Raw genomic sequence first — 108,901 nt, 5'->3', positions numbered from 1 at the left:
GGTGGTCTTGCCGTGGTCGACGTGACCGATGGTGCCCACGTTGACGTGGGGCTTGGTTCGTTCGAATACACCTTTGGCCATGGTTTCCTCCTTGCGCGTCGCGCTAATGCTTGATCAGCTTCTCCTGCACCTGCTTGGGCACCTCGGCGTAGTGGTCGAAGAACATCACGAACGAGGCGCGGCCTTGGGTCTTGGAACGAAGGTCGGTGGCGTAGCCGAACATCTCGGCCAGCGGCACGTGGGCGCTGATGACCTGCGCGTTGCCGCGGGCCTCCATGCCCAGCACGTGGCCGCGGCGGCTGTTGAGGTCGCCGATGACGTCGCCCAGGTACTCCTCGGGGGTGGTCACCTCGACCCGCATGATCGGTTCGAGGATGGCCGGGCTGCCCTTCTGCACGGCCTCCTTGATCGCCATCGAACCCGCGATCTTGAAGGCCATCTCCGAGGAGTCCACCTCGTGGTAGGAGCCGTCGTAGAGGGTGACCTTGACGTCCACGACCGGGAAGCCGATCAGCGGGCCCGACTGCATGGCCTCTTCGATCCCCTTCTGCACGGCGGGGATGAACTCTTTGGGGATCACGCCGCCGACGATGGCGTTGACGAACTCGAAGCCGCCGCCGCGCGGGAGCGGCTCGGCCTTGATCTTGACGTGGCCGTACTGGCCGCGGCCGCCCGACTGGCGTACGAACTTACCCTCGACGTCCACCATGCGGGTGATCGTCTCGCGGTAGGCCACCTGGGGCTGACCCACGTTGGCGTCGACCTTGAACTCGCGCTTGAGGCGGTCGACGATGATCTCCAGGTGCAGCTCGCCCATGCCCGAGATGATGGTCTGGCCCGACTCGGGGTCGGTGTGAACCCGGAAGGTGGGGTCCTCTTCGGCGAGACGGGAGAGCGCCATGGCCAGCTTCTCCTGGTCGGCCTTGGTCTTGGGCTCGATGGCCACCGAGATGACGGGCTCGGGGATGTCGATGGACTCGAGCACGACCGGGTCGTCACCGTCGCCTACCAGGGTGTCGCCGGTCACGGTGTCCTTCAGGCCCACGACGGCGCCCAGGTCGCCCGCGAGCAGCTCCTCCACCTCTTCGCGGTGGTTGGCGTGCATGCGCAGCAGCCGCCCCACCCGCTCCTTCTTGCCCTTGGTGGAGTTGTAGACGTAGGAACCGGCCTTGAGGGTGCCGGAGTAGACGCGCACGAAGGTGAGGCGGCCCACGTAGGGGTCGGCCATGATCTTGAAGGCCAGCGCCGCGAGCGGGCCGTCGGCTTCGGGGGTGCGCTCCACCTCGCCGCCGTCGGGGGTCGCGCCCTTGATGGGGGGCACGTCAAGCGGCGAGGGCAGGTACTGCACCACGGCGTCGAGCAGCAGCTGAACGCCCTTGTTCTTGAGCGCCGAACCCAGGAAGACCGGGGTCACGTCGAGGGAGATGGTGCCCTTGCGGAAGGCGTTCTTCAGCTCCTCCTCGGTCACCTCCTCGCCCTCGAGGTACTTCATCATCACGTCCTCGTCCAGGTCGGCCGCGGCCTCGACCAGCTTGTCGTGCCACTCCGCGGCCACCTCCTGGAACTCGGCGGGGATCTCGATCTCCTGGATGTCGGTGCCCAGGTCGTTGCCGTAGGTGTAGGCCTTCATGGCGACGAGGTCGATGATGCCCCGGAACTCGTCCTCCTGGCCCATCGGCCACTGCATCAGCACCGGACGCGCGCCCAGGCGCTGCTTCATGCTGTTCAGCACCAGCAGGATGTCGGCGCCGGTCTTGTCCATCTTGTTGGCGAAGGCGATGCGCGGCACCCGGTACTTCTCGGCCTGGCGCCAGACGGTCTCCGACTGCGGCTCCACGCCCTGGCTGGCGTCGAAGACCGCCACGGCCCCATCGAGGACGCGCATCGAGCGCTCGACCTCGATGGTGAAGTCCACGTGGCCCGGGGTGTCGATGATGTTGATGCGGTGATCCTTCCAGAAGGCCGTGGTCACCGCCGAGGTGATGGTGATGCCGCGCTCGCGCTCCTGCTCCATCCAGTCCATCGTCGCCGCACCCTCGTGCACTTCGCCGATCTTGTGGATGCGGCCGGTGTAGTAGAGGATGCGCTCGGTGATGGTGGTCTTGCCGGCATCGATGTGCGCGGCGATCCCGATGTTGCGCGTCTTCTTGAGGTCGAACTCCGTCTTGACCGCCATGGCTACCACCGGTAGTGCGCGTAGGCGCGGTTGGCCTCGGCCATGCGCTCGACGTCTTCGCGCTTCTTGACGGCGCCGCCCTTGCCCTCGGCCGCGTCGAGCAGCTCGCCGGCGATACGCTCGACGGCGGTGCGCTCAGGGCGCTGGTTGGCGGCGTTCACGAGCCAGCGCAGCGCCAGCGACTGCTGACGGCGCGGCGAAACCTCGACGGGTACCTGGTAGTTGGCCCCGCCCACACGGCGGCTGCGCACTTCCATGCGCGGCTTGACGTTGTCCACCGCCTGGCGGAAGACCTTGAGCGGCTCCTGCCCGGTTCGCTCCTGGATGAGCTTGCAGGCGTCGTAGAAGATGCGGGCGGCGAGGTTCTTCTTGCCGTCGCGCATGATCTTGTTGATGAAGGCCGAGACGACGACGTCGCCGTAGACCAGGTCGGGGGCCAGCTTGCGGATTTCTGCTCTTCTTCTGCGTGCCATACCTTACCTCGTCAGCTCTTGGGCCGCTTGGTCCCGTACTTCGAGCGGCTCTTCCTGCGGTCCTGGACGCCCTGGGTGTCGTAGACGCCGCGAACGATGTGGTAGCGCACGCCCGGAAGGTCCTTCACACGGCCGCCGCGGATGAGCACGACCGAGTGTTCCTGCAGGTTGTGGCCCTCGCCCGGAATGTACGCGGTCACTTCGTAACCGCTGGTGAGGCGCACCTTGGCCACCTTGCGCAGCGCCGAGTTCGGCTTCTTGGGGGTCACGGTGCGGACCACCGTGCAGACCCCGCGGCGGAAGGGGCTCCCCTTGAGCGCCGGGACCTTGGTCTTCTTCTTGACCGCCTTGCGGCCTTTGCGTAGCAGCTGGTTGATTGTCGGCAAGCCTACCTCACTCCCTTCACTTTCCGGGCGATACCGCCTGGGCGATCGCCCCCGTCTTGGCAAGAACCTCCCGGAGCCCACGCTGGGCTCCGATTGTAACCGCCTCCTTGGCCCTTCCCGATCGGACCTTCAGGAGGCGGAAGGCTGCCCGGTGCCGGGGCCGACACCGGGGTCCCGCAACTTTAGCAGTATACAAGCGTTGCGGAGGTTGCGCAAGGCGCGCGGGCACGGCCCCGGACCGCCCGGCCCTCCGGCGGCTCGGGGCCGCAGCGGGTTAGGCTGGGGGCGTGCGCAGGCTGAAGCTCGTCCTCGAATACGACGGCACCGACTTCGCCGGCTTCCAGCTGCAGGCCCAGGGCGAACGCACGGTGCAGGGGGTGCTGGAAGCGGCGCTGGCGCGCATCCCGGGCACGCGCCCCCGGGTGACGGCCGCGGGCCGAACCGACAGCGGCGTGCACGCGCTGGCCATGCCGGTGCACTACGACACCGAGGACACGGTTCCCATCGAAAAGGTACCCATGGCGCTCAACGCCTTGTTGCCGCCCGACGTGCGGGTGCTCGAGGCCGAGGAGGTGCCGCCCGACTGGCACGCGCGCTACTCGGCCCGCTGGCGGCGCTACCTCTACCGGGTGCTGAACCGCAGCCAGCCGACGGCGCTCGACCGCCACCGGGTCTGGTGGGTTCCCCAGCCCTTCGACTTTCCGAAGATCGCGGCCGCGGCGCGGATGCTGGAAGGCGAGCACGACTTCGGCGCCTTCGCCAACCGCGAGAAGCGGGCCACGGTACGCGTCCTCTACCAGGCGCGGGCGGAGGCCGTCGGCGGCGAGCTGCACCTGCACTTCGTGGGCAGCGGCTTCGTCCGTGGTCAGGTGCGGGCCATGGTGGGCACCCTGGTGGAGGTGGGGCTGGGCCGCCGGCCGCCGGAGGACGTGGCGCGGCTGCTGGAAAACCCCGAACGCAGCGAGGGCGGCGCCACCGCGCCACCCCAGGGGCTCTACTTCGTGGCCGCCGGCTACTCGCCCTGGGAGACCGGGGCCGCGTAGGCGTCCACCCGCAGCTCGAGCCCCAGCGAGCCGGCGCGGAAAGGCCGGAAGGCGTAGTCGAAACGACCGGCAAGCGCCACCCCCGGCGCCAGCGGGTATTCGGCATGCAACCCCGCGGCCGCGGCGCGGCCCGGGTTCCAGCGGCCCTCGAGGTCGAGGCGCAGCGGCCCCAGCCAGGACCCACCGAGGAAGACCCCGGTGTCGCTGCGCCAGCCGCCGTAGCCGCTCCACAAACCTGCCCGGGCTTCGAGCCGCAGCCCGGCGCGGCGGGGCCGGACCGCGGCGTAGCCGGCGCGGTACCAGCCCACCGCGCGCCAGCGGCCGCGCGCGCCGCGGGCGTAGAACGCCGGCCCGTCGTTGCGCGCCCAAACCCAGGCCTCCAGGGGGCCGGCGACGTAGCCGAGGCCGGCGCCGAAGACGCCGGCGGCCTCCGCCGCGGCTGCAAGCCGCCAGGAACCGCCGGGCGCCCACTCGGCGCGCCCGCCCCAGCCGCTGCCCTCGGCCGGCGGTGCGGCGAACCAGGGGGCGAAGCCCGCCCGCAAGCGCAGCCATCCCGCCGGGGCCAGCTCCAGCCAGGCTTCCCCCTCGCCCCGGACCGGCGCCCCCAGGCGCAGCCGCCCGTCCAGATACCAGCGCAAGAACGCCGCTTCGTCCTGGTAACGCCCCTGAAGCCCAAAGTAGACCGGCGCGGACGCCCAGGCTCCGGCGCCCCAGAACGCCTGGAGCTCGAGCGGCTGCGGCCGGGCCAGCACCGCCGTGCCGAGCAGGAAGGCGAGCGCGGCCCACCTCATGCCGGGGGCTCGTCCTCGAGGGCCGCGCGCACCGCGCGGGCGTGCTCGCCCAGGTCAAGGTCGCTCAGCGCCCCGCCGTCCGCGCGGTAGGCCCGTACCGCCGCGACCAGCTCGTTGAACCGCTCGAGGCAGGGGTCGGGTGCGGGCCCCTCGGCGGCCATACGCGCCACGTCCAGGTAGTAGTCGGGACCGTAGGCGAGCTCCTCCCGCTCGATGCAGGCCTCGAGCTCGGCGCGCGCCCGGCGCACCGCGTCCGCGAGCGGGGAACGCTCCATCTACCCCTCCTCCGGCCTCCAGCGCAGCACCGGCTTGCGGTTGGCGGCCACCTCGTCGAGGCGGCGCACCGGGGTGGTGTAGGGGGTGTGGGCGATCCAGTCGGGATCGGCGAGCCCGCGCCGCGCGATCTCGGCCATCACCCCGGCGTACTCATCCAGGGTCTCCTTGCTCTCCGTCTCGGTGGGCTCGATCATCATCGCCTCCTTGACGATCAGCGGAAAGTAGACCGTGGGCGGGTGGTAGCCGTAGTCGAGCAACGCCTTGGCCACGTCAAGCGCCTTCAGCCCCTCGGGTGGCTGGGCGATGAACTCGTGCTTGCACAGCCGGTCGTAGGGGATGCGGTAGCCCGCCCCGGCGAGCTTCTTGCGCAGGTAGTTGGCGTTCAGGACCGCCATGGCCGAGGCCCGCTTGAGGCCTTCGGCCCCGAGCATGCGGATGTAAGCGTAGGCGCGCACCATCACCGCGAAGTTGCCGTAGAACGAGCGCATCCGTCCGATCGTCTGCGGCCGGTCGAAGTCCAGCACGTAGCGCTCGCCCTCGCGCTTCACCGTGGGCACCGGCAGGAAGGGCGCCAGATGGGCCTTCGCTCCCACCGGCCCCGAGCCGGGGCCGCCGCCGCCGTGGGGCGTGGAGAAGGTCTTGTGCAGGTTGAGGTGAACGACGTCGAAACCCATGTCACCGGGCCGGGCCCAGCCCATGATGGCGTTGAGGTTGGCGCCGTCGTAGTAGAGCTGCACCCCCTGGTCGTGGGCGGCGTCGATGAGCTCGAGGATCTTGCGCTCGAACAGCCCCAGGGTGTTGGGGTTGGTGAGCATGATCGCGGCCACGTGGGGGCCCAGAGCCGCGCGCAGCGCCTCCAGGTCCACCTCGCCGTCGGGGCCGCTGGGCACCTCCTGCACCTGGTAGCCGGCCATGCTGGCGGTGGCCGGGTTGGAGCCGTGGGCGCTGTCGGGCACGAGCACCACCCGCCGTTGCTCGCCTTCGCCACGGGATTCGTGGTAGGCGCGGATGAGCAGCATGCCGGTCAGCTCGCCGTGCGCGCCCGCCGCCGGCTGCAGGGTCACCGCGTCCATGCCGGTGATCTCGGCCAGGTACTCCTGCAACTCGTAGATGATCTGCAGCGCCCCCTGGGCCGTCTCGGGGTCCTGGTAGGGGTGCAGCTCGGCGAAGAGTCCCGCGGCGGCCTCGTTCACTCGCGGGTTGTACTTCATCGTGCACGAACCCAGGGGGTAGAAGCTGGTGTCCACTCCCACCTGGCGGCGACTCAGGTTGGTGTAGTGGCGCACCACCGTGAGTTCGTCCACCTCGGGCAGCCGGGGCGCGGCGGGGCGGAGGTTTTCGGCGCCCAGAAGGCCGGCGAGATCCACCTCGGGCGGGCGGGGCGGGCGGGTGCCGCGCCGCCCGGGGCGCGAGCGTTCGAAGAGGGTCGGGAAGCCGCGTTTCACGCGAGCACCTCCTTCACAGCGGCCGCGAGACCGGCCAGGTCTTCCTCGGTGTGGCGCTCGGTCGCGGCGAAGAGGGCCAGGTTCGTGCCGTACTCGTCGGGCACCGGCGCGGCGGCGTGCCAGCCGCGCGCCGCCAGCCCGGCCCGCACCGCCGCGGCCGGCCGCGGCAGGCGCAGCACGAACTCGCTAAAGAAGGGTTCCGGCGTCACCCGCTCCACGCCGGGAAGCCGCTCCAGCTCGGCGGCGAGCGCGTGCGCCCGCGCCACCGAGGCCGCGGCCGCCTCGGCGAACCCCTCGGGACCCAGGGCGGCCAGGTGCATGGCCCCCATCAGCGCGGTCAGCTGGGCGTTGGTGGTGATGTTGCTCTTGGCCTTGGCGCGACGGATGTGCTGCTCGCGCGCGGCCAGCGCCAGCACGTAGCCGCGGCGGCCGTCCACGTCGTGGGTCTGGCTCACCAGGCGGCCGGGGAGCTGGCGCACCAGCTTCTCGCGCACCGCGATGTAGCCGAACTGGGGTCCGCCAAAGTTCATGGGATTGCCCAGGGGCTGGCCGTCGCCCACGGCGATGTCCGCGCCCCAGTCGCCGGGCGGCTTAAGCAGGGCCAGGCTGAAGGGGTCGGCCACGTAGACCACGAGCGCCCCGGTCGCGTGGGCCGCCTCCACCCAGGGCGCCGGGTCTTCGATCGCGCCCAGGAAGTTGGGGCTTTGCAGCACCACCGCGCCCACGGTCTCGTCGAACCGCGCGGGCGGGGTGAGGCCCCCCTCGAGGGCCACGGTGCGCAGCTCGGCGCCCACGGCGTGCAGGTAGGTGGCCAGCACCTGGCGGTACTCGGGGTGCACCCCCTGGCTCACCACCACGCCCATGCGCCGGGTCTGCCGGAGCGCCAGCAGCACCCCCTCGGCCAGCGCCGCCGCGCCGTCGTAGAGCGAGGCGTTGGAGACGTCGAGCCCGGTCAGCTCGGCGATCATCGTCTGGTACTCGAAGACGGCCTGGAGCACGCCCTGGCTCACCTCGGGCTGGTAGGGGGTGTAGGCGGTGAGAAACTCCCCGCGCTGGGCGAGCGCGGGGACGAGGCTGGGCACGAAGTGGGGGCGCAGGCCGCCGCCGAGGAAGGCCTTGTCCGCGGAAGCGTTCTTGGCGGCGAGGTCCCGCAGGTGGGCTAGGATCTCCTGCTCGCTCAGCGGTGCGGGCAGGCGCAGGTCGGGTTCCAGGAGCGCGTCGGGCAGATCGGCGAAGAGCTCGCGCAGGTCCTGCATGCCGAGCGCTTCGAGCATCGCCCGCACGTCGTCCGGGGTGTGCGGGGTGAAGTCCATGGGTCCTCCCTCAGGACTCTTCTTCGATGACCTTGGTGTAGTCGTCGGGGCCAAGAAGGGCGTCGAACTCAGCGGGGTCGCTGGGCTCGAGTTTGAAGATCCAGCCGGCGCCGTAGGGGTCGCCGTTGACCAGCTCGGGCTCGTCGGCCAGCGCCTCGTTGACCTCGACGACCTTGCCGGAGACCGGAGCGTAGATGTCGGAGGCGGTCTTGACCGACTCGACGACGGCCACGGCCTCGCCGGCCTGGACCTCGCGGCCCACCTCCGGGGTCTCGACGAAGACCACGTCGCCCAGAGACTCCTGGGCGAAGTCGCTGATGCCGACGACGATCAGGGAGCCTTCCTGCTTGGCCCATTCGTGGGAGCGGGTGTACTTGCGGTCAGCGGGAACGTTCATAGCGAGCCTCCTGGTTCTAGCTTAGCGCAGCTACTTCTTCCCGAGCGGGACGAACGGCGGCCGGACGACGCGCGCGGGCAGGGCGCGGCCGCGCACCTCGACGGCCAGCTCGGTCCCCTCCTCCGCCAGATCGGCGCGCACCCAACCCAGGGCGATGCCCTTCTTGAGGACGGGCGACTGGGTGCCCGAGGTAACGCGCCCCGCCGGCGCGCCGCCGGCAAGGATGGGGTAGCCCTCGCGGGGGATGCCGCGCTCCATCACCAGCCCCACCAGCCGCTCGTCGCAGGCCGCGGCCTCCAGGGCTTCGCGCCCGAAGTAGGGTTTGTCCTTGATCACCCAGGCCAGCGGGGTGCAGCGGGGGTTGGTGGCGTCGGTGAGCTCGTGGCCGTAGAGGGGGAAGCCGGCCTCGAGGCGTAGGGTGTCGCGCGCCCCCAGGCCCGCGGGGGTCGCCCCGGCCTCGGTGAGCGCCCGCCAGACCGCCGGAGCGTCTTCGGGGGCGGTGAAGATCTCGAAGCCGTCCTCACCGGTGTAGCCGGTGCGGGCGATGCGGGCGGGCACGCCGGCCACCTCGAGCGTCAGGGTGGCGTTCTTGCGCACGCCGGAAAGCTCGGTGTCGGTAAGCGTCTGCAGCGTCGCCTCGGCCCGCGGCCCCTGCAGCGCCATCAGCGCCCAGGCGTCGGAGGCGTCTTCGAGTTCTGCGTCGTAGCCCTCGACCAGCCGGTTCAGGTGGGCCCAGTCCTTGGCCACGTTGGCGGCGTTGACCACCACCAGGTACTCGAGCTCGCCGGTCCGGTAGACGTAGATGTCGTCCACCACGCCGCCGCGGTCGTTCGGCAGCATGGAGTACTGCGCCCGGCCCAGCTTCAGCCTGGCCGGGTCGTTGAGGGTGGCCCAGCGCAGGAAGGCGAGCGCCTCGGGGCCGCGCACGAAGAACTCGCCCATGTGGCTCACGTCGAAGAGCCCCACGGCCTCGCGCACCGCCAGGTGCTCCTTGGTGATCGAGGTGTACTGCAGCGGCAGCGCCCAGCCGGCGAAGTCCACCATGCGGCCGCCCAGCCTTTCGTGTTCGTCGTAGAGCGGGGTTCGTTTCATCTCCACCAGCATAAACCCGCCCCGAAGGGCGGGCGAACGGACGAAGGTCCGGCCTCAGGTGTGCTCGGCGAGCTTGGAAAGTACCCGGCGGCTCACGTCCTTGAGCGGCTCGAAGACGCCCTTACCTTCGGTGGCCACGGCCTCGAAGGTGGGAAACCGCCCCTCGGGGTCGATGACCGCCTGGATCATGTCCACCGGAAGCGCGTCGGGCAGGTCGCGCTTGTTGATCTGCAGCACCATCGGGATGTGCTCGAGGCTGAGCCCGTACTCCGCCAGGTTCTCGCGCAGGTTGCGCATGCTCTCGGCGTTGGCGCGCAGGCGGTTGGAGGCGGAGTCGGCCACGAAGACGATACCGTCGACGCCGCGCAGGATCAGCTTGCGGCTGGCGTTGTAGAAGACCTGGCCGGGCACGGTGTAGAGGTGGAAGCGGGTCTTGAACCCTTTGACCTCCCCCAGGTCCACGGGTAGGAAGTCGAAGAAGAGGGTGCGCTCGTCCTCGGTGGCCAGCGAGACCATCTCGCCCTTGCGGCCCTCGGGTACGGTCTGGTAGACCCAGCGCAGGTTCGTGGTCTTGCCCGAGAGGCCGGGGCCGTAGTAGACGATCTTGAAGTTGATCTCGCGGTTCGCGAAGTTGATGGTGCTCATGGTCTAGTTTCCAAAGAGGTCGTCCAGCATGGCGTCGGCGGATTCGTGAAAGTCTTTGTCGATGCCCAGCTCGCGGGGCATGACCACGGCACTGCGGGTGATCTCGTCCAGCTCGGCGGCCGCCTTCTTGCCGAAGAGCTTGACGCGGCCGATCGGGGTGTCGGTGTCGAAGATCATCACGAGCAGGGTGAGGTCGTTGACCTCCTCGACGTAGAGCCCCTGCTTCTCGCCCTGCTTGACCAGTTCGTTGAACTTGGGCTCGCCCAGCAGGTTGGCGAGCGCCTGGGTGGCTGCGGCGTTGCCCGCCACCAGCGTCGCGATGGAGTCGAGCGCGGGCGGACGCGGGGCCCAGAGGGCCTCGCGGTGGGCCAGCACGAAGCCCTTGCGGTCCACCAGCAGCACGTAGCGGACCTGGGCCTGGTCAATCAGCTCTTCCAAAACGGACGCCGCCCGGTTGAAGGCGTCGCCGTACAAGGCCACCGTTGGCTCGATCATAGTACGTACAGTTTAGCACGAAGCACCCGCGCTTCCGCGTTCAGCCCCCGCCGGCCTCGAATCGGGCCACGTCCTCGGCGAGCAGCTCGAGCCCCCCGGCCCAGAAGGCCTCGTCCTCGAGGTCGAAGCCGAAGCGGGACGCGAGCGCGGCGGCGTCCTCCACGCCGGTGTCCGCGAGCAGCGCGTCGTAGCGCTCGCCGAAGCCCGCGGGGTCGCCCTCGTAGGCGCGGTAGAGGCCGAGGCCGAAGAGCAGCCCGAAGGTGTAGGGATAGTTGTAGAAGTCGCTGCCGTAGTAGTGGGGCTTGACCGCCCACATGTAGGGGTGGCGCGTGGCCAGGGCCTCGCCGTAGGTGCGCTCCTGGGCCTCCTCCATCAACTCCGCGAACTCCTCGGGGGCGAGCTCGCGCTCCGCGCGCCGCTCGAAGACCCACGACTCGAAGAGGAAGCGGGCGTGGATGTCGACCACCACCTGCGCCGCGCCGGTGAGCCAGGTGTCCAGGATCAGGGCCGCGTCGTCGCCCTCCGCCTCGGCCAGCGCCGCCCGGGTAACCACCGTCTCGTTCATGATCGAAGCGGTCTCCGCGAGCGTCATCGGCGTGCGCCGCAACAGCGGCGGCCGCTCCGCCAGCCGCAGGTTGTGGTAGGCGTGGCCCAGCTCGTGCGCCAGCGTGGAAACGGCGTCGAAGCTGGGGGTGTAGTTGGCCAGGATACGGCTCGCCCCGCCCCCGACGTGCATGCAGAACGCCCCTCCACGCTTTCCGGAGCGGGGCTCGGCGTCGATCCAGCGCTCGCGGAAGGCGCGGTCGGCCAGCTCGGCGGTGGCGGGCGAAAAGGTGCGCAGGTGCGCCACGATGAAGGCACGGGCTTCCTCCCAGCTCCAGCGCCGCCGCTCCTCGGCCACGGGGGCGAAGAGGTCCCACCAGTCGAGGCGCGCCTTGCCCAGCCGCCGCGCCTTGGCCCGGAAGTAGCGGCGCCAGACCGGCAGGCTGGCCTCCACCGCCCGCTGCATCGCCGCGAGCGCCGCCCGGGTGATGCGCCGCTCGTGCAGGGTGGGCTCGAGCGCGTCCGCCCAACCGCGGCGGCGGTTCAGGACGATCCGCGCGCCCTTGACGCCGTTCAGGCTGGCGGCGATCTCGTCGGCGTGCGCCTTCCAGGCGGCCAGCTCGGCCTCGTAGGCCGCCTTGCGCCGCGCCTCGTCGGGGTCGTAGGCCAGGTTGCGCAGCGCCGTGATGGGCCGCTCCTCGCCCTCGAAGCGCACGGCGATGCGGCTCGAGACGTTGCCGTAGAGGCGGACCCAGGACCGCTCGCCCGGCAGGGCCAGCTCGGCCGCCAGCGTCTCCTCGTCCTCGCTCATCAGGTGGGCGGCCCGTACCCGCGCCTCGCGCAGCAGCAGGGCGTAGTCTCCCGCCCAGGGCCCGGGTTCGAAGCCGCCCCACCAGGCCACGATGCGCGGAATCCAGCGGTCGACGCGCAGCAGCAGCCCCTCGAGCTCGCTGATCCGCGCCGCGGCCTCGCGGTCGCCGGCGTCGGCGGCCTGCCGCAGGTGAACGTAGGCCCGGAGCGGCAGGGCCGCCTCATGCACCGCGTTCAGGGCCTCGACGACGTCATGGAAGGCTTCGGGGCTGCGCTCGGCGTCGTCCCGCCCCACCCGGCGCCGCTCCAGGGCCCGGGCGAGGGCGTCGATGCGGCGCTCCAGCGCCGCCCAGTCGCCAAGGAAGCGCTCGTCCTCGGTGGAGTCGTAGAGCGGGGAAAGGTCCCAGCGGGGTAGGCTCGTTTCAGGCATGCCCCACTATAACTGACCCGCGGGTCACACCTTGGGAACCCCGCGCACCAGGCCGAACAGCGCCGCAGCGAGGACGCCGCCGCCGCCGATGATGAAGGCCGCCTGGGGCCCGAAGAACTGGGCCAGGAAGCCGCCCAGCATCATGCCCACCAGGGCCGCGCCCCCCATCACCGCCCCCCAGGCGGCCATCACCCGGCCCAGAAAACGCGGCTCCACGCCCAGCTGGATCAGCGAGCGCGCGGGGACGATGAAGATCTGGTTGGCGAAACCCATGACCGCCTGGAAGACGAGCACCGGCCACCAGAACTCGAAGACGCCGATCAGCAACTCGGCCACCCCGAAGACGGCGAGGCCGCCCAGAAAGGCCAGCGGCCGGGAAAACCGCTTTGTAACCGTCGTGACCGCCAGCAGACCGAGGACGGCGCCGGTGGCGAAGAAGGCCTCCATGAAGCCGTAGTACATCGAACCCAGCTTGTCGTCCCCTCCGGCGAAGACCTGGGTGGCCAGCACCGGCGGCACCGTGGCGTCGATCGCCCCGAACATCGCGGCCGGGGCCAGCACGCCGATCACGTAGCGGGTCACCGGGTTGCTGAGAACGTAGCGCAGCCCGCCGGCCACCATCCCCCAGTAGCCGCTCTTCCCCATGCCGTCGCCCGGAGCCGGCAGCGGCCGCAGGCTCAGCAGCACCAGCGCCGACAGGGCGAACGAGACCGCGTCGATCCAGAAGGCGGTGTAGGCGCCGAGCAGCCCCACGAGGACGCCCGCGATGCCCATGAAGATCATCTCCAGCGAGCGGCGGGGCAGCTCGATGAGGCTGTTGGCCGCGTCCAGGTCCTCCTCGCCCACCAGCTCCGGGACCACGGTGTTCACCGCGGGATCGCCGATCGACTGCAGCACCCCGAGCAGCAGGGCGACGAGGACCCAGCCCGCGACGCTTTCCATGAAAAAGAGCGGCAGCAAGGCCACCGCCACCGCCGAAAGCGCCTCCGACCAGAACATCAGCTGCCGGCGGTCGTAGAGGTCGGGCAGCGGCGATAGCAACGGCCCCACGACCATCTTGGCAAAAAACTGCGCGGCGATGACCATGGCCGCGGTGAGCGCCGAATCGGTCTGGGTGTAGGCCCAGACCGGTATGGCGACGCGGTAGATCTGGCTACCGACCTCGGAGATAAAGTTCGAGATAAACAGACGTGCGAAGTCTGGGTTTTGTAATACCTTCAGCATTGGCTCGGATTATAACGAGGCGGAGCGTAAAGTGGCAACCGTTTTAAACAACCCTGACCTGGGTGTGGGCCAGCCGGCTGCCCTCGCGCGCGATCACCACCGCCCCGTCCTCGAGCGGCCAGATCAGCAGGTCACCCAGCTTGCGGGGCACCGCCCCCGCCGCTCCCACGTAGACGGCGTCGTCGGTCTGCCGCACCGAGAGCACCAGGTTGCCGGCCCTGACGTTGACGGGTTCGCCGGCGATCGTCGAGACACCCAGCTCGCCACCCAGGGTCTCGCGCGTCGGGGGGCGGAAGTTGAGCCAGTCGCCGAGGACGCGCAGCAGCCGCTGCCCCTCGGGCTCGAGCCCCAGCGAGGTCGCGACTTCGCGCATCAACTTGAGGCCCCCCGGGGTGCGCTTAAGGCGGTCCTTGACCACGCCCAGGCCCTTGCGAGCGAAGGCCTCGAGCGTGTCCAGCGACGCCTCCGGGAACTTCGCCGCCGACTCGGGCGCGAACTCCTCGTAGTTGACGGGGCCCTTCAGGCGTGCCGAGAAGGCCCGCAGCAACCTCAGGTAGGCGTAGTCCCGGTGCGGGTGCACCAGGTGCGCCAGCACCCGTCCCTCGGAAAGCAGCGCGGACAGCTGCGCCCCTTCGCGCATCTCCAGGCGGACGTGCACGTAGTCGTCGCGCAGGAAGGCCCAGACCTCCCAGTTCTCGTAGGGCACCATCAGCGGCTCCCCCGGCTTGAGGGGGCGGTCCTCGTCGGCCACGGTCAGCTGGGTGTGCTCGCCCGCCACGCTGAGCGTCAGCGGCACCCCGCCCAGCGCCAGCCGCGTCGGCATCCGTCGCAGGGTGACCATCGTGGCCTCGCGGTCCAGCTCGTCGAGCTTGGGACCGGCGCCGGAATCGCCCAGGGGCTCGGGGACGACCGGCATGGCCCCCTCGCCGCGGGGCGCGGGCAGGTAGCGTCGCAGGACGGCGCTGAGGCGCTCGGCCGCGGCCATGAAACGGCGGCGGTCCTCCTCGGCCACCATGCGCATCCGGCGCTCCTGGGCCGCAACTTCGCGCAGCTTGGCCTCCAGGTCGCGCACCAGCTGCTCGCGCTCGTGGGCGGTCAGGGCGCTGCGCCGGGCCTCGTCGAGCGCCGTGCGCAGTTCCTCGGTGGTGGGGCCCCCGCCGGGTGCAACCAGCGGCAGCGACTCGGGGGTCTCGATGATGCGGCGCAGGAACCGCCGCAGGTACGGCACCACGCCCTCGGGCGGCAACGGCAGCGGGTAGGTGCGGCCGTCACCGAGGCGCAGCGCGATCTGGAAGACCTCGCGCAGGAGCGCTGCGGCGATCTCCTCGTCGTCGAGGGTGACCAGCGGGTCCGAAAGCGCGGGAATCGCCTCGCTGAGCGTGAACTTCGAGAGGTTGAAGTCCCGCGCGAAGCTCGGCGTCTGGGCGTAGGCCTCGAAGTTCTGCAAAAAGGCGTAGGCCAGCCGCAGCTCGTAGCGCTGGCCGCCGATCAGACCCCGCGCGACGCGCTTGAGGTCGCGCCGCAGCCCTGCCCAGTAGACGTCCTCGGCCAGCGCCTGCAGCACCCCCTGGGTCAGGGCGCCTTCAGCCGGAACGTCTTCCTCGAGCGGCAGGTCGACGATGCCCAGGTCGAGCTCGGCAGCGGGCGGCTCGGCGTGGGCGGGCGGCTCCGAGCCGGCCGCGGCGGCCGGCTCGGCCGCCTGCAGCTCACGCCAGCGGCGGTCCTCCTCGCGGAAACGCTTGGCCAGCGGGCCGGGCAGCTTGACCTCCAGCAGGTGCCGCCGCAGCCGCAGGATCGAACCGCGCCCCCCGCGCGGCTCCCTTCCGGCGGCGAGGTCGTCCAGCTTGTAGGCAAAGAGCTCGATAAGGTCGCTCAGTTCGAAGTCCATTCAACGGTTATTATAAAGGGAAGGAGTCCCGCGGCTTATGCACCTTACCGACCGTCTGGAAATCGCCACCGCTTCCAACATTGGCCGCGTCCGGCGCAACAACGAAGACTTCCACCGCGCCGCGGTCTACCCGACGCCCAAGGGCAACCTCCTGGTCGCCGGGGTGGCCGACGGCATGGGCGGCGCGGAGGCGGGCGAGATCGCCTCCAAGATCGCCATCGACAGCCTCAGCGAGGCGGTGCGCGCCTACGCCGACCACCTGGCCAGCCACCGCCCCGGGGTCCCGCTCGACCGGCTCGTGCTCAAGGCGTTCACCCTGGCGCAACGGCGGATCCGCAACTACGCCGCGCGCCACCCCGGCAGCCAGGGAATGGGCACCACGATGACCGCGCTGATCGCCTTCGAGAACGCCCCCAAGGGCTTTATCGGCCACATCGGCGATTCACGCGCCTACCGCTACCGCCACGGCGAGCTGAAGCTGCTCACCCAGGACCACTCCTGGGTGGCCCAGCAGGTGCGCATGGGGCGGATGACCGACTGGGAAGCGGAGGAACACCCCTGGCGTAACATGCTCACCCAGGCCCTGGGCGTCGAGGACGCCGAGTTCGAGGTCACCCCGGTGGAGCTGGTGCGCGGCGACGTCTACGTCTTCACCACCGACGGGCTGTACAACCTGGTGCCGCCGGAGGAGTGGGTCGTCGACCTGGACCAAAAGGACCTTGAATCCGCGGTAGACTACTGGACAGCCCAGGCGGTGAAGCGCGGCGGTACAGACAACATCACCGTCGTGGCGGTACGGATACGATGATCGAATACACGGTGGCCCTCTCGCTGTTCCTGTTGACGCTGGTGCTGGCGCTCCGGCTCAACACCTCGCTCATGGCGCTTTTGGGGGTGGGGGTGATCGGCGCGGAGGTGGCGCTGCTGGGCTACGCCGGGGGCGCGGTGGGGCCGGCGCTGGGTCTGGGTTCGCTCGGCCTCGTCGCCTATCCGGTGGCGCTGCGCCCGGCGCGCGTCCGCGGCCGCCGCAAGCGCCGCCCCCGGCGTGCGCGCGGCCCCAAGGCGCGCCGTAACCCGACGCTGCGGGAGACCACCGCTCCGGAGCTCGAGCGCCGCTACGAGATCCTCGACCGCATCGGCATCGGGGGGATGGCCTCGGTCTACAAGGCGCGCCGCAAGAGCGACGGGCGCATGGTGGCGCTCAAGATTCCCCAGGAGAAGTTCGTGAGCGACACCCGCTTCGTCAAGCGCTTCCACCGCGAGGCCGAGGTGCTGCAGAAGCTCAAGCACCCCAACATCGTGCGCGTCTACGACCACGGCGCCTTCGGCGACACCCACTACATCGCCATGGAGTTCCTCGACGGCGAGGAGCTGGACCGCCTCATCGAGAACCGCCGGCTCACCGTGCCCGCGGCCATCAACATCATGCGCCACGTCGCCGACGCGCTGCGGCACATCCACGCCCAGGGCATCATCCACCGCGACATCAAGCCCGGCAACATCATGATCCTGCGCAGCGCCATCGACGAGGAGGGGCGCGTCGACCCCAAGGGCGTGCGCCTGATGGACTTCGGCATCGCCGCGGGCAAGGTGCTCACGCGCCTGACGATCACCGGCGCGCGCATCGGCACCCCGGTCTACATGAGCCCCGAGCAGGCCAAGGGGCAGCGGATCGACCACCGCTCCGACATCTACAGCCTGGGCATCGTCTTCTACGAAAGCCTCACCGGCCAGGCGCCCTTCCAGGGCGGCTACGAGTCGGTGATCCACCAGCAGATCTACGAGCTGCCCACGCCCCCCAAACAGCTGAACCCCGAGATCCCCGCCCCCATCAACGACCTGATCATGCGCATGCTGGCCAAGGAGGCCGACAAGCGCCCCACCCTCGAAGAGGTGATCGAGACCCTCAAGGGCAAGTTCAAGGACACCCAGGAGCTCTCGCGCCCCTTCTACCTGGCCGTGGCCGCCGAGGCCAAGCGCGGCTCCATCCGGCTGCTCGAGCCCGACGGCACCCCGCTGAAGCTCTTCTCGGGCGTGGGCACCGCCCCCGGCATGTTCGCCTCGCCCCCGCTCGACCTGACCGTGGACCGCGAAGGGCACGTCTGGATCACCGTCTTCGAGTACGGCTCGGGGCAGAGCCGCATGGTTCACCGCTTCAGCCCCGAGGGCAAGCTGGTGGCCTCGATCGGCCCCTACGGCGTCAAGCCCGGCGAATTCCTCTACCCCGCCTCGGTGACGGCCTCGGAGCTGGGCGAGCTGCTCGTCCTCGACAGCGAGAACCACGTGATTCAGCGCTTCAACCTCGAGGGCACCCCGCTGGGGCGCTTCGGTGGCAAGGGGGCGGGCAAGGGCCAGTTCAACACCCCGCGCAAGATCGTGGCCAGCCGCCACTTCCTCTACGTGCTCGACTACGGCAACCGCCAGGTGCAGCGCTTCTCGCTGGAGGGGCGCTACCTCTCGCGCTACGCCTTCCGCAAGAGCAAGGGCTCGGACGAGCTGCGCGTGCTCTCGGGCCTCGGCATCGACGAGGCCGACCACCTCTACATCTTCGACGCCGACGCCCAGAAGATTCGCAAGCTCGACCCCGAGGGCAGGGTCATCCAGAGCCTGGCGCTGCCGGCGATGCAGAACGAGGACCCGCTCAGCCTGGTGGACGTCGTCGTCGACAGCCTGGGCATCCTCTACGCGGCCCGCAGGGGCTCGGACCGCATCCACCGCTTCTCGGCCGACGGGGAGCCGCTGGAGCCCATCGAGGTCTACGCCCCGGTGCGCGGCCTGGCGCTTTGGAAGAACCCCAACCCCGGCGGCTAGCGTCCGTAGGGATCGAAGATGCGCGCGTACTCGTCGAGGGCGTAGCGGTCGGTCATCCCCGCCATGTAGTCGCAGACGGCCCGGAACAGCCCCTCCTCCTCGGCGGCGGTCTGCACCCCGGGCGGCAGCATCTCGGGCATCTGGGTGTAGGCCTCGAAGAGCCGCTCCAGGACGTGCTTGGCCTTGGCCACCTGGCGCACGATGTGGTAGTGGCGGTAGAGGTTGGCGTAGAGGAAGCCGCGCAGCTCGGCCATCTGCGCCCCCAGCCGCTCGGAGTAGCGCGCCAGCGGCACGGGGAAGCGCCGCACGTCGTCGAGGCTCCCGATGCCCTCGGCCGCGATCACCGCGTCGGTGGCCGCGACCACGTCGGTGATCATCAGCCCCAGCAGCTCGCGGATGAAGACGCGGCGGTCGAACTCGGACAGCCGCTCGAGGTCGAGCTCGAGCTCGGCGGCGAGCTCGCGCAGCACCTCGACCTGGGCGAGCTGCCCCGGGCGCAGCAGCCCCGACCGCAGGCCGTCGTCGAGGTCGTGGGCGTTGTAGGCGATCTCGTCGGCCAGGTTGACGATCTGCGCCTCCAGGGTGGGGCGCCGCTGCGGCTCGTAGTCCTCGGCCGAGGGCAGGTCGTAGACGGTCTCGTGCTTGACGATGCCCTCGCGCACCTCCCAGGTGAGGTTGAGCCCGCGGAAGCCGGGGTAGCGGCGCTCGAGCCAGGTGACGATGCGCAGCGACTGCTTGTTGTGGTCGAAGCCGCCGTGGGCCTCCATCAGCTCGGCCAGCACCCGCTCCCCGGCGTGGCCGAAGGGCGGATGCCCCAGGTCATGGGCCATGGCCACGACCTCGGCCAGGTCCTCGTTCAACCCCAGCGCCCGCGCCAGGCTGCGCGCCACCTGGGCGACCTCGAGGGTGTGGGTGAGCCGGGTGCGGTAGTAGTCGCCCTCGTAGTTGACGAAGACCTGGGTCTTGTACTCCAGCCGCCGGAAGGCGGTGGTGTGCAGCACACGGTCCCGGTCCTTCTGGAAGGGCGTGCGGTAGGCCGACTCGGGCTCGGGGTGCTCGCGCCCGCGGGTTTCGGAGGCGCGCATGGCGTAGGGGGCGAGGGCGCGGTCCTCGAGCTCCAGCAGCCGTTCTCGGGTATAGCGCATGGTCTCAGTCTAACGAAAAGGCCGGCGCGGCGCCGGCCTGTACCTCATCGCAGCGGCTTCAGACGTTGAAGCCGAACATGCGCATCTGCTTCTTGCCCTCTTCGCTCATCTTGGCGGGCGTCCAGGGCGGACTCCAGACGAAGTCGACGTTCACCCCCTTGACCCCGGGCACGCGCATCACCGCCAGCTCGGCGTCGGCCTTGATCATGTCCTGCACCGGGCAGCCGATCGCGGTCAGGGTCATGTCGATGTCGACGATGCCGTTGGGTTTGACGTCCACGTTGTAGATCAAGCCCAGGTCCACGACGTTGATGGGGATCTCGGGATCCTTGACCACCTTCAGGGCCTCGAGGATCTGTTCCTTGGTGGGCAGCTCGGCCGCCTCGGCCGCGGCGGCCTGGCTTTGGGTCTCCTCGCTCATGCGTTCAGTATACCCGAGTGGGGTACTCAAGTATAGCCCTCGGGGACGGGTGCGCGGCTACCCCAGCGCCGGGCGGCTGCTGCCCAGGTAGGCCCGCTTCTTGCGCAGCTCCTCGGCGACCAGCTCAGCGAGGTCGCGCACCTCGGGCCCGCCCTCGGCGTTCGCCGCCTCGGTCTCGAACATCTGGGTGCAGAAGGGGCAGGCGGTGGCGATCACCTCGGCCCCGGTGCCCACCAGCTCGCGGTAGCGGTTTTCGGGAATGCGCTCGGCCCCCGGGGCCTCCTCCTTCCAGAACATCGCGCCGCCGGCGCCGCAGCAGAAGGCGTTCTCGCGGTTGCGGCCCGGGTCCTCGATCACGAAGCCGAGCGCCCCCACCACGTCGCGGGGCGCCTCGTACTGGCCGTTGTGGCGGCCCAGGTAGCAGGGGTCGTGGAAGGTCGCCTTGGCGCCGGCGTCGAAGGGCTTGACGTCCAGCCGCCCCTCGGCGAGGAGCTGCTCGATGAAGGCGCTGTGGTGGACCACCTCGTACTCGCCGCCGAACTGGGGGTACTCGTTGCCGATCGTGTGCATGCAGTGGGGGCAGGTGGTAACGATCTTCTTCGGCGCCACCTCGTTCAGGGTGGCCACGTTCTCGGTGGCGAGCTGGAAGAAGAGGTACTCGTTGCCCGCGCGCCGCGCCGAGTCGCCGGTGCACTTCTCGCGGGTGCCCAGCACCGCCCAGTCCACCCCGGCGGCGTTAAGGATCTCGGCCATGCTGCGCGCAATCTTCTGGGCCCGCGGGTCGTAGCTGGCGGCGCAGCCCACCCAGTAGAGCACCTCGGGGTGCGGGTTGTCGGCGGTGGTGGGCACCTTGAAGTCGAGCCCCTCGGCCCAGTCCATGCGCTTGTCCTGGCTGATGCCCCAGGGGTTGCCAGCGCGCTCCATCCCGCGGAAGGCGTTCTGCAGCTCCGCGGGGAAGTCGCCCTCCATCAGCACCCGCTCGCGGCGGATGTCGACCAGGTGCAGCATCTGTTCGTTGCCCACGGGGCAAACCTCGACGCAGGCCATGCAGGTGGTGCACGACCACAGCGCGTCGGCCTCGAGGGCGAAGTCCATGAGGGGGCGGGGGCTGGCCTCGCCGGCGGCGAAGGCGGGGAGGATGTCGTTGAACTCGTAGCGCTCGTTGATGATCAGGGCCGCGGGGTTGAGCGCCTTGCCGGTGACGTTGGCCGGGCAGACGTCGGCGCAGCGGTTGCACATGATGCAGGCGTAGGGGTCGATCAGCCGCGGCCAGCTGAAGTCCTCGAGCCGGGCCACCCCGAACGACTCGGCCGACTCGTCCTCGAAGTCGATGGGGTCGAGCACCCCCGGCTTCTCCGTGCGGAAGGTGAGCTTGAAGGCCGAGACCATCAGGTGGATGTGCTTGGAGCGGGGGAAGTAGGGGATGAAGGCGAGGATGGAGCCGATCGCACCCCACCAGAAGACGTGCTCGAGCGCGACCAGGCCCCCCTCCCCCACGCCGGCGAGCACCCCCGCCAGCGCCGAGGCGACGGGCTGGTAGGGGTCGGTCCCCTCGAGCGCCAGCTGCGAGGCCTTGGAGAGCAGCCGCGAACCCACGTGGAAGGTGATGAAGGCGCCGACGATCGCCGAGTCACGGGGAATGCCCGCGGCCACCTTCTCGTGCAGCTTCACCCGCGGGTTGAAGGTGAACTCGGGGGGCTTGAGCACGAAGCGGCGGATCATCAGGCCGACGATGCCCACCAGGATGGCGGCGGTCAGCAGGTCGGCGAGGAGGTTGTAGGGGTTCCACCAGCCTCCGACCGCGTGCAGACCGAAGAGGCCTTCGAGCACGTCGACCAGGTTGACGGCCAGGTAGTAGATGAAGCCGTAGAAGACGAGGGCGTGCAGCGCCGAGACCAGCGGCCGACGCTTGAAGACGGTCTGCTGGGTGACGAAGAGCCACAGCGCGTGGCCGATCCGCTCGGGCAGCCGGTCGAGCCGACCGGGCGCCGGCTTGCCGCGCACGACCGCCTTGTAGATGCGCCAGAACCCGATTCCGCCGAAGTAGCCCGAAGCCAGCAACGCCAGGACGAACAGCAGTTTTTCCAACGGCGACAACATAGCGACCCCCTCGACTTATACTCGGTTCAATATTAACAGACCCCGTTGGGACAAGTTTACCGCGCCGCCCTAGCGGACGACGTAGAGCCAGGCCACGACCACGCCCAGGATCGCGCCCATGAGCACCTCGAGGTAGGTGTGCCCCAGCAGCTCCTTCAGCGGCTTGGGCTTGAAACCCTCGTGCAGCACAGCCCGCAGCTCCTCGACCAGATCGTTGAGCAGCTCGGCCTGCTGGCCGGCGGCGCGCCGGATCCCGGTGGCGTCGTACATCACGATCAGCGCGAAGACCAGGGCCACCGCGAAAGCGACGCTGTCGAGCCCCGCGACGAAGCCCACCCCGGTCGCGAGCGCCGTCACCATCGCCGAGTGGCTGCTGGGCATGCCCCCTGACTCGAGCAGGCGCTCCCAGGACCAGCGGCGCTCGAAGAGGTAGTGGATCATCAGCTTGAGGCCCTGAGCCACGAAGTTGGCGATCAACGCGGCCCACAGCACCTCATTGGCCAAAAGCGCCTTCATCCCCGGCGCCACCTCGCCGCCTGCACCGTGTTGGCGAGCAGCATGGCCACGGTCATCGGCCCCACGCCCCCGGGCACCGGGGTGTAGGCCGAGCTCTTCGCCCAGGCCTCGGGGTCGACGTCGCCCACCAGCTTGTCTCCTACGCGGTTGACGCCCACGTCCACCAGCACCGCGCCCTCGCGCACCATCGCCGGCGTGATCGTGCCGGGACGGCCCGCCGCCGCCACCAGCACCTCGGCGCGGCGGGTCACCGACGCCAGGTCGCGGGTGCGCGAGTGCGCCACCGTGACCGTGGCGTTACGCTCCAGCAGCAGCGCCGCCAGCGGCTTGCCGACGATGTTGCTGCGCCCTACCACCACGGCCTCCTTACCCTCGAGCGCGATCCCGTAGTGGTCGAGGATGCGCAGGATCCCCGAGGGCGTGCAGGGGCGCAGCGCGCGCCCGCCCGACCAGAGCCGGCCCACGTTGAAGGGGTGGAAGCCGTCCACGTCCTTGGCGGGGTCGATCGCCTCCAGCACGGCCTGGGCGTCCACGTGCCGCGGTAGCGGCAGCTGCACCAGGATGCCGTCCACGGCCGGGTCGGCGTTGAGCCGGGCGACGAGTTCGAGCAGCTCCTCCTGGGAGGTGGCCTCGGGCAGCGCGAGCACCCGGCTGTCGAGGCCCAGCTCCCGGGCCCGTTTGTCCTTGAGCCGGGTGTAGGAGACCGAAGCGGGGTCCTCGCCCAGCCGCACAACCCGCAGCGCCGGCGTGTAGCCGAGGCCCGCCAGCACCTCGCGCAGCTCCGCATAGACAGATTTCGCCACCTCGTGACCGCTCATCCGTGTGGGCACGTCGTTCACCTCTCAGTCCTTCTTGGGCGCGGCGGTGAGCTCCCCGGCGTCGATGCGCCGCTTGAGCCGCGCGAGCACGCCGTTGACGAACTTTCCGGAGTCCTCCCCGCCGTACTTGCCCGCGATCTTGACGGCCACCTCGATCAGCGGCGCGAAGGGGGTGTCCTCGTAGAGCATCTCGTAGGTGGCCAGGCGCAGCACCGCCAGGTCGGTCTTGGACATCTGGCCGAAGTCCCAGCCCTCGACGGTCTCGGCCAGGATGCGGTCCACCTCGGCGGCGCGGCGGGCGAAGCCGTCCACGAGGCGGCGGGCGAAGGCGAGGCCCTCTTCGTCCAGCTCCTCCCCCTCGAGCGCGTGCCGCCAGGCCTCCTCCAGCGGCACGTCGCCCTGGAGATGTTCGAACAGCACCTTGAAGGCCAGCTCGCGCGCCCTACGCCGCATGCTCCCCCTCGGCGGTCACGTCGGCGAAGACCACGTCCACGGCCTCGACCTTGAGCCCGGTCGTGGCCGTGAGCACGTCGTAGACGGTGCGCTGCACCTGCTCGGCCAGCTCCCGGAGCGGCTCGCCGTAGCGGGCCACCAGCTGCAGCTCGACCCGGATGCGCCCCTCCTCGCGGGAGATGCGCACCGGGCGGCCGCGGCGGCCCGAGAGCACGTCGCCCACGCTGCGGCCGCCGCCGCTGGCCAGCCGCGCGCCTTCGAGCCCCTCGAGGCTCAGGGTGATGATGCCGATGATCGCCGCGTCGCTGAGCTCGTACTCCACCATGGCTCCACCTTACCGCATCGCCCGCTCACTCCGACATGCGGCGCGCGATGAAGTTGGTATAGATCGCGCCGCGGCGGAAGAAGGCGTTGTCGAGCACCTTTTTGTGGAAGGGGACGGTCGTCTTCAGGCCGGGGCCGTCCACGACGGTCTCGGAGAGCGCCCGCTTCATGCGCCGGATGGCCTCCTCGCGGTCGGCCCCCCAGACGATCACCTTGCCGATGAGCGAGTCGTACTGGCTGGGGATCTGGTAGCCGGTGTAGACGTGGGAGTCGATGCGGACGCCGTTCCCTCCGGGCCAGAGCAGGGTCTCGATCTTGCCGATCGAGGGTCGGAAGTTGCGGTCGGGGTCCTCGGCGTTGATCCGCACCTCGATGGCGTGGCCGCGGGCCTCGATCTCTTCCTGGTGCAGGCGCAGGCCCTCGCCAGCGGCGATGCGGAACTGCTCGGCCACCAGGTCCACGCCGGTGATCATCTCGGTGACCGGGTGCTCGACCTGGATGCGGGTGTTCATCTCGATGAAGTAGTAGTGGCCCTCGCGATCGACCAGGAACTCGAGCGTCCCCGCGGAGGTGTAGCCGATGTGCTCGGCCAGCTTGACCGCGGCGCTGACCAGGCCCTGGCGCACCTCGTCCGGGAGGATCGAGGGGGCCTCCTCGAGCAGCTTCTGGTGCCGCCGCTGGATCGAGCAGTCGCGCTCCCACAGGTGCACCACCCGCTCGCCGTCGCCCAGGACCTGGACCTCGACGTGCTTGGGCTCCTCGACGTACTTCTCCAGGTAGATCTCGGGGTTGCCGAAGGCGGCGCGCGCCTCCTCCTGCGCCTGCAGCACCGCGTTTTCGAGGTCTTCGGGGTTGTGCACCACCCGCATGCCGCGGCCGCCGCCCCCCGCCGAGGCCTTGAGGATGATCGGATAGCCGATCTCAGCGGCGGCGGCGAGGGCCTGCTCCACGTTCTCCAGCGCGTCGGTGCCAGGAACCACCGGCACCCCCGCCTCGCGGGCGATGCGGCGCGCGGTGGCCTTGTCCCCGAGCATGCGCATGTTCTCGGGCGTGGGCCCGATGAAGGTGATGCCGTGTTCCGCCGTCATCTCCGCGAACTGGGCGTTCTCGGCGAGGAAGCCGTAGCCGGGATGGATGGCGTCGGCGCCGCTGATGATGGCGGCCGAGAGAATGTTGGGGATGTTGAGGTAGCTCTGCTGGGGGCTGGGCGGCCCGATGCAGATGGCCTCGTCGGCCAGCAGCACCGGCAGGCTGTCGGCGTCGGCTTTGGAGTGCACCACCACGGTGCGCACGCCCAGCTCGCGCGCCGCCCGCAGGATGCGCAGAGCGATCTCGCCGCGGTTGGCGATGAGGACTTTCTTGAACATACGCCCCCTAGGCCGGCTCGACGAGGAAGAGCGGCTGGCCGTACTCGACGGGCTCGCCGTCCTCGACCAGGATCTTGCGGACGACGCCGGAAACCTCGGACTCGATCTCGTTGAAGAGCTTCATCGCCTCGATGATGCAGACGACCTGCCCCTTCTCGATGCGGTCGCCCACGTTCACGAAGGGTTCGGCGTCGGGGGCGGGCTTGCGGTAGAAGGTGCCCACGATGGGTGCGGTGATCTCGACGCAACCGGGGCACTCGCCTGCCTCGGGAGCGGTCTCGGCCGCCGGCTCGGGGGGCGCCGCTGCGGGTGCCTCGGCCGCGGGTGGCGGCGCCGCGGGCACGGGGGCGGCCGGCGCGGCCGCGGGAAGCGGCGCCGGAGCGGGCGCGTGGGGCGGCGCGGGCACGCTGCGCCGCACCGACAGTTTGAAGTCGGGGGTCTCGAGCGTCAGTTCGTCGGTCTCGGTGGCCACCATCGCCTGCAGGATGGCCTTGATCTCCTTGGCGTTCACGTGCGCCTCCCTAGGCCCGGCCGGCGTATTCGCCGGTGCGGGTGTCGATCTTGATAACCTCGCCGGCCTCGACGAAGAGCGGGACGTTGACCACCGCTCCGGTCTCGAGGGTGGCGGGCTTGGAGCCGCCCGAGGCGGTGTCGCCCTTGATGCCCGGCGGGGCCTCGGTGACCTCGAGCTCGACGACGGTGGGGGGCGTGACCTTGATTACCCGCCCGTCGTAGACGTCGGCGATCAGGGTGATCCCCTCCTTGAGGAACTTCCCGGCCTCGCCCGCGGCCGCGCGGGGAACGTGGTATTGCTCGTAGGTCTCCAGGTCCATGAGCACCAGGTCGTCGCCTTCGGGGTAGAGGTACTGCATCTCCCGCGCCTCGACGAAGATGTCCTTCAGCTTCTCGCCGGAGTTGAAGGTGCGTTCGACGGTGGCGCCGGTCTCGAGGTTCTTGAACTTGGCCACCACCTTGGCGCCGCCGCGGCCGATCTTCTGGTGCTGATAGTCGACGCACTCCCACAGGGCGCCGTCCATCTCCACCTTGGTGCCGGGTCTCAGGTCGGTTACGCTGATCATGCAGGTGAGCCTCCAATCCGCATTTTATTCGCTTCCGGCGAAGCGGGTGACGTTGGGCCCCAGGCCCAGCCGGTCGATGTACTCGAGGTAGTCGGACTCGCCCAGCGGGTACTTGCCCGCCAGCGCGACGATCACACCCTCCATGACGTTGGTGCCAAAGCTGCGCCCGCCGAGGCGGGGGGTGGTGGTGATCAGCATCGCCGCTCCCCGCGCGCGCAGCATCTCCACGTCCTCCGCGGTGGTGGTGTTGGTGAGCACGATCTTGCCCGCGATGGAGGGGGGCATGAAGCGCTTGATGTAGAGGAAGTCGCCGGCGATCACGTCGGCCCAGTCGTAGTACTTACCGCGCCAGTCCTGGATCTGCTTCTCCTGCTTTTCGCCCGTGGGGTAGAGCATCTTGAAGGGCAGCCGGGTGAAGACGGGCAGCAGGATGCGCGCCAGGATGCGCAGGCCCTGCAGGGTACGGATGGGTACGGGCACGCCCAGGCCGAAGATCAGGTCGCCGAAGACCATCTCCGCGCCGTGCTCCCACAGCGCCTCGGCCATGCCGAAGCGGTCGACCGCCGAGGTCATGACGACCTTGCGCTCCTTCCAGTGCAGCTCGCCGTCGAGGTCGTGCACCACCTTGCGCTCGAGGGTGTGCTTGAGTCCCGAACCGTCGACGACGGGTGTTCGCTTCGCGGCGCGCGCCAGCTTGAGGGCGTCGCGGATGGTGTAGCGGCGGCCCGCGGCGTAGAGGTAGAGGTCGATGCCGCCGAGCCCGATCGCGGCCACCTCGGGGTCGGCGTCGAGCTCGCGGATGAGCTGGATGGCCTTCTCGAAGCTGCCGTCGGTGCCGATGCGCTCGATGGAAAAGCGCTGGCCTAAAAACTCGGCCTCGGTCTTGGAATCGCGCTTCGAGGACCCGATGGATACGCTGACGACCCTTTTCATAAGCTACCCCTCCACCAGCGCCTTCATCCGCTCGGCCACGCGCTCCGCGGTGAAGCCCAGCTCGCGGTAGACGACCTCGCCCGGGGCGCTGGCCCCGAAGCGGTCGAGGCCGATCACCTCGTCGGCGTAGCGTTCCCAGCCCAGCGTCGCCCCGGCCTCGACGGCGAGCGCCGGCAACTCGGGCGGGAGCACCGCGCGCCGGTAGGCGGCGTCCTGGGCCTCGAAGGCCTCGAAGCAGGGCAGGCTGACGACGCGGACGGGCAGGCCCTCTTCCGCGAGCCGCCGTTGCGCCTCGAGCGCCAGGGCCACCTCACTGCCGGTGGCGACGAGGACGCCGCGCGGCGGCTCCGGGGGTTCGCTGAGGACGTAGCCCCCCTTCAGGGCCTCCTCGGCGGGTGCGTAGCGCTCGCGGTCGAGCACCGGCAGCCCCTGGCGGGTGAGGATCAGCGCGGTGGGGCCGGAGGAGCGCTCGAGCGCCATGCGCCAGGCCATGGCGGTCTCGGCGGCGTCGGCGGGCCGGATCACCCACAGGTTGGGAAGCGCCCTGAGGCTCATCAGCTGCTCGACGGGCTGGTGGGTGGGGCCGTCCTCGCCGATGGCGATCGAGTCGTGGGTCCAGACGTAGACGACGGGGGTGCCCATCAGCGCCGCGAGGCGCACCGCCCCGCGCATGTAGTCGGAGAAGACCAGGAAGGTGCCGCCGTAGGGGCGCCAGCCCCCGTGCAGCGCCAGACCGTTCAGGATCGCCCCCATCGCGTGCTCGCGCACCCCGTAGTGAACGTAGCGCCCCGTGGGATTTTCCGGCGAGAAGTCGGCCATGTCGGGGGCCTTGGTGTTGTTCGAGGGCGTCAGGTCGGCCGAGCCGCCCACGAGCTCGGGCAGATGGGGCGAGAGCGCGGCCAGCACCTGGCCGCTGGCCTTGCGCGTGGCCACCTTGGCCCCGGCCTCGAAGCGGGGCAGCCGCTCGCGCCAGCCCGCGGGCAGCGCGCCCTGCACGACCCGGCGGGTGAACGCCTCCCCCAGCTCCGGGAACTCCCAGCTGTAGGCCTCGAAACGCTGCTCCCAGGCCTCCTGGGCCGCCAGCCCCTTGTCCAGGGCGCGGTGGTAGTGGGCGTAGACCTCCTCGGGCACCTCGAAGGGCGGGTAGGGCCAGCCCAGCTTCTTGCGCGTCTCCGCCAGCGCCTCTTCCCCCAGGGGCGCCCCGTGGGCGTCCGGGGTGTCCTGCTTAGGGCTGCCGTAGCCGATGTGGGTGCGCACCGCGATCAGCGTCGGGGCGGCGGTGTGGGCGCGGGCGACCTCGATGGCCGCGCGGATCTCGCCGGTGTCGTTGCCGTCCTCGACGACCAGGGTCTGCCAGCCGTAGGCCTTGTAGCGCGCCAGCACGTCCTCGCTGAAAGCCAGCGCGGTGGAACCGTCGATGGAGATGCGGTTGTCGTCCCAGAGGACGATCAGCTTCCCCAGCTTCCAGTGCCCCGCGAGGCTCGAGGCCTCGGAGGCGACGCCCTCCATCAGGTCGCCGTCGGAGGCGATCACGTAGGTGTGGTGGTCGACGATCCGGAAGCGCTCGCGGTTGAACTCGGCCGCGAGCTTGTACTCGGCGAGGGCCAGCCCCACGGCGGTGCTGATCCCCTGCCCCAGCGGCCCGGTGGTCACCTCGACGCCGGGGGTGTGGCCGTACTCGGGGTGGCCCGGCGTCTTCGAACCCCACTGGCGGAAGCGTTTCAGCTCCTCGAGCGGCAGGTCGTAGCCGCTGAGGTGCAGGAGCGCGTAGAGCAGCATCGATCCGTGGCCCGCCGAGAGCACGAAGCGGTCACGGTCGGGCCAGCGCGGGTCGGCGGGGTTGTGCTTGAGGAAGTCGTGCCACAGCACGTAGGCCATCGGCGCCGCGCCCATGGGCATGCCCGGGTGGCCCGACTTCGCCGCCTCCACCGCGTCGGCGGCCAGGAACCTTAGCGCGTTGATCGCAAGCTTTTCGATGGGGGTTTCTTGCGTCATCGCCGCCTATCATACCAGCCGGCGCCTAGCCAATCGCCTTCTTGATGATCTCGGGAGCGAACTCGGCGAGGGCGCGCACCAGCCCGGTCACCCCGCGGGCGCGGCCGGGGGTGATGTAGACGGGCACCCCCCGGGCCAGCGCCTCGGCCCGCACCGGCTCCGAGAGGTCGTGCCCCACGTAGGAACTGACGATCATCACCCCGTGGGCGCGGCCCAGCCGGCTCTGGATGCGGCGCAGGCTCTCGCGCGCCGCGGTGGTGGAGTCGGAGTCGAACCAGTCGACCTTGAGGCCCAGCTCCTCCAGCCGCGGCTTGAGGCGGCTGCGCAGCTGGGTGTGGCCGCCGAGGACGATCAGGTACTCCCCGGAGAAGCGCGGCAGGTCCGCGGTCATCACGCCCTTGGGGGTCTGCCCCGCGAGCGCGTCGGGGGTGCCCTCGAGCTCGGCGAGCTTGGCCGAGGTGGCCTTCAGCTCGCCCAGGTAGAGCTCGAGCTCGGGGTCGTGGGGGTTGAGGAAGAGGAGGTTGCGCAGCACCTCGCGCGCCAGCTCCAGGTCCTTCTCCTGGTAGTAGGCGGCCTCGAGGGCGCGCTTCCAGACGACCTGGGCCTCGGTGAAGCGCGCCAACCGCTCGTACTGCTCGGCCAGGTCGAAGAGCAGGCCGAGCACGTGGGGCCGGCGCTCGACCTCGGCTTCGAGCACCGCCAGCGCCTCCTGCGCGCGGCCGTGCTGGTTGAGCGCCCCCACGTAGGCGGCCAGCGCCCGTTCCGCCTCCTCTTCGGCGGCGAAGGGGCGCGAGAGCCGGTAGGCCTGCTCCAGCGCCTCGGGTCCGGCACCGGGCGTGCGGGCGAGCGCGTCCCAGAGCACCCGGAAGGCCTCCCACGCGCCCTCCAGGGCCTCGATCAGCCGCACCAGGTCGCCGGTGCGCGCCCGCGGCAGCTCGGCCAGCCCGGTCTCGCGCAGAGCGCCCAGGAACTCGCGCGCCAGCACCTCCTCCCCCGCCGCGGCAGCCCGCTCCGCCAGCTCGAGCAGGCGGCCCGGCGGGTAAGGGTGGAAGGCGTGGGCCCGTTTGTGCGCCCCCAGGACCTGCGGCAGCGGGGCCTCGAGGCGCTCGAGTACCTCGGCCAGCAGCCGGTAGGCGGCCCCCACCGGGGCCCCCCGCGCCGCCCGCGCCGCCTGCTCCAGAAGCCGCCGTGCCTCTTCGTAACGCCCCTGTTCGTAGCGCAGCCGCCCCAGCGCCAGCAGCGCCAGCGGCTCCTCGCTGCGCGCCACCGCGTCGGTCAGGTAGGGCTCGACGGCTTCCAGGTCGGCCCGTTCGATCGACTCGACCTCGTCCACGTCGCGGATGCGCAGGTGCGCGAGCGCCAGCCCCACCGCCCCGCTGACCTCGCCCAGGTCGTAGAGGCGGCGCGCGTAACGCTCCGCGCGGGCCCAGAGCCGCTGCCCCAGCGCTGCGTGCAGGCCCAGGTAGAGCAGCTCGCGGGTGAGGAAGTCGGGCGAGAGGTCCTCGGCGAACTCCACCCGCCGGCTCACTTCGGCCAGCCGGCCCGCGCGCAGCTCGCGGAACAACTTCTCCGAGAAACGTTCGAGAACCGCCTCGAGCCCGGGAGGGCGCTCGCCGCCCAGCCGGGCGTAGACGCGCAGCGCGTCGGCTTCGCGGCCCGCCTGGGCGTACGCCCGGGCGAGGAGGCGCAGCCGCTCGGGGTCGCGCCCCGCCCGGCGTTCGAGCCACTCCAGCGCCTCGGCTCCACGGCCCAGCTCGACCAGCGCCCGGGCCCGCAGGTCGCGGGCCTCCTCGCCGGCGGCCTGCGCCAGTGCCGCCTCGGCCTCGCGCCAGCGCCCCAGCGCCGCCCACGCCCGGCCGCGCAGCTCCGCGGCTTCGTCGCCCTCCACGCCCTCGAGCCCTGCCAGCGCCGCCCGCGCGTCGCCGGCGGCCAGCGCCGCCCGCGCCTGCTCGGCGCGGTCCGCCGGCGGCTCCTCGGTGGGCGCGTCCGCCACCGCGGCGGCGCGCGCGCCCAGGGAACGCGCGTCGCGCAGCGTCGGCCCGCGGCGGGCCCCGATCAGCACGTAGTCGCCGGAACCGTGCCGCTCCACCTCCTCGAAGCCCATCGCCTCGAGCAGGCGTTCGAAGGCGGCGGGGTGCTTGCCCAGGAAGGGGCCGTGCCCGTAGAGGACGCGGCCGCCCGGCGCCAGCACCCGCCCCAGCCGCTCCAGGCGCTCGCACAGCTCGAAGCTGCGGTAGAACGCGGCGTCGTCTTCGAACTCGGGAGGCAGGTCGGTGCGCAGGTGCCCTTCGGGGAGAACCGAAAGCAGCAGGACGGCGTCGTAAGGCGCGTCGGGTTCGAACGTCTCCCACCAGTCCGCGTGCCAGCGGACCTCGAGCCCCAGCTCCCGGCCCACCTGCTCGCCGCGGCGCACGGCCGCGGGCAGGGGCTCGAGGGCGTGCCACTCCAGCTCGGGGCGCTGCAGCGCCAGCGCGTGCACGAGCGCCCCGGTGTAGGCGCCCACCTCGAGGACGCGGCCGCTCGCGGGCAGCAGCCCGGGCACCACGCGCGCGTAGAACTGCAGGAAGGGGTAGTGCAGGGCGTAGACCAGGGCCTCGAGCCGGTGCGGCCCCGGCTCGAGCGTTCGCTCGTAAAATCTTCGCACCGCCTCGCGCCCCGGCTCGCCGAGGTAGGCCTGCCAGGCGGCGAGGACCGGTTTGCGCTTCTTCGGAGTGCCGATGCGCTTGGCCAGCTCGCTTTCGAAACGGCCCGGGGCCACCAGCCCGGAAACCTGGTACCGCTCGCGCAGGAAGCGCTTGAGATCGAAGTCCATGGCGTACGCCCCCATTCTACGCCGCTCAGTAACCTTCGCGAACCACGTTGAACAGCGGCTCGCCGCGCAGGTAGCGCGCCACCTGCGCCCGCACCAGGGCGAAGCCGCGCTCGCGCAGCCGCGGCGAACTGCCGGCCAGGTGGGGGGTAATCCAGACCCCGGGAGCCCGCCAGAGCGGGTGGCCTGCGGGCAGCGGCTCGGGGTCGGTGACGTCGAGGGCGGCGCGGACGCGGCCGGCGCGCAGCGCCTCCAAGAGCGCCGCGGTGTCCACCAGGGCGCCGCGGCCGGCGTTGACGAGCAGGGCGCCGGGCTTCATCCGCGCCAGAAAGTCCGCGTCCACCAGCCCCCGGGTCGCCGGGGTGAGCGGCAACAGCAGCACCACCGCGTCGGCGCGCGGCAGCAGCTCCGCCAGCGCCTCCAGGGTCTCTACGCCGAGACGCGGGCGGCGGGCGACGCGCAGGACGCGAACCCCGAAGGGCGCGAGCCGCGCCTCGACCGCCCGCCCGATGGAGCCGTAACCGAGGATGAGCACGGTCTGCCCCCAGAGCTCGCCCGGCCGCAGGCCGCCCTCCCACGCGGCCGCCTGCTGGCGCTCCCAAAGCTCGGGCACGCGCTTGACGGAGGTCAGCAGCGCGGTCAGCACCCACTCGCTCACGGCCACGTCGTGGACACCGCGCGCGTCGGCGAGCGTCACCCCCGGGGGCACGTGGGGCAGCACCCAGTCCACCCCGGCCGAGATCGTCTGCACGACGCGCAGGCGGGGCATCCGCTCCAGGGCCTCGGCCATCCGCCGGCGCGTGGGCACCGCGAACTCGGCTTCGAGGACCTCCGGACCCGGCTCGCCCTCCGCGGGAAAGCGAACGACCTCCACGCCATCGGGAAGCCCGCTCAGGTAAACCGGCCGCACGTCATCCGCCACCGCAAGGCGCACGCCACTCCTCCTTTCGCACCTCCATCAGGGTGTCCTGCTTCCCCCCGGGCAGCGCCTCTGAGCCCACTTCGCGGAAGCCCGCGGCGGCGAAGGCGCGCCGCGCCCGCAGGTTGTGGCTGAAGGTGCGCAGCTTGACGCGCTCGAGCCCCAGGGTGCCGAAGGCGTAGTCGAGCAGCGCCCGCACCGCCTCGCGGCCGTAGCCCTGCCCCCAGCGGTCCTTGCGCCCCAGGATGATGCCCAGGGTGGCCTCGCGCCCCTTCAGCTCGTAGAGCTCGAGGGTGCCCAGCCAGTCGCCGTGTTCGTCGAGGATGACGAAGCCCATGCGGTCGCCGCGCTTGATCTCCCCCTGCACCACCCGCTTGAAGAGCCAAAGCGGCATCCGCAGCGGGCGGTTGCCGTTCCACTCCGCGATCTCCGGGTCGCGGAAGCTCTCCCAGAAGCCGCGCCACTCCTCGGCCGAAAGGCCGTAGGCGAACGGCTTGAGGGTGACCCGGCCGCAGTGCGGCCAGTCGGGCGCGGCGGCGAGCGGGCGTGCCATACTTCAAGCCTAGCCCATCCCCGCGCAAGCGGACCAAGCCCCGCGGCCGCGCCGGCTCAGGGGTAGAGGCCGCGCAGCGCCCGCGCCTCGAGGATGCGCGTCGCCGCCACGATGTAGGCGGCCGTGCGCAGCAGCACCTTGCGGTCCTGCGCCACCTGCCAGACGGCCTCGAAGGCCTCGCGCAGGACGCGCTCGAGGTTCTGGTTGATCTCCTCCTCGGTCCAGAAGTAGGAGTTGAAGTCCTGCACCCACTCGAAGTACGAGACCGTCACGCCCCCGGCGTTGGCGAGAACGTCGGGCACCACGACGACGCCGCGCTCGGCGAGGATGTCGTCGGCCGCCGGCGTCGTGGGACCGTTCGCGCCCTCGACGACGATCTTGGTCTGCACCTTGTGGGCGTTCTGCTCGGTAATCACGCGCTCCAGCGCCGCCGGCACCAGGAACTCGCAGGGAACCGCGAAGAGCTCGGCGGCGGGCAGCGGCTCGGCCTTCGGGTAGCCGCGCACCCCGCGCGTCTCCGACTCCGCCACGTAGCGGATCAGGTCGTAGGGGTCGAGGCCCTCCTCGTTGTAGATCGCCCCGGTCACGTCGGCGATGGCCACGATCTTGGCGCCGTGGTCGTAGAAGGCGCGCGCCGCGGCGTTGCCCACGTTACCGAAGCCCTGGATCACCACGCGGCTGCCCTCGATGGGCAGGCCGATCTTCTCGGCGGCCGCGGCGGCGGTGAAGAAGACCCCGTTGCCGGTCGCGTCCTGCCGGCCCAGCGAACCGCCGATGGCGATCGGCTTGCCGGTGACGACGCCGGGGGTGGTCGAACCCACGTTCATCGAGTAGGTGTCCATCATCCAGGCCATCTCGCGCTGGCCGGTGCCCACGTCGGGGGCGGGGATGTCCTTCTTGGGGCCGATGAGGATGCCGATCTCGGAGGTGAAGCGGCGGGTGACGCGCTCGAGCTCCGAGGGGGAAAGCTGCCGCGGGTCGAGGCGGATGCCGCCCTTACCGCCGCCGTAGGGCAGCCCCACGGCGGCGTTCTTGATGCTCATCCAGGCCGCCAGCGCCATCACCTCGGAAAGCGTCACGTCCTGGTGGTAGCGCACGCCGCCCTTGGCGGGCCCGCGCGAGGTGTTGTGCTGCACCCGGTAGCCCTCGAAGTGGACCACGGTGCCGTCGTCGAGGTGGATGGGCACGTCGACGATGAGGATGCGCTTGGGCCGCTTCAGGGTGTCGACCCAGTACTTGAGCTTGCCCAGGTAGGGGGTGACGCGCTCGACCTGTTCCAGGTAGATCCCCCAGGGGCCTTGGTCGCCGGACGGCAGGTAGGACAACGGTTCGCTCTTCATGGATACACCCCCCGCATGTGCGTGGAGAAGTTGATCTGATCTACCGCGATGGCGTAGGAGGCCAGCCGCAGATCGATCGCGTGGGCCTCCGCGTACGTGCACACCTCTTCCAGCGTCTGGGCCACCCGGCGCTGCATCGCCGACCAGACGCGGTCCTCCGACCAGTTGAACATCGAGAAGTTCTGCACCCACTCGAGGTAGTCCATCGTCAAGCCCCCGCCGCCGGCGATCACGTCGGGCACGACCGGAACCCCGCGGCGCCGCAGTTCGGCGTCGGCGTCGGCGGTCACCGCCCCGACGGCGGACTCGACGATCACCTTGGCCCGCACCTGATCCACGTTGCCCTCGTTGATCAGTCCCTCCAGGGCCGCCAGGATCAGGAAGTCGGCGTTCAGGCCCACCAGGGCGTCGCGGCCGATGGTGTGGGCCCCGGCGAAGCCCTCGACGCGGCCCGTTTCCTTGAAGTGCGCCAGCAACGCCTTGTAGTCGAGGCCGTCCGGGTTGTAGACCGCGCCCCACTCGTCGGAGACCGCGACCACCTTCGCCCCCGCCTCGGAAAAGAGCCGCGCCACCGCGCGGCCCACCTTGCCGTACCCCTGCACCGCTACGGTGCTGCCGGCGAGGTCCTGCTCCTGAAAGCGGGTGAAGGCCTCGACGGCGTAGAGGACGCCGCGGCCTACGGCCTCGCCGCGCTTGGAAACGCCCCCGAGCTGCGGGGGCTTTCCGGTGACGACGCCGGGCTCGGTGAAGCCGCGGTTGGTGGAGAAGGTGTCCATCATCCAGGCCATCTCGCGCTCGCCCGTCCCCAGGTCGGGCCCCAGGATGTCCTTGTCAGGACCGATCACGTCCACGAGCTCGGCGGCGTAGCGGCGGGTCAGCCGCTCGACCTCGCCGAGGGAGAGCTTGCGCGGGTTCACCGACACGCCCCCGGCGGCACCGCCGTAGGGAAGGCGGAAGACGGCCGACTGGATGGTGGCGATGGCCGCGAGCCCCACCGACTGCCCCAGGGAGACGCGGGGGTGGTAGCGCACGCCGCCGCGCGCCGGCCCCAGGGCGATGTTGTGGACGACCCGGTAGCCGCTGAAGAAACTGACCGTGCCGTCATCGAGCTGGACGGGCACGGTCAGGGCCACCGTTCTTCGGGGGTGGGTCAGGTACTCCACGGTGGCCGGGTGGGCGTTCACATGCGCCAAGGTGCGTTCGAGCTGAGCCAGAAAGTCATGCCATAGCCCCGGCTCACCGGGAGGTTTGTAGGCGCTCTTGAGCATGGGTACCTCCTTGGTCCGCCACGATGCTTAGGTCTACTGCAAGCGCTCCAGTTCCGCAAGGGCCAAACCTTCCAGCGCGGCCTTCGCTTCGGAGCCGGGCAGCACCTCCAGCGCCGCCAGAGCGCGGCGAATGCGTTCGCCGATCACCTCGACGACGCGTTCGGCCACGCCGCTGCGCACCGCCAGCTCCCGCAGGAAGGCGACGTCGTCGGGCTCGCGCCCGCGCCGCAGCAGCACCTGCCCTACGCGCTCGGGTTCGGCCTCGAGCAGCCAGAGCGTGATCAGCGTGACCTTGCCTTCGCGCACGTCGCCGCCCACGGGCTTCCCCAGGCGTTCCGAAGCCCCCATGAGATCGAGGTAGTCGTCGCGCATCTGGAAGGCCATGCCGTACTCGCGGCCGTAGACGACCAGCGCCTCGCGCAGGGCCGCGGGCGCCCGCCCCAAAAGGGCCGCGCCCTCGGTGGCCGCGCGCATCAGCGCCGCGGTCTTGCTCTCGATGATGCGGTAGTACTGGGCCTCCGAATACTCCTGGTAGGCCGCGGCCTGGAACTGCAGCACCTCGCCCTCGGCCAGCTGCCGCGCCGCCTCGGCAAAGAGGTGCACGAGCTCGATGCGGCCGGTCTCGGCCAGCAGGAAGAGGACACGACTGAGCAGGTAGTCGCCGGAAAGGACGGAGACGGCGTTCCCGTACTTGCGGAAGGCGGCCTCGCGGCCGCGGCGGGTCTCGGCGTCGTCGACGAGGTCGTCGTGGAGCAGCGTCGCCGAGTGCAGCAGCTCCACGGCCAGCGCCAGCTCCATCTCGTGGGGCACGCCCCCCAGGGCGCGGCTGGCCAGCAACGCGAGCCGGGGGCGGATGCGCTTGCCCCCGGCGGCGATCAGATCGTCTTCGATCAGCTGGATGAACTCGACGTCGGAACGAAGCAGGGCGCGCAACCTTCGCTCGAAGGCTTCGCCCGGTTCGGGCAGGGCGGACAACGACGGCTCTACGCTCACCGAGTCGAGTATACCCGCAGATGCCGGGCTACTGCGCCTTCAGCGGGAAGATGATCTTGATGTCCTGCTCCCATTGAACGCTCTTGCCGTTCGAGGTGCGCGCGAAGAAGATCGCGCGCGCGTGCCAGTCGAGGTAGTTGGCGTCGTTGAGGTAGGCTTCGTAGACCCGCGAGGCGATGTCGCCGTCCAGGCTGAACTCGAAGGGCTCCGAAGACGCCCAGCCGTACTGCCAGCCCTCGCTGCTCTTGGTGCACTGCTGGGTGCCGCCGTCGGCGGCGGGGCAGACGATGCCGGCGGGGATGGGAACGGGGTAGTTGGCCACGTAGGAAGAATCCCCTACCTTGACCTCGTTGCCGCCGGCGTCCAGGTAATGCACCTCGATGCGCTCGAGCACGCCTTCGGGCGCCCCCGGGGCCGCGATGACCTGTGCCGTGTTGCCGACCACCACGAGTCCGGTATCCGTCACCTCGAAGCCCCACATGGCCGGCGTGAGGTTCACCTGATAGTACTGTTTAAAACCGATATCAAGCATGCCGCACGAGGTCAGCGCCCCGGCCGCGAGCACTACCCCTAAGATCAGCCACTTCTTCATCCCATCATCTCCTCTCGCCACCTTGGGTTCAGCATAAAGAAACCTAAACGGGAAAGTCCAGCCATAAAGTCGACGTTTTCGACGGCCACCTCTTCGGGCAGGCTCAGCACCACCGGCGCGAAGTTGAGCAGCCCCCGCACCCCGGCGCGGACCAGCCGCTCGGCCACGGCCTGGGCCTGCCCTTCGGGTACGGCCAGCAGGGCGACGTCGACGTGCTCGTCCCGCACCGTGGCCTCGAGCTCCTCCAGCGGGCGCACGGTCACCGGACCCACCCGGCGGCCGATGATCCCGGGGTCGACGTCGAAGCCCGCGACCAGCTCGTAGCCCTCCGCGAGTCCGGGGTAGTCGGCGAGCGCCTGCCCCAGCCGCCCCATGCCCACGATGATCAGGCGCCACTTGCGCCCCAGCCCCAGGATCTGGCGCAGCTCCCGCCGCAGGACCGGGACGGTGTAGCCGACGCCGCGGGTGCCGTAGCTGCCGAAGTAGGCCAGGTCCTTGCGCACCTGGAACGCGGTGACCCCGGTGGCGCGGGCCAGCTCCTCGCTCGAGGTGCGCACCGCGCCGGCCTCCTCCATGCGCTCCAGGGCCCGCAGGTAGCGCACCAGCCGGGTGATCGTCGCGTCCGGAATCTTGGCCACTAGCGCACCTCGACGACTTCGAAACCGGCCTCGACGAGCCGGCGCTTGAGCGCCGCCAGCTGATCGGGGGCAACGGGGCCGACCCAGACCTTGATCCAGGGCTTGCGGTACTGCAGCACCACCGGACCGATCCCCTGGTCGCGCAGCGTGCGGACCGTGGCCTCGGCCGACGCCAGCTGCTTGAAGGCCCCAACCTGCAGGTAGGTCTGGGTGGGTTCGGGGCTGTCACCGCGGTAGATCTGCGGCTCGTAGCCGGACAGCCGCTCGGCCGCCTGGACCGCGTCGCCGCGGCGGGTGAAGGGGCCGACGGCCACGCGGGTGACGCGCCCGACGGGCTCGAGCCGGACGGCGTAGCCCTGGGCCTCCAGCTTCTGGGCCAGCGCCAGCGCGTTGAGCGGGTTACCGAAGGCGCCCACCGAAACCCGGAAGATGCCCGTCTCCGGCCCCGCCGGAGCGGCGGGGGGCGGGGCGGTCTCGGTACGGCCCGCGGGCGCGGCGGGTGCGGCCGGCGCCGTCGCCGCCGCGGGTTCGGACGGAGCCGCGCCGGCGGGCGGCTCCGTGGCGGTCTCGGGCGCGGCCGGCAGCAGGGGCACCACGGTGACCGGCTCGTCGGCCGCCGGGGCCTCGGCGTCGGCCCCCGCCGGCGCCGTCTCGTCGGGCGCGGGGCTGGCGATGGGAACCGGGGCCGTCACCCCGGACGGGGCCTTGGCCTTGAAGGGGTTCACGCCGGTGAGGAAGAGCACGATCCCGACGACCGTAACCGCAAACACCGCGAAGATAAGCGCGTCAATCCAGTTTTCTCGTAACCAGCGCATAGGTTCTCCTTGACGAGCTCATTTCTTGATGAGGCTGCGTGCGGGCTCGAAACCCAGCTCCAGGGCCCGCTTCCAGGCGCGCTGGGCCTCCGACTCGCGCGCCAGCGCCTTGAGCGCCCAGCCCAGGTTGTACCAAGCCTCGGCGTTGTTGGGGTCTTCCAGGACCACCTGGGTAAGCACCTGCTCGGCGTCGCTGAAACGCTTCGCCGCCAGGTACGCCGCCCCCAGGTTGAGGCGGGCCACCGGCGAGGGGTTGAGCTGCACCGCCCGCTCGAGCGCGGGCACCGCGGTGTCCAGGTCCTGCAGCGCGTAGGCCGCCAGCCCCAACCACAACCAGGCCTCGGCGCGGTCGGGGATCAGGTCCACGGCCTGCAGCAGCAGCGCCCGCGCCTCGCCGTAACGGCCGAGGCGGTACGCGCTCTTGCCCCCGACCAGCAGCGCGTCCGCCCGCACGTCGCCCTGGGCGGCGGCCGCGGCCAGCTTGGCGTAGCGCGAGGCCTGCTTGTAGTCCTTCTTCTGGAAGTAGGCCGCGGCCAGGCCCACGAGGATGCGCGGCTCGTCGGGCTTCACGCTGTAGGCCTTCTGAAAGGCCACCAGGGCGCGGTCCGCGTCCCCGGCGCGCAGCCAATGGGTGCCCAGGTCGTAGTGGGCCTGCCAGAGGCGCGAGTCGAGACGGGTCGCCTCCTGCAGCAGCTGCGAGGCCTTGTCCGGATCCGTCGGCTTGAGGATCATGGCTTTCTTGAGCAGCAGGTTGGCCCGCACCGCGGGGTCGTCCACGGCCTGCAGCGAGCGGTCCAGCTCGCGCAGCGCACGCTCGGTGAGGCCCTGCCCCACGAAGATGTCGGCCAGCAGGCTAACCGCCGCCACGTGCCCGCGGTCGCGGTTGAGCACCTTGTACAGGTAGGGGATGGCCTCCTTGGGCTTCCCGGCCATCGCCAGGTTGTCGGCCACCTGGTAGAGCAGCTCCTCGTCCTCGCCCACCTTCCCCAACGCCTCGATCAGGACCGCGGCGGCTTCCTCGGGGGAGCCGAGCTTGCGCAGCGACGAGGCCAGGCCCAGGTAGGCGGGCCGCAGCACCTCGGGGGAAAGGTTCTGTTCCTCGCCGAGGGCCAGGGCCTTCTTGAACGCCGCCGAGGCCTCCTCCCAGCGGCCCAGGTCGGCGTAGGCGACGGCCAGGTTGTACCAACCTTCGTAGCGGTCCGGGAAGAGTCGGGTCACCTGGTCGAACTCGAAGAGCGCACCGCGCAGGTCGCCCTTGCGGTAGAGCGCGAGGCCGAGGCCGAAGTGGGCCTGGAAGTTTTGATAGTCGAGCGCCAGCACGTCCTCGAAGACCCGCGCCGCGTCGTCGTAGCGGCCCACGTCCAGGTAGGCGCGCCCCAGCGCGACCATGGTGGGCAGGTCCCCCGGCTGGCTTTTCAGCTGCTCCTCCAAAGCCGCTGGATCGGGACTGGCGGACGGGGTGGTTTGCGCATAGGCGAACCAACTCCCGAGAAGCAGTAGGATGATCCACGTTGGTTTCATAAGACGACTTCCTCCCGGTACCGACATTCTTTGCGCTATTCTATCAGGATCTTCACTTCCGTCACAAGAAAATCGGCACCTTTACCCCGGGCCCGGCGCCGCCGGGGGAGCGATCGGGCCGCGAACCTCGCTTGACAGCCCTGCGCACCTTTGTTAAATTAATCGATGGCGACGCGGGGTGGAGCAGTCTGGTAGCTCGTCGGGCTCATAACCCGAAGGTCGCAGGTTCAAATCCTGCCCCCGCAACCAAAACCCGAGCGCCGTGCCACCAGGCACGGCGCTTTCTTCGTTTAGCGGCTCAGGCGGGCACGCCGTAGCGGGCGAGCACCAGGTAGATCAGCCAGCCGCTGAGCGCGGCGTAGAGCCAGACCGGAACCGCCCAGCGGACCCAGACGCGGTGGCGCGCCAGCTCGCCCCGTAGCGCCCAGTAGACCGCGACCAGCACCAGCGGCAGGTTCAGCGTCGCGGCGACGGTGTGGGTGAGCAGCAGCGCCAGGTAGGGCACCCGACCCCAGGCGGGGCCCCCGTAGTGGGTGGCCCCCACGAAGGACCACTTGATCAGGTAGAGGACGAGAAAAACGGCCGCCAGCAGGATCGCCGCAAGCATCGCCTTGGGGTGCAGGTCGCGGCGGCCGCTGCGGATCATCCCCACGCCCACGACCACCAGCACCCCGCTGGCGAGGATGGCCGCGGCGGCCCAGGCGCCTAGCGACGCCACGCCGGAAACTCCTCCCGCAGCCTCTCGGCGAGCGGCCTGGCCTGGGGGTCGCGGCTGGTTCGGGCGTAGCTGTAGCCGGCCACGAAACAGCGCTCGGCCTCGCCGCCCTCGAGGCGTTGCGCCAGGGTCAGGTAGACGAAGGCGAGGATTCCGTCGCGCGGTTTCGAGGGAGGCTCCTCGATCAGGCGTTCCAGCTGGCGGCGCAGCTCCTCGGGCGGGGCGGCGGCGAGGGCCTGCCGCCGGCGGTCGTCGTGCTCGAACACGCGTCATACTACCATGGGGTCATGGACGCAAAAGAAGCCCTGATCGCCTTTCTCGACGACCCGGAGGCGCTTGCGCTGTCGGAGCTGGCCGAAGCCCTCGAGGCGTGGCCCCCGGCGGCCGCCCTGCAAAAGCTCGCGGCGCGGGCCGTCTTCCTGGAAGACGAGCGCCTGGACCGCCTGCTCGAGCAGGCGTGCGCCGAAGCGCGGCATCTGCTCGCGGGGCTGGAGTCCGGGTCGTTCGTCCCCCCGCACGAGCCGGGGGCCTGAGGCCGGAGCCGGGTACGCCTTTCTAGTACGGGTTATTCTCGCAAACGCCTCCTCAACATTCTGAGGACATACATACCTATGAACGGTTGTACATACCCTTTAGTATTATGGACGCAAGGGTAGATAAGCGGGAGGTGAGAACGCTGGAACAGGACGTTTCCTGCACGGCCAGGCCTCACATCCAAGCGGTGGGCTATTGAACTGGAAATTCAGGCTTTCATGAAAGGAGCCGCAGATGATTCGATCGCTCGCAAAACTGACGATGGTGGTGGTCTTCGGTATTGGACTGGGGATCGGTCTGCTGGCCCTGTCGGGTCTGCTGCCGAACGTCCGGCTTCCCGGTACGGCCCTCGCGCAGATGGGCGGCGGCGACCACCCGCCCGCGGGTTCGGCGCCCACGCTCGAGTGCAGCGACTGCCACGGCAACCACCCCGAGCCCGGGACCTACCAGTCGACACCCCCGCCCGACGCGGACACCATTCCCTGCTTCGTCTGCCACGAGGTGTCAGCGGGCTTCAAGACCGGCGATCCGGGCACCTGGAAGAACCAGTAGCCCGATCCGTACGGCCATCGTCGCCGGGCAGGAGGGGGCTTCCCTTCCTGCCCGCAGCTCAAGGGGGTTGAGAGCGTGATTAGAAGAACGTCTTGGTGGCTGGTCGGCCTGCTCGTCGGCGCCCTCGTCGCGGTGCTGGCGCAGTCCGACGGCCCCGTCGTGGACACCGTCTCCCCGGCCGAGGTGCAGCAGGCGCACGTCGCCGCGCCCGCGTTGGGTTGCTTCCAGTGCCACGGTCCCCACCCCTCCACCCGCGCCAGCGACGCCGACGTGGCGGCCTTCGAGACCCGCCCGCACGGCCGCGGTCCCGCGTTGCTTTGCCGCGATTGCCACGCCTATCCGGAAACGCTCGAGCAGCAGGTCGAGCCGAACAGCTGCGTGGGCTGCCACGCCCTCGGTGGGTTCCCCCTGCCCAGGGCCATCGCGGCGCTGAGCGAGCGCATGGGGCACCCCCCGGTCTTCGAGCTGGGCATCATCAAGGAGGTCCCGCGCGACTGCGCCCTCTGCCACCAGGGGAAGCTGAAGCTGGCGCCCCTGCTGCACCGGCTCCACCTCATGCGTTCGGAGCTCTTCCCCCAGCATTTCCAAGACGGCTGCATCCGCTGCCACGCGTTCAAGGAGGACGGCGAGGTCTCCGTCGAGTCGTACCCGTTGCCTCCGTCTGGAGAGGAGTGATGCGATGCGCCACCCCATCCGCCTGACCGGTCTGGCCCTGGCGTGCGTCCTGGCCGCGGCGGTCGCGCTCGGCGGGGCCCGGGCGGCCACGCCGGAGGACGCGTTCGGCTACCGCCCGCCCGACCACGACCTGCTCGTGGAGCAGGCGGTCCTGGCCCGGATCGACTACCTCGCGGCGCAGGTGGGGGTCTCGGGACAGCTCAAGGCCAAGGTCCAGCAGGGAGGGGTCTACAGCGCGAGCGGCTCCCTGGGCTGGTCGTACGCCCCGGAACAGCTGCTCAGCCGCAAGCAGGCCCTGGAGAACGCCGAGCGCGCGGTGCACCGCAGCCTGCGCCGCGCCGTCTTCGACGCGCTCGTGGCCTACGCCGAGCTGTACAAGAGCCACGCCCGGCTCCAGCTCAGCGAACGGCTGCGGGAACAGGCGCGGGCGGCGGGCAAGGAAGACCCCAGGGCCGAGATCGACTACGAAGAAGCGCGGGCGCAGTTCGAGCTGGCCCAGCAGGAGGCCGCCGCCTACGGCCTGCAGGGTCCCCCCGCGGCCGCCCCCGTGCTCTTCCGGCTGCCCGAGGTGCCGCTCGAAGACGTGCCCGATTACCGGCGCGACCTCTACGCACTGCAGCGCGCCCGTTACAAGCTCCGGCGCATCTGGGCCGGCTTCGCCCCCGACCTGTCGGTCTGGGCGGGGGTGGGCCACGAGAGCGGCCGCTTCCAGGTCTCCGCCTCCAGCCGCGGCCCCTCGACCCAGCTCGTGGTCAAGACGCCGGGAACGGGGACGGGAAGCTGGGAGTACGGCTTCGAGCTCGGCCTCACCGTGCCCCTGGACGCGACGGCCTACACGGCGGTGCGCAGGGCGCAGCTCGAGCTGCAGCAACGCCGCGAGCGGTTCGCGCAGACCCCCTCGCGCGTGGAGACGAAGCGGCAGCGTTACCGCCAGACCGCCGAGTTCGCCGAGCGGCGGGTGCGGCTCGCCCTCGAGGAGCTTCGCGGCGTCGAGGCAAAACTGGCGGCGGCGCGCAGCGGGGCGGACGAAGCGGCCGCGGGCGAGCTGGAGCTGCAGCGCCTCGAGCTGCGGATGCGGCTGGCGGACCTCTGGACCGGCTACCTGCGCAAGGTCTACAACTACCTCGACTACGTGGACGCGGGCTGGGAACTGCAGCGCCCTGCGCGTTGACGCCACCTTCCGTGACGCGCTCCCCCCGCCGGATTCCGGCGGGGGGAGCGTACTACGATGAGGGGGATGGAAAAGCCGAACCCCGGCTCCACGAACGCACTGCAGGCCTGGTCGCTGTTGGACCTGCGCGTCGGCCGGATCGTGCGCGCGGAGGTCCACGACCGCGCCCGCGTCCCCGCCTTCCGCCTCTGGATCGACTTCGGCCCGCTCGGCGTGAAGACCTCCAGCGCCCAGCTCACCGAGCTCTACCGCCCCGAGGACCTGGAAGGGCGGACCGTGGTCGCGGCCGTCAACCTGGGCCCGCGCCGGGTGGCCGGGTTTACCTCCGAGGTGCTGGTGTTGGGGGTGCCCGACGCCGAAGGCCGGGTCGTGCTGCTGGCGGTGGAACGCGAGGTGCCGCCGGGGGGTCGGGTCTATTGAGCGCGCGGGTGCTCGACCTTACGCGGCTGCTGCCGGGTCCGCTGGCGGGCCGGGTGCTCGAGCGCCTGGGCTTCGAGGTGCTGCGGGTCCTGCCGCCGGCGGGCGACGACCTGGCGCGCTGGCAGCCCCGGACCCATGCCTGGCTGAACGCGGGCAAGGCCGCCGTCACCCTCGACCTCAAGAGCCCGCGCGGCCGCGAAGAGCTGCTCGGGCTCGTGCGGGAGGCGGCGGTCCTGCTCGAGTCGAACCGCGCCGGGGTGATGGAGCGGCTGGGGCTGGGCTACCCGGTGCTGCGCGAGCACAACCCCCGCCTCGTCTACGTGCGGCTCGCCGGCCACCGCGACGACCCCGCCGCCCCCGGGCACGACCTCACCTACCTGGCCGCCTCGGGGCTGCTCGACCGGCTCGCGGGGGCCTGGCCGCACGCCCAGCTCGCCGACGCCAGCGGCGCGTTGTGGGCGGCGCTGGCGGCGCTCGAGGGGTTGCGCCGGGGCGGGGGCTTCTACGAGGTTTACCTGAGCGAGGCGGCGGGCTTCTTCGGCTACCCGCCGATCCCGGGACTGGACGGCTCGAACCCCGCCTACCGGGTCTACCCGGCCGCCTCCGGGCGGGTGGCGCTGGCGGCGCTCGAGCCGCACCTCTGGACCCGCTTCTGCGAGGCCGCCGGCCGGCCCGACTGGACCGCCGTCCGCGGCACGGCCGCGGACGAGGCCGTGCTCGCGCGCGAGCTCGAGGCCTTCTTCCTCAGCCGCGACGCCGAGGCCTGGGAGGCCTGGGGGCGCGAGCACGGTCTGCCGCTGCGGGCCGTCCGCCCCTACCGGGCGGCGCCGCTGGAGCCGCCCTGGCGGCGCGGCTAGCCGCGTACGTCGGCGAGCCAGCTGCGGAGTTCCTTCAGGCTTCGGGTGTTAAGGATCCGGTCCGGCCCCAGCCAGGCCCGCTGCGCCGTGCCCACCGCGAGCTCCATGTAGCGCAGGTGATCGATCGCGTGGGCGTCGGTGGAGAGGCTGACCGAAAGCCCCAGCTCGCCGGCGCGCCGCGCCAGCACGTCGGGAAGGTCGAGCCGGGCGTAGTAGCCGTCGATCTCCACGGCCTTGCCGAGCGCGCGGGCGCGCTCGAAGATCTTCTCCCAGTCGGCCTCGATGGGGTCGCGCTTGCCCAGGTGGCGGGCCGTGGGGTGGGCGAGCACGTGCACGTAGGGGTTCTCGAGCGCCCCCAGGAGGCGCTCGGTCTGCTGCTTGCGGCTCAGCTTGAAGTGGGCGTGGACGGCGACGAGGACGATTTCCAGCTGGGCCAGCACATCGTCGGGGTAGTCGAGGGTGCCGTCGGGAAGGACGTCCACCTCGGCCCCCGCGAGCAGGTACGGCCGGCCGCCCGTCTTCTCGTTGACCGCGCGGATCGCGGCGATGCGCTCGGCGACCTTCTCCGGCGGCACCCCGCCGGCCACCCGCACCGCCGGCGAGTGATCGGTGACGGCCAGGTAGGCGTACCCCCGTTCGGCCGCCGCGGCAGCCAGCTCCTCGAGGGTGGCCTTGCCGTCGGACCAGGTCGAGTGCACCTGTAGGTCGCCGCGGATCTGCTCGAGCCGCACCAGCTCGGGGAGCCGCCCCTCCCGGGCCGCTTCGATCTCGCCCCGGTCCTCGCGCAGCGGCGGCGGAATCCAGGGCAGCCCCAGCGCGGCGTAGACCTCCTCCTCGGTCTTGCCGGCGATGCGCCTGGCCCCCTCCCAGACGCCGTACTCGTTGATCTTGAGGCCCCGGTCCAGGGCCATCGTGCGCAGGTGGATCGAGTGGTCCTTGCTGCCGGTGAAGTACTGCAGCCCCGAGCCCCAGGCGTCGGGCTCGACGATCTTCAGGTCTACCTGCAGGCCCGTCTTGAGGAAGACGGTGGCGCGGCTGGCCCCGGCCAGCAGCACCTCGTCCACCTCGGGGAAGCGCACGAAGGCGTCGGTGACCGCACGGCCGCGGCGGCTGGCGGCGAGCAGGTCGAGGTCGCCCACGGTCTCCTTGTAGCGCCGTGCCGAACCCGCGAGCGCGGCGTGCTCCACCTGGGGCAGCTGCTGGAGCCGCTCGACGAGCGCGCGCGCCACCCAGAGCACCTCGCCCAGCGGACGCCGGCGGCTCGCGGCCTCCACGAGCTCGAGGTTGTGCAGCAGCCGCGCCCGTTTCTTCTCGCCAAAGCCCGGCAGCTCCAGGACGCGGCCGCCCTCGAGCGCCGCCTTGAACGAAGCCAGCGAGTCGACCCCCAGTTCGTCGTAGAGCAGCTTGGCGGTCTTGGGCCCCACGCCCGGCACCCGCATCACCTCGAGCACCCCCGGCGGCACCTGCTTCTTCAGCTCCTCGTGCTTCCTGACCTTACCGGTCTCGAGGTATTCGAGGATCTTCGCCGCCAGGTCGTGGCCGATGTAGGGCAGCTCGTCGAGCGCCTTCTCGCCCCCCTCGGCCACCCGCTCGATCGGCTCCTCCATGTCCATCAGGTAGCGCGCCGCCGAACGGTAGGCGCGCACCCGGAAGGGCGAGTCTCCCAGGAAGTCGAGCATGTCGGCGATCTCCGAGAAGATGCGGGCGATCTCGGCGTTTTTCATGGCCGTTTCCATTTTAGCGCGTCCCCGCCGCCCCGACGCGAAGATGAGCGTAAAATGGGACAAACGTCCTACGTCGTCTTCGTACGCTTAAGTCAGTGCTTGCGGAGGTGTATCAAGATGAGCAATGAAGAACGGCCCACAGGAACCATGTTCGTCATCGGCGTACTGGTAGCCACCATCCTCGTCTTCTGGGGTGGCGTGTTCTACCTCTTCATCCAAAGGGGCTAGCCATGGACAACGAGAAACTGATCCACGCGATCGAGCGCTACGAGCGCAGCTGGCTGCTCTTTGCGCTCGTCATGATCGTGGTCTTCCTGATCTTCATCGGCTACACCCTGACCGGCTTCGCCTTCTACGTGCCCAGCGCCGCCGAGCGCATCGACCCCACCACGGTCCGCAACGAGGGCAGCCTCTTCGCCAACCCCCGCGTGGAGAAGACCGGCGACAACGTCTACACCGCCTACGTGCTGGCGCAGGCGTTCACCTTCCTGCCGAACGAGATCCGCGTTCCCAAGGGGGCCAAGGTCGTCTTTTACGTGACCAGCCCCGACGTGCAGCACGGGTTCCACATCCGCGGCACCAACGTCAACGTCCAGGTGATCCCCGGTGAGGTCGGCAAGGTGGAGCACACCTTCAACGAGGCCGGCGAGTACCTGGTCATCTGTAACGAGTACTGCGGCCTCGGGCACCAGGACATGATCGGAAAGATCATCGTGGAGGACAAGTAACATGGCCGTACGTAGCGCTTCCCCCGAAGACATTTACGCGACCCATCCTGAAAAGAAGGTGTCGCTCTACTTCATGGTGCTGGGCTTCATCGCCCTCACCATCGGCGTCATCTTTGGGCCCTTCCAGATCTTCAACTACGCCGACATCGACCTCTACCCCGCGCTCCAGCCCCTCTTCAAGTCGTACTACCAGGGCCTGACGCTGCACGGCGTCCTCAACGCCATCGTCTTCACCCAGTTCTTCATCCAGGGCTCGCTCCTCTACCTGCAAGCGCGCGACTCGAACGTCCGCCCGCTCATGCCGGTGGCCTGGGCCGCCTGGTGGATCGCCCTGATCGGTCTGGCGCTCGCCGCCTGGCCGCTCTTGCTCAACAACGCCACCGTGCTCTACACCTTCTACCCGCCGCTGCAGGGCCACTGGGCCTTCTACGTGGGCGCCGCGCTGATCATCGTCTCCAGCCTGGTGAGCGTCTTCCTCTCGGTGGAGATGTGGGTGCGCTGGAAGAAGCAGAACCCCGGCAAGCCCACCCCGCTGGTCACCTTTATGACCACGGCCACCTGGATGATGTGGGGCCTGGCCGCGATCGGCCTGGTCGTCGAGGCCGTCTTCTTCCTCATCCCCTGGTCGCTCGGCTGGATCAAGGGCGTGGATCCGCTGCTGGCCCGCTCGCTCTTCTGGTGGTCGGGGCACCCGATCGTCTACTTCTGGCTGCTGCCCGCCTACGTCTCCTGGTACGGCCTGCTGCCGCGCCAGGCCGGCGGCAAGCTGATCTCCGACCCGCTGGCGCGCATGGCTTTCCTGGGCTTCCTCGTCTTCTCGACGCCCGTAGGCTTCCACCACCAGTTCGCCGACCCCGGCATCAGCGCCTTCTGGAAGGGCGTCCACACCGTGCTGACCATGATGGTGGCCGTGCCCAGCCTGATGACGGCCTTCACCATCGCCGCCTCGCTCGAGCTGGCCGGCCGCGCGAACGGCGGCAAGGGGATGCTGGGCTGGATCAAGGCGCTGCCCTGGAACAACCCGAGCGTCGTCGCCCAGCTGCTCGGCGCCATCGCCTTCATCTTCGGCGGCGCCGGCGGCATCGTGAACGCCAGCTTCACCCTCGACTACGTGGTGCACAACACCACCTGGATCCCGGGGCACTTCCACCTGCCGGTGGCCACCGCCTCGACCCTCACCTTCTTCGGCATCGCCTTCTGGCTCATCCCCCACATCACCCACAAACCCCTGGCCGCGCCGCGGACCGCGCTCGCCGGCGTCTGGCTCTGGTTCGTGGGCATGATGTTCATGGCCTTCGGGATGCACATGATGGGCCTGCAGGGGGTGCCCCGGCGTGCCCACATCTCGGCGATGAGCGCCGTCAACGACGGCATCTACGCCAGCTCCGCCTTCTACATGGTCTTCAACGCCATCGCCGGCGTGCTGCTCACCATCGCCGCGGTGCAGCTCTTCTACGTCCTCTACGCCACCCTCTTCTCGCGCCGCCGCCTGCCCGCCGACCAGGTGCCCGAAATCCCCTTCGCCGAGGCCATCTCGGGCCCCGAAGGCAAGAACGGCGTCAAGGTCATGGACCGCCTCTTCTTCTGGTGGGGCGCGGCCGTGGTCCTGGTGCTGATCGTCTACATGCCCACCCTGGTGCAGTTGTTCATTCACATGGTGCCTGCCCCCGGCATGCGCTTGTGGTGAACGGTCTTCCATACTCCCAAAACCGCCCCGTACGGGGCGGTTTTGGGTTGGCTGCGGCGCGCGCGGTTTGACAACCGCCGGCGCGGGGTGTAGGCTGGGGTTTGCTTTGAGGCGGGGAGGGCTGCGGCGCTCCCCGGCCTGACGGAGGAAACGATGGCACTAACCACAGCGGAAAAACAGGCGATCATCGAGAAGTTTGCCCAGTTCCCCGGCGACACCGGCTCCACCGAGGTGCAGGTGGCGCTCCTCACCGAGCGCATCAACCGCCTCTCGGAGCACCTGCGCGCCCACAAGCACGACTTCCACTCGCACCGCGGCCTGCTCAAGATGGTGGGGCAGCGCAAGCGCCTGCTCAAGTACCTCGAGCGCGAAGACGCCGAGCGCTACAAGAGCCTGATTGAGAAACTTGGCCTCAGGAAGTAGACTGGACGTACAAAGCGACGGCGGGACCGGGGCTCCGGTCCCGCTTTGTCGCGTAACGAAGAAAGCAGACAGGTGACAGGTATGCCCATCGCTACGGAAAACACCCCCCAACCCCACCGCTTCAGCGCCGTGCTGGGCGGGCGCGAGCTCGTCATCGAGACCGGCAAGTACGCCCGCCAGGCCTCGGGCTCGGTCTGGGTGCGCTACGGCGAGACGATCGTCATGGCCACCGCCGAGGGCTCGAAGGAACCCATCGACATGCCCTTCCTGCCGCTCACCGTCGAGTTCGAGGAGCGGCACTACGCCATCGGCAAGATCCCCGGCTCCTTCATGCGCCGCGAGGGGCGGCCCGGTGAAAAGGCCATCCTTTCGGCGCGGATGACCGACCGCCCCATCCGCCCCCTCTTCCCCAAGGGCTTCCGCCACGAGGTCCAGGTGATCCTGACCGTGCTGGCGGCCGACCAGCAGAACCCGCCCGATGTGCTGGGGCCGCTGGCGGCCTCGGCGGCGCTGATGCTCTCGGACGTCCCCTGGGACGGCCCCATCGCCAGCGTGCGCGTGGGCCGGGTGAACGGCGAACTGGTCCTCAACCCCACCCTGCAACAGCTGGACGAAAGCGACCTCGACCTGATCGTCGCCGGCTCCAAGGACGCGATCATCATGGTCGAGGCCGGCGCCAAGGAGGTCGGCGAGGACCTGCTCGTCGAAGCCCTCGACTTCGCCCACCGCGAGATGCAGCCGTTGATCGCGCTGCAGCAGGAGATGCGCGAGCAGCTGGGCAAGCCCAAGTTCGCCTGGAGCCCGCCGGCGACGCTTTCCGACGAGGAGCTCGAGGCCTTCTACCGGCTCGCGATCGAGCGCGGACTAAAAGACGTGCTGCTCACCGCCTCCAAGCACGAGCGGGCCGAGGCCCTGGACGCCTTCCGCGACGCCCTTATCGCCGAGATCGTCCCCGAAGAGGACGAAGACGCCGAAGCCCGCCGCGCGCTCTACAAGCAGGCCTTCGGCGACGTGACCAAGCGCGAGCTGCGCCGCATGATCGTCGAGGAGAAGAAGCGCGCCGACGGCCGCGGGCCGGCGGAGATCCGCCCCATCTGGATCGAGGTGGACGTGCTGCCGCGCTCGCACGGCTCGGCGATCTTCACCCGCGGCGAGACCCAGGTGCTGGGCACCGTCACCCTGGGGACCGGCCGCGACGAGCAGATCATCGACGACCTGGGGCTGGACGAGTCGGAAGACTTCCTGGTCCACTACAACTTCCCGCCCTACTCGACCGGCGAGGTCAAGCGCCTGCGCGGCGTCTCGCGGCGCGAGGTGGGCCACGGCAACCTCGCCAAACGGGCGCTCAAGCCGATGCTGCCCGAGAAGGACGCCTTCCCCTACACCATCCGCGTGGTCGGCGACGTGCTCGAGTCCAACGGCTCCAGCTCGATGGCCACCGTCTGCGCCGGCTGCCTGGCGCTGATGGACGCCGGCGTGCCCATCAAGAAGCCGGTCGCCGGCATCGCCATGGGGCTGGTCAAGCCCGAGGAGGGCGAGCCGGTGGTGCTCACCGACATTTTGGGCATGGAGGACGCCCTGGGCGACATGGACTTCAAGGTGACGGGCACCCGCGACGGCGTGACCGCGCTGCAGATGGACATCAAGGTGCAGGGACTCGACGCCGCGGTGATGCGCCGCGCCCTGGAGCAGGCGCGGGCGGCGCGGCTGGCCATCCTCGACCAGATGGAGAAGGTCCTGCCGGAGCCGCGCAAAGAGCTCAAGCCCTTCGCGCCGCGGATCCTCGCGCTCAAGATCCCGGTCGACAAGATCGGCGCGGTCATCGGCCCCGGCGGCAAGAACATCCGCGCCCTCGAGGAGCTGGGCGTCTCGATCGACATCGAGGAGGACGGCACCGTGCGCATCTACTCGGCCGAGGGCGGCGCCGCCGAGGAGGCCAAGGCCCGCATCGAGAACCTCACCCGCGAGGCCAAGGTGGGCGAGATCTACGAGGGCGTGGTCGTGCGCACCACCAACTTCGGCGCCTTCATCCAGCTCTTCCCCGGAACCGAGGGGCTCCTGCACATCAGCCAGATCGCCGAGGAGCGCGTCGACAAGGTGGAGGACCACCTCAAGGTGGGCGACAAGATCACCGTCAAGGTGAACCGCATCGACGAGAAGGGCCGCGTCGACCTGGTGCGCCCCGAGCTCGAGGGCAAGATCCCCCCGCGGCGCCCGCCCCGCTCGGGCGGACCGCGCCGCCGCTAGCACCGCCAGGTATCGGTCGGCCGCCCACCGGGCGGCCCGGCCGCGTTAGGAGAACGCATGAACGAACAAGCCAAACCCACCCGCAAGCCCGGCCGGCGCCGCTCGCGCAGCCGCAAGCCCAAGGGTCCCCTTTCCATCGGTAAGCTCGAGATCGTCCCCCTGGGAGGGATGGGCGAGATCGGCAAGAACATCACCGCCTTCCGTTACGAGGACGAGATCCTCGTCGTCGACGGCGGCCTCGCCTTCCCCGAGGAGCATATGCCCGGGGTGGACATCCTGATCCCCCGCATCGACTACCTGGTCGAAAACGCCAAGCTCATCAAGGGCTGGGTGCTCACCCACGGCCACGAAGACCACATCGGCGGCATGCCCTTCCTGCTGCCGCAGCTGCCCAAGATCCCCCTCTACGGGGCCAAGCTGACCCTGGGCCTGTTGCGCGGCAAGCTCGAAGAGTTCGGCCTCAAGCCGGGCGAGTTCGACCTCAACGTGGTGAGCCCCGACGAGACGCTGAAGATCGGGCGCCACTTCACCGTCGACCTCTTCCGCATGACCCACTCGATCCCCGACAACTCGGGGCTGATCATCCGCACCCCGGTGGGCAACGTCGTCCACACCGGCGACTTCAAGCTCGACCCCACGCCGGTGGACGGCAAGGTGAGCCACCTGGCCAAGGTGGCCCAGGCCGGCGCCGAAGGGGTGCTGCTGCTGATCGCCGACTCCACCAACGCCGAGCGCCCGGGCATCACCCCCAGCGAGGCCGAGGTGGCCGTGGCGCTCGACGCCGCCATCGGGGCGGCGGAGGGCCGCGTCTTCGTGACCACCTTCGCCTCGCACATCCACCGGGTGCAGTCGGTGATCCGCGCCGCCGAGCGGCACGGGCGCAAGGTAGCGATGGAAGGCCGCAGCATGCTTAAGTTCGCCAAGATCGCGCTCGAGCTGGGCTACCTGGAGGTGAAGGACCGCCTCTACACCACCGACGAGATCAAGGACATCCCCGACCGCGAGGTGCTGGTGCTGGCCACCGGCTCTCAGGGCCAGCCGATGGCGGTGCTGAGCCGCCTCGCCTTCGGCCGCCACGCCAAGCTGAGCGTGGGCGAGGGGGACACCGTGATCCTCAGCTCGAGCCCCATTCCCGGTAACGAGGAGGCCGTCAACCGGGTGATCAACAAGCTCTACGAGCTGGGCGCGCGCGTCCTCTACCCGCCCGCTTACAAGGTGCACGCCTCCGGCCACGCCAGCCGCGAGGAGCTGCGCTTCCTCTACAACCTGGTCCAGCCCAAGTTCTTCGTGCCCTGGCACGGCGAGGTGCGCCACCAAACCAACTTCAAGTGGCTGGTCGAGAAGATGCCGAAGCCCCCGGTGAAGACGATCGTGCCCGAAAACGGCGACGTGCTGGAGCTGACCGCCGACGACCTGAAGAAGACGGGCCGCGTCAAGGCGGGGGCGCTCTACGTGGACGGCCTCGGGGTGGGCGACATCACCGACGACATCCTCGCCGAGCGCCAGGACATGGCCGCCGACGGAATCGTGATCCTGACCGCGCTGGTCTCCGAACAGCCCGTCGTCGAGGTGGTGAGCCGCGGCTTCGTCAAGGCGGGGCAGCGGCTGCACGCCGAGATCCGCCGGGTCGCCCTCGAGGCGATCCAGAAGGGCGTGCGCGAGAAGAAGCCGCTCGAGCAGATCCGCGACGACGTCTACTACCCCGCGAAGAAGTTCATCCGCAAGGCGACGGGCCGCGACCCGATCCTGATCCCCATCCTCTTCGAGGCCTGACCGTGGGCGGGGTGGGGGTGCTGCTGGGGGCGGTGGCGCCGGTGGCGCTGATGGTGGCCACCGGCTACCTCGCCGCGCGCCTCCTGCGGCTCGACCGCGGGCCGCTGACGCGGCTCACCCTCTTCGTCCTCGTCCCCTTCCTGGTCTTCGACCAGCTCTGGCGCGCCGACGCCGAACCGCTGGGGGCGCTGCGGCTGGCCGCGGCCTTCGCCCTCGCCTCGGCGGCCTTCGCCCTCGCGGGCTGGGCGGTGGGGCGGTTGCTGGGCCTGCCCGCGGCGGTGCGGGCGAGCCTGACCGCGACCACGGCCTTCCCCAACACCGGCAACATGGGCCTGTCGGTGGCCCTCTTCGCGCTGGGTGAAGCAGGCCTCGAGCGCGCGACGATCGTCTTCGTGGTGGCCACGGTGCTGCTCTTCGGCTTCGGTCCCGCCCTCTTCCATGGCGGTAGCCTGCGCGAGCAGCTGGCCATGACCCTGCGCCTGCCGCTCATCTGGGCGGTGGTGCTCGGCCTTGCCGCGAACGCCGCGGACCTCCGGCTCCCCGCCAACCTGGGCGGAGGCGTGCACATGCTGGCCCAGGGCGCCATCCCCATGCTGCTGCTGGCGCTGGGCATGCAGATCGCCGAGTCGCGCATCCGGGTGGGCGCCTACAACCTGCTGGCCAGCCTGCTGCGGGTGCTCGGCGGTCCGGTGGTGGCGTTCTGGATCGGCCGCGCGCTGGGGCTGGGGGGCGCGGACCTGGTGGTGCTGGTGCTCATCAGCGGCATGCCCGCGGCGGTGAACACCTACCTGATGGCCGCCGAGTTTGGCGGCGACGCCGCGCGGACCGCGCGCGTGGTGGTGCTCTCGACGCTGATCAGCTTTCTGACCCTGCCCCTGGTGCTGGGCTGGGCGCTGCGGGCGGCGGGGGTAGGTTAGGCTCGCCCAGATCGAGCTGCAGCAGGGGCCGACCTTCCACGACGATCAGCAAGCGGTGAAGCTCCCCCTCCGCGTAGGGAAAGGTCAGCTCCAGCTGCTGCGGCACCTCGACCCAGATCGAGCGTTCGTCTACGAGGGTGTCGCCTTGGTACCAGCGCAGTTCCAGGTAGTTCGGCTCCGGCCAGCGCCTGAGCTGCAGGACCGCCCGCGCCGTCGCGCCTTCGGGCTCGAGCCGGCCCATCACCTGCACCCGCTCGGGAAAGGGCGCCTCGGGCGGGATCAGCGGCCAGAAGGTGTAACGGCAGCCGCCAAGCAATAACAAGAGCAGCAAGAACGCGCGCCTCATCATGTCAAGCTAACCCCCGTGGCGATGACCTGAATGAGCACCGCCCCGCGGCAGTAGCTACTTTGCCCCGCTATTGCCAAGGGAACGTAAGTTGTTGCGGACGATTTTTATATGCGGATGGTCGGGTGGCAGGAATGTTACGAATATCTCCAGCGCCCGCTCGAAGGCGGCTTTGGCGCCTTGGAGGTCGCCGAGGGCTTTGAGGACGGAGCCCAGGTTGTTGACTAAGGTGGCCACGTTAGGATGGTCCTCACCCAGATGGTCCTCGAGTATTTCCAGCGCCCGCTCGTAGGCGGCCTTGGCGCCTTTGTACTCTGCTACGGCGTTGAGGTGGTAACCCAAGCTGTTCCACAACTGTGCTGCGGCAGCAATAACCCGCTCGTCTTCGATTTTCCTCTTTTCCACCGCTCTGGCCACCGCGCGCACGTGGGAAATGAGCGGGGCAAAAAGGGCATAGTTGCCGGCGCGGTCGGCCTCACTGTTCAGACGATTGGCCAAGTCGGCAATCTTCGCAGCGAAATCTGCCAAAACCTCCCCTTCTTCGTCCAGTCCCCGCGCAAACTCGGCCACCAGCGGATGTATCGTCGGGGGTTCGCCTTCTTTGAGCAAACCCAACCCCAGCAAATCAGCCAGCGCCTCCTGCAGCGCGTCGGCGCTGCCGCCCACACCCTCCAGTGCCTCCAGCGGTAAAGGCTCGCCGGGCGCGCAGTAGCCTGCTGCCAGCAAAACCCGCCGCGCCACCTCGCTTTCTAGCCGCTGCCACGAAAGAGAGAATGTTTGCGCCAAGCTCAGATCGTGCCCGGTGGGATTCCCCAGCCCCGGCTTCCACCCCTTCATGGAGCGGTGTTCCAAGGCGCATTCCAACTCGCTCAGATACTCGCTCACCGCTTTGGTTTTGAGACGATGCAAATAGCGGCCCGCCAGCTCCAGCGCCAGCGGCAAGTGGCCCAGCCTCTCCGCCAGCTCGGCCAGTTCGTCATCCCTTGCTCTTGCCTCGGGCAACCAACGACGCAAGAAGGCTAGGCTTTCAGCGGGCGAAAACTCATCCAGTGCCAGGGTTTTGAGGCCCAGGCCGGCGTGCCAGTTCCTGCTACGCGTAGTAATAAGCAGCCGCAGCTCGGCGCCATGCAGTCGCCCTAAAACCATATTTGCATTATCTGGGTCTTCGTAGTTGTCGAGAATCAACAAGCGGGGTCCATCAGCGCGCCAGGCGTGCAGGGTAGCCGACACCTGCTCGGGCTGCTTATCGGGCCAGGGGTCGAGGCGCATCTCTAAGCCATTGCGGGCAATCTGTTCGTCCAGCTGTTCGGGGTCGCTCAGGTCGAGCCAGTGAACGCCGGCCAGCCGGTAACCGTAGCGATAAGCAAATTCCACCGCCAGTTGCGTTTTCCCCACTCCGCCCATTCCGGCTACCGCTTGTTGCACCACAGCATTTTCGCCTTCCTCCAAAAGCGCCCTGGCCAGCTCTGCCAACTCTTTTTCGCGCCCGGTAAAGATCGTATTCCGTGCCAGCGGTAGGTACGAACCTAAAGGCAAATCGCCGGGCAGAGTAACCCTTTTGCGCAGCTCGCTCAGCAATTGCCCGGAGAGCTGAACGACGTTGTTATTGCCCACGATGACCATGCTATTTTCGACGTCACCATCTATCAGCAATCGGTTGTTAACCAAAGCCTGCCGAAATACCGCCAGCGCGGCTTCGCTTGGAACTTGACCCTGCCCCAGCAGTTTGAGCACTTCATCGAGCTTCTCATTAACGCGGGCGAACTCCTCGCTCTGCTGGGCCCTAATCTGAAAAACCGCGCGGCCGATCACCAGCAAAGCAAGGTCTTTGTGGGTTAGCAGGGCATATTCAAGGGCCTGAGCGTAGCACTCGCTGGCCTTTATTACTTGCGCCTTTTCCAATCTGGGAAAGTCGCGCGCAACGGCGGCGGCCAGTTCATGCCGAATGGCCTCGGTGCCCATTCGTTGGGGCAGCTCGGTCAGCGCATCTTGTACCTGAGGCAGACCGGCGAAACCCAGCGAGAATACCTGCTGCAGTTCGTCATCTTTGCATTGCCCTCGGACATATACTTCGGCCTGCCGGGCCACTGCACGCAGTTTCCGCTCGGCATCATCGGCCCGTAGCCAACCACTTAAGCCTTCCAAAAATGACCCATCAGGTGAACTGATTGCCACGTCGAGCGCCGCTAAGGCGTCTTCACCCAACCACTGCTCGGCCTTATTGAGCAGCGCACCAACCAAAACGCGCGGGAACGCCTTAGCCAGCTCTCTAGGGTTCAACGCGGCTCCCTACCAAATTGCAACCCTGCGAGCCTCGCAGCTGTCATATAAGAAGAATACTAAAGGCTACATAGAACCGTGGTCGATTTATCTGGCTGCGCCCCACAACAGGCTGCCTGTTGCGGCTTTGGTGTGCTGGTTCTTTACATCCCTCGCGCCGCCGCAGTCGCTGCAGCGAGCACCAGCGGCGCGGTCTCGGCCCGCAGGATGCGCGGACCCAGGCCGACGGGCCGGAAGCCCAGGCCGATCAGCTGCGCCACCTCGGCCTCGGTGAAGCCGCCCTCGGGTCCGCTGGCGAGCGCCGCCTCCCCGCTCCCGGGCCATTCCACCTCGGCGAGCGCGTGCGCCGCGCCGGGATGGGCGACGAGGCCGAAGCTCACGGGCTTCAGCGCCGCCAGCGGCACCGGCGGGGCCACCTCGGGCAGCCGCGAGCGGCCCGACTGCTTGGCGGCCTCGACCGCAATCCGGCGCAGCCGCTCCAGCTTGGCCCGGCCCATCTCCCGCGGCACGCCGCGTTCGGTTACGAGCAAAACGAAGCGGCCCACCCCCAGCTCGCTGCCCGCGCGCACCACGTCGGCGAGCTTGTTCCCTTTGAGCAGCGCCAGGTAGAGCACCGGCGTGAGCGGCGGCTCACGCCGCACCGCCCGGGGCTCACCCGCTTCGAGCCGCACCACGCCCTCGCCGGCGCGCAGCACCCGGGCCTCGGCCTCGAGCCCGGCGCCGTCGAAGACGACGACCTCGCGGCCCGGGCGAACGCGCAGCACGTGCAGCAGGTGGTGGGCCTCCCGCCCGGTCAGCACGATCTCCGGGTCGATCCGGGGTACGAAGACGCGCGGCTTTCTCATCGTTCGAAGCTGAGGAGCGTCCACTCCCCTTCGCGGCGCTCGCCTGCGGGGCGCAGGCCCGCCCCTTCCAGGGCCCGGCGCACCAGCGGCGCCCGCTCCGCGAGGACGCCCGTCAGGTGGGCCCGCCCCCCGGGCGCCAGCAGCCGGGCGTAGGCGGGGGCCAGCTCGGCGTGCAGCTCGGCGTAGAGGTTGGCCACCAGCACGTCGTAGGGCGGTTGGGCTGCCTCCGTGCTGCCGACGCGGAAGTCGGGGGCTACGCCGTTCTTGCGCGCGTTCTCGCGGGCGACCGGGATCACGGAAGCGTCGGTGTCCACCCCCAGGACCTCCGCGCCCAGCAGGGCGGCGGCGATGGCGAGGATGCCCGAGCCCGTGCCCACGTCGAGCACCCTGCGGCCCGCGAGCGGCTGGGCCGCCAGAGCCTCGAGCGCCATCCGGGTGGTGGCGTGGTGTCCGGTGCCAAAGGCCATGCCGGGCTCGAGCACGAGGCGGCGCTCGGGGCCCTGCCAGTCGTGCCAGGGGGCCAGCACCACGAACGGCCCCGCCGCCACCGGCTTCAGGTCGCGCTTCCAGGCTTCGAGCCAGTCCTCGTCGGGGAGCTCTTGCCAGCGGCCGGGCAACGGCAGCTCCACCCGCTCGGGGAAGTAGGCCCAGACCTCGCCGGGCCTTTCCTCGAGGCCGCGCGCACCCAGCTCGAAAAGCAGCGGCAGGTAGGCGTCGAGCCCTTCGAAGTCACCCCTCAGAACGAAGACGTGCATGGGGGCATTGTAAACGGCGGGAGGTGGAAGGTGGAAAGGGGTAGGTGGGAGGTGGGTGAGCGGCAAGAAAACGCGGCTTTTCATGAGCTGCGAGCTGCGACTCCCCGGACTGAGGTTGGAAGCGGAAGCTCTCCGAACCCGTGGATGCCTGACCCCATCCACCGCGTCCCGGCTCCCCCAAGCATCACCCGCTACCCGGCCAGGTAGCGCTCCACCGCGCGTTGCAACCTCTCCCCCACCCGGAAACCCAGCGCCGCGGCCGGGGCGTTGACGTGGCTGATCACGCCGCTCGCCCAGGTGTCGGCCGCCTCGCCGATGCGCGCGCTGGCGGCGCTGACCGCCACAGCCGCGACCCGCGCGCGCTCGAGCCACGCCAAACCCGCCACCCCCGCCGCGTTCTTGCCCACGCCGGCGTCGTTGAAGACGACCAGCGCCGGCCGGTAGGCGGCCGCGTAGCGGGCGGCGCTGAGGCCGCCGTGGGACCCCGTCACCACCACCGCGCCGGTCTGCTCGGGACCGCCCTGGGTCACCGAGTCGAGCAGCCAAACCCGCGCGCCCTCGACTTGCAGGCTCTGCATGGGCTTTATAGTAAAACCCAAGGAGAAGCGAATGGAAGGTACGAACGTCGTCCAGCTCTTGCAGCGTCTGATCCAATTCGACACCACCAACCCTCCCGGCCGCGAGGCCGAAGCCATGCGCTGGGTGCAGGGCTGGCTCGAAGAGCGGGGGGTCCCCTCCGAGCTGCTCGCCCGCGACCCCGAGCGGCCCAACCTGATCGCGCGCCTTCGCGGTCGCGGCCAGGCGCCGCCGCTCCTCGTCTACGGCCACCTCGACGTGGTGACCACCGAAGGGCAGGACTGGAGCGTGCCCCCGTTCGAGGGCGTGGTCAAGGACGGTTTCGTTTGGGGACGGGGCGCGCTCGACATGAAGGGGGCGGTGGCCATGTACCTGGCCTCGCTGGTGGAGGCGCACGCGGCCGGTGAGCTCGCCGGCGACGTGGTGCTGGCACTGGTGAGCGACGAGGAGGCCGGGGGCGACTACGGCGCCTCCTGGCTGGCGGACCACCACCCCGAGCGGTTCGAGGGCGTACGCCACGCCCTGGGCGAGTTCGGCGGCTTCAGCCTCGAGATCGCCGGCCGCCGCTTCTACCCGGTCATGGTGGCCGAAAAGCAGATCAGCTGGATCGAGCTCACCTTCACCGGGCCCGCCGGCCACGGCTCGCTCATCCACAAGGGCGGGGCCATGGCCAGGCTGGGCCAGGCGCTGGTGGCCCTCGACAAGAAGCTCACGCCCGTCCACGTCACGCCCGTCGCCGAACGCATGTTCCGCGAGATCGCCGCCGGGCTCAGCGGCGCGGCGCGCGCCGGGGTGCTGGCGGCGCTCAAACCCGCGCTCACCGACCGCGTCCTCGAAGCGCTGGGCGAGGGGGGGCGGCTCTTCCAGCCGCTCTTCCACAACACCGTCAACGCCACCATCGTCACCGGCGGCGACAAGATCAACGTGGTGCCCTCCGAGGTGCGCCTCCAGCTCGACGGGCGGCTGCTGCCCGGCTTCTCCCCCGATGACCTCGTCGCCGAGCTCGAGCAGATCATCCCGGTCCCCTTCGAGGCCCGGGTGGTGCGCCACGACCCGGGCCCCGGGGAGGTGGACTGGAGCCTCTTCCCCCTGCTCAAGCGCACCCTGGAGGAAGCCGACCCCGGAGCGCGGGCGGTGCCGCTGCTGCTCTCCGGGGTCACCGACGGCCGCCACTTCGCGCGCCTGGGCATCCAGACCTACGGCTTCGCGCCCATGAAGCTGCCCTCCGACCTGAACTTCTCGCGCCTCATCCACGCCGCCGACGAACGCATCCCGGTGGAGGCGCTGGAGTTCGGCGTCCAGACCCTGCGGCGTTTCTTCCGCAGCTACGGCCGCGGGTGAACCCGCGCTCGCGCGCCTGCGACGTATACTGAGGCCAATGCTCAGCTGGCTCGACGTCCTGGCGATCACCACCGCCGCGCTGGCCACCGCGATGGGCGTGCGGCGCGGGGGCGGCTTCCTGCTGGCCCTGCCGATCGCCGCGGCGCTCTACTGGCTGGGCCTCGACTACGTGCCCGGCCCCTCCTGGCTGCTGCTGCTCGGCCTCGGCAGCGGGCTGGCCGCCGCCTTCGTGAGCGGTCTGCTCCCGGTTAGCTTCCCCTTCAAGCTCGACCCCGTCCTGGGCGGCCTCGCGGGCTTCGTCTGGGGCGTCTTCCTGGCGCTGGTGCTCTGGGTGGGGCTGCCCTCGGAGTACAGTCCGGCCACCGGCGCGATCCGGTACCCGGCGCTCTCGGCCCCGCCCATCATCCAGGACGCCGTGGCCTCGAGCCCCTTCGCCCCCAAGCTCTTCGCCCTGGTCTGGCAGCACCCCGCCGCGCGCAAGGTCTTCTTCGGCCCCGAACCCACGCGCTAGCCGTTACTCGGCCAGCACCGTCGCCAGGTCGTAGACGCTGCGGTCGATCGGCTTGCGCCGCTCCACCGCCTCGGCCAGCGGCGTGAGCGCGATCTCGCCCTCGACCTCCCCGAGCATGACCCCGCTGCTGCCCGAGACCAGCGTCTCGGCGGCCGCCGCCCCCAGGCGGCTGGCCAGCACCCGGTCGCGCGCGGTGGGCGAACCCCCGCGCTGGATGTGGCCCAGCACGGTCACGCGCCCCTCGAAGGGGTGGATCTGCTGCGCGGCCTTCATCAGCGTGTCGGCGCCGCCCGGGTAGGCCCCCTCGGCCACGACGATGATCGAGGAGTGCTTGCCCTTGGCCTCGGAGAGCCGGATCTGCTCGGCGATCTCCTCGGGGCCGGTGGGGATCTCGGGCAGCGCGATCACCTCGGCCCCACCGGCGAGCCCCACGTCGAGGGCGATGAAGCCGGCGTGCCGCCCCATCACCTCGATGAAGAAGACGCGCTCGTGGCTGGCGGCGGTGTCGCGGATGCGGTCGATGGCGTCCAGGGCGGTGTTGACCGCGGTGTCGAAGCCGATGGTGAAGTCGGTTCCGTAGAGGTCGTTGTCGATCGTTCCCGGCACCCCCACGATGGGGATGCGGTGCTCCTGGGTCATCTTGATGGCGCCGCGGAAGGTGCCGTCGCCGCCGATAGCGACCAGACCGTCGATCTTCGCCTCGGCCAGCCGGCGCGCCGCTTCGGCCCGGCCTTCGGGCTCGAGGAACGCCTTGCTGCGCGCGGTGCGCAGGATCGTGCCGCCGCGCTGGATGATGTTGGCCACGTCCCGCGGCGCCAGCGGAACGAACTCGCCCTCGATCATCCCCGCGTAGCCGCGGCGGATGCCCACCACCTCGACCTCGTTCGCCGCCGCCCAGCGCACCACCGCCCGCAGGGCGGCGTTCATGCCGGGGGCGTCGCCTCCACTGGTCATCACACCGATCCGCTTCATGCCTTCTCCTTTCGGTAGGCCCACCTGCGGGCCTCGTTGCGCGGCACGCCGCGGGCCTCGAGCGCCTCCGCCAGCGCCCGGCCGGCCAGCCCCTCCGCGGCCAGCTCCGCCGCCAGCGCCGCGGCGTCGGGACGCTTTTCGGGCAGCGCGCGCGGCCCCAGCACGATCACGAACTCGCCCCGGGGCGAAGCGAAACGCTCGGCCGCCCCGGCCAAAGAACCGCGCCAGATCTCCTCGTGCTTCTTCGATAGCTCCCGCGCCAGCGCCACCGGATGCTCGGGTCCGTAGATCGCCAGCAGGTCGGCGAGTGTGCGCCCCAGCCGGTGCGGCGCCTCGTAGAGCACCACGGTGCGCTCTTCCTTCGCAAGGGCTTCCAGGCGCTTCTTGCGCGCCCTGCCCGTGGGCAGGAAGCCCTCGAAGACGAAGCGCGCCGTGGGCAGGCCCGAGGCCACGAGCGCGGGCACGAAGGCCGTGGGCCCCGGCAGCACCTCGACGCGAAAGCCCTTCGCCAGCGCCAGCACCACCAGCTCGGCGCCGGGGTCGCTGATGCCCGGGGTGCCGGCGTCGGAGGCGTAGGCCACGTAGGCGTGCTCCTCGAGCAGCCGCTCGGCGCGGTCCTGCGTGTGCTGGTCGATCCGCACCAGCGGCGTGGCGATGCCGTAGTGCCGCAGCAGCTTGGCCGTGCGTCGGGTGTCCTCGCAGGCCACCACCTCGGCCTCCTTCAGCACCTCGAGCGCCCGCAGCGTCACGTCGGCCAGGTGGCCGATCGGCGTGGGCACGAGCACCAGCTTGCGCATGGTCCCATCCTACCCGGCGCCGCGTCCCCGCTCGGCCGCGGCGGCGCTCCACTGCACCACGGCGACGGCCAGCACCACCAGCGCCCCCCCGACGACGCCCCTGAGCCCCAGCACCTCGCCGAGCACGAAGTAGGCGAAGGTCGCCGCCCAGACGGGCTCCATCGAGTAGATGACCGCCGCCTCGGGCGCGCTCACGCTGCGCTGGCCCACGGCCATCAGCCAGGTGGTGAGCGCGGTGGCGGCCACCCCCAGGTAGAGCACCGCGGCCCAGGGGACCTCCAGGCCCGCGAAGGCCGCCAGGTCCCCGCTCACCCAGGCCCAGGCGCCCACGAAGAGGCTGAGCCCCACCAGCTGGGTCAGGCTGAGCACGAAGGCGTCGTGCAGCCGGGTGAAGCGCTCCAGCCGCAGGATGTAGACCGCGTAGGTCACGGCGGTGGCGAGCGTCCAGAAGTCGCCTGCGTTCGGGGGGCTGCCGTCGTAGGCGAGCAGGCCCACCCCTACGAAGCTGGCCAGGGCCCCGAGCCAGACCCAGACGGGGACGCGCCGCCCCAGCAGCCCCGCGAAGACGGGCACCAGCACCACGCTCAGCGCGGTGATGAAGGCGCTGCGCCCGGCGGTGGTGTAGAGCAGGCCGATCGTCTGGGTGGCGTAGCCCAGGAAGGCCCAGAAGGCCAGGTCCAGGCCCGGACCCCAGGCCCCGCGGGCCCGCTTCCAGAAGGGGAGGAAGAAGGCCGCGCCCACCAGAAAGCGGAGCAGCATGAGCAGGCTGGGAGGAAACTGCTCGAGCGCCCCCTTGACCACCACGAAGGTCGAGCCCCAGATCAGCGTGACGAAGGTGAGCGCAAGAAGCCCGCGCAGGTGGGCGTTCACGGTGCCCAGTGTACACGCTAGCGCGAAAGGCCGGCGAGCAGCCACAGCGCCAGGTTGAGCCCCAGGGTGAGCCCCAGGCTCAGGAGCAGCATCGAAACCAGCGGCACGTAGACGCGCACGCCGTCGCGCTCGAAGCGCAGGTCGCCCGGAAGGTGGCCGAACCAGCCGAAGAGCGCCGGCCACCACCAAAGCAGCAACCCGGCGAAGGCGATCAGCAGCCCCACGGCCACCAGCCAGCGGCCCAGCTCGCTCATGCCTTCATTATGGCGTGCTGGAGGGGTTCTTTCCAATCCCGCCGTCGAGCGGGTAACGTAGGTTCATGATCGAAGTGCGCGAGGCGAGCGGCACCGAAGAGGTGATGTTGACCGAGGACCTGCAGATCGCCGCCTGGAACTTCAGCGAGCGCGAGATCGCGCCGCACTCGGCGCTGGTGGCCAGCCAGCACTCGGGCGGCCTCGTCGCCCTGGCCTGGGCCGAAGGCGAAGCCGTCGGCTTCGTCTGGGGCTTCCCGGCCTTCGAGGGCGGACGCGTCTGGCACCACTCGCACCAGATGGGCGTGCGCCCCGACTGGCAGGGCAAGGGGGTGGCGCTTGCGCTCAAGCGTTTCCAGCGCCGTTGGGCGCTGGAGCGTGGCTACGACCTGGTCACCTGGACCTTCGACCCGCTGCTCACCAAGAACGCGCGCTTCAACCTGGGCAAGCTGGGCGCCTGGGCGGCCCGTTACTATCCCGACTTCTACGGCCTGCGCACCGGCCTCTACGCGGGCATCCCCGCGGACCGGCTGCTCGTCAGCTGGGAGCTCGAGGACCCGCGGGTGCGCGAGCGGCTCGAGCGCATCCCGCCCCCGCCCGAGCCCGAGGGCGAACCCCTGGCGCTCACCCGGGGAGAGGGGCTGGGCCTCGTTCCCGAACGCCTGCTCACCCCCAGCGCCCCGCGCGTCTACCTGGAGGTTCCGCCCGACCTCGACGCCCTCAAGGCCAGCGACCTGGGCCTCGCCGAGACCTGGCGGCTCTTCACCCGCGAGGCCTTCACCTGGGCCTTCGCCCACGGCTACCGTGCGGTGGACCTGGCCCGCAGGGGGCCGCGGGTCTTCTACCAGCTCGAGCGCAGCGAGCGTTAGCCGCGCGGCGGCTCGGCGTCTCCCGGCATCCCCTGGCGCGCCGCCAGCGCCGCCCCGATCACGCCCGCGTCCTCGCCCAGACGCGCGGGCAGGAGCGGCGCGGTGCGCCACCCCGCCGCGTGGCGCTCGAAGGCTCGCCGCACGCGCTCGAGCCAGACCTCGCCCCCGCCGACGGCCACCCCGCCGCCGATGACGACGACCTCCGGATCCCACAGCTTCTGGACCCCGGCCAGCGCCTGGCCCAGGTAGTCCGCGGCGGCCTCGACGATGCGCGCGGCCTTGGCCTCGCCGGCGCGCCAGCGCGCGAACAAAGCGGGCGTGTCCAGCGACTCGGCGTAGGCGTAGGCGGCGTCGCGCGCCAGCGCCCGCCCGCTCGCCACCGCCTCCAGGCAGCCCTGGTTGCCGCAGCCGCAGACCGGGCCGCCGGGGAGGACGGTAAGGTGGCCGAACTCGCCCGCCTGTCCGTAGGCGCCGCGCCAGACGCGGCCGTCCGCCACCAGACCGCTGCCGATGCCGGTGGAGACGGTCACGAAGAACGAGCTCCCGGCCCCCCGGGCCGCGCCCAGGTGGTGCTCGGCCAGCGCCGCGGCGTTGGCGTCGTTCTCGATGACGACCGGCCGCTCCAGCGCCTCCTCGAGCCGCGAGCGCAGGGGAACGTCGCGGAACCGTGCGATGTTGGGCGCAAAGACGACGACGCCGCGCGCGTAGTCGATGGGGCCCGGGGTGCCCACCCCCACCGCCGCCACCGGCACCCCGGCCTCGGCCAGCAGCTCGCTGGCCGCCGCGATCATCGCCTGCAGCACCGCCTCCGCGCCCTCCCGGGGGGTCGTGATGCGGCTGCGCTGGATCAGGCGCCCGCCCTCGAGCACCCCCAGGGCGATCTTGGTGCCTCCCAGGTCAATCCCGAGCGTCGCCACCCGCGTCCTCCAGCAGGGCGCGTGCCTCGGCCTCGGCCGCTGCGGGCACCCAGACCCCCACGGGGCCGGTGGCTTCGGGAAGGATGCCGGCGAAGTCGGCGTAGGGGCCGAAGACGCGCGCGGCGATGCCCGCCTCGCGCAGGCGCCGCACCATCGGCTCGGCGAGCACCGGCTCGCACTCGAGCAGCATTACGTAGTCGATGCCGGCGTGGCGCTTCTTCACGCTTCCCCGTCCTCCAGGCGCAGCAGCCGGCGGGCGTGCTCGAGCTGATCCTCGGGCACCCACAGCGAGGTCGGGCTCATCGTGGGCAAGAGCCCCTCGAGCTCCACCGGCGGCCGCTCGATCTCGGCAGGAATGCCGGCCTGGCGCAGCTCGGCGGCGAAGCCGTCGACGATGGGGCGCTCGCCGTAGAGCAGGAAGGCGTAGACCCGCCCCCCGATCCGCTTGGTCCTAGGCTTTTCCATGCAGCACCTCCAGGAGCCGGCGCACGAGGCGCACGTACAGCGTCCGGGCGCGCTCCAGCTCGGACGCGGGCACGCGCTCGCGGGTGGTGTGGGCCAGTTCGGGGTCGCCGGGGCCCAGCCCCAGCACCACCGCTCCGCTCGCGGCCAGGTAGGGCGCGTCGGTGGTGAACCACCAGATGCCCGCCTCGGGCTGCTTCAGCTCCGCCAGCGCCGCCTGCAAAAGCGGGTGGTCCGCCGGCACCAGGTGCGGCGGGAAGACCATGGGGTAGCGCATCGTCACCTCGCCGCTGGCGCGCTCGGCCTCGGGCACGTAGACGGAGGCGTCGCCCGCGATCAGCCGCATCCGCTCGAGGATCGCCTCCGGGTCCTCGCCGGGCACGAAGCGGTAGTCCACGCAGACCTGCGCCAGGCCCGGCACCACGTTGGTGGCCCGGGGCCGGCTTTCCACGTAGGTGGGGGTGCAGCTGGCGGGGCCCAGCTCGGGGTGCTCGGCGGTCTCGAAGGCCTCGAGCGCGGCCAGGAAACGCCCCAGGTCGGGCAGCGGGTTGTGGCCCAGCTCGGGCCGGGCGGCGTGCGCCAGCCGCCCCTCGTAGTCGGCCCAGACCTCGATGCGGCCACGGTGTCCGCGCATCAGGCGGTTGTTCGAGGGCTCCCCCAGGATCGCCGCGTCGGCGCGGAGCCGCTCGGCGGCGAAGCGGCTGCCGAGGCCGCCCACCTCCTCCTGCACCACGGCTAGGTAGCGCACCCGCCCTGGCGGCGGATCCGCCGCCAGGTCGGCCATCGCCCCCAGCATGGCCGCGAGCGCCCCCTTCATGTCCACCGCCCCGCGGCCCCACAACTCGCCCTCCACCACCTCGCCCCCGTAGGGCGGGTGGGGCCAGGCGTCCGCCTCGCCCGCCGGCACCACGTCCATGTGGCCGGTGAGCAGCACCTCGAAGGGGCCCTCACCGAGGGTGAACTCGACGTTACCGGCGTCGTCGAGCCGGGGCCGGAAGCCCAGGGCCTCGGCCTCTTCCATCAGCACCCGCGCGGCCGGGGCCTCGCCGCCCGAAGGGCTTTCGGCGCGGATGAGCCGCGAAGCGGTCTTGACGACGTTCATACCTTCATCCTACCCGCGCCGGGCCGCCAGGGCCCAGTGGACGGCGATCCCCGCGGCCACCGCGGCGTTCAGGCTGGGGGTACGCCCGCGCAGGGCGATGTGCACCAGCTGGTCGCAGCGGTCGCGCACCAACCGGCGCAGGCCCGAGCCCTCCGAGCCGATCACCCAGGCCAGCGGCCGGTCGTAGTCGGCCGCCTCGAGCGCCACCTCGCCTTCGCCGGCGAGGCCGTAGACCCAGACGCCCGCCTCCTTGAGCTCCTCGATGTAGCGCGGTAGGTTGGGCACCTGCACCACCGGCAGGTGCCGCGCCGCGCCCGCCGAGGCCTTGACGGCCACCGGCGAGAGGGGGGCGCTGCGCCGCGTCTCGCTCACCACCCCGTGCGCCCCCAGCGCCTCGGCGCTGCGCAGGATCGCGCCGTAGTTGCGCGGATCGGTGATGCCGTCGAGCAGCACCAGCAGCGGCAGCTCACCGCGCTCGCGGGCCAGGCGCAGGGGGGCGTCGGGCCCCGCGAGCCGGATCTCCTCGATCTCGGCCACGATGCCCTGGTGGTGGGTCGTGCGCACGAGCTGGTCCAGCTCGATGCGCGGCACCAGCTCGTAGGAAATCCCGGCGGCCTCGAGCTTCTTCAGAAATTTGCGCTCGACGCCGCGGGCCACCAGCACCCGGCGCACCCCGCCTTCGCGCGCGGCCTCGAGCACCGGATTGCGACCGTAGATCCACATGCCCCCAGCATACGGCGGCGCCGGCAGAAAGGCCCGCGGACGGGAAACTCCCGTCCACGGGCCGCAGATCACCTCAGAGCTGGCTCCGCGGGTCGAGCGCGTCGCGCAGGCCGTCGCCCATGTAGTTGAAGGCCAGCACCGTGATCAGGATCATCAAGCCCGGGTAGATGGCCAAGTGGGGGGCGTAGAAGATGAAGTCCTGCGCCCCGGTGAGCATGTTGCCCCAGGTGGGCACCGGCGGCTGGATGCCGAAACCGAGGAAGGAGAGCGCCGCCTCCACCAGGATGGCCGTACCCACGGCCAGGGTGGCGTCGACGATGATCGGGGCCAGGGTGTTGGGCACCAGGTGGCGGAACATGATGCGCGGCTCGCTCGCGCCCAGGGCGTAGGCGGCCATCGAGAACTCCTGTTCGCGCAAGCTCAGGATCTGGCCGCGCACCAGGCGGGCCGAGGTGATCCAGCCGAAGATGATCAGGATGCTGATGATGATGAAGACCGAGGCCGACTCCCCGAACACCCCCTGCGCCAGCCGCCCCAGCGGCGAGCGCGAGTCGTTCAGGAAGGCGGAGAGCACCAGCAAGAGCGGCAGCGTGGGGATCGAAAGCATGAAGTCGATCAGCCGGCTGATCACGATGTCCAGGTCCAGCTTGAGCTGACCGACCAGGCCCCAGACCACCAGCACCAGCGCGGCGGCGCTGCCGATCACCAGGCCGGCGGTCGAAAGCGCGCCGTTGAGGCCGCCCTCGCCGATCGCGGGCAACGCCAGGGTACGGGTGATGTCCCAGATCAGCCAGGCCGTGCCGCCCAGGAGGCCCCAGCTCAGCACCGTCCAGGTCATGCGGCTCAGGTGGGCCCCGAAGACGCCGAAGAGGTTGAGCGCCAGCACCCCCAGCGCGACCAGCAGGGCGGCGAGCCAGAAGCCGCCGGTCTGCCCCGCGGCCGCGAGCGAGACCAGCAGACCCAGCCCCGCGAACCCGAGCGCCAGCGCCAGGCCGAAGGCGGCCAGGCTGCCCTCGGCCACGATCTCGCGCAGCCGCCGGGAGAAGGGCCCGGCGTAGAAGTCGAAGGGGCGCCCCGAGAAGAAGCCCGCGAGCGCGCCGATGATGGTGCCGATGATGACGCTCACGATCGCGACCGAAAAACCGACCAGCAGCGAGATGCGGCCGCCGAAGAGGATGCGCGAGAAGACGTCGCGGCCCAGTTCGTCGGTGCCGAGGAGGTGCCCCGGGGAGCCGGGCGGAAGGAAGTAGAAGGCCTTGAGGTTGGCCCCCGAGGGCTGCTCGTTGGGATCGGGGATCCACCCCAGCGAGACCAGCAGCGGCGCGGCCAGGCTGGCCGCGACCAGGATCACGATGACGATCATCGAGACCTGGGCCATCCGGTGCTTGCGGAAACGGCGCCAGGCCAAATGCCAGGTGGACTCCCCGCGTTCGATCTGCTTCACGTTCACGTTGCTTGCCACAGTCGCCTCCTAGTTGTAGCGGATGCGGGGGTCCACCACCGCGTACGCCAGGTCCGCCAGAAGGTTGAACAGCGCCGTCAGGAAGGCCAGGAAGACGAGTGCCGCCATGGCCACGTTGTAATCCTTCTCGAGCAGCGAGTCGAAGAGCGCGCGCCCCATGCCGGGCCAGGAGAAGATCGTCTCGGTGATCACCGCGCCGCTGAACAGGCCGGGGATGGCCAGGCCCACGAGGGTGACGATCGGGATCAGGGCGTTGCGCAGCGCGTGCTTGTAGATCACGACCCGCTCGGCGAGCCCCTTGGAGCGCGCGGTGCGGATGTAGTCCTGCTGCAGTACCTCGAGCATCGAGGAGCGGGTGAACCGGGTCCAGCCGGCCATCGAGAGCACCGAGAGGGTGAAGACGGGCAGGACCAGGTACCAGGCGCGGTCCTTGAGGTAGGCCCACCAGCCCACGGTGTCGGGGCTCATTCCCGGCGAGACGAACCCGCCCGCCGGAAAGATGGGCTCGAAACGGCCCAGCCGCTCGGGCAGCCAGACCGCGAAGAGCAGCATCAGCATGATGCCGAGCCAGAAGACGGGGGTGGAGTAGCCGACGAACGAGAAGAAGGTCACCACGTAGTCGGCGATGGAATACTGCCGCACCGCCGAGAAGACGCCCACGGGTATGGCGACCGCCAGCGCCAGCAAGAACGAGAGGCCGGTGAGCAGCAGGGTGTTCTGCATGCGGCCGTAGATGAACTGGGCCGCGGGCTGCGCGTAGGTGCGCGAAAGCCCTAGGTCGCCCTGGAGCGCGCGCCCCAGCCACTTGAAGTAACGGATGTGGATCGGCTGGTCGAGGCCGTAGGCGGCCTTGAGCTTGGCGATGTCCTCCTGGGTCAGGTGGGGGTTCTGAAAGATCAGGCCTTCGAGCGGATCGCCGGGCTGCAGGGCCACCAGGGTGTAGATGGCCAGGGAAACAAAAAAGAGCAGCGGGATCATCTGCAGAAGACGCCTGAGGGTGTACGCGATCATGTGAAGATTCTCCTCTTCCCTTGTTTTGCTTCAGAAATTCGTGGCCGCGCCGTCGGCGCGGCCACGATGGAATGCAAAGGTTACTGCTCCAAAGCGCTGATGCCGTACTTGGCCTGATCGAAGACCTGCTGCGCCCCGTTTTCGGCCCAGCCGATCAGCCAGGCGTTGGTGGTGGGGTAGCCGAAGCTGCCGAAGTAGGTGCTGGAGACGAAGTTGACGAGGCCCTTCTTGACCACCAGCGGGTTGGAGCGCCAGTAGAAGGGCAGGGCGGGCAGCTCTTCGGCCCAGATCTCCTGCATCTTCTGCCAGTACTGCTTGCGCTTGGCGGCGTCGAACTCGATCATCGCCTTGGCGCGCAGCTGGTCGAACTCCTCGTTGCACCAGCCGAAGTTCACGCCGGAGTAGTTGTTCTCGGGCGTGGGCACGTAGGTCTCGCCGGTGATGTAGTCCTTGCAGGTGAAGACGCCGGCGTCGTCGACGATGCCGAAGAGCCAGGCGAACTCGAAGAGACCCTTCCAGCTACCGTCGTAGGCCTTGGAGAAGAAGTCGTTGGAGAAGACGACCGAGGAGGGGGCGTTGTTGATCTTGACCTTGATGCCGACCTTCTTGAGGTCGTTCTGGAAGAAGACCTGGGTACGCTCGCGGATGCGGTTGCCCGCGGTGGTCACGTACTCGATCTCGAACTTGACGGTGCGGCCGTCGTCGGTCTTGCGCTCGAGGTAGCCGTCGCCGTCGAGGTCCTTCCAACCCAGCTCGGCCAGCAGCTGCTTGGCCTTCTCGGGGTCGTAGGGGTACTTCTTGACGTTGGGGTTGGCGTTGGGGTCGGCGAAGTGGACCCAGGTGTCGGCCACCGGCTGCAGACCGTCGAAGAAGGCGTCCACCAGACCCTGACGGTTCATGGCGTAGAGGATCGCCTGACGGGTCTTGGGGTTTTCGAGCATCAGGTCCTTGACTTCCTGAACGTTGCCGAACTTGTTGACCTCGGCGTGTTCCCAGATCACGCCCGGAACCGCCCAGATGTCGAAGCGGCCCTCGGCGCGGCGCACCAGCTGGGGCGCGCGCCTGGTCGAAGGTGAGCGCGACCGAGGAGGTGGCGTCGATGCCGCCGCCCAGGATGGCCACGAGCAGGGCGTTGGTGTCACCGATGAAGCGGTAGGTGACCTTCTGCACGTACTTGTCCGCGCCGCCCGGAGGGGTGATGAAGAACTTGGGGTTGCGCACCATCTCGAGGCTGCTGCCCGGCACCCACTTCTTGAGGACGAAGGGGCCCGAGTAGACCATGCTGCCCTTGTTGAGCGCGTTGGGCGTGGCGAACTTGGAGACGAAGCCCTGGAAGAGCTCGGTGATCTTGGCCGCGTCCTTCTCGGGGTCGAGCTTGGCGATCTCGGCCTTGGTCTTCTCCCACTCGCCCTTCATGACGTGCGCGGGAGCGATGCCGATCGCCGAGCCCACGAGGTCGTAGAAGTAGGCGGGCTCGAAGCTGACCGTAAAGTTGCGGTCGTCCTGCACCGAAAGCTTCACCCGGTTCCAGTACGAGGGGTCCTGCACCGGAGCGCCGGGGTACTTGCCCACTTCGTAGAAGAAGGCCACGTCGGCCGAGGTGATGGGAACGCCGTCGGACCAGAAGATGTCGTCGCGCAGGGTGTAGTGGATGTCGATGCGCTTCTTGCCCTCGCCCAGGTCGGTCACCTTGACGCGCCCGTTCTCGGTGGTGGGCACCTCGGTGGCTAGGTAGGGCTGGTCGTTGCCGTCGATGTCGATGTACTCGAGCCCCGCCCAGAGGAAGTTCTCGATCTCGCTGGCGATGGCGGCGCTGCTCACGAAGGCCCAGGCGTCGCCGAGCACGCGCGGCTCCTGCGAAGCACCGACCACCAGACTGTTGTCCCTCGGCCCGGCGAACGCCAGACCCGCTGCAGCTACAAGCCCTAGAGTAAGAAGAATTCGCTTCATACTCCTCCTTTCCGGGGGGTTCGACCCCGTATCCATGGCGATGGTTTCACCGCTTTTATTATACGGAGCGCCGCTGGAAACGCAATAAAGAACGCTTCGGCCTATGCTGGTTTCATGGACACGCAGATTCTACGTCAGGCCCTCGCCGCGGCGGGGCTGCCCGCCTGGCTCTTCTACAGCTTTGGCGCTTCGAACCCGCTGGCGCTGGAGGCCCTGGAGCTGACCGGAGAGCACCTGACCCGGCGCTTCGCCTACCTGGTCCCGGCCACGGGGGAGCCGCGGCTGCTCGCCCACCGCCTCGAGCTCGAGCGCTTCGACCACCTGCCGGGAGCGCGCCTCCCCTACGCCCGCTGGCAGGAGTTCGACCGCGGGCTCGAGCGCCTGCTCGAGGGGGTAACCCGCGCCGCCCTCGACTACCAGCCCGGTGCGCGCATCCCCTACCTCTCCCGCGTCGACGCCGGCTTCGTCGAGCGGGTGCGGGCCCTGGGGGTGGAGGTCGTGAGCGCGGCGCGGCCGCTGCTGCACCTGCAGACCTGGACGGCGGCCGACCTGGCCGCCCACCGCCGCGCCGCCGCCGTGCTGCACGCGGCCCGCGACGCCGCTTTGGCGTTCCTGCGCTCACGGTTGCCGGACGACCCGCCGCGCGAGCTGGAGGTGCAGCGGGTCATGCTGAACGTCTTCGCTGAACGCGGCGTGACCTACGACCACCCGCCCATCGTGGCCTTCGGCGCGAACGCCGCCCGCCCCCACTACGCCCCACAGCCCGGAAGCGAGGCCGTGCTGCAGCCCGGCGACGTCGTCCTCCTCGACCTCTGGGCGCGCGAACCCGAAGGGGTCTACGCCGACATCACCTGGATGGCCGGCTGGCGGGTCGCGCCGGAGGTCCGCGAGGCCTGGGAGGCGGTCGCGGCCGCGCGCGACCGCGCGGTGGCGCTGATCCGCGAGGCCTTCGCCGCCGGCCGCAGGCCCGCCGGCTGGGAGGCCGACCGGGCCGCCAGAGAAGTGCTGGAGTCACGCGGCTACGGCGCGTACGTCCTCCACCGCACCGGCCACCACCTGGGCCGGACCGCGCCCCACGGCAGCGGCACCCACCTGGACGACTTCGAGAGCCACGACACCCGCCCGCTCCTTCCCGGGCTGGCCTTCACGGTGGAACCCGGCGTCTACCTGGAGGGCCGCTTCGGCCTTCGCAGCGAGATCGACGTCTTTTTGCACGAAACCGGACCCGAGGTGACGACGGAGGTGCAGACGGCGCTCGAGACGCTTTGACCGCCCCACCTCCGTTGCCGCGGGGACGTGCCGGGTCCGGCCGGGGAGGCGGCGGAAGCCTAAGCGTCCGGACCGCGCCTCCGAATGGCCCGGCGCGTCAACCCCCGGTAGGCGGCCTCGAACACCAGCGCCAGCCCGAAGGCCGCGAAGGTGGCCCAGAAGGCGGCGCGCCCCTGGTTCCACTGGTAGACCTGCAGCATCAGGAAAACCGAAGCCACCACCACAAAGGAAAGCACCACGAACCAGGACCGCCCGTCGGCCTGGCCGGCCCGCAACAGGCGATAGTGGGCGACGAAGACGAACAGGTAGATCATGATCATCACCGAGCTGGTTATGCCGGCGATACCCGAAAGGTCGAAGGCGAGGGCGAACAGCAACCCCAGGACCGCGGTCGCGTACAGCCCTTCGGTGGCGCTGAACCAGACCTTGCGCTCGAAGGCCGCCGGCAGCTCCCCCTGCCGCGCCAGCGCGTAGGCGATGTTGGCCCCGCCGTAGAGGGTGGCGTTGAGCGCGGAGCTGATGGAGAACAGGGCCCCCAGCGAGACCAGCACGTAACCGAAAGCGCCCAGAAACGGCTTGGCCGCCTCGGCCAGCGCGTACTCCTCGGCCTTCAACAGCTCAGGTAGGGCCACGTTGCCCACGGCCACCAGGGCCACCGAGATGTAAACGACGCTGACGATGAGGATGCTCAGGTAGATGGCCCGCGGTACGTTCACCTCCGGGTTCTCCAGGTTCTCCGAGGCGTTGGTGACGAGGCCAAAGCCCATGTAGGAGAGAAAGAAGATGGCCGCGCCGTAGAGCGTGCCCCGCAGGTGTTCCGGGTCGAAGCGCGGGGTGACCCACTCGGGGTGGACGGTCCAGATTCCCAGAACCACGAAGACGCCCAGCACCGAAAGCTTGATCAGCACGATCCAGAACTCGGCACGGCCCACGGCCTTGGAGCCGAAGAAGTTGAGCGCGGTGAACGCGGCCACCACCCCGGCTTCGACCCATCCCTGGGCCAGCCCGGCCACGGGCAGATGCACCAGGGGCAAAAAGTAACCCGCGAAGCCCTTGGCGAAGAGCGCGATGGAAACGACGAAGCTGAACCAGAAGAGGATGGCCAGCGCTCCGGTGACCACCGAATCGCCGACGCCGCGGACGATGAACTCGATGGGACCGGCGTTGGAGACGTAACGTTTACCCAGGTGGGCGTAGGAGTAGGCCACGAAGAGGGCGAGCAAGCCGCTGAGGACGAAGACGAGCGGCAGGTTGGGTCCGGCGATCTTGGCCCCCAGGCCCAGCATGGTGAAGATGCTGGCGCCGATCATGGTGCCCACGGCCATGGCCACGGCCTCCCACAGCCCCATCGCGTTCCCCCGGGTCGGTTTCATATCCGCATTCTAGAGGGGCGGCGTCAGGTCGCCGGTCCCAAAAAGAAGAACCCGCCCCGAGGGGCGGGCCGGCGATCTGGTGGAGGCGGCGGGACTCGAACCCGCGTCCGAGAGCCTATCCAGTGGGCGTCTACGAGCGTAGTCCGCGTTTCAGGTTCTCGGTCCTGCCTTGGCCCGCGGACGGGCGGACAGGACCCAGCTCCGTGGAGCTTCGCCTCGGGTTACGGAGCCTCGCCCTCGGCTAGCCGGCTTTAGTGTCGTCCGCTGCCCGAGCCACCGGCCGGGCTTGACAGGGACGTGGCGGGGTTAAGCCGCCAGAGCGTAGTTATCGTTGCCAGTTATTGGCGTTGCCGGTGTTTTACGAGGCCTCCGGCACCTCGGCTCGCAGCCTCACCTTCAAGGGCCCCCGTCGAACCCAGGATCGCCCCCTTGATACCCGCAACGAACCTACGCATTGTGATTCTATCACATTTTCGCCGCCGCCTCAACGCTTTGACCGGGTCTAAAATGATGGCATGGACCTCGCTCTGGACGGCCTGCACCCCATCCCGGTACCCATCCCCTACCCCATGAAGTTCGTCAACCTGGTCTTGATCGAAGGCGACGGGCTCGTGCTGGTGGACACCGCGCTGGACCTCCCCGACGCCCGCCGCGCCATCGAACGGGGGCTGGCCGACCACGGCGCGCGCCCGGACGACCTGGACGCGGTCGTCCTGACCCATCATCACCCCGACCACTACGGTCTGGCGGGCTGGTTCGAAGCGCAGGGGGTGCCGGTCTACATGCTCGACGTGGCCATCGAACGCGACCACGCCTGGTGGAGCCGTTTCGAACCCTGGCTCGAGCAGTCGACCGCCCACTTCCGCGAACACGGGATGCCCGAAGCCTTCATCGCCGACCTGCGCGAGGTCATGGAAGCCACGCGCCGGCGCATCCGCCCGCCCCTGAACCCCCGCCCCCTCCGGGACGGCGAGGAGGTTCGGTTGGCCGGCCAGCGCTTCACCGTCCACTGGACGCCGGGGCACGCCGACGGGCACCTGGTGCTCTTGCGCGACGACGGAACGCTGATCGCCGGCGACGCGATCCTGGACCGCATCACCCCCAACGTGGGCAAGTGGGTGGGTAGCCGGCCCGACCCGCTGGGCGATTTCCTGAACTCGCTGGCAGAGATCCGGGAGCTCGAGCCCGTACGGGCCCTGGTGGGGCACTACGGCCCGGTAATCGAGGACGTGGCCGCCCGCACCCGCGAGATCGAACGCCATCACGAACAGCGCCTCGCGTTCCTGCTCGAACGGCTCGCACAAGGCCCCAGGACCGCCTGGGAGCTTTCGCTCGAGCTCTTCCCCCAGGAAGGCCTCAGCACCGCCCAGCGCCGCTTCGCCTGGGCCGAAACCCTGGCCCACCTGGTGCACCTGGAGCGCCTGGGACGGGTCCGCGCGCTCCCGGAAACCCCCGTACGCTTCGAGTTGGTAGGCTAAAGCCCATGGACCCCTTCTTCGCCGGGCTCTTGATGCTCCTGAGCTTCATGCTGGCCGTGCGCGGCTGGCTCGCCGGGCAGCGCTGGGCCGTGGCCTTCCTGGCCGTCCCGGCGCTCTACCTCTTCGTGTCGCACTCCCCCTGGGCTTCGGGGGCGTACCTGTTGCTGTTGTTTGCGGGCTGGTGGTACCTGAAGCGCTTCGAACCCACCGCCGGGCAGGAGCCCCCGGAAAACGATTAAGATAGACGCAAGATGAACCTGAACGCGCCGCGCATCCTGGTGCTCAACGCCGGTTACGAGCCCTTGGGGTTGACCACGATACGCCGCGGCGTCATCCTCGTGCAGAACGAAACCGCCGACGCCGTCACCCTAAGCCAGCACTTCTTGCGCACCCCCAGCCGTCGGGTGCCGGTCCCCTCGGTGATCCGCCTGCGCCGCATGATCCGCCGCCCCCTGGGGCGGCTTGCTCTTAACCGGCGCAACGTGCTGCGCCGCGACGGATTCACCTGCCAGTACTGCGGGAAGCGCTCGAACCACCTGACCATCGATCACGTGCTTCCGCGCAGCCGCGGCGGCCGCGACGCGTGGGAGAACCTGGTGGCCGCCTGCCACGCCTGCAACACCCGCAAGGGCGACCGCACCCCCGAGGAAGCCGGCATGCCCCTGCTCCGCAAACCCTCGGCCCCCGGCTATCTGGCCTGGATCACCTTCGAGCTGCGCGAGGTTCCCGAGGAGTGGGTGCCGTTCCTTCCGGTCACCGCTTCGCGGGTCTACGCCGACTGAGCCACGGTTCCAACGCGGTGCCCGCGACCGCCAGCACCACCAGCGCCGCTCCCAGGTAGCCGAGAAGCGAAAACCGCTCACCCCACCAGACGAAAGCGAGCCACGACGCCAGCACGGGCTCCAAGGTGGCGACGAGCGACGCGCGCGTGGCCTCGAGCCGCCGCAGCCCCAGCCCATAGAAGAGGTAGGCAAGGTAGGTCGAGACCACCGAGAGGACGATGAGCGCCGCCCACACCGCAGCGTCCTTGTGCGAAAACTCGACCCAGGGCAGCAGCACCAGCGCCCCGACCGGCAGCGCCACGGCGAGCAGCGCCACGGGGTGGAAACGCGCGAACTGCAGTTTGCCGTAAACGTAGTACCCCGCGTAGGTCAGCCCCGACACCAACCCCCACGCCACGCCGGCTGCGTTGAAGGCCCAGCCGTCCAGGGGCCAGGCGAGCAGCGTCACCCCCAGCAGGGTCAGGCCCACCAAACCTGCGCCGTACGCCCGGATCGGCTGCCCCAGAAAAACGCGGCTGCCCAGCACCACCCACGCCGGAGCGGTGTAGAGCAGCACCGCGGCCAGCGCCGCACCCCCGTAGGCCACGGCGTACTGGTAGCTCAGGTAGAACAAGGCCACGCCCAGCACCCCAAAGAGCACGGCGCCTCCCAGGCCGCGTCCCCGGGGGCGGGGCAACCGGCGCGCCAGCGCATGCGCGGCGAACAACGCGCCACCGAACAAAGCCCGCCAAAACGCCACCTCCACGGGGGCGATCCCGGAATCCAGCGCCAAGCGCGAAACCGGGCCGATCAGCGCCCAGCTGGCCGCGGCGAGCAGCATGTAGACGTAGCCCATACCCATTCATTGTGCACCGAACCGCAAAGGTCGGATCGCCCCGGACCCGTAAACCTTGGTCCATTGGTTTAGGGATCGGTGTTCTACCCGATCTTCGGCCGACTTTCTTTGCACGACCCTGCTTCGACTCTACCCCCCAAAGCCGTTACCCCCATATGGGGGTAGCACGGCCACAGCGGGAAGGCTAATCTGGTTTCTAGAGGCAGACGTGATCGACCACAGGCAAGCCTCTCTTATCGGCCCAAGGCTCAAGGTTCTATGATGCACTACCGCAGGACCCCGCCGCATATGAATACCTCATCGGCGGGAAACGTAGGAGGGAAGAGAATGCGCAAGAACAAGACCAAAGGCTTCACCCTGATCGAGCTGCTGATCGTCATCGCGATCATCGGCATCCTGGCCGCCGTGCTGATCCCCAACCTGCTCCAGGCTCGCGTCCAGGCCGACAAGCGTGCGGCTGCGGCCTACGGCCAGAACGTGTACAAGGCTGCCTTCGCCTACGTGGCGGAAGATCCTGACAACTCAGTTGTTGAAACCGATGACTGCACCGGTGGTTACACCGCGGGTAGCTACAGCGTTCCCGATCCCGGCAACATCATTACCGCCTGCACGGTCGAGGATGACGGCAGCGGCAACCCCACGGTTTCCGTGACCGGCCGTCACGAAGATTCGTACACCTACCCGTAAGCCCCTTCTTCGGTATCGTACATCGCACCCCCTGCGCTGGTCTAGTGCAGGGGGTGTTCCTATTCGGTCAAGCGGTCAATGAAGCGACTAATTAGAACGAGCCGCAAAAGAAGAACAAAAGACCTTTAGAAGGCATCTTCTCCTACTTGGCAGATATCATGAGTGACTTAAAATTGCATTGCGGCAAGCAAAAAGCGTAGTTGTAGATATTAAATAACTTAAAACAAATAAACTGCACTTTGGTTAGTAAACAGTAATATATATCTGTATTACGGTTTTGTGCTTTCCGGCGGTTTCTGGGGGTCGGCAAAAAGGCTTCGCAGGAAATGGAGTCGAGCGAGACGTAGCCAGTTTTGTGCCGTCTTTGTATCACCAGACTCCGCATATATTCGAATAAGGGCTCGGAAATAATGGGCATTTGCGTAAGGATACTTTTGATCTAAACGTTCCGGGGCTTCCTTCTTTTCACTAACGCTCGTAGCATTCCGGATGCGCACCAGCAACGGCCACGGCGATTCGGGATACAGTTCCTCAGCTTTGGTAAGTAGGCTATTTGCTCGATCAGGGTGAGCTTTCAAGACGTCCTCGACGCGCCCGGGAAACCCTTTGTAGCGCTTGATGGCGCACTCGAGCCCCGTACAGGGTAGATACCACCAGGTAGCGAGGGCGACACCCGCCGCCAGCCCCAAACCCCAAACCCACGAAGGCGCCGGTTTGGCTTCCGGTAATAGCGGACCAAGGGTCAGAAACGCCAGGATCAGGAAGCCGGGAATGAAGCCGGTCACGTCGAAAAGCAGCGTCGTCCACATAGCCGCCGCCGCCAGCGCCCAGGTCCAGTCGTCCGTGAAGAAACCGCGAACGATGGGCCAGAGCAGAACGAGGAGCAGGAAGAACCGCGGCCATCCCCCCGTAGCCAAGGTCTCGAGCAGGTAGTTGTGCGGGCTGCGCGACCACACCCCGTCGAACTCGGGCATGTCCATGAACCCTTCGAAGACCTGGGCGTAGCTGCCGTTGCCGGTGCCCAGCGGCCGCAACGTTACCATGTGCACCGCTAGTTTCCACATGGTGATGCGAGAGCCGATGTTTCCTATTCCTTCGTCCAGATTACCCGCATCGCGGCGGGTTACTTCGCTTTTGTAAAGGTGAGCGGTTTGCACCGGGTGCCCGGGCACCGCTGCATCGATGCCGGCCACGAGCAGGAAGACGAGCGCGATGGAGCCGAGCGCCCTCAGGGGTTTTGTCCCTGCCCTGGCGGCGAAGAACACCAGCGCGGGTAAGAGGAGGGTCAGGGGCAGGTACGCCGCGCGCGCGCCCGACATCAGCACGGCATAGACGGCCAGCACGGCCAGCAGGCCGGCAGCCCAGCGAAAGCGTGGCTTGGTGAGCATCCAGTAGAAGGCGAGCGGAACGAGCCACAGCGCTTGCTCTCCCAGAAGGTAGTGCGCCGACCTTGAGAAGTATTGGACCAGGCCGTAGTGAAAAAGCGAAAGCGTGGTGAAGAGCCCCACGAGGAGCAGGAAAAGGTTGAACGCAACCAGCCCTCATCGCCAGCGGCCCACAGCAAGAGCTGCGAGAATCGGTAGTTCCCAGAGGCTCGCGACGAGCGTGTTTCCGGGCGCCAGGCTCCAGGTGAGGAGCCCCCAACCCCGCCACAACCAACCCACTGCGGGCACCTTTCGCCCCCAATAGAGCAACGCCGCGAGACCGCCGGCGGCCACCCACAAAGGGGGCTCGGTGTAGATGAAGTAAGGGTAGTCCCAGACCCGCCACACCAGATAGAAGAAGGCGAGGTGGGGCAGGTACCGGAGGTAGGTCATTCGTCCATTTCGTCCATTATGGCAGCGACGCCAGCTCCACCGCGGCCATCACCGCATCGGCCCCCTTGTTGCCCGCCTTGGTGCCGGCACGCTCGGTGGCCTGCTCGATGGTGTCGGTGGTCAGGATGCCGTTGATGATGGGCTTACCGGTATCGAGACTGGCCTTCATCAGGCCGCTGGCCGACTGGTTCGCCACGATCTCGAAGTGGTAGGTGGCCCCACGGATCACGCAACCCAGCGCCACCACCGCGTCCACGTCGTTCTTTTCCGCATACTTCTTGGCCACCAGCGGTACCTCGAGCGCCCCCGGAACCCAGACCACGGTCAGGTCGTCCGGATCGCCTCCCAAACGCTCGTAGGCGTCCACCGCGCCCTCGAGCAACTGCTTGGTGATGAACTCGTTGAAACGGCTCGTCACCAGCACCAGCTTGACCCCTTTGGCGCTCAGGCTTCCCTTGATTTCCTTCATCTCTCCTCCTTCATCACGCACCACGCACTACGTACCACGCACAAGGCATTGGGTTTCTGCCTCCCACATCCCACATCCCAACCCCTAATCCATCCAATGCCCCAGCTTTTCCTGCTTGACCTTCAGGTAGCGCGCGTTGTGCTCGTTGTCGCCGCTCCTGAGCGGCACCCGCTCGACCACCTCGAGCCCGTAGCCGCCCATCGCCCGGATCTTGCGGGGGTTGTTGGTCAAGAGCCGTAGCTTGCGCACGCCCAGATCGTAGAGGATCTGGGCCCCCACGCCGTAGTCGCGCAGGTCGGGCGGGAAGCCCAGCGCCAGGTTGGCCTCGACCGTGTCCAGGCCGCTGTCCTGCAGGTGGTAGGCCTTGATCTTGTTGACCAGGCCGATGCCGCGCCCTTCCTGGCGCAGGTAGACGAGCACCCCGCGCCCCTCCTCGGCGATGCGCTTCATGGCCAGGTCGCGCTGGAAGCCGCAGTCGCAGCGCAGGCTGTGCAGAGCGTCGCCGGTCAGGCACTCGGAGTGCATCCGCACCAGCACGGGTTCCTCGGGGGCGAGCTCGCCCATCACCAGGGCTGCGTGCTCTTCACCGGTGATCCGGTTGCGGTAACCGATGATGCGAAACTCGCCGAACTCGGTGGGCAGCATGGCCTCGGCCTCGCGGGTCACGAAGCCGTCGCCGCGCTCGAGCCGGTAGCGGATCAGGCTCTCGATCGTGCCGATCTTGAGCCCGTGGCGCTCGGCAAAGGCCTCCAGCTCGGGCAGCCGCGCCATCTCGCCGTCTTCCTTCATGATCTCGATCAGCGCCCCGACCGGCTCCAGACCCGCCAGGCGCAGGAGGTCGACGGTGGCCTCGGTGTGGCCGGCGCGCCTGAGCACCCCGCCCTCGCGGGCCACCAGCGGGAAGACGTGACCGGGACGGCGCAGGTCGGCCGGAGTCGTGCCGGGCTTGGCCAAAAGCCGGATCGTGGCCGCCCGCTCGGCCGCCGAGATGCCGGTGGTGCTGCTCGCGGCGTCCACGCTCACGGTGAAGGCGGTGCCGTGCGGGTCGGTGTTGCGCTTTTCCATGGGCGGCAGCTCCAGCGTCTGGGCCCGCTCGGGGGTCAGGGCCACGCAGAGCAGCCCCCGCGCCTCCTTGACCGCGAAGTTGACCAGGCTCTTGGTGGCGAACTGGGCCGGGAAGATGAGGTCGCCCTCGTTCTCACGCCCCTCGTCGTCCACCATGATCACGGGCTTGCCGTTTTGCAGGTCCTCGATGATCGCTTCGATGGGGTGAATCACGTTCTCGCCTCCAGCAGCCGTTCGACGTAGCGGGCAATCAGGTCAATCTCCAGGTTGACGGCGTCGCCCGCACTAAGCTCGCCCAGGGTGGTCACCTGCAGGGTGTGGGGGATCAGGGTCACCGAGAAGACCCGATCCCGCACGCCCACCACGGTCAGCGAAACGCCGTCGATGGTGATCGAGCCCTTGGGGGCGACGTAGCGGGCCAGATCGGGCGGAGCCTCTACGTAAAGGTCGTGGGCGCCGGGGCGGCGGTCGAAGCGCGTCACCCGGCCCACGCCGTCCACGTGACCGGTGACCAGGTGGCCGTCGAGCCGGTCGCCCACGCGGGTGGCCCGTTCCAGGTTGACCCGCGCCCCCGGACGCCAGCGCGGCGCGGTGCGCTTCACCGTCTCCTGGGCCAGCTCGACCGCGAATCCGCTTTCCGAGAGCTCGACCACGGTCAGGCAGGCGCCGCTGGTGGCGATCGAGTCGCCCACCTTGGTGCCCTCGAGCACCCGCCCGGCCTCGATCCAGACGCGCAGGTTGCCGCCTTTGGGCTCCACCCGCGCCACCCGGCCCACCTCTTCCACGATTCCCGTAAACACTAGTCCACCTCCAAACGGCCCTCGAGCCAGAGGTCGCCTTCCAGCACCTCCGAGCGCTCGGGCAGAAAACGCGCCGCCTTCGGCATGGAGCCGAAAGTAAAACCTTCGATCAATCCGCGCCCCTCGCCCAGCAGGCGCGGGGCCACGAAGAAGGCCGCCCGGTCCACCCGCCCCGCCCGCACGAAGGATCCCGCGAGCCGGGGCCCGCCTTCGAGGAGCAGCGAATCCACGCCGCGCCTATAGAGTTCATCGAGTGCTGCCGCCACGCTCAGGCCGCCCTCGCCCGCCGGCAGCCTGGCCACCTCGGCGCCGGCGGCCTCGAGTGCCCGCACCCGGCCCGCGTCGGCGTCCTTGCCGACAAAGACCAGCACCCTCGCCGGCTCGCCCCGCGGGCCCGGGGCAAAGAGCCGGGCCGCGGGCGGCGTTCGCGCCCCGGCGTCGAAGACCACCTTGAGCGGGTCGCGCAACTCGGGCGGCTCGATCATCGCGGGGAAAGCGCGAAAGTCGGGCTCGCGCACCGTGAGCGCCGGGTCGTCAGCGAGCACCGTGCCCACGCCCACCGCGACCGCCGCGCAAGCTTGGCGGTAACCGTGGGCGACGCGGCGGCTGAGCTCGTTCGAAACGGCCTCGCCGCCCCGGCCGCTCGCGGCCACCCGGCCGTCGAGGGTGAGCGCCGCCTTCCAGAGCACGAAGGGTCGGCCGTGGCGCGCCGCGTGAAAGAAGGGGCGGTTCTGGGCGCTGGCCTCTTCTTCCAACAGGCCCGCCTCCACCCGCACGCCCCCGCGGCGCAGCCGCTCGGCGCCTCCGCCGCTCTTCTCGCCGGGGTCGGACGCGGCGTAGACGACGCGCGCCACCCCCGACTCAAGCAGCGCCAGCGAGCACGGCGGCGTGCGGCCGTGGTGGTCGCAGGGCTCGAGTGTGACGTAGACCGTCCCCCCTCGGGCTGCCGCTCCCGCCCGGCGCAGGGCGAAGACCTCGGCGTGGGGCTCGCCGGCGCGCGGGTGAAACCCCTCGCCCACGATGCGGCCGTCCTTCACCACCACCGCGCCCACGATGGGGTTGGGGTGCGTGTGGCCGCGCGCCCGCTCGGCCAGCGCCAGCGCCCGCTGCATGAAACGGCGGTCGAGGTCGCTAAAGCTCAAGGTTGCGACCTCCAGGACGCACGATGAATTTTGGGTTGATGGCTCCAGACCATACCCGGGCCCGAAGGCCCTTCACCTCCTCCTCCCATCCGGACTTTCACCGTCGGCCCCGGAATTCCACCGGGTCGGGCCCCGCGCTTTGCGCCGGGCTTCGCGGGCTTTCACCGCCGGTCGGGAATTTCACCCTGCCCCGAAGGAGCTGCGTTGTGGGCGCCCAGGGCGCCTAAGGTCAATGTATCACGAGCCGGGGTGACGGGCGTCCCCACGGGCGGTACCCGGGCCGTCAGGTTTCGTAGGAAGAAACACGCACCCCCATCGGCAAGGCCACGACGGCAACCGCACCATGACCTGGTGACCCTTCGGTAAGGGGGAGCGTTCGCGGCCCCTCCGCAACTTGGGGCTTATTGGGCGACGCCGTCCCGGCCTCGCCGCCGGCATGGGCCCGGATCCCTCCGACGGGCTTCGCCGCCACCTCCCGCGAGGGGGAGGTAAAAAGCTTGTAGCTTGTAGCTTGTAGCTTGTAGCTAGTAGCCTGTGGCCTGTGGGCTGGGGCTTGTGAAAACGCCTTGGCTGGCTCAAAGCCAATCTGTCAAAAAGACCTTTCTTTCACGACGAGGCGGACGCCGAGGATGGATCATCGGCCGCCTGGTAGAAAAAGCCCTCCCCTGGGGGAGGGTTGGGTGGGGGTTGTGGGCGATGTAGCTGCTGGACGTTCGAGGCCGATCCGCGGCCAACCCACCGCCTACCCCACCACCTCCTTCTCACGCCCACGCGAACTCGGCCGAGAAGTGCCGCAGGAAGCGGGGTTCGCGCACGATCCGCATGCCGCCGATCTCCTCGCGCCGCTCGTAGACCTGCGCCACCGCCTCCACCACATAGTCCATGTGGCTCTGGGTGTATACGCGGCGGGGAATGGCCAGGCGCACCAGGTCCCAGTGAGCCGGTTTTTCCTCGCCGGTGTGGGGGTCTTTGCCGAACATCACGGTGCCGATCTCCACGCCACGCACCCCGCCCTCGACGTAGAGCTCCACCGAAAGCGCTTGCCCGGGGTAGGCGAGGGGCGGCACGTGCGGTAGGAAACGGCGCGCGTCCAGGTAGACCGCGTGCCCGCCGGCCGGCAGCATCACCGGCACCCCCGCCTCGTCCAGTTTGTTCGCCACGTAGGCGGTGGAAACGATGCGGTAGTTCAGGTAGTCCTCTTCCAGCACCTCGTCGAGCCCAACGGCAATCGCCTCCAGGTCGCGGCCGGCGAGGCCGCCGTAGGTGGGAAAGCCCTCGGTAAGAATGAGCAGGTCGCGCTCCTGGGCGGCCAGGTCGCCGTCGTTGGTGACCAAAAAGCCTCCGATGTTGGCGAAGGCGTCCTTCTTGGCCGACATGGTGGCGCCGTCGGCGTAGGAGAACATCTCGCGCGCGATCTCGCGAGGGGTCTTGTCGGCGTAACCCGGTTCGCGTTGCTTGATGAACCAGGCGTTCTCGGCGAAGCGGCAGGCGTCGATGTAGAAGGGAATTCCGTGGGTACGGGCGATGCGCGAGACCGCCTTGATGTTGGCCATGCTCACCGGCTGGCCGCCGCCCGAGTTGTTGGTGACCGTCAGCATGATCACCGGGATGCGCTCGGGTCCCACCTCGGCGATCAGGGCCTCGAGCGCCCGGACGTCCATGTCGCCCTTGAAGGGGGCGCGCGAGGCCGGGTCCGCGGCCTCGGGCGAGGGCAGGTCCACCGCACGGCCGCCGGCGAACTCGATGTTCGCCCGGGTGGTGTCGAAGTGGGTGTTGCTGGGCACCACGTGACCGGGACTCACGAGCACGCTGAAGAGAATGCGCTCGGCCGCGCGCCCCTGGTGGGTGGGGATGACGTGCTCGAAGCCGAAGATCTCCTTGACGGCGCGCTCGAAACGGTACCAGCTGCGCGCGCCGGCGTAGGATTCGTCGCCCTGCATCAGTGCTCCCCACTGGGCGGCCGACATGGCGCTGGTGCCCGAGTCGGTGAGCAGGTCGATGATCACGTCTTCGGCGGGCAGCTTGAACAGGTTGAAACCGACCCGCTCGATGAGGCCTTGACGCTCTTCGGGCGTGGTCATCTTGATGGGTTCGACCGTCTTGATCCGAAACGGCTCGATGATGGTCTTCATGGAACCTCCTTTCGTCCATGCTACCCCGGGATATATAACGCTTTTTCGCCGGTAGTGGCGTGATACGATGAACACGCGCCGGCTTGCAGGGCCCGGCCAAAATATTTAGACTGGGTCAAAGGAGAGGGCCCCCTCGGGGTGGCCGGCGGTCTGGAGGTGGCTTCGTGGCGCTCGATTTCTCGCTGACCGACGAACAAAAACAGCTTCAGCAACTGGCGCGCCGCTTCGCGCGCGAGCAGGTGGCCCCGCGGGCGGCCGAGTACGACCAGAACGAACAGGTGCCCTGGGAACTGGTGGAGCAGCTCTACGAGATCGGCCTGCTCAACATCAGCGTGCCCGAGGAGGCCGGCGGCCTGGGCCTGGGTCTGGTCGAAGAAGTGATCATCGGCGAGGAGCTGGGCTGGGCCGACATGGGCTTCTACACCATCCCCATGGCCTCGGAGCTGGGCATCACCCCCATCCTCATCGCCGGAACCGAGGAGCAGAAGAAGCGCTTTTTAAGTCCGCTCACCGAGCGGCCCTCGCTGGCGGCCTTCGCCCTTAGCGAGCCCGGCAACGGCTCCGACGCCGCGGCGCTGCGCACCCGCATCGTGCGCGAGGGCGACGAGTACGTGATCACCGGCACCAAGATGTGGATCTCCAACGCCAAGGAAGCCGACTTCAACGTGGTCTTCGCCACCTTCGACCCCTCGCTGCGGCACAAGGGCGTGATCGCCATCGTGGTCGAGAACGACCGCGAGGGGGTGAGTTTCAACAAGATCCACGGCAAGATGGGCCAGCGCGCCGCCCCCACCTACGAGATCGTCTACGACGGGGTGCGGGTCCCGGTGGAAAACCGTTTGGGCGAGGAGGGCGAGGGGTTCAAGATCGCCATGCTCACCCTCGACAAGACGCGCATCCCGGTGGCCGCCGGCAGCGTGGGCGTGGCCCGCAGGGCACTCGACGAGTCGGCCAGGTACGCGCTCGAGCGCGAAGCCTTCGGCCGCCCCATCGCCGACTTCCAGGCCATCCAGTTCAAGCTGGCCGAGATGAAGATGGGCCTGGAAACGGCGCGGATGTACACCTACTACGCCGCCTGGCTGGCCGACCGCGGCGACCCCGAGCACATCAGCGCCAGCGCCATCGCCAAAGCCTACGCCAGCGAGGTCGCCTTCGAGGCCGCCAACCAGGCCATCCAGATCCACGGCGGCTACGGCTACGTGAACGACTTCCCGGTGGAAAAGCTCCTGCGCGACGTCAAGCTCAACCAGATCTACGAGGGCACCAACGAGATCCAGCGCATCATCATCGCGCGCAGCATCCTCAAGGCGCTCAGATAAGGAGGCGGTATGAAGTACGTGGCGATCATCCGGCAGGTTCCCGACGGGGAATCGAAGATCAAGGTGGACGGCGGCAGGGTGAACCTCGAGGGGGCCACCCTGATCCTCGACCAGATGGACGAGTACGCCGTCGAGCAGATCATCCGACTAAAGGAGGCCCACGGCGGCGAGGCCGTGGTGGTGGCCTTCGGCCCCGAGCGCACCGAGGAGGCCATGCGCACCGCGCTGGCCATGGGCGCGAACCGCGGCGTCCTCGTCACCGCCGAGGGCTACGTGGACCCGGTGACCCAGGCGGGCGCGCTCGCCAAGGTCCTGGCCGAGGAGGCCCCGGACGCGGTCTTCACCGGCGGTCAGCAGGCCGACTGGGACAGCCAGGCCCTGGGGGCCGCGGTGGCCGAGGCGCTGGGCTGGCCGAGCGTGACCTGGACCACCGCCTTCGAACTCGAGGACGGCCACGCCAAGGCCACCCACGACCTGGACGAGGGGGCCGAGGTGGTGCGGGTGGCGCTGCCGGCGGTCTTCACCACCCAGCAGGGCCTCAACGAGCCGCGTTACCCGACGCTGCCCGGCATCATGAAGGCCAAGAAGAAGGAGATCAAGAAGATCGACGCCGCCGAGCTGGGCGTGAGCGGCAGCAAGGTCGAGATCCTTGAGCAGACCATCATGGAGCTCGAGCGTAAGGGCAAGATCATCGACGGCACCAAGGAGCCCGCCGCGGCCGCCGCCGAGCTCATCAAGCTGCTGCACGAAGAAGCCAAGGTGCTCTAGGAGGCGACGATGATTCTCGTGGTAATGGATCACGACGGTAACGAACTGCGCAAGGGCGCGCTCGAGGGCGTGAGCCGCGCGCGCAAGCTGGCCGAAGCCCTGGGCGGCGAGGTGGCGGGCCTGGTGGTCGGCTTCGGCGCCGAGGGCGTGGCCGAGAAGGCCAAGGACTACGTGAGCAAGGTCTACGTGGTGAGCGGCCCCGACTGGGAAACCTACACCGCCGAGAAGTGGGCGAAGGCCGCCCACGCCGCTGCCGAGGCCGCCGGGGCCAGGGTGGTCGTGGCCCCCGCCAGCCGCACCGGCCGCAGCTGGACCGCGCGGCTGGCGGTCAAGATGGACGCCGCACTGCTCGAGGACACCCTCGACAGCTGGGCGGAGGGCGAGAAGGTCTACGCCACCAAGTACAGCTTCCTCAACCGCGTGCTGGAAAAGCAGGCCGGCTCCCTGCCCGCGGTGATCAGCGTCAAACCCAACACCACGCCCCTGGCCGAGCCCGCCGGGGCGGGTACGGTGGAGCCGCTGGCGGTGGAGCTGGGCGAGTTGGAAAAGAAAGTGGAGGTCCTCGAAAAGATCGTCGAGACCGGCGGCAAGGTCTCGCTCACCGAGGCCGAGGTCGTCGTCACCGGCGGTCGCGGCATGGGCAGCGCCGAGGCCTTCCAGATGATCGAAGAGTTCGCCGACCTGCTGGGCGGTGCGGTGGGCGCGACCCGCGCGGTCATCGACGCCGGCTGGCGCCCCTACGCCGAGCAAGTGGGGCAGACGGGCAAGACGGTGCAACCCAACGTCTACTTCGCCCTCGCCGTTTCGGGCGCGGTGCAGCACCAGGCGGGCATGAACAAGTCCAAGGTGGTCGTGGCCGTCAACAAGGACCCCGACGCCCCCATCTTCAAGGAAACCGACTACGGCGTCGTCGGCGACGTGCATCAGGTGCTACCGGCGATGATCGAAGAGGTGAAGAAGCTCAAGGGGGCTTGATTCCCCCTGAACCAGGCCGCCGCTCGGGCTCCGAGCGGCGGCCTGGGTTTTCGTGCGCAGCACGTTGGATTTCGAGCGTCCTCGCCAGGGTGCGTACCGCGCCCGCACCGGCGGCCTCCGCCCACGCTAAGAACCGGGAAGCGCGTCCTCGCTATTGCGGTGCCGTTCTCGAGCGGTAATCGGAAAATAAGACGACGTAGTAAAACGGTAACAACAGCAAGGTCAGAACGACGTGCGTCCAGTTGGTTCGGTACCACAGCTCCGGCCTGAACGCGGCGAGCGCCAGCACCAGCGTGAACAAGACCCCGTAGGTCAACAGGTACTTGAGGTTCGTGGTTTGGGAAGGCCCCGAAGCGGAAGCGAGGGTCAGGCGGTACGCAGGGGCGAGCGCGCTCGCAAACATCAGGTAGAGCAGTATGGCGCTGGGGACCATGGCGTGGTCGCGGTACGCACCGAGCGCGAAGTCGGCTACAAAGACCGGAACGAGCGCCACAACAAGCATCACGTTCGCGTACTGGCTCACCCACTCAACGGGAAAAGGCCGACCCGCCAGCAACCTCCAAAGCAGCAGCCAGTAACAGGCGTACAGCACGAGGGCGGATAAGAGCAGCAGGTCGAAGATCAGATTTACCGCAGTCAATGGCCTTCCCCCGTTCCGGTGGCCCTCCGGCGCACACTGCACCCGGTCCCGCTAGGCACACATACTCAGATTGTATCCCTTTTATGACGCTTCGCAGCAAACCAAGGCACCGGCTCCCCGGTCCTCGTCCCCGGTCTTCCATCGGTAGGCCAATCCAGCGGCCGCGAACGAGCCGTATTCCGGGATTCCTGCGCCTGCAGCCAAGGCCTCCGGCGCACCTGTCCGCCGGCGTACCCACACGGCCGGATGAGCGAAGAGGCGAAGAAGCTCAAGGGGGCCTAGCTGCAGCTTCAGGCCATCCCACCCGGCATACCCAGGTGGGTTTTAACTTAGCCGTCCTATGTAGTATTATGGATATGAGGTAAGACTATGGCCTATAAGGTAGGACCCAAGGGGCAGGTGGTCATCGCCAAGGAAGCCCGCGAGCGCTTGGGCGTGCGGCCGGGCTGGATCGCCGTGCAGCGCCTTGTGGGCGACCACCTGGAAGTCTATTTCTTTCCACCGCAGCACGAACACTCGCTCAAGGGACGCCTGGCCGGCAAGATCCGGAGACCGCTCAGCGATACGGAATTGCAACGCGCGCGCGAGCAGGCCTGGACGGACCGGGAATGAGCTCCCCGCCTTTGGTGGACACCAGCGTGGTCGTGCGTTACCTGACCGGTGACGTTCCCGAACTGGCCGAACGCGCCGCCGTGCTCTTGGACGGTCCCGATCCTCTCGCCCTGCACAGCATCGTCCTGGTGGAGACGGCTTTCGTCCTCGAAAAGGCCTACGAAATATCGAGAGCCCATGTGGTGGACACGCTCATTGAGTTTCTACAAAAGAAAAACCTGCACCTGCTGGACCTACCCAAGGAAGAAGCCATCCTGGGGCTGCTGTTAAGCCGACCCTCCAAACGGGTCGCGTATGCCGACGCTCTGCTTTGGGCTCTGGCCCGGAGCAACGAAGCACAAAGACTGTATACCTTCGACGCAAGGTTCCCCGCGGACGGTATCGAGGTCGTCGAGCCCTAACCCACGCGGGGTGGGTATCATGAAAACGTTATGGCCGACAACACCCGCGCCTGGATGGAAGAACTCATCGCCGAGCTGGAGGAGCGCCGCAAACAGGTCCAGGAAGGCGGCGGCCCCGAGCGCATCGAAAAGCAGCACCGTCAGGGCAAGCTGACCGCGCGCGAACGCATCGAGAAGCTGCTCGACCCGGGCAGCTTCGTCGAGCTGGGCACCTTCGTGGAGCACCTGGACAGCGAGATGATGAAGGGCGTGCAGGCCCCCGGCGAGGGCGTGGTCACCGGCTACGGCACCATCGACGACCGCACCGTCTTCGTCTTCAGCCAGGACTTCACGGTGCTGGGTGGCTCGCTGGGTAAGATGCACGGCCGCAAGATCGCTCAGGCCATGGACATGGCCGTCAAGGTGGGCGCGCCCATCGTGGGGCTCAACGACTCGGCCGGCGCCCGCATCCAGGAGGGCGTGGACAGCCTTTCGGGCTATGGCGAGGTCTTCTACCGCAACGCCGTCTACTCGGGGGTGGTGCCCCAGATCTCGGCGATCCTGGGCCCCTGCGCCGGCGGCGCGGTCTACAGCCCGGCGATCACCGACTTCGTGCTTATGAGCCGGGGCTCGAGCTACATGTTCATCACCGGTCCCGAGGTCATCAAGACCGTGACCCGCGAAGAGGTGAGCTTCGAGGAGCTGGGCGGGGCGGACGTGCACGCGAAGAAGAGCGGCGTCGCGCACCTGGAGGGCGAAAACGAAGAGGAAGTGCTGGAACTCATCCGCAAGATCCTGAGCTTCCTCCCTTCATCGGCCAGGGAAAAGCCGCCGCTTAGGCCCACCGACGACCCGGAAGACCGTACCGCGCCGGAGCTGCTCGACATGGTCAACCCCGACCCGCGCCGCCCCTACAACATGCACGAGGTCATCCGCACCCTCGTCGACGAGGGCGACTTCCTCGAGATCCACCCCACCTGGGCGCGCAACATCATCGTGGGCCTGGCGCGGCTGGGCGGGCAGCCGGTGGGGGTCGTGGCCAACAACCCCCGCTTCATGGCGGGCGCGCTCGACATCGACGCCGCCGACAAGGCCGCGCGCTTCATCCGCACGATGGACGCCTTCAACCTGCCCCTCGTGACCTTCGTGGACGTGACCGGCTTCCTCCCAGGGGTGGCCCAGGAGCACGGCGGCATCATCCGCCACGGCGCCAAGATGCTCTACGCCTACGCCGAGGCCACGGTGCCCAAGATCACGCTGATCACCCGCAAGGCCTACGGCGGCGCCTACCTGGCCATGAACTCGCGCGACATGGGGGCCGACGTGGTGCTCGCCTGGCCCACCGCGGCGGTGGCCGTGATGGGGGCCGAGGGCGCAGCCAACATCGTCTTCCGCCGCGAGATCCAGCAAAGCCCCAACCCCGAGGCCACCCGCGCCGAGAAGATCAAGGAGTACAAGGAACGCTTCGACAACCCCTGGATCGCCGCGGGGCGGGGCTACATCGACGACGTGATCCCCCCCGAGCAGACGCGCCGGCACCTGATCCGGCACCTGCGCATGCTCGAAGACAAGCACGAGGAACGCCCCTGGAAGAAGCATGGCAACATCCCGCTCTAGGGCTCCCGCCACCCAGGAGCTCGACGATCTCTACGCGGAACTCCGCAGCTGCCACCGCTGCCCGCGCCTGGTGGCCTGGCGCGAGGAGGTGGGCCGGAAGAAGCGGCGGGCCTACCGGAGCGAGAGCTACTGGGCCCGCCCGGTGCCCGGCTTCGGCGACCCGCGGGCGCGCCTGCTGATCTTCGGCTTGGCCCCGGGGGCGCACGGGTCCAACCGCACCGGGCGCATGTTCACCGGCGACGCCTCGGGCGACTTCCTCTACCCCGCCCTCTGGCGGGCCGGGCTCGCCAGCCAACCCCACTCGGAACACCCCGGCGACGGACTCGAGCTCCACGGGGTTTACATCACCGCCGCGGTGCGCTGTGCGCCCCCCGGCAACAAACCCACGCGCGCCGAGTTCGCCGCCTGCAGCGTCTGGACCGAGCGCGAGCTCGCGCTGCTGCCCGAGCTTCGGGTCTACCTGGCGCTGGGTCGTCTGGCCCACGACGCCCTGCTCGAGCACTACGGCCAGGTGAAGGCGCGCTTCCCCTTCGCCCACGGCGCGGAACACACCCTCCCGGACGCGCGGGTGCTGCTCGACAGCTACCACGTAAGCCGCCAGAACACCCAGACCGGCCGGCTCACCGCAGCCATGTTCGACGAAGTCCTGACCCGCGCCAAGGCGCTTGCGGGGCTGAACTAGCATGGCGCTCGTCACCCGGAAGCGCCTGATCCGGCTCGCAAAGGGCTTCTTCCCCGCCCTCTGCCGCCCCGACGACGCCTGGGCCCTCGCGCGGCTCGCGCCCGACGAAGCCGGGCTCTACCGGGCCATGGACGTGCGCGACCGCGAACACAACGTGGCCGTGGCCAGGCGGCTGCTCGAGCGCTGGCCCGACGCCCCCGACTGCGCGGTGCGCGCCGCCCTGATCCACGACGCCGGCAAGAGCCTGCGCCCTTACAACGTCTGGGAGCGGATCTTCACCGCGCTCTTCGAGCGCTGGACGCCGGAGGTGGAGCCTTACCCCCTGCGCACCGGGCTGACCGGCGCCTGGCAGGTGCGGCGGCACCACCCGCGCTACGCGGCCGACCGCATCGCCGATCCCTGCGTGGCCCGCCTCGTCGGCGAGCACCACAGCGGCACCTCGACCTGGGCGGTGCGCCTGCGGGCGATCGACGCCGAGTTCTAGGCCGAGACCCGCGCCAGACCGGCCTCTTCCGCCGCGCCGCGCACGCGGTAGACGTCGAGGGTGAACTCCACGACCGCGCGTTCGGCGGCGCTGGCGAAACACAGCTTCTGCCCCTGCGGCACCACGACCCAGACCTCGAAGCGGCGCACCGGCAGCAGGGTCACGCCCTCCAGCGCTACCTCGCGGCTGACCGGCGCGAAGATCACCAGCGGCCTCCGCCCCACCTGGAGCCGCAGCGGCATCCGCTCGCCGTCCAGCCCGATGCCCAGAACGTTTTCCACGAAGCCCCGGCCCTTGATGCGGATGAGGACCGGCTCGTCGGCCCCCGGGAAGACCAGCTCGTTGTCGCGGTACGGCGGGCCGTTGCGGACGAAGTAGAACCGCTTGCCGTACGCCCCCCAGCCGTCACCGCGCATCTCGGGGGGCTCGGAGAAGATCTCCTCGAGCGGTTCGAGTCCCTCGACCCGCACGGCGCCCCCGTCCTCGCCCTTTTCGAGCCCCCAGACCGCCCGCGCCCAGGGCGGGAGGTTCTCGGGCGGCTCGACGGAGCGGCGCTCCGGGTCGGCCGCGAGCTCGTGGTGGTAGCGCGCGATCAGGTCCCCCTTCGCCGCGAAGTAGCGTGCCGCGGCCCGGTGGTACTCGGCGCGCCTCCCCGGCTGGAGCGCCTGGTAGAGCACCCGCCGGGCGGGCTCGCTGGCGAAGTACCATTCGTCGTCGTAGGTGAGCCAGCCGCGCCGCTCCAGCTCGTCCAGGTGTTCGTGCGCCTCCAGCGCCTCGATCAGGCCGTCGGAAAGCGTGCCCGGGTGCACCGAGAGGCGCTCGAGCGCCAGACGCGCGGGGTAGCTGAGGAAGCGGCTCTCCCGCTGGTAGGCGGCGCGCACCTGCTGCGGCAGCGGCAGCTCCTCCTGACCGGAGCGGTAGAGCTCGAGCAGGTGCTTGAGGTGGGCGGCGTCACCGCCCGAGCGCAGGTAGATCTCCGCCGCGCGCTCGAAGGGGAGGTCCTGCAGGGGCCCCTCGACGACCGCCGGCCACGAGAGCGGCTGCAGGGTCACGAAGCGCGCCCGGTCGGCGGGCCACTGGGCCCGCAGCTCGAGCAGGGTGCTGTGGTCCTCGCCGAAGGGAGCGGTGGGCAGGATCCAGACCGACTTGTCGTCCTTGAGCACCTTCTTGACCTGGGCCTCCGTCTGCGGCAGCGGCAGGTAGCGCACCGCGGTGGCGCTGCCCTCGACGCCCTCGATGAACGGCAGCCCCATCTCGCGCGCCAGCTGCAGCGCGAAGGTCTTGAAGCCGGCGAGGGGGCTACCCTTGACGATCAGCAGGAAGGGCGGGTCGATTTCGCGGGCCAGCTCCGAGGCCTGGGCGTGGATCTGCTCGGCGGGCTGCTCGTCGACCTGGGTGGTGCGTCCGCGCAACCCCGCCAGCCATTCCCGAAAGCTGTCGGAGACGCGTTCCAGACCCTCCAGGATCTGACCCGTGCGCGGGGTGGTGTCGAGGACGATGCCCGGGGGCAGCACCAGCGGATCGCGGCGGTCCTCGAAGGCCACGATGCCCAGCTTGCGAAGCGTGTGCCGCAGTTCGTGCAGCTCGACTCTGAGGTTCTGGCGCGCGCTGGAGTGTTCCCAGAGCAGCTCGGCCATGGCCGCGCGGCTGATCGGACCCTCGATGGCCAGGTAGTAGAGGATGGCCAGGGACTTACTCCGCAGCGGAACCCGCTTGCCGCCCACGTACAGCCCCGCGGTCCCGAACAGGGTAAGTTGCGCGATAGCCGATTGAATTTGCGCCATACAATCCCTCCGAATGCCCGTGGACCAACCGTTAATCGCAACGTTAATACGGCGTTAAGTGGACCGGGGTCGTTAACCCAACCCATAACGCTAAGCCGCTTCGCTCTGTCTCTTACAGCTTACCTCGACTTAACGGCCGAATGTGTGACGGCCATTAGAGTGAGCATCAAGAGAGAGGGAGGTGAGGAAACTTAGAGCAAACGACCGGCTTCAGGCCCCAGGCCCCTAGACTTCGTCAAGACTGCACTATGAATTGGAGGACCGCATGAACAAGAAGTGGATTTTCGCTTCGCTATTTGCCGTGGCGGCGTTCGCCTTCGCCCAGACGCCCGTGATCGGGCCCACCAGCGAAGGCCCCGACGCCGTGGACAAGGGCGCCGACAGCGCCAGCGTGAACCAAACGGTCAAGCTGATCCTGCCGCAGGCGACGGCGCTGCACCTGGACACCACCACCCTGACCTTCGACCTGAGCGCGCTCGACGGCCAGGGCTGGCCCCACAGCAGCGACCCGCTCGCCGGGGATGCCACCATCGCCTGCGTCTACGCCAAGGGCGCCGACGATACGACCAAGTTGGGCGATAAGTTCTGGAACCAGACGCAGGTGCTGCCGGGCGGCACCTACTACGAGGTGCGGGACTGGCCCAAGATCGCCATCGTCGGCGGCGGCGTGGTCGACTCCTACCCGCCCATCGAGATCGGCGACGACGGCGAGCTGATCGAGGGCTCCAAGGGCTACTTCGTCTGCTACAAGACCTTCGTGCTGCAGCTCTTCTCGAACTGGAGCTACTGGGATCTGACCGCCAACCGCAACGACCTCGACGATGAGTACCCGAGCATCGAACACCTCTACATCCAGGGCAACACCTGCGCCACCTTCGGCAGCGCGACGGGGCTGTACGACCTGCCCGACGGCGCCAGCCGCCACCTGATCCCGAAGAACCTGAACTTCGGGCCCACCGGCGACCAGGTGCTCAACCCCAAACTTCCGGAAAGCTGCAAGAACAAGAGCTGGCTCGACACCCTGGTCGTGGTCGCCGTGAAGATTAACTCGGACCGTTGGGGCGAGAACCGCGCCGACCTGACCTACACCCTGCAGTCCGCCGACGTGCAGTTCGGCACCCCTCAGTAACGTACCTTGCGGTAAGGTGGGGCCAGCGCCCCACCTTACCTGACTCCGGAGGCAACCATGCGCAAACGGGCGATCGTACCGCTGCTCACTGCTCTCGCCGCCTGCATCGCCCTCCCCGCCCGGGCGCAGACCGCGGTGGCCATCGATCCGCCGGCCGCGATCTACGCCGCCCGGCCCGGGGAGGAAAAGTCCGCCAGCATCCTGATCGCCAACCCCGGCGCCGAACCGGCGCGGGTGCGGGTCTCGTTGGGCGACTGGATGTACCAGCCCGACGGCCAGCCCGTCTACCTGGACCCCGGCAGCCTGCCCGAAAGCGCGAGCCCCTGGATCACCTTTTCGCCCGCCGAGTTCATGCTTGCGGGCCACGAAAAGAAAATCGTCCGCTACACCATCAAGGTACCCGAGGACGCCGCGGCGGGCACCCACTGGAGCGTGCTCTTCCTCCAGGGAGAAGACCCCAACGCCCAGCCCGGCGCCAACATCGCCACCTTCAAGATCCGGGTGGCCCACACGATCTATGTCAACGTGCCCCCCATCGAGTGGGACGGCCAGATTCTGGGCATCGTCGCGGTGCCGCCCGACGAACCCGACCAGCCGATCGCCATCGGCATTCAATACGCCAACACCGGCAACGGCGCCTACGCGGTGACGGGCCGGCTCGAGGTGCGCGACGCCGGCGGCAACGTCGTGGGCGAGGCCGAGATCGACCGTACCGTCGTGCTGCCCGGGGCGACCCGGGTGCTGCGCGCCAATTTTTTCGGACCCATCAAAAAAGGAGACTACGTTATCCTCGCGGTGCTCAACTACGGCAGCGAAACCGTGGACGTTGCGGGGCAGACGGTGGTAAGCCTTCCCTTCGACCTGGTCAAACCGGCTCCGGCCGCGCAGTCGGAACCCGAGTCGCAACAGGGTTCCCCCTGATGGAGGCGAAATGAAAGGTACCGTCCGAAACATCCTGGTCCTGCTCGTCCTGCTGGCGCCGATCGGCTACGCGCAGGCCACCTGGTTCGTGCAGGCGGTGATTCCCGAGGTGATCTCGGTGCGCACGCCCACGACCACGATCGGCTTCGAGCTGAACCTGCAGAACTACCCGCCGCCCAGCTTCCCGGCGCGTTACAAGGCCACAGCTCCTGAGGACGGGGTGCTGCCCGTCCAGGTCTTCGTCAACCAGCCCGGGGTCTGGAGCCTGCTGCTCGAGATTCCCGACCTGCTCGACGAGAGCGGCAACCGGATCCTCCCTTCGGACCAGATCCTCTTCCGCGTCAACGACGGCCCCTGGCTGCGCGGCAGCAGCGCGCCCCAGGTCTTCTACACCGACGTGGGCGCGACCGAAGGCTGGAAGGAGATTCAGCTCGAGTTCGCCCTCGAGCTGAAGGGCAACGAACCACCCGGCAACTACGCCGTCAACGTGGTGGTCAGCGCCATCCGGGAACCCTAACCATGAGGTATTGGGCCGCCTGCCTGTTGCTGCTGGGGGCGGCCTGGGCCAGCGGCGTCGCGATACAGCCCGCCCCAGGAACCCAGGTCGGGCCCGGAGCGTACGCCACCCTGCTCTTCACCCTGTCGGGTGAAGGCGAGGTGCGGCCGGAAGTGGTGGCGCCCGCAGGCTGGCCGGCCCTCCCGCTGCCCAGCAGGCTGCGCCTGGGCGAAAGGACGCTGGTGGCGGTGACGTTGCGCGTGCCCGAACTCACCCCGGCCGGATCCGTGCACCCGGTGAAGCTGCGGATCTGGGACGGCGAGCGCCTGCTCGCCGAAGCCGCCACCGACGTCACCGTGCTTCCGAAAGCCGACTTCATCCTCTACCCCGAGGACAAGCAGGAAGCCCGCATGGGCGAGCCCGTCGCCTACCGCATCACCGTGATCAACCGCGGCAACCTGCGCGACCGGATCACCCTCGAGGCCGAGGCCAACACCGGCGAGGCCTACCTGCGGCCGACCGTCCTGGAGCTCGACCCCGGCGAGGAGGGCAGGGCCGTCCTCACGCTGCAGATCGGCGACGGCCGCCGGGTGTCGCCGGGTTACACGATGATCACCTGGGTGCGCGCCCGCTCCGGCTTCGGCGGCCTGGAGCGCAAGGTGCGGGTGACCACCCGCTGGCTGGACCCCTACGCGCTCGGCGCGGGCGGCCCCGACCCCACGCTGCGCGTCAGCCTCTCGGGCAGCGTGGGCGTGGGCACCACCCTCGAAGCGGGGCGGTTCGCCCCGCCGGTCTTCCGCTACAGCGTCAGGCCCAGCCTCAGCGGCCGGCTTTCCGACTTCGTGGAGACCTCACTCAGCACCTCGGCCTTCGGGGGGCGGAGCCCCCGCTGGTGGCCCGAGGCCCCCTCCGGCCTGGCGCTGGGGCTCAAAGGACCCAGGTGGGACGCCGCGTTTTCGGCGACGACCACCGGGATGGGGCTGCGCACGGGGTTCAAGACCGAGGGCTGGCGCTACGGCGTGGGGCTGAACGGCCGCTACGACCTGGACGCGGGCGGCTTCTCCGTCAGCGCGGTCAGCACCCGCAGGTCGCTGAAGCTGCAGCTCAACGCCAGCGTCGAGGCCGCGCAGGGCTCGCGCCAGGACCGCTTCAGCGTCGACTACAGCCGCGTCCTCAACCGGTCGCTGAGCCTGCGGCTGGGGGGGCGGCTGAACGGGATCCTCGCGGGCGGCTACACCCTGATCGGCACCGCACGCCAGGGCCTGCTCTGGCAGGGGACGCGTTTCAGCGTGCTCCAGTCGCTTTCGGCCAGCCCCCAGCTGGGCCTCTACACCCTGACCCTTACCGGGGGCACCCGCAGCGTCTACCCGCTGGGGGTGCGCGGGACCGCCCACCTGCAGCAGCGCCCCGAGGGTCTGGGCTGGAAGGCCAGCAGCTCGGTCTTCGCGACCCCGCTCCCGCGCACCTCGCTGCGCGTCACCACGACGCTCGAGCAGGCGGCGCGGCAACCCTTCGAGTTCAGCCTCAACCCCTCCCTCGCCGTCCGCCCCCCGAACCTGGCCGGGGTGCGCTCGAGCTTCAGCGTGGGCTACAAGCTGCGCTACGTCCCCGCGGACGGGGCTACGCACCAGACCGCCACCCTCAGCGCCCGGCTGGGCTACGGCAACTTCGGGCTGAGCGGCAGCGGCACCTACACCCTGGTGGGGCCGCGCGGCTACGGCGCCCAGCTGAGCGTCCGCTGGCGGCCCTGGCCGCTCACGGTGCTGCGGGCGAAGTACGCGGTGAAGCTCGCGGACGCCTACAGCGAGACCGTCGGGTTCGGCTGGCAGCAGTACTGGGGCGCCGGCTTCGCCAGCGAGGTCGACTACGAGCACGGCGAGGACGACCGCTTGAGCTTCTACCTGGCCCAGAAGAGCCTGATGGGCAGCCCCGTCGGCCTCCTCGTCGGCTACGCCGTCCGCGACCCCGACGGGCTCGGACGGGGCGCGGAATCGTTAACGCACCGCTTCAGCGTGCAGCTGGGTTACAACTTCACCTGGCAGTTCCCGACGCCCGAGCCGGTGGTGAACGCCTTCGGCGGGCGCAAGGTGGGGTTCGTGCGCGGTGTCGCCTTCATCGACCGCAACCTCAACGGCCTGCGAGACGAGGGCGAGCCGTCGGTACCCGGACTGACCGTGCACCTCGGCGGGGCCAGCGCCGAGACCGACGAAAGCGGCCGCTACGCGCTGGAGGCCCGTCCCGGCGTGCACACGCCGCAGCTGGAAGGTCTGCCCGCGACCCTGGACCTCTACCGGCCCACCGAGCTGCGCGTCGAAGAGGGGCGGCGCTACCGCCTCGACCTTCCGCTCGCCCCGACGACCCAGGTCCTCCTGGTGCTCTTCCACGATGTCAACCGCAACGGCGTCCAGGACGAAGGCGAACGGGGCATCCCCTACGGCGGCGTCCGCCTGGTGGGGCCCTCCACCCGCAGCTTCCGCACCGACGAGCGCGGGCGCGCCCTGGCCACCGGACTCCTTCCCGGCGTCTACCAGGTGGAGCCCGACCCCGACCTGCTGCCCCCGCGCTTCCAGGCCACCGCGCCCCCGACCCGCGTCGAGCTGCAGCCCGGGAAGAGCGAACGGGTGCTGCGCCTCGGCGCGGCGCCGCCACCCAAGCAGGTGCGCACCACCTACAACCCCGGGAAGCTGACGGTCTTCGCCACCCTGCCCTCCCCCATCGTCGCCGCGGGGGCCGAGTTCGAGGTGCGCGCCCTCGCCCAGGGCGACCCCGACCAGGTCTGGCTGGAACTCGACGGCGTCAGCTACCCGATGGAACGACGGGAGAACGGCACCTACACGGTGCGCGTGCGCATGCCCCCGTCCACCCCCACCGGGCCGCTGATGCTCAAGGTGCGGGCGGCCCGGGCGGCGCAGGTGGTGGACACGGTGGCCGTGGCGACGGTCGTCAGGCGGCCGCTCTACGAGCTCGACCCCTTGAAGTTCCAGGTGGGGCAGCCGCGGCGGCTCGAGCTGACGCTCCTCTTCCGGGCGGCCTCGGTGCGGCTGGTGATCGGCGAAGGGGACGGCGTGGAGTTCACCAGCGAGGACGGCTACCGCTGGGTCGCCGAGTGGACGCCCGAGCGGGCGGGCGCCTTCGCGGCCTACGTCGTGGCGGACGGCGAGACGCTCTCGCAAAGTCGAATCACGGTGCTTCCCGCAAGCACGGGAGAAAGGTAAGGAGGAACGGCCATGAAAAAAGGACTACGGACCCTGCTGGGGCTCTTCACCCTGCTGGTGCTGGCGGCCTGCTCCACCCAGACGGGCGGCATCCGCACCACCGGAGCGCTCAAGGTGCTCTCGGCCGTCCCCGACGTGACGGCCGGCTGCCCGGTGCGCGCCGGCGACTGGATGGCGTTGACCGGGAACAACTTCGGCACCCAGGCGGACTGGGACGACGGTCCCAACTACCTCCTCTTCCCGCCCGAACCGGGGCTCGCGCCCGAACGCGTGGAGCTGACCCAGGCCCAGGACCCCGCCACGCTGTTCTTCATGGTGCCGGCGGGCGCCCAGAGCGGCACGGTGCGGCTGCACGTCGAGGGCGTGGGCGACGCCGAGTTCACGGTCACGATCGCGTCGGGCGCGGGGGCCAGCACCGCGGTGCCCGGCTGCGAGCTGCCGACGCCCCCCGCGCCCTGAGGCCGGGGCCGCTAGGGCTGCGAGCGCAGCAACGCCAGGAACTCTTCGCGGGTCTTGAGGTCTTCCTGGAAGACGCCGCGCATCGCCGAGGTGACGGTGGTGGAGTGCTGCTTCTCCACGCCGCGCATCATCATGCACAGGTGCGCCCCCTCGACGACGACCCCCACGCCGCGGGGCTCGAGCACCTGCATGAGCGCCCCCGCGATCTGGGTGGCCAGCCGCTCCTGCAGCTGCAGGCGCCGGGCGTACATGTCCACCAGCCGCGCGAACTTGGAAAGCCCCAGGATCTTGCCGCCTGGGATGTAGCCGATGTGTACCTGGCCGAAGAAGGGCAGCAGGTGGTGCTCGCACATCGAGTAGAACTCGATCCCCTTCACCACCACCATCTCCGAACCCTCGGCCTCGAAGATCGCGCCGTTGATGACCTCCTCGAGGCTCTGCTGGTAGCCGCGGGTAAGAAAGGCCCAGGCACGGGCCACCCGGCCCGGGGTGTCCACCAGCCCCTCGCGGTCGGGATCCTCGCCGATCTGCTCGAGCCAGCTGCGCGCCAGCCGGCTCATCGCCTCGAGGTCGTAGGCCGTCTCGAAGGTCATGCCCGTGTCTTCCAGTTCGATGCGTTTCTTCATACCGCTCCTCACAGGTTCCAGCCGCCCGCGACCTCGAGCACCTGGCCGGTCACGTAGTCGGCCGACTCGCTGACGAAATACCCTACCGCGTCCACCAGCTCCTCCAGGTAGGCCACGCGACCCATGGGGATCTCCCGCAACGGCTGGGTCACCGAGTTCTCGGCCACCCCCGGGGCCACCACGTTGACGGTCACCCCGTGGGGTGCCAGCCGCGCCGCCAGCGCCTTGGCGTAAAGGACGACGCCGGTCTTGGCCACGAAGTAAGGGGTGAGGTGGGGCTTGGCCACGTTCTGGCCCGCCCCCGCGTAGCCGAGGAAGACGACGCGCCCCCAGCCGCCCGCGCGCAGGTGGGGCAGCGCCGCCTGGGTGACGTAGAAGGCGGTGTTCAGGTTCGAGTCGAGGACCGCGCGCCACTCGGCGGGGCTCACCTCCTCGACCGGCTTGTAGAGGTAGTCGCCCACGTTGTTGACCAGGGCGGCGAGTCCGCCCAGACCGCGGGTCGCGCGCTCCACCACCGCCCGCGCCGCCTCGGGGTCGGTGAGGTCGCCCCGCACCAGCAGCGACCGCCGCCCCAGCCGCCGAACCCTGCGCGCGGTTTCGCGCGCGTCCTCGCGGCTCGTGCGGTAGTGGACGGCCACGTCGAAGCCGCGCGCGGCCAGGCCCAGCGCCACCGCGCGGCCGATGCCGCGCGCCGCGCCCGTCACCAGCGCCGCCCTAGCCACCCTTCACCTCCAGGTAGCGCGCGACCAGGGGCGTGGTGTAGCGGTTGAGGGGGTAGTCGAGCGCCGCCCGGGGCGGCACCCAGGCCCACTCGGCGATCTCCTCGTTGGGGGTGACCGTCTCGGTCGGGCTCTCGGCGAAGTAGTTGAAGAGCAGGAAGTGCATGGGCTTGTAGAAGTCGGGCGGAAATATGGCCTCCTGGAAGAGCCCCCACTCCACGTTCTCGAGCGCGAGCCCCACCTCCTCGCGAAACTCGCGCAAGAGCGCGTCTTCGAGCCGCTCGCCCCAGTCCACCTTGCCCCCGGGAACGCCCCAAAGCCCCTTCCACTTGGTGGTGCGCACCAGCAGCACGCGCCCGCTCGGGCCGCGCACCAGCGCGCCTACCGTGGGGATCGGATAGCGTGCCATATGCGAACAGCATAGACCAGGAGCAGCGCCAAGACCGTGAGCTGCAGAAACCCCAGGTAGGCCCCGGGCCGCCCCAGCGCCAGCAGCAACCCCAGAACCGCGAACTGGGTCGTCCGGCCCAGGTTGGCGAAGAAGGCCAGAAAGGGCCGCGGCCACCAGGCCGCGTCGCTCACCCCCAGCCGCCGCTGGAGGGCGCGCTCGGCGGCGCGGATCGCCCGGTCCTGCCAGCCGAAGACCGCGGCGTAGACGCGCGCCAGGACCGCTTCCAGCCCCGGACGCGGCGCCGCGTCCGGACCGGCCTCGCCGGCGGCGAGCGCCGCGAGGTTGTAGTCGAGCGAGAGCACCAGCGTCAGCGCCGCGAAGCCGAAGATCGCCCCGAACGCGTCCCCGGTGCGCAGGTAGAGCGCAACGAAGAGGGCCGCGTGCACGAGCAGGTCCACCTCGCTGTCGAGGTAGCGGCCCAGCAGGCTGACCTGCCGCCGCGCCCGCGCCAGCTGCCCGTCGGCGTTGTCGAGCACGGTGACGAGCTGCAAAAGCAGGGCGGCGGCGAGGTCGCGCCCGGAGGCGACCATCCCCGCGGCCAAGAGCCCCAGCAGGCCGTGGGCCAGCACCAGCAGCTCGGGGCGCAGCGGCGTGCGCCAGAGCAGCCGCACCACCCCGTGCCCCAGCGGGCGGAAGACGAGCCGGTTCAGCACCTCCTCCGCGGGCCGGGGCTTGAGACCGTCGACCAGGCGCGGCGCCTCAGCCACCCGCGGCCTCCACCCCGGTGGCCAGCAGGTAGACGCGGCCGCGCCAGGGCCGCGCCCAGGCCCGCTCGGCCCGCGCTCCGCCGGGCAGCTCGAGCGCCCCCCGCTGGGGCAGCCCGGTGGTCAGCACCGCGGCGAGCGGGTGGTCCTCCGGCAGCACCGCACCCCGCGCGGGCGCGCCCGCGCCGAAGGCGAAGTAGACGGCGGGCGGACGCCCGCCGAAGACCGCCGCCAGCGACCCCGGACCCAGCGCCCCCACCACGGCCACCGCGGCCGCCGGCTCGCTGACGCCGAAGCGGTCCGCCAGCTCCCACAAGAGCCGGGGGTTGGGGCCGGAGGCCGCCAGCGCCCGCGCCACCTCGGCGCGCGGCAGCAGCATCTCCGCCGCCCCCAGGTTGCAAAGCCGCTCCAGCGCCCGCTCCAGCGCCGCCCCCTCGTAGGCCTCGTGCAGGTCGGAGAGCAGCTCGCCGTCTTCTTCGATGAGCCGGTGCATCACCTCGTGGGCCAGGGTGAACCGCTGGCGCCGGGGGCTCTGCCCCTCGGCGACGAGGATCGTGCCGCTCGCGGCGTCGAGCAGGCCGTCACGCCCGGCGATCGCCGCGACCCGCCAGCGGAACCCGATGCCCGCGGCCATGCGGTCGGGGGTGAGCGGCGCGTGCCGCTCACGAAAGGCCGCCGCCCGCTCGAGCACCCGCGCCTCCAGCGCCGCGCGCAGCCGCCGCGTCTCCGCCGCCGTCACCGTCTAGCCCTCGAGCACGCGCCTCAGGTGCAGGTAGATCTCGTACCAGTCGCGCTTGTTCTCGGGCCGCCGGCCGCGCAGCTCGATGCGCGAGAGGGTCTCCACCCAGTCGGGGGTGATCTCCGCGCCCAGCACCGGGTCCTCGAGCAGCTCGGCCAGCCCCCGGGGCAGCGAGGCGGGCGTGCGCTCGCCGTAGAAGTCGACGGGGGCCATCAGGTCGTGCACGCTCATCCCGTAGGCCTCGGCGAGGGTGCGCAGCGTCTCCAGGCTGGGGTTGGTGCGGTCGCGCTCCAGGTCGGAGAGGTAGGGGATCGAGAGGCCCGTGGCCTCGGCCACGTCCTTCAGCCGCCAGCCCCGCTCCTTGCGCAACTCACGAAACCGCTCGGCCAGCTTCATGGCACCTCCTTAGCGTTAGGGTACCGCGCGCCAGCGATACGGTCAAGACGTAATTCACTCACCATACTTGCAGCTTACCATACCATTATGGTACAGTCATAATCACAGGGAGGTTGTTCACGATGAAAAGAATCCAGCGCCTCTTCCGCACCCCGCCCCAGGCCCTGCCCGCCGCCATGCTGAACCTGCTCATCGAGGTGGACAACCGCGAGGGGCGCGCCGGCCTCGACCGGCTCGAGCGCGAGATCAAGGCGGCCCTCGCGCGGCTGCAGGCCGCCGGCCACCCCCAGGCGGCCCGCCTCACCCTCTGGCTGAAGGCGCTCGAGGCCTACCGCCGCACCTACCACCCGCGCTCCCGCTGGACCCGCTTCCTCCGCCGCCCGCGCGCGTTCAGGCGCGCCGTCCCCGCCAGCGCCCGCTAGGCCACGGCACCCCGCCGCGGCGCGCCACCGCCGCGGCCTCCGCCAGGTAGGCCCACGCCCGCCGCACGCCGGCGGGCGTTTTTACGCGCACCACCACCCGGCGGTAGAGCCCGTCCGCGGCCTCGAAGCGGTCGAGGACGCGCAGCGCCGCCTCGAGGTCGCGAAACTCGAACAGCTCCCCTTCCACCGCGCCCGCCCCCGGCACCGCCGCCGGGTAGCCGGCGGGCAGCGCGTAGAGCCGGTGCCCCTCGAGCCGGGCGGGGGTGCGGCGCAGCAGACCCGCGCGCCGGGCGACCGCGTGGTAGCGCTCGCCCGGCAGCAGGCTGCCGTAGGCGAAGACGCCCGCGACCTCCATCAGCGTCCGACGATGACCACCGCGACCGGGTACTCGCCCTCGGGCAGCCCCAGCACCTGGGCCACGCTTTCGTCGTAGAACCACTCCGCCTCGCGGGCCGCGAGGCCCAGCGCCACCGCCGCGGTGAAGGCGGCGTGCGCGGCCTTGCCCGCCTCCAGCAGGGCCTGTCGGTAGCCGCGCGGCCCCAGCCGCGCCACGCTGCGCGCCGGCACCGCGGTGAGGACCAGGTAGACGCCGGCAAGCCCGGCACCCTCGGCGTCGGCGAGGGCCGCCTCCCAGGCCGCCCAGTCGGGGCAGGGGGCGATCTGCTCGAGCTGGTGGGCCTTGACCGCGTAGTGGTAGACGCCCGGGAAGGTGTCCTGCACCCGCCGCACCACCAGGTAGGCCTCGACCGGGTAGGCCCCGGCGCTCGAGAGGTAACCCCGCCGCCCGTCGCGGTCCGACAGCGGCAGCAGCATCTGCGCCAGGTCGCCGGGGGTGAGCGTCAGTTCCAGCTCCGGCGTCTGTGCCTGCAGCTGCGCCATCAGCCGCCAGGTCTGGGGCCCCCCGCTCTTGCGCGCCTCCGGCAGGTCCACGGTCTCGAGCGGGCTGGCGTACACCTTGGCCGTGGGCACCCGCTGCCCGTTCCCCGGCAGCGCCTGCCCGGGACTCAGCCGGGTGTAGGCGAGAAACGCGTGTCCGAAGTCTTTCTTCTTCATAGGTCGAACCGGTACCCCTTGGGTACCACCACCACACCGCCGGGGGTCACGGTAAAGCCGCGGTCGCGGTCGGTTTCCAAATCGTACCCGATCTCGACGCCCTCGGGTACCCGTACGTTCTTGTCGATCACCGCATTCTTGATCTTGGCGTGGCGCCCCACCTCGACGTCGTCGAAGAGGACCGCGTTCTCCACCAGGCTGTACGAGTTGACGCGCACCCGGCGGAAGAGCACGGACTCGCGCACCGTCCCCCCGCTCACGATCACGCCGCCGGCGAGCAGGCTGTTGAAGGCCTGCCCCACCCGCTCGCCGGTCTCGTGCACGAACTTGGCCGGGGGGCTGAAGAGGTTGGCCGTGCGCAGGGGCCACTCGGGGTTGAAGAGGTCGAACTGCGGCAGCACCGCGACCAGGTCCATGTTGGCCTCGAAGTAGGAGTCGAGGGTGCCCACGTCGCGCCAGTAGGTGTTGGCGCCTTCGGCGCCGGGGATGGGGTTGCTCTGGAAGTCGTAGGCGAACAGCCGCAGCCCTCCCGCCAGCGCCGCGGGTAGCACGTCCTTGCCGAAGTCGTGGGACGACTCGGGGTCCACACCGTCCCGCTCGAGCAGCTCGACCAGCGGCTCCTTGTCGAACAGGTAGTTGCCCATCGAGACCAGCGCCTCGCCGGGGCGGCCGGGAATGGGCTTGGGGTGCTCCGGCTTCTCCTGAAAGTCCACGATGCGCCACTGCTCGTCCACCTGGATGACCCCGAAACGGCTCGCCTCCTCGATGGGCACGGTGTAGGCGGCGATCGTCACGTCGGCGGCCACGTCCTGGTGAAAGTCGACCATGTGGCGGATGTTCATCTTGTAGATGTGGTCGCCGCCGAAGACGGCCACCACTTCGGGGTCGTTGTTGTCGATGAGGTGCAGGTTCTGGTAGATGGCGTCGGCGGTGCCGCGGTACCAGACGGGCCCCAACTCCTCGTAGCGGTACATCTGCGCGGGCACGAGGATGATGAAGTGGTCGTCCAGAAACGCGCCGAAGCGCCAGTAGCGCTGGATGTGCTCGGTCAGCGACTGCGCCTTGTACTGGATGAGCACGTAGACCGAGTAGATGCCCGAGTTCATGAAGTTGTTGAGCACGAAGTCGATGATCCGGTACTTGGCCCCGAAGGGCACCGCG

At 69.6% G+C, this 108,901-nt stretch carries 113 protein-coding genes, 1 tRNA gene, 1 other RNA gene, 1 pseudogene and 1 riboswitch (1 of these 117 cut by a window edge); of the genes and pseudogenes, 39 read left to right on the top strand and 77 right to left on the bottom strand.

The genetic code is table 11. The annotated features are described in order from the left end of the window. Positions 1-103: 103 nt before the first annotated feature. From fusA to rpsL, 3 genes are read right to left on the bottom strand one after another with little or no spacing between them, the layout of a single operon-like run. The gene (gene fusA, locus HNQ05_RS08260; protein WP_147149132.1) at positions 104-2,176 is read right to left on the bottom strand and encodes an elongation factor G; all 2,073 of its coding nucleotides are present in this window, start codon (positions 2,174-2,176) and stop codon (positions 104-106) included. Positions 2,177-2,178: 2 nt separating this feature from the next. After that, positions 2,179-2,649: a 30S ribosomal protein S7 gene (gene rpsG / locus HNQ05_RS08255; RefSeq protein WP_013458255.1), complete on the bottom strand. Its 471-nt coding sequence runs from the start codon at positions 2,647-2,649 to the stop codon at positions 2,179-2,181. An 11-nt stretch (positions 2,650-2,660) separates the two neighbouring features. Continuing rightward, positions 2,661-3,035 (bottom strand): 30S ribosomal protein S12, encoded by a 375-nt coding sequence (gene rpsL / locus HNQ05_RS08250; RefSeq protein ID WP_147149130.1) that lies wholly within the window; start codon positions 3,033-3,035, stop codon positions 2,661-2,663. Positions 3,036-3,322: 287 nt separating this feature from the next. Here rpsL and truA point away from each other — a divergent pair, with 287 nt between their 5' ends. After that, positions 3,323-4,078, top strand: a complete 756-nt coding sequence (truA, locus tag HNQ05_RS08245) for a tRNA pseudouridine(38-40) synthase TruA (protein ID WP_147149128.1) — start codon at positions 3,323-3,325, stop codon at positions 4,076-4,078. Here truA and HNQ05_RS08240 read toward each other — a convergent pair. The 11 genes from HNQ05_RS08240 to HNQ05_RS08190 are packed head-to-tail and all read right to left on the bottom strand — an operon-like array spanning position 4,048 to position 15,427. Then, a complete protein-coding gene (locus HNQ05_RS08240; RefSeq protein ID WP_183677743.1) occupies positions 4,048-4,869 on the bottom strand; it encodes a hypothetical protein in 822 nt (273 codons plus the stop codon). The two genes, truA and HNQ05_RS08240, sit on opposite strands and share 31 nt — an antisense overlap. Next, positions 4,866-5,144: a hypothetical protein gene (locus tag HNQ05_RS08235; RefSeq protein ID WP_147149136.1), complete on the bottom strand. Its 279-nt coding sequence runs from the start codon at positions 5,142-5,144 to the stop codon at positions 4,866-4,868. The genes HNQ05_RS08240 and HNQ05_RS08235 overlap by 4 nt, the downstream gene beginning before the upstream one ends. Beyond that, the gene (gene gcvPB / locus HNQ05_RS08230; protein WP_147149134.1) at positions 5,145-6,590 is read right to left on the bottom strand and encodes an aminomethyl-transferring glycine dehydrogenase subunit GcvPB; all 1,446 of its coding nucleotides are present in this window, start codon (positions 6,588-6,590) and stop codon (positions 5,145-5,147) included. Then, positions 6,587-7,903, bottom strand: coding sequence for an aminomethyl-transferring glycine dehydrogenase subunit GcvPA (gene gcvPA / locus HNQ05_RS08225; RefSeq protein WP_183677742.1), 1,317 nt, complete (start codon positions 7,901-7,903; stop codon positions 6,587-6,589). The genes gcvPB and gcvPA overlap by 4 nt, the downstream gene beginning before the upstream one ends. Positions 7,904-7,913: 10 nt before the next feature. Further along, the gene (gcvH, locus tag HNQ05_RS08220; RefSeq protein WP_147149028.1) at positions 7,914-8,300 is read right to left on the bottom strand and encodes a glycine cleavage system protein GcvH; all 387 of its coding nucleotides are present in this window, start codon (positions 8,298-8,300) and stop codon (positions 7,914-7,916) included. Positions 8,301-8,330: 30 nt separating this feature from the next. Continuing rightward, positions 8,331-9,392, bottom strand: coding sequence for a glycine cleavage system aminomethyltransferase GcvT (gene gcvT / locus HNQ05_RS08215; protein WP_147149030.1), 1,062 nt, complete (start codon positions 9,390-9,392; stop codon positions 8,331-8,333). Positions 9,393-9,446: 54 nt separating this feature from the next. Next, positions 9,447-10,037 (bottom strand): GTPase MglA, encoded by a 591-nt coding sequence (gene mglA / locus HNQ05_RS08210; protein WP_013458267.1) that lies wholly within the window; start codon positions 10,035-10,037, stop codon positions 9,447-9,449. Between the two features lie 3 nt (positions 10,038-10,040). Next, positions 10,041-10,532 carry a GTPase-activating protein MglB gene (gene mglB / locus HNQ05_RS08205; protein WP_147149032.1) on the bottom strand — a complete coding sequence of 164 codons (492 nt, stop codon included), beginning with the start codon at positions 10,530-10,532 and terminating at the stop codon, positions 10,041-10,043. 40 nt (positions 10,533-10,572) lie between these two features. Beyond that, positions 10,573-12,315 carry a M3 family oligoendopeptidase gene (locus HNQ05_RS08200; protein WP_147149034.1) on the bottom strand — a complete coding sequence of 581 codons (1,743 nt, stop codon included), beginning with the start codon at positions 12,313-12,315 and terminating at the stop codon, positions 10,573-10,575. A 24-nt stretch (positions 12,316-12,339) separates the two neighbouring features. Next, positions 12,340-13,539, bottom strand: coding sequence for an MFS transporter (locus HNQ05_RS08195; protein ID WP_147149036.1), 1,200 nt, complete (start codon positions 13,537-13,539; stop codon positions 12,340-12,342). Positions 13,540-13,582: 43 nt separating this feature from the next. Continuing rightward, positions 13,583-15,427, bottom strand: coding sequence for a hypothetical protein (locus HNQ05_RS08190; protein WP_147149038.1), 1,845 nt, complete (start codon positions 15,425-15,427; stop codon positions 13,583-13,585). Between the two features lie 37 nt (positions 15,428-15,464). Between HNQ05_RS08190 and HNQ05_RS08185 the strand changes: the two genes are divergently transcribed. Beyond that, the gene (locus HNQ05_RS08185) at positions 15,465-16,235 is read left to right on the top strand and encodes a PP2C family protein-serine/threonine phosphatase (protein WP_147149040.1); all 771 of its coding nucleotides are present in this window, start codon (positions 15,465-15,467) and stop codon (positions 16,233-16,235) included. After that, entirely contained in the window at positions 16,232-18,238 is a 2,007-nt protein-coding gene (locus HNQ05_RS08180; protein WP_183677739.1) for a protein kinase domain-containing protein, read from the top strand. Before HNQ05_RS08185 ends, HNQ05_RS08180 begins: the two co-directional genes overlap by 4 nt. Here HNQ05_RS08180 and HNQ05_RS08175 read toward each other — a convergent pair. The 22 genes from HNQ05_RS08175 to HNQ05_RS08070 all read right to left on the bottom strand — a co-directional run bounded on the left by HNQ05_RS08175 (position 18,235) and on the right by HNQ05_RS08070 (position 40,747). Further along, a complete protein-coding gene (locus HNQ05_RS08175; protein ID WP_147149042.1) occupies positions 18,235-19,383 on the bottom strand; it encodes a deoxyguanosinetriphosphate triphosphohydrolase in 1,149 nt (382 codons plus the stop codon). The two genes, HNQ05_RS08180 and HNQ05_RS08175, sit on opposite strands and share 4 nt — an antisense overlap. 58 nt (positions 19,384-19,441) lie before the next feature. Next, positions 19,442-19,804, bottom strand: coding sequence for a metal-sulfur cluster assembly factor (locus tag HNQ05_RS08170; protein WP_147149044.1), 363 nt, complete (start codon positions 19,802-19,804; stop codon positions 19,442-19,444). 57 nt (positions 19,805-19,861) lie between these two features. After that, positions 19,862-21,904, bottom strand: a complete 2,043-nt coding sequence (locus tag HNQ05_RS08165; RefSeq protein ID WP_147149047.1) for a (Fe-S)-binding protein — start codon at positions 21,902-21,904, stop codon at positions 19,862-19,864. Positions 21,905-21,973: 69 nt separating this feature from the next. Further along, positions 21,974-22,420 carry a divergent PAP2 family protein gene (locus HNQ05_RS08160; RefSeq protein WP_147149049.1) on the bottom strand — a complete coding sequence of 149 codons (447 nt, stop codon included), beginning with the start codon at positions 22,418-22,420 and terminating at the stop codon, positions 21,974-21,976. Next, a complete protein-coding gene (locus tag HNQ05_RS08155; RefSeq protein WP_147149059.1) occupies positions 22,417-23,238 on the bottom strand; it encodes a bifunctional 5,10-methylenetetrahydrofolate dehydrogenase/5,10-methenyltetrahydrofolate cyclohydrolase in 822 nt (273 codons plus the stop codon). The genes HNQ05_RS08160 and HNQ05_RS08155 overlap by 4 nt, the downstream gene beginning before the upstream one ends. A gap of 24 nt (positions 23,239-23,262) precedes the next feature. Then, a complete protein-coding gene (gene nusB / locus HNQ05_RS08150) occupies positions 23,263-23,691 on the bottom strand; it encodes a transcription antitermination factor NusB (protein WP_147149051.1) in 429 nt (142 codons plus the stop codon). Further along, on the bottom strand, positions 23,681-24,016 hold the full coding sequence (locus HNQ05_RS08145) for an Asp23/Gls24 family envelope stress response protein (RefSeq protein ID WP_013458280.1): 336 nt from the start codon (positions 24,014-24,016) through the stop codon (positions 23,681-23,683). The genes nusB and HNQ05_RS08145 overlap by 11 nt, the downstream gene beginning before the upstream one ends. Positions 24,017-24,041: 25 nt before the next feature. Then, a complete protein-coding gene (gene accC / locus HNQ05_RS08140) occupies positions 24,042-25,382 on the bottom strand; it encodes an acetyl-CoA carboxylase biotin carboxylase subunit (RefSeq protein WP_147149053.1) in 1,341 nt (446 codons plus the stop codon). 7 nt (positions 25,383-25,389) lie between these two features. Further along, positions 25,390-25,893 carry an acetyl-CoA carboxylase biotin carboxyl carrier protein gene (gene accB, locus HNQ05_RS08135; protein ID WP_183677737.1) on the bottom strand — a complete coding sequence of 168 codons (504 nt, stop codon included), beginning with the start codon at positions 25,891-25,893 and terminating at the stop codon, positions 25,390-25,392. Between the two features lie 10 nt (positions 25,894-25,903). After that, on the bottom strand, positions 25,904-26,461 hold the full coding sequence (gene efp / locus HNQ05_RS08130; RefSeq protein ID WP_147149126.1) for an elongation factor P: 558 nt from the start codon (positions 26,459-26,461) through the stop codon (positions 25,904-25,906). Between the two features lie 24 nt (positions 26,462-26,485). Then, the gene (locus tag HNQ05_RS08125; RefSeq protein WP_147149124.1) at positions 26,486-27,394 is read right to left on the bottom strand and encodes a DUF8754 domain-containing protein; all 909 of its coding nucleotides are present in this window, start codon (positions 27,392-27,394) and stop codon (positions 26,486-26,488) included. A gap of 3 nt (positions 27,395-27,397) precedes the next feature. Beyond that, complete coding sequence (gene tkt / locus HNQ05_RS08120; RefSeq protein ID WP_147149122.1) at positions 27,398-29,389, bottom strand: transketolase; 1,992 nt, start codon at positions 29,387-29,389, stop codon at positions 27,398-27,400. 25 nt (positions 29,390-29,414) lie between these two features. Beyond that, complete coding sequence (locus HNQ05_RS08115) at positions 29,415-32,201, bottom strand: DUF2325 domain-containing protein (protein WP_183677735.1); 2,787 nt, start codon at positions 32,199-32,201, stop codon at positions 29,415-29,417. A 25-nt stretch (positions 32,202-32,226) separates the two neighbouring features. Then, positions 32,227-33,132 carry a 2-hydroxyacid dehydrogenase gene (locus HNQ05_RS08110; RefSeq protein ID WP_147149116.1) on the bottom strand — a complete coding sequence of 302 codons (906 nt, stop codon included), beginning with the start codon at positions 33,130-33,132 and terminating at the stop codon, positions 32,227-32,229. Next, positions 33,110-33,670 carry a GNAT family N-acetyltransferase gene (locus HNQ05_RS08105; RefSeq protein ID WP_147149113.1) on the bottom strand — a complete coding sequence of 187 codons (561 nt, stop codon included), beginning with the start codon at positions 33,668-33,670 and terminating at the stop codon, positions 33,110-33,112. Before HNQ05_RS08105 ends, HNQ05_RS08110 begins: the two co-directional genes overlap by 23 nt. Positions 33,671-33,726: 56 nt before the next feature. Continuing rightward, positions 33,727-35,010 carry a Glu/Leu/Phe/Val family dehydrogenase gene (locus tag HNQ05_RS08100; protein WP_147149111.1) on the bottom strand — a complete coding sequence of 428 codons (1,284 nt, stop codon included), beginning with the start codon at positions 35,008-35,010 and terminating at the stop codon, positions 33,727-33,729. After that, positions 35,007-36,278 carry a Glu/Leu/Phe/Val family dehydrogenase gene (locus tag HNQ05_RS08095; RefSeq protein WP_147149109.1) on the bottom strand — a complete coding sequence of 424 codons (1,272 nt, stop codon included), beginning with the start codon at positions 36,276-36,278 and terminating at the stop codon, positions 35,007-35,009. Before HNQ05_RS08095 ends, HNQ05_RS08100 begins: the two co-directional genes overlap by 4 nt. Before the next feature lie 33 nt (positions 36,279-36,311). Then, a complete protein-coding gene (locus tag HNQ05_RS08090; protein ID WP_147149107.1) occupies positions 36,312-37,271 on the bottom strand; it encodes a polyprenyl synthetase family protein in 960 nt (319 codons plus the stop codon). A 28-nt stretch (positions 37,272-37,299) separates the two neighbouring features. Further along, the gene (locus tag HNQ05_RS08085) at positions 37,300-37,863 is read right to left on the bottom strand and encodes a hypothetical protein (RefSeq protein ID WP_147149105.1); all 564 of its coding nucleotides are present in this window, start codon (positions 37,861-37,863) and stop codon (positions 37,300-37,302) included. Further along, positions 37,860-38,501 carry a redox-sensing transcriptional repressor Rex gene (locus HNQ05_RS08080; protein WP_147149103.1) on the bottom strand — a complete coding sequence of 214 codons (642 nt, stop codon included), beginning with the start codon at positions 38,499-38,501 and terminating at the stop codon, positions 37,860-37,862. The genes HNQ05_RS08085 and HNQ05_RS08080 overlap by 4 nt, the downstream gene beginning before the upstream one ends. After that, a complete protein-coding gene (locus HNQ05_RS08075) occupies positions 38,501-39,316 on the bottom strand; it encodes an SPOR domain-containing protein (protein WP_183677733.1) in 816 nt (271 codons plus the stop codon). The genes HNQ05_RS08080 and HNQ05_RS08075 overlap by 1 nt, the downstream gene beginning before the upstream one ends. An 18-nt stretch (positions 39,317-39,334) precedes the next feature. Next, positions 39,335-40,747 (bottom strand): tetratricopeptide repeat protein, encoded by a 1,413-nt coding sequence (locus HNQ05_RS08070; RefSeq protein ID WP_246104064.1) that lies wholly within the window; start codon positions 40,745-40,747, stop codon positions 39,335-39,337. 262 nt (positions 40,748-41,009) lie between these two features. Here HNQ05_RS08070 and HNQ05_RS08065 point away from each other — a divergent pair. Then, positions 41,010-41,086 (top strand) — tRNA-Met (locus HNQ05_RS08065). A gap of 49 nt (positions 41,087-41,135) precedes the next feature. On the opposite strand, the gene HNQ05_RS08060 is transcribed toward HNQ05_RS08065, so the two are convergent. Together HNQ05_RS08060 and HNQ05_RS08055 are read right to left on the bottom strand one after the other, a co-directional pair. Beyond that, complete coding sequence (locus HNQ05_RS08060; RefSeq protein ID WP_147144961.1) at positions 41,136-41,555, bottom strand: DUF420 domain-containing protein; 420 nt, start codon at positions 41,553-41,555, stop codon at positions 41,136-41,138. Further along, positions 41,543-41,818, bottom strand: coding sequence for a hypothetical protein (locus tag HNQ05_RS08055; protein WP_147144959.1), 276 nt, complete (start codon positions 41,816-41,818; stop codon positions 41,543-41,545). The genes HNQ05_RS08060 and HNQ05_RS08055 overlap by 13 nt, the downstream gene beginning before the upstream one ends. 21 nt (positions 41,819-41,839) lie before the next feature. Between HNQ05_RS08055 and HNQ05_RS08050 the strand changes: the two genes are divergently transcribed. The 6 genes from HNQ05_RS08050 to HNQ05_RS08025 all read left to right on the top strand — a co-directional run bounded on the left by HNQ05_RS08050 (position 41,840) and on the right by HNQ05_RS08025 (position 45,761). Beyond that, positions 41,840-42,085 (top strand): hypothetical protein, encoded by a 246-nt coding sequence (locus tag HNQ05_RS08050; protein ID WP_147144957.1) that lies wholly within the window; start codon positions 41,840-41,842, stop codon positions 42,083-42,085. A 235-nt stretch (positions 42,086-42,320) separates the two neighbouring features. Then, positions 42,321-42,638, top strand: coding sequence for a hypothetical protein (locus HNQ05_RS08045; protein ID WP_147144955.1), 318 nt, complete (start codon positions 42,321-42,323; stop codon positions 42,636-42,638). 75 nt (positions 42,639-42,713) lie between these two features. Continuing rightward, positions 42,714-43,313 (top strand): hypothetical protein, encoded by a 600-nt coding sequence (locus HNQ05_RS08040; RefSeq protein WP_147144953.1) that lies wholly within the window; start codon positions 42,714-42,716, stop codon positions 43,311-43,313. A 4-nt stretch (positions 43,314-43,317) separates the two neighbouring features. Continuing rightward, positions 43,318-44,484 carry a TolC family protein gene (locus HNQ05_RS08035; RefSeq protein ID WP_147144951.1) on the top strand — a complete coding sequence of 389 codons (1,167 nt, stop codon included), beginning with the start codon at positions 43,318-43,320 and terminating at the stop codon, positions 44,482-44,484. A gap of 66 nt (positions 44,485-44,550) precedes the next feature. Further along, positions 44,551-44,904, top strand: coding sequence for a tRNA-binding protein (locus HNQ05_RS08030; protein ID WP_147144949.1), 354 nt, complete (start codon positions 44,551-44,553; stop codon positions 44,902-44,904). Between the two features lie 8 nt (positions 44,905-44,912). Continuing rightward, entirely contained in the window at positions 44,913-45,761 is an 849-nt protein-coding gene (locus tag HNQ05_RS08025; RefSeq protein WP_147144948.1) for a CoA transferase, read from the top strand. On the opposite strand, the gene polX is transcribed toward HNQ05_RS08025, so the two are convergent. After that, positions 45,758-47,485 carry a DNA polymerase/3'-5' exonuclease PolX gene (gene polX, locus HNQ05_RS08020; protein WP_147144946.1) on the bottom strand — a complete coding sequence of 576 codons (1,728 nt, stop codon included), beginning with the start codon at positions 47,483-47,485 and terminating at the stop codon, positions 45,758-45,760. The two genes, HNQ05_RS08025 and polX, sit on opposite strands and share 4 nt — an antisense overlap. Before the next feature lie 117 nt (positions 47,486-47,602). Here polX and HNQ05_RS08015 point away from each other — a divergent pair, with 117 nt between their 5' ends. From HNQ05_RS08015 to HNQ05_RS07985, 7 genes are all read left to right on the top strand, one after another. Continuing rightward, a complete protein-coding gene (locus tag HNQ05_RS08015) occupies positions 47,603-47,713 on the top strand; it encodes a cytochrome c oxidase subunit 2A (RefSeq protein ID WP_013458305.1) in 111 nt (36 codons plus the stop codon). A 2-nt stretch (positions 47,714-47,715) separates the two neighbouring features. Next, a complete protein-coding gene (locus tag HNQ05_RS08010; protein ID WP_147144944.1) occupies positions 47,716-48,213 on the top strand; it encodes a cytochrome c oxidase subunit II in 498 nt (165 codons plus the stop codon). Position 48,214: 1 nt separating this feature from the next. Then, the gene (locus tag HNQ05_RS08005; RefSeq protein WP_147144942.1) at positions 48,215-49,900 is read left to right on the top strand and encodes a b(o/a)3-type cytochrome-c oxidase subunit 1; all 1,686 of its coding nucleotides are present in this window, start codon (positions 48,215-48,217) and stop codon (positions 49,898-49,900) included. Positions 49,901-50,053: 153 nt separating this feature from the next. Further along, the gene (gene rpsO, locus HNQ05_RS08000; RefSeq protein WP_147144940.1) at positions 50,054-50,323 is read left to right on the top strand and encodes a 30S ribosomal protein S15; all 270 of its coding nucleotides are present in this window, start codon (positions 50,054-50,056) and stop codon (positions 50,321-50,323) included. 81 nt (positions 50,324-50,404) lie between these two features. Then, complete coding sequence (pnp, locus tag HNQ05_RS07995; RefSeq protein WP_147144938.1) at positions 50,405-52,570, top strand: polyribonucleotide nucleotidyltransferase; 2,166 nt, start codon at positions 50,405-50,407, stop codon at positions 52,568-52,570. 57 nt (positions 52,571-52,627) lie between these two features. Then, on the top strand, positions 52,628-54,343 hold the full coding sequence (locus HNQ05_RS07990) for a ribonuclease J (protein ID WP_147144936.1): 1,716 nt from the start codon (positions 52,628-52,630) through the stop codon (positions 54,341-54,343). A 2-nt stretch (positions 54,344-54,345) separates the two neighbouring features. Continuing rightward, positions 54,346-55,260: an AEC family transporter gene (locus tag HNQ05_RS07985; RefSeq protein ID WP_147144934.1), complete on the top strand. Its 915-nt coding sequence runs from the start codon at positions 54,346-54,348 to the stop codon at positions 55,258-55,260. Here the strand turns inward: HNQ05_RS07985 and HNQ05_RS07980 are convergent. The 5 genes from HNQ05_RS07980 to HNQ05_RS07960 all read right to left on the bottom strand — a co-directional run bounded on the left by HNQ05_RS07980 (position 55,199) and on the right by HNQ05_RS07960 (position 60,064). Further along, positions 55,199-55,606: a hypothetical protein gene (locus HNQ05_RS07980; protein WP_147144932.1), complete on the bottom strand. Its 408-nt coding sequence runs from the start codon at positions 55,604-55,606 to the stop codon at positions 55,199-55,201. The two genes, HNQ05_RS07985 and HNQ05_RS07980, sit on opposite strands and share 62 nt — an antisense overlap. 57 nt (positions 55,607-55,663) lie before the next feature. Beyond that, entirely contained in the window at positions 55,664-57,886 is a 2,223-nt protein-coding gene (locus HNQ05_RS07975) for a tetratricopeptide repeat protein (RefSeq protein ID WP_183677731.1), read from the bottom strand. 143 nt (positions 57,887-58,029) lie between these two features. Next, positions 58,030-58,731, bottom strand: coding sequence for a 16S rRNA (uracil(1498)-N(3))-methyltransferase (locus tag HNQ05_RS07970; protein ID WP_147144928.1), 702 nt, complete (start codon positions 58,729-58,731; stop codon positions 58,030-58,032). Beyond that, entirely contained in the window at positions 58,728-59,486 is a 759-nt protein-coding gene (locus HNQ05_RS07965) for a 50S ribosomal protein L11 methyltransferase (RefSeq protein ID WP_147144927.1), read from the bottom strand. Before HNQ05_RS07965 ends, HNQ05_RS07970 begins: the two co-directional genes overlap by 4 nt. 191 nt (positions 59,487-59,677) lie before the next feature. Beyond that, positions 59,678-60,064, bottom strand: coding sequence for a hypothetical protein (locus HNQ05_RS07960; protein ID WP_147144925.1), 387 nt, complete (start codon positions 60,062-60,064; stop codon positions 59,678-59,680). Positions 60,065-60,095: 31 nt separating this feature from the next. Here HNQ05_RS07960 and HNQ05_RS07955 point away from each other — a divergent pair, with 31 nt between their 5' ends. Together HNQ05_RS07955 and HNQ05_RS07950 are read left to right on the top strand one after the other, a co-directional pair. After that, positions 60,096-61,403, top strand: coding sequence for a M20/M25/M40 family metallo-hydrolase (locus tag HNQ05_RS07955; protein WP_147144923.1), 1,308 nt, complete (start codon positions 60,096-60,098; stop codon positions 61,401-61,403). A gap of 37 nt (positions 61,404-61,440) precedes the next feature. Continuing rightward, positions 61,441-61,914 (top strand): hypothetical protein, encoded by a 474-nt coding sequence (locus tag HNQ05_RS07950; protein WP_147144921.1) that lies wholly within the window; start codon positions 61,441-61,443, stop codon positions 61,912-61,914. 3 nt (positions 61,915-61,917) lie between these two features. Here HNQ05_RS07950 and pfkA read toward each other — a convergent pair whose 3' ends face one another. From pfkA to HNQ05_RS07930, 4 genes are read right to left on the bottom strand one after another with little or no spacing between them, the layout of a single operon-like run. After that, a complete protein-coding gene (pfkA, locus tag HNQ05_RS07945) occupies positions 61,918-62,886 on the bottom strand; it encodes a 6-phosphofructokinase (protein WP_013458318.1) in 969 nt (322 codons plus the stop codon). Continuing rightward, complete coding sequence (gene rsmI, locus HNQ05_RS07940; protein ID WP_147144919.1) at positions 62,883-63,683, bottom strand: 16S rRNA (cytidine(1402)-2'-O)-methyltransferase; 801 nt, start codon at positions 63,681-63,683, stop codon at positions 62,883-62,885. Before rsmI ends, pfkA begins: the two co-directional genes overlap by 4 nt. Before the next feature lie 9 nt (positions 63,684-63,692). Further along, the gene (locus HNQ05_RS07935) at positions 63,693-64,553 is read right to left on the bottom strand and encodes a DMT family transporter (RefSeq protein ID WP_147144918.1); all 861 of its coding nucleotides are present in this window, start codon (positions 64,551-64,553) and stop codon (positions 63,693-63,695) included. A gap of 17 nt (positions 64,554-64,570) precedes the next feature. Beyond that, positions 64,571-64,807, bottom strand: coding sequence for a DUF2905 domain-containing protein (locus HNQ05_RS07930; RefSeq protein ID WP_147144916.1), 237 nt, complete (start codon positions 64,805-64,807; stop codon positions 64,571-64,573). Positions 64,808-64,872: 65 nt separating this feature from the next. Here HNQ05_RS07930 and HNQ05_RS07925 point away from each other — a divergent pair, with 65 nt between their 5' ends. After that, positions 64,873-65,673 carry a GNAT family N-acetyltransferase gene (locus HNQ05_RS07925; RefSeq protein ID WP_147144914.1) on the top strand — a complete coding sequence of 267 codons (801 nt, stop codon included), beginning with the start codon at positions 64,873-64,875 and terminating at the stop codon, positions 65,671-65,673. On the opposite strand, the gene HNQ05_RS07920 is transcribed toward HNQ05_RS07925, so the two are convergent. From HNQ05_RS07920 to HNQ05_RS07885, 8 genes and pseudogenes are all read right to left on the bottom strand, one after another. Continuing rightward, on the bottom strand, positions 65,670-66,590 hold the full coding sequence (locus tag HNQ05_RS07920; protein ID WP_147144912.1) for an ROK family protein: 921 nt from the start codon (positions 66,588-66,590) through the stop codon (positions 65,670-65,672). The two genes, HNQ05_RS07925 and HNQ05_RS07920, sit on opposite strands and share 4 nt — an antisense overlap. Further along, a complete protein-coding gene (locus HNQ05_RS07915; protein ID WP_147144910.1) occupies positions 66,571-66,813 on the bottom strand; it encodes a putative signal transducing protein in 243 nt (80 codons plus the stop codon). Before HNQ05_RS07915 ends, HNQ05_RS07920 begins: the two co-directional genes overlap by 20 nt. Beyond that, positions 66,810-67,055 carry a putative signal transducing protein gene (locus tag HNQ05_RS07910; protein WP_147144909.1) on the bottom strand — a complete coding sequence of 82 codons (246 nt, stop codon included), beginning with the start codon at positions 67,053-67,055 and terminating at the stop codon, positions 66,810-66,812. The genes HNQ05_RS07915 and HNQ05_RS07910 overlap by 4 nt, the downstream gene beginning before the upstream one ends. Continuing rightward, positions 67,042-68,154 (bottom strand): M20 family metallopeptidase, encoded by a 1,113-nt coding sequence (locus HNQ05_RS07905; protein WP_147144907.1) that lies wholly within the window; start codon positions 68,152-68,154, stop codon positions 67,042-67,044. Before HNQ05_RS07905 ends, HNQ05_RS07910 begins: the two co-directional genes overlap by 14 nt. Before the next feature lie 9 nt (positions 68,155-68,163). Continuing rightward, positions 68,164-68,877, bottom strand: coding sequence for a 23S rRNA (guanosine(2251)-2'-O)-methyltransferase RlmB (gene rlmB, locus HNQ05_RS07900; protein ID WP_147144905.1), 714 nt, complete (start codon positions 68,875-68,877; stop codon positions 68,164-68,166). Between the two features lie 73 nt (positions 68,878-68,950). Beyond that, positions 68,951-70,339: an ABC transporter permease gene (locus HNQ05_RS07895; protein ID WP_147144902.1), complete on the bottom strand. Its 1,389-nt coding sequence runs from the start codon at positions 70,337-70,339 to the stop codon at positions 68,951-68,953. A 9-nt stretch (positions 70,340-70,348) separates the two neighbouring features. After that, positions 70,349-71,350, bottom strand: a complete 1,002-nt coding sequence (locus tag HNQ05_RS07890; RefSeq protein ID WP_147144900.1) for an ABC transporter permease — start codon at positions 71,348-71,350, stop codon at positions 70,349-70,351. Between the two features lie 80 nt (positions 71,351-71,430). After that, positions 71,431-73,300, bottom strand: a pseudogene (locus tag HNQ05_RS07885) (peptide ABC transporter substrate-binding protein). A gap of 114 nt (positions 73,301-73,414) precedes the next feature. Here HNQ05_RS07885 and HNQ05_RS07880 point away from each other — a divergent pair. Beyond that, the gene (locus tag HNQ05_RS07880) at positions 73,415-74,569 is read left to right on the top strand and encodes a M24 family metallopeptidase (protein WP_147144898.1); all 1,155 of its coding nucleotides are present in this window, start codon (positions 73,415-73,417) and stop codon (positions 74,567-74,569) included. Positions 74,570-74,628: 59 nt separating this feature from the next. Here the strand turns inward: HNQ05_RS07880 and HNQ05_RS07875 are convergent, their stop codons facing one another. Continuing rightward, positions 74,629-75,942, bottom strand: coding sequence for an APC family permease (locus tag HNQ05_RS07875; protein ID WP_246104063.1), 1,314 nt, complete (start codon positions 75,940-75,942; stop codon positions 74,629-74,631). Between the two features lie 77 nt (positions 75,943-76,019). Then, positions 76,020-76,371, bottom strand: a transfer-messenger RNA (tmRNA) gene (gene ssrA / locus HNQ05_RS07870). 86 nt (positions 76,372-76,457) lie between these two features. On the opposite strand from ssrA, the gene HNQ05_RS07865 reads away from it, so the two are divergent. Genes HNQ05_RS07865 through HNQ05_RS07855 form a run of 3 tightly spaced genes read left to right on the top strand, consistent with a single transcriptional unit; the run spans position 76,458 to position 78,202 of the window. Beyond that, complete coding sequence (locus HNQ05_RS07865) at positions 76,458-77,420, top strand: MBL fold metallo-hydrolase (protein WP_147144896.1); 963 nt, start codon at positions 76,458-76,460, stop codon at positions 77,418-77,420. 5 nt (positions 77,421-77,425) lie between these two features. Continuing rightward, complete coding sequence (locus HNQ05_RS07860; protein ID WP_147144894.1) at positions 77,426-77,659, top strand: hypothetical protein; 234 nt, start codon at positions 77,426-77,428, stop codon at positions 77,657-77,659. 12 nt (positions 77,660-77,671) lie between these two features. Next, positions 77,672-78,202, top strand: coding sequence for an HNH endonuclease (locus tag HNQ05_RS07855; RefSeq protein WP_147144892.1), 531 nt, complete (start codon positions 77,672-77,674; stop codon positions 78,200-78,202). Here the strand turns inward: HNQ05_RS07855 and HNQ05_RS07850 are convergent. Beyond that, complete coding sequence (locus tag HNQ05_RS07850) at positions 78,174-79,037, bottom strand: DMT family transporter (RefSeq protein ID WP_147144890.1); 864 nt, start codon at positions 79,035-79,037, stop codon at positions 78,174-78,176. The two genes, HNQ05_RS07855 and HNQ05_RS07850, sit on opposite strands and share 29 nt — an antisense overlap. Before the next feature lie 327 nt (positions 79,038-79,364). On the opposite strand from HNQ05_RS07850, the gene HNQ05_RS12350 reads away from it, so the two are divergent. Then, positions 79,365-79,724 (top strand): type II secretion system protein, encoded by a 360-nt coding sequence (locus HNQ05_RS12350; protein WP_147144888.1) that lies wholly within the window; start codon positions 79,365-79,367, stop codon positions 79,722-79,724. Positions 79,725-79,993: 269 nt separating this feature from the next. On the opposite strand, the gene HNQ05_RS07840 is transcribed toward HNQ05_RS12350, so the two are convergent. The 7 genes from HNQ05_RS07840 to HNQ05_RS07810 form a co-directional block, all read right to left on the bottom strand. Beyond that, a complete protein-coding gene (locus tag HNQ05_RS07840; RefSeq protein WP_147144886.1) occupies positions 79,994-81,232 on the bottom strand; it encodes an O-antigen ligase family protein in 1,239 nt (412 codons plus the stop codon). A 33-nt stretch (positions 81,233-81,265) separates the two neighbouring features. Then, complete coding sequence (locus HNQ05_RS07835; RefSeq protein WP_147144884.1) at positions 81,266-81,541, bottom strand: hypothetical protein; 276 nt, start codon at positions 81,539-81,541, stop codon at positions 81,266-81,268. Between the two features lie 16 nt (positions 81,542-81,557). Beyond that, on the bottom strand, positions 81,558-82,010 hold the full coding sequence (gene ribH, locus HNQ05_RS07830; RefSeq protein ID WP_147144881.1) for a 6,7-dimethyl-8-ribityllumazine synthase: 453 nt from the start codon (positions 82,008-82,010) through the stop codon (positions 81,558-81,560). Between the two features lie 84 nt (positions 82,011-82,094). Further along, positions 82,095-83,288 (bottom strand): bifunctional 3,4-dihydroxy-2-butanone-4-phosphate synthase/GTP cyclohydrolase II, encoded by a 1,194-nt coding sequence (locus HNQ05_RS07825; RefSeq protein ID WP_147144879.1) that lies wholly within the window; start codon positions 83,286-83,288, stop codon positions 82,095-82,097. After that, a complete protein-coding gene (locus tag HNQ05_RS07820; protein ID WP_147144878.1) occupies positions 83,285-83,875 on the bottom strand; it encodes a riboflavin synthase in 591 nt (196 codons plus the stop codon). The genes HNQ05_RS07825 and HNQ05_RS07820 overlap by 4 nt, the downstream gene beginning before the upstream one ends. Further along, positions 83,875-84,987 (bottom strand): bifunctional diaminohydroxyphosphoribosylaminopyrimidine deaminase/5-amino-6-(5-phosphoribosylamino)uracil reductase RibD, encoded by a 1,113-nt coding sequence (ribD, locus tag HNQ05_RS07815; RefSeq protein ID WP_147144982.1) that lies wholly within the window; start codon positions 84,985-84,987, stop codon positions 83,875-83,877. Before ribD ends, HNQ05_RS07820 begins: the two co-directional genes overlap by 1 nt. Positions 84,988-85,090: 103 nt before the next feature. Further along, positions 85,091-85,219, bottom strand: a riboswitch (FMN riboswitch). A gap of 559 nt (positions 85,220-85,778) precedes the next feature. Beyond that, entirely contained in the window at positions 85,779-87,149 is a 1,371-nt protein-coding gene (locus HNQ05_RS07810; RefSeq protein WP_147144877.1) for a tryptophanase, read from the bottom strand. 164 nt (positions 87,150-87,313) lie between these two features. Here HNQ05_RS07810 and HNQ05_RS07805 point away from each other — a divergent pair, with 164 nt between their 5' ends. Genes HNQ05_RS07805 through HNQ05_RS07795 form a run of 3 tightly spaced genes read left to right on the top strand, consistent with a single transcriptional unit; the run spans position 87,314 to position 90,211 of the window. Then, positions 87,314-88,468, top strand: a complete 1,155-nt coding sequence (locus tag HNQ05_RS07805; protein WP_147144876.1) for an acyl-CoA dehydrogenase family protein — start codon at positions 87,314-87,316, stop codon at positions 88,466-88,468. Positions 88,469-88,477: 9 nt separating this feature from the next. Then, on the top strand, positions 88,478-89,236 hold the full coding sequence (locus tag HNQ05_RS07800) for an electron transfer flavoprotein subunit beta/FixA family protein (protein ID WP_147144875.1): 759 nt from the start codon (positions 88,478-88,480) through the stop codon (positions 89,234-89,236). A 9-nt stretch (positions 89,237-89,245) separates the two neighbouring features. Further along, a complete protein-coding gene (locus HNQ05_RS07795) occupies positions 89,246-90,211 on the top strand; it encodes an electron transfer flavoprotein subunit alpha/FixB family protein (RefSeq protein ID WP_147144874.1) in 966 nt (321 codons plus the stop codon). A gap of 151 nt (positions 90,212-90,362) precedes the next feature. Here the strand turns inward: HNQ05_RS07795 and HNQ05_RS07790 are convergent, their stop codons facing one another. Continuing rightward, the gene (locus tag HNQ05_RS07790) at positions 90,363-90,851 is read right to left on the bottom strand and encodes a hypothetical protein (RefSeq protein WP_147144873.1); all 489 of its coding nucleotides are present in this window, start codon (positions 90,849-90,851) and stop codon (positions 90,363-90,365) included. Positions 90,852-91,220: 369 nt separating this feature from the next. Between HNQ05_RS07790 and HNQ05_RS07785 the strand changes: the two genes are divergently transcribed. The 5 genes from HNQ05_RS07785 to HNQ05_RS07765 are packed head-to-tail and all read left to right on the top strand — an operon-like array spanning position 91,221 to position 94,626. After that, positions 91,221-91,463 carry an AbrB/MazE/SpoVT family DNA-binding domain-containing protein gene (locus HNQ05_RS07785; RefSeq protein WP_147144872.1) on the top strand — a complete coding sequence of 81 codons (243 nt, stop codon included), beginning with the start codon at positions 91,221-91,223 and terminating at the stop codon, positions 91,461-91,463. A 14-nt stretch (positions 91,464-91,477) separates the two neighbouring features. After that, positions 91,478-91,864 (top strand): type II toxin-antitoxin system VapC family toxin, encoded by a 387-nt coding sequence (locus tag HNQ05_RS07780; RefSeq protein WP_246104062.1) that lies wholly within the window; start codon positions 91,478-91,480, stop codon positions 91,862-91,864. Between the two features lie 30 nt (positions 91,865-91,894). Then, on the top strand, positions 91,895-93,460 hold the full coding sequence (locus HNQ05_RS07775; protein WP_147144870.1) for an acyl-CoA carboxylase subunit beta: 1,566 nt from the start codon (positions 91,895-91,897) through the stop codon (positions 93,458-93,460). Next, a complete protein-coding gene (locus HNQ05_RS07770) occupies positions 93,441-94,142 on the top strand; it encodes a uracil-DNA glycosylase (protein WP_147144869.1) in 702 nt (233 codons plus the stop codon). The genes HNQ05_RS07775 and HNQ05_RS07770 overlap by 20 nt, the downstream gene beginning before the upstream one ends. A 1-nt stretch (position 94,143) precedes the next feature. Further along, positions 94,144-94,626 (top strand): phosphohydrolase, encoded by a 483-nt coding sequence (locus HNQ05_RS07765; protein WP_147144868.1) that lies wholly within the window; start codon positions 94,144-94,146, stop codon positions 94,624-94,626. Here HNQ05_RS07765 and HNQ05_RS07760 read toward each other — a convergent pair. Further along, positions 94,623-96,410 carry an AfsR/SARP family transcriptional regulator gene (locus HNQ05_RS07760; RefSeq protein ID WP_147144867.1) on the bottom strand — a complete coding sequence of 596 codons (1,788 nt, stop codon included), beginning with the start codon at positions 96,408-96,410 and terminating at the stop codon, positions 94,623-94,625. The genes HNQ05_RS07765 and HNQ05_RS07760 overlap by 4 nt on opposite strands. Positions 96,411-96,675: 265 nt before the next feature. On the opposite strand from HNQ05_RS07760, the gene HNQ05_RS07755 reads away from it, so the two are divergent. Genes HNQ05_RS07755 through HNQ05_RS07735 form a run of 5 tightly spaced genes read left to right on the top strand, consistent with a single transcriptional unit; the run spans position 96,676 to position 102,630 of the window. After that, complete coding sequence (locus HNQ05_RS07755; RefSeq protein WP_147144866.1) at positions 96,676-97,539, top strand: hypothetical protein; 864 nt, start codon at positions 96,676-96,678, stop codon at positions 97,537-97,539. A gap of 57 nt (positions 97,540-97,596) precedes the next feature. Next, positions 97,597-98,460 carry a fimbrial biogenesis chaperone gene (locus HNQ05_RS07750; RefSeq protein WP_147144865.1) on the top strand — a complete coding sequence of 288 codons (864 nt, stop codon included), beginning with the start codon at positions 97,597-97,599 and terminating at the stop codon, positions 98,458-98,460. 10 nt (positions 98,461-98,470) lie between these two features. Next, a complete protein-coding gene (locus tag HNQ05_RS07745; protein ID WP_147144864.1) occupies positions 98,471-98,977 on the top strand; it encodes a hypothetical protein in 507 nt (168 codons plus the stop codon). Between the two features lie 2 nt (positions 98,978-98,979). Beyond that, entirely contained in the window at positions 98,980-102,171 is a 3,192-nt protein-coding gene (locus HNQ05_RS07740; protein WP_147144863.1) for a hypothetical protein, read from the top strand. 12 nt (positions 102,172-102,183) lie between these two features. Beyond that, complete coding sequence (locus HNQ05_RS07735; protein ID WP_147144862.1) at positions 102,184-102,630, top strand: hypothetical protein; 447 nt, start codon at positions 102,184-102,186, stop codon at positions 102,628-102,630. Positions 102,631-102,641: 11 nt separating this feature from the next. Here HNQ05_RS07735 and folE read toward each other — a convergent pair whose 3' ends face one another. From folE to HNQ05_RS07705, 6 genes are read right to left on the bottom strand one after another with little or no spacing between them, the layout of a single operon-like run. Continuing rightward, entirely contained in the window at positions 102,642-103,256 is a 615-nt protein-coding gene (folE, locus tag HNQ05_RS07730; protein WP_147144861.1) for a GTP cyclohydrolase I FolE, read from the bottom strand. An 8-nt stretch (positions 103,257-103,264) separates the two neighbouring features. After that, positions 103,265-103,978 carry a bifunctional dihydropteridine reductase/dihydrofolate reductase TmpR gene (gene tmpR, locus HNQ05_RS07725; RefSeq protein WP_147144860.1) on the bottom strand — a complete coding sequence of 238 codons (714 nt, stop codon included), beginning with the start codon at positions 103,976-103,978 and terminating at the stop codon, positions 103,265-103,267. Further along, on the bottom strand, positions 103,971-104,384 hold the full coding sequence (locus HNQ05_RS07720) for an NUDIX domain-containing protein (RefSeq protein ID WP_147144859.1): 414 nt from the start codon (positions 104,382-104,384) through the stop codon (positions 103,971-103,973). Before HNQ05_RS07720 ends, tmpR begins: the two co-directional genes overlap by 8 nt. Then, the gene (locus tag HNQ05_RS07715; RefSeq protein WP_246104061.1) at positions 104,357-105,133 is read right to left on the bottom strand and encodes a CDP-alcohol phosphatidyltransferase family protein; all 777 of its coding nucleotides are present in this window, start codon (positions 105,131-105,133) and stop codon (positions 104,357-104,359) included. Before HNQ05_RS07715 ends, HNQ05_RS07720 begins: the two co-directional genes overlap by 28 nt. Next, entirely contained in the window at positions 105,126-105,869 is a 744-nt protein-coding gene (locus HNQ05_RS07710) for an ImmA/IrrE family metallo-endopeptidase (RefSeq protein ID WP_246104060.1), read from the bottom strand. Before HNQ05_RS07710 ends, HNQ05_RS07715 begins: the two co-directional genes overlap by 8 nt. A 3-nt stretch (positions 105,870-105,872) precedes the next feature. Continuing rightward, positions 105,873-106,265: a helix-turn-helix domain-containing protein gene (locus tag HNQ05_RS07705; protein WP_147144858.1), complete on the bottom strand. Its 393-nt coding sequence runs from the start codon at positions 106,263-106,265 to the stop codon at positions 105,873-105,875. A 122-nt stretch (positions 106,266-106,387) separates the two neighbouring features. Between HNQ05_RS07705 and HNQ05_RS07700 the strand changes: the two genes are divergently transcribed. Next, entirely contained in the window at positions 106,388-106,687 is a 300-nt protein-coding gene (locus tag HNQ05_RS07700) for a hypothetical protein (RefSeq protein WP_147144857.1), read from the top strand. Here the strand turns inward: HNQ05_RS07700 and HNQ05_RS07695 are convergent. The 3 genes in view from HNQ05_RS07695 to glgC are tightly spaced (each overlapping or abutting the next) and all read right to left on the bottom strand, a layout consistent with a single transcriptional unit that may run on beyond the window. Beyond that, positions 106,656-107,042: a gamma-glutamylcyclotransferase family protein gene (locus tag HNQ05_RS07695; protein WP_147144856.1), complete on the bottom strand. Its 387-nt coding sequence runs from the start codon at positions 107,040-107,042 to the stop codon at positions 106,656-106,658. The genes HNQ05_RS07700 and HNQ05_RS07695 overlap by 32 nt on opposite strands. Then, on the bottom strand, positions 107,042-107,740 hold the full coding sequence (locus HNQ05_RS07690) for a SagB/ThcOx family dehydrogenase (protein ID WP_147144855.1): 699 nt from the start codon (positions 107,738-107,740) through the stop codon (positions 107,042-107,044). The genes HNQ05_RS07695 and HNQ05_RS07690 overlap by 1 nt, the downstream gene beginning before the upstream one ends. Further along, on the bottom strand, positions 107,737-108,901 hold the 3' portion of the coding sequence (gene glgC, locus HNQ05_RS07685) for a glucose-1-phosphate adenylyltransferase (RefSeq protein WP_147144854.1). 95 nt of this gene lie beyond the right edge of the window; the window shows 1,165 of its 1,260 coding nt (coding positions 96-1,260); its start codon lies beyond the right edge, outside the window — the gene reads right to left on this strand; it ends in the stop codon at positions 107,737-107,739. The genes HNQ05_RS07690 and glgC overlap by 4 nt, the downstream gene beginning before the upstream one ends.

Source organism: Oceanithermus desulfurans (assembly GCF_014201675.1).
GTDB classification, from domain to species: domain Bacteria; phylum Deinococcota; class Deinococci; order Deinococcales; family Marinithermaceae; genus Oceanithermus; species Oceanithermus desulfurans.
This window is presented reverse-complemented; position numbering and strand designations above follow the sequence as displayed.

What these genes read in the sequence shown, in the direction of transcription:
- efp (WP_147149126.1), bottom strand. Translation starts at nt 26,461, where the DNA reads ATGATCAGCGTAACCGACCTGAGACCCGGCACCAAGGTGGAGATGGAC.
- gcvPA (WP_183677742.1), bottom strand. Translation starts at nt 7,903, where the DNA reads ATGGACTTCACCCCGCACACCCCGGACGACGTGCGGGCGATGCTCGAA.
- fusA (WP_147149132.1), bottom strand. Translation starts at nt 2,176, where the DNA reads ATGGCGGTCAAGACGGAGTTCGACCTCAAGAAGACGCGCAACATCGGG.
- HNQ05_RS07890 (WP_147144900.1), bottom strand. Translation starts at nt 71,350, where the DNA reads ATGATCGCGTACACCCTCAGGCGTCTTCTGCAGATGATCCCGCTGCTC.
- tkt (WP_147149122.1), bottom strand. Translation starts at nt 29,389, where the DNA reads ATGACGCAAGAAACCCCCATCGAAAAGCTTGCGATCAACGCGCTAAGG.
- HNQ05_RS08085 (WP_147149105.1), bottom strand. Translation starts at nt 37,863, where the DNA reads ATGAAGAAGTGGCTGATCTTAGGGGTAGTGCTCGCGGCCGGGGCGCTG.
- rlmB (WP_147144905.1), bottom strand. Translation starts at nt 68,877, where the DNA reads ATGTGGATCTACGGTCGCAATCCGGTGCTCGAGGCCGCGCGCGAAGGC.
- HNQ05_RS08035 (WP_147144951.1), top strand. Translation starts at nt 43,318, where the DNA reads ATGCGCCACCCCATCCGCCTGACCGGTCTGGCCCTGGCGTGCGTCCTG.
- HNQ05_RS07930 (WP_147144916.1), bottom strand. Translation starts at nt 64,807, where the DNA reads ATGAGCGAGCTGGGCCGCTGGCTGGTGGCCGTGGGGCTGCTGATCGCC.
- HNQ05_RS08005 (WP_147144942.1), top strand. Translation starts at nt 48,215, where the DNA reads ATGGCCGTACGTAGCGCTTCCCCCGAAGACATTTACGCGACCCATCCT.
- HNQ05_RS07880 (WP_147144898.1), top strand. Translation starts at nt 73,415, where the DNA reads ATGGACACGCAGATTCTACGTCAGGCCCTCGCCGCGGCGGGGCTGCCC.
- HNQ05_RS07810 (WP_147144877.1), bottom strand. Translation starts at nt 87,149, where the DNA reads ATGAAGACCATCATCGAGCCGTTTCGGATCAAGACGGTCGAACCCATC.
- HNQ05_RS07760 (WP_147144867.1), bottom strand. Translation starts at nt 96,410, where the DNA reads ATGGCGCAAATTCAATCGGCTATCGCGCAACTTACCCTGTTCGGGACC.
- HNQ05_RS08010 (WP_147144944.1), top strand. Translation starts at nt 47,716, where the DNA reads ATGGACAACGAGAAACTGATCCACGCGATCGAGCGCTACGAGCGCAGC.
- HNQ05_RS08165 (WP_147149047.1), bottom strand. Translation starts at nt 21,904, where the DNA reads ATGTTGTCGCCGTTGGAAAAACTGCTGTTCGTCCTGGCGTTGCTGGCT.
- HNQ05_RS07770 (WP_147144869.1), top strand. Translation starts at nt 93,441, where the DNA reads ATGGCAACATCCCGCTCTAGGGCTCCCGCCACCCAGGAGCTCGACGAT.
- HNQ05_RS08045 (WP_147144955.1), top strand. Translation starts at nt 42,321, where the DNA reads ATGATTCGATCGCTCGCAAAACTGACGATGGTGGTGGTCTTCGGTATT.
- HNQ05_RS07785 (WP_147144872.1), top strand. Translation starts at nt 91,221, where the DNA reads ATGGCCTATAAGGTAGGACCCAAGGGGCAGGTGGTCATCGCCAAGGAA.
- HNQ05_RS07705 (WP_147144858.1), bottom strand. Translation starts at nt 106,265, where the DNA reads ATGAAGCTGGCCGAGCGGTTTCGTGAGTTGCGCAAGGAGCGGGGCTGG.
- HNQ05_RS07865 (WP_147144896.1), top strand. Translation starts at nt 76,458, where the DNA reads ATGGACCTCGCTCTGGACGGCCTGCACCCCATCCCGGTACCCATCCCC.
- HNQ05_RS08235 (WP_147149136.1), bottom strand. Translation starts at nt 5,144, where the DNA reads ATGGAGCGTTCCCCGCTCGCGGACGCGGTGCGCCGGGCGCGCGCCGAG.
- HNQ05_RS08240 (WP_183677743.1), bottom strand. Translation starts at nt 4,869, where the DNA reads ATGAGGTGGGCCGCGCTCGCCTTCCTGCTCGGCACGGCGGTGCTGGCC.
- HNQ05_RS07735 (WP_147144862.1), top strand. Translation starts at nt 102,184, where the DNA reads ATGAAAAAAGGACTACGGACCCTGCTGGGGCTCTTCACCCTGCTGGTG.
- mglA (WP_013458267.1), bottom strand. Translation starts at nt 10,037, where the DNA reads ATGAGCACCATCAACTTCGCGAACCGCGAGATCAACTTCAAGATCGTC.
- HNQ05_RS08050 (WP_147144957.1), top strand. Translation starts at nt 41,840, where the DNA reads ATGGACGCAAAAGAAGCCCTGATCGCCTTTCTCGACGACCCGGAGGCG.
- HNQ05_RS08015 (WP_013458305.1), top strand. Translation starts at nt 47,603, where the DNA reads ATGAGCAATGAAGAACGGCCCACAGGAACCATGTTCGTCATCGGCGTA.
- gcvT (WP_147149030.1), bottom strand. Translation starts at nt 9,392, where the DNA reads ATGAAACGAACCCCGCTCTACGACGAACACGAAAGGCTGGGCGGCCGC.
- HNQ05_RS07765 (WP_147144868.1), top strand. Translation starts at nt 94,144, where the DNA reads ATGGCGCTCGTCACCCGGAAGCGCCTGATCCGGCTCGCAAAGGGCTTC.
- HNQ05_RS08170 (WP_147149044.1), bottom strand. Translation starts at nt 19,804, where the DNA reads ATGAGCGAGGAGACCCAAAGCCAGGCCGCCGCGGCCGAGGCGGCCGAG.
- HNQ05_RS07910 (WP_147144909.1), bottom strand. Translation starts at nt 67,055, where the DNA reads ATGGAAAAGCCTAGGACCAAGCGGATCGGGGGGCGGGTCTACGCCTTC.
- HNQ05_RS07955 (WP_147144923.1), top strand. Translation starts at nt 60,096, where the DNA reads ATGGAAGGTACGAACGTCGTCCAGCTCTTGCAGCGTCTGATCCAATTC.
- polX (WP_147144946.1), bottom strand. Translation starts at nt 47,485, where the DNA reads ATGAAAAACGCCGAGATCGCCCGCATCTTCTCGGAGATCGCCGACATG.
- HNQ05_RS07690 (WP_147144855.1), bottom strand. Translation starts at nt 107,740, where the DNA reads ATGAAGAAGAAAGACTTCGGACACGCGTTTCTCGCCTACACCCGGCTG.
- HNQ05_RS07960 (WP_147144925.1), bottom strand. Translation starts at nt 60,064, where the DNA reads ATGCAGAGCCTGCAAGTCGAGGGCGCGCGGGTTTGGCTGCTCGACTCG.
- HNQ05_RS08145 (WP_013458280.1), bottom strand. Translation starts at nt 24,016, where the DNA reads ATGGTGGAGTACGAGCTCAGCGACGCGGCGATCATCGGCATCATCACC.
- HNQ05_RS07925 (WP_147144914.1), top strand. Translation starts at nt 64,873, where the DNA reads ATGATCGAAGTGCGCGAGGCGAGCGGCACCGAAGAGGTGATGTTGACC.
- HNQ05_RS07750 (WP_147144865.1), top strand. Translation starts at nt 97,597, where the DNA reads ATGCGCAAACGGGCGATCGTACCGCTGCTCACTGCTCTCGCCGCCTGC.
- HNQ05_RS08200 (WP_147149034.1), bottom strand. Translation starts at nt 12,315, where the DNA reads ATGCCTGAAACGAGCCTACCCCGCTGGGACCTTTCCCCGCTCTACGAC.
- HNQ05_RS07745 (WP_147144864.1), top strand. Translation starts at nt 98,471, where the DNA reads ATGAAAGGTACCGTCCGAAACATCCTGGTCCTGCTCGTCCTGCTGGCG.
- HNQ05_RS07775 (WP_147144870.1), top strand. Translation starts at nt 91,895, where the DNA reads ATGGCCGACAACACCCGCGCCTGGATGGAAGAACTCATCGCCGAGCTG.
- ribD (WP_147144982.1), bottom strand. Translation starts at nt 84,987, where the DNA reads ATGCAGCGGGCGCTGGCGCTGGCCGAGCGGGCGCGCGGCCACACGCAC.
- HNQ05_RS08155 (WP_147149059.1), bottom strand. Translation starts at nt 23,238, where the DNA reads ATGAGCGGTCACGAGGTGGCGAAATCTGTCTATGCGGAGCTGCGCGAG.
- HNQ05_RS07905 (WP_147144907.1), bottom strand. Translation starts at nt 68,154, where the DNA reads ATGAACGTCGTCAAGACCGCTTCGCGGCTCATCCGCGCCGAAAGCCCT.
- HNQ05_RS12350 (WP_147144888.1), top strand. Translation starts at nt 79,365, where the DNA reads ATGCGCAAGAACAAGACCAAAGGCTTCACCCTGATCGAGCTGCTGATC.
- HNQ05_RS07860 (WP_147144894.1), top strand. Translation starts at nt 77,426, where the DNA reads ATGGACCCCTTCTTCGCCGGGCTCTTGATGCTCCTGAGCTTCATGCTG.
- HNQ05_RS07950 (WP_147144921.1), top strand. Translation starts at nt 61,441, where the DNA reads ATGCTCAGCTGGCTCGACGTCCTGGCGATCACCACCGCCGCGCTGGCC.
- HNQ05_RS08100 (WP_147149111.1), bottom strand. Translation starts at nt 35,010, where the DNA reads ATGAAGAGCGAACCGTTGTCCTACCTGCCGTCCGGCGACCAAGGCCCC.
- pfkA (WP_013458318.1), bottom strand. Translation starts at nt 62,886, where the DNA reads ATGAAGCGGATCGGTGTGATGACCAGTGGAGGCGACGCCCCCGGCATG.
- HNQ05_RS07755 (WP_147144866.1), top strand. Translation starts at nt 96,676, where the DNA reads ATGAACAAGAAGTGGATTTTCGCTTCGCTATTTGCCGTGGCGGCGTTC.
- HNQ05_RS08160 (WP_147149049.1), bottom strand. Translation starts at nt 22,420, where the DNA reads ATGAAGGCGCTTTTGGCCAATGAGGTGCTGTGGGCCGCGTTGATCGCC.
- rpsO (WP_147144940.1), top strand. Translation starts at nt 50,054, where the DNA reads ATGGCACTAACCACAGCGGAAAAACAGGCGATCATCGAGAAGTTTGCC.
- HNQ05_RS07695 (WP_147144856.1), bottom strand. Translation starts at nt 107,042, where the DNA reads ATGGAGGTCGCGGGCGTCTTCGCCTACGGCAGCCTGCTGCCGGGCGAG.
- HNQ05_RS08175 (WP_147149042.1), bottom strand. Translation starts at nt 19,383, where the DNA reads ATGCGCTATACCCGAGAACGGCTGCTGGAGCTCGAGGACCGCGCCCTC.
- ribH (WP_147144881.1), bottom strand. Translation starts at nt 82,010, where the DNA reads ATGAAGGAAATCAAGGGAAGCCTGAGCGCCAAAGGGGTCAAGCTGGTG.
- HNQ05_RS08190 (WP_147149038.1), bottom strand. Translation starts at nt 15,427, where the DNA reads ATGGACTTCGAACTGAGCGACCTTATCGAGCTCTTTGCCTACAAGCTG.
- HNQ05_RS08095 (WP_147149109.1), bottom strand. Translation starts at nt 36,278, where the DNA reads ATGCTCAAGAGCGCCTACAAACCTCCCGGTGAGCCGGGGCTATGGCAT.
- HNQ05_RS07835 (WP_147144884.1), bottom strand. Translation starts at nt 81,541, where the DNA reads ATGACCTACCTCCGGTACCTGCCCCACCTCGCCTTCTTCTATCTGGTG.
- HNQ05_RS07850 (WP_147144890.1), bottom strand. Translation starts at nt 79,037, where the DNA reads ATGGGCTACGTCTACATGCTGCTCGCCGCGGCCAGCTGGGCGCTGATC.
- HNQ05_RS07980 (WP_147144932.1), bottom strand. Translation starts at nt 55,606, where the DNA reads ATGAGGCGCGCGTTCTTGCTGCTCTTGTTATTGCTTGGCGGCTGCCGT.
- gcvH (WP_147149028.1), bottom strand. Translation starts at nt 8,300, where the DNA reads ATGAACGTTCCCGCTGACCGCAAGTACACCCGCTCCCACGAATGGGCC.
- mglB (WP_147149032.1), bottom strand. Translation starts at nt 10,532, where the DNA reads ATGATCGAGCCAACGGTGGCCTTGTACGGCGACGCCTTCAACCGGGCG.
- HNQ05_RS08125 (WP_147149124.1), bottom strand. Translation starts at nt 27,394, where the DNA reads ATGAAAAGGGTCGTCAGCGTATCCATCGGGTCCTCGAAGCGCGATTCC.
- HNQ05_RS07855 (WP_147144892.1), top strand. Translation starts at nt 77,672, where the DNA reads ATGAACCTGAACGCGCCGCGCATCCTGGTGCTCAACGCCGGTTACGAG.
- HNQ05_RS07700 (WP_147144857.1), top strand. Translation starts at nt 106,388, where the DNA reads ATGAAAAGAATCCAGCGCCTCTTCCGCACCCCGCCCCAGGCCCTGCCC.
- HNQ05_RS08115 (WP_183677735.1), bottom strand. Translation starts at nt 32,201, where the DNA reads ATGGACTTCGATCTCAAGCGCTTCCTGCGCGAGCGGTACCAGGTTTCC.
- HNQ05_RS08075 (WP_183677733.1), bottom strand. Translation starts at nt 39,316, where the DNA reads ATGCGCTGGTTACGAGAAAACTGGATTGACGCGCTTATCTTCGCGGTG.
- HNQ05_RS08180 (WP_183677739.1), top strand. Translation starts at nt 16,232, where the DNA reads ATGATCGAATACACGGTGGCCCTCTCGCTGTTCCTGTTGACGCTGGTG.
- HNQ05_RS07965 (WP_147144927.1), bottom strand. Translation starts at nt 59,486, where the DNA reads ATGCACGTCTTCGTTCTGAGGGGTGACTTCGAAGGGCTCGACGCCTAC.
- HNQ05_RS07795 (WP_147144874.1), top strand. Translation starts at nt 89,246, where the DNA reads ATGATTCTCGTGGTAATGGATCACGACGGTAACGAACTGCGCAAGGGC.
- HNQ05_RS08185 (WP_147149040.1), top strand. Translation starts at nt 15,465, where the DNA reads ATGCACCTTACCGACCGTCTGGAAATCGCCACCGCTTCCAACATTGGC.
- rpsG (WP_013458255.1), bottom strand. Translation starts at nt 2,649, where the DNA reads ATGGCACGCAGAAGAAGAGCAGAAATCCGCAAGCTGGCCCCCGACCTG.
- HNQ05_RS07720 (WP_147144859.1), bottom strand. Translation starts at nt 104,384, where the DNA reads ATGGCACGCTATCCGATCCCCACGGTAGGCGCGCTGGTGCGCGGCCCG.
- HNQ05_RS07740 (WP_147144863.1), top strand. Translation starts at nt 98,980, where the DNA reads ATGAGGTATTGGGCCGCCTGCCTGTTGCTGCTGGGGGCGGCCTGGGCC.
- nusB (WP_147149051.1), bottom strand. Translation starts at nt 23,691, where the DNA reads ATGCGGCGTAGGGCGCGCGAGCTGGCCTTCAAGGTGCTGTTCGAACAT.
- HNQ05_RS07800 (WP_147144875.1), top strand. Translation starts at nt 88,478, where the DNA reads ATGAAGTACGTGGCGATCATCCGGCAGGTTCCCGACGGGGAATCGAAG.
- accC (WP_147149053.1), bottom strand. Translation starts at nt 25,382, where the DNA reads ATGTTCAAGAAAGTCCTCATCGCCAACCGCGGCGAGATCGCTCTGCGC.
- HNQ05_RS08030 (WP_147144949.1), top strand. Translation starts at nt 44,551, where the DNA reads ATGGAAAAGCCGAACCCCGGCTCCACGAACGCACTGCAGGCCTGGTCG.
- HNQ05_RS07990 (WP_147144936.1), top strand. Translation starts at nt 52,628, where the DNA reads ATGAACGAACAAGCCAAACCCACCCGCAAGCCCGGCCGGCGCCGCTCG.
- HNQ05_RS08105 (WP_147149113.1), bottom strand. Translation starts at nt 33,670, where the DNA reads ATGGCACGCCCGCTCGCCGCCGCGCCCGACTGGCCGCACTGCGGCCGG.
- pnp (WP_147144938.1), top strand. Translation starts at nt 50,405, where the DNA reads ATGCCCATCGCTACGGAAAACACCCCCCAACCCCACCGCTTCAGCGCC.
- HNQ05_RS08195 (WP_147149036.1), bottom strand. Translation starts at nt 13,539, where the DNA reads ATGCTGAAGGTATTACAAAACCCAGACTTCGCACGTCTGTTTATCTCG.
- HNQ05_RS07970 (WP_147144928.1), bottom strand. Translation starts at nt 58,731, where the DNA reads ATGAGAAAGCCGCGCGTCTTCGTACCCCGGATCGACCCGGAGATCGTG.
- rsmI (WP_147144919.1), bottom strand. Translation starts at nt 63,683, where the DNA reads ATGCGCAAGCTGGTGCTCGTGCCCACGCCGATCGGCCACCTGGCCGAC.
- folE (WP_147144861.1), bottom strand. Translation starts at nt 103,256, where the DNA reads ATGAAGAAACGCATCGAACTGGAAGACACGGGCATGACCTTCGAGACG.
- HNQ05_RS07875 (WP_246104063.1), bottom strand. Translation starts at nt 75,942, where the DNA reads ATGAAACCGACCCGGGGGAACGCGATGGGGCTGTGGGAGGCCGTGGCC.